The sequence below is a fragment of the Psychrobacillus sp. FSL K6-2836 genome, assembly GCF_038003085.1.
Lineage (GTDB): Bacteria > Bacillota > Bacilli > Bacillales_A > Planococcaceae > Psychrobacillus.
In genome coordinates this window covers 519,043-634,385 of sequence record NZ_JBBOOM010000001.1, presented here as the reverse complement: position 1 = coordinate 634,385, position 115,343 = coordinate 519,043, and the positions used below count along the sequence as shown (strand labels likewise).

106 protein-coding genes, 2 pseudogenes, 3 riboswitches and 1 other annotated feature (2 of these 112 only partly in view) are annotated in these 115,343 nt (G+C 36.1%); of the genes and pseudogenes, 100 read left to right on the top strand and 8 right to left on the bottom strand.

Features of this window, described 5'->3' with window-relative positions; genetic code table 11:
• From flhA to MKY37_RS02790, 69 genes are all read left to right on the top strand, one after another.
• Positions 1-1,400: the 3' portion of a flagellar biosynthesis protein FlhA gene (gene flhA / locus MKY37_RS03130; protein ID WP_340773667.1), read on the top strand. The gene continues 634 nt to the left of window position 1, outside the view; only the last 1,400 of its 2,034 coding nucleotides appear in the window; its start codon lies off the left edge, out of view; the stop codon is at positions 1,398-1,400.
• Positions 1,397-2,512 carry a flagellar biosynthesis protein FlhF gene (gene flhF / locus MKY37_RS03125; RefSeq protein ID WP_340773665.1) on the top strand — a complete coding sequence of 372 codons (1,116 nt, stop codon included), beginning with the start codon at positions 1,397-1,399 and terminating at the stop codon, positions 2,510-2,512. Before flhA ends, flhF begins: the two co-directional genes overlap by 4 nt.
• Complete coding sequence (locus tag MKY37_RS03120; RefSeq protein ID WP_340773663.1) at positions 2,496-3,368, top strand: MinD/ParA family protein; 873 nt, start codon at positions 2,496-2,498, stop codon at positions 3,366-3,368. Before flhF ends, MKY37_RS03120 begins: the two co-directional genes overlap by 17 nt.
• On the top strand, positions 3,368-4,465 hold the full coding sequence (locus MKY37_RS03115; protein ID WP_340779830.1) for a protein-glutamate methylesterase/protein-glutamine glutaminase: 1,098 nt from the start codon (positions 3,368-3,370) through the stop codon (positions 4,463-4,465). The genes MKY37_RS03120 and MKY37_RS03115 overlap by 1 nt, the downstream gene beginning before the upstream one ends.
• A gap of 14 nt (positions 4,466-4,479) precedes the next feature.
• Positions 4,480-6,537, top strand: coding sequence for a chemotaxis protein CheA (locus MKY37_RS03110; protein ID WP_340773661.1), 2,058 nt, complete (start codon positions 4,480-4,482; stop codon positions 6,535-6,537).
• 32 nt (positions 6,538-6,569) lie between these two features.
• Positions 6,570-7,025, top strand: coding sequence for a chemotaxis protein CheW (locus MKY37_RS03105; RefSeq protein WP_340773660.1), 456 nt, complete (start codon positions 6,570-6,572; stop codon positions 7,023-7,025).
• A complete protein-coding gene (locus MKY37_RS03100; RefSeq protein ID WP_340773658.1) occupies positions 7,026-7,658 on the top strand; it encodes a chemotaxis protein CheC in 633 nt (210 codons plus the stop codon).
• 1 nt (position 7,659) lies between these two features.
• Positions 7,660-8,157 carry a chemotaxis protein CheD gene (locus MKY37_RS03095; protein ID WP_340773656.1) on the top strand — a complete coding sequence of 166 codons (498 nt, stop codon included), beginning with the start codon at positions 7,660-7,662 and terminating at the stop codon, positions 8,155-8,157.
• Complete coding sequence (locus MKY37_RS03090) at positions 8,157-8,471, top strand: hypothetical protein (protein WP_340773654.1); 315 nt, start codon at positions 8,157-8,159, stop codon at positions 8,469-8,471. The genes MKY37_RS03095 and MKY37_RS03090 overlap by 1 nt, the downstream gene beginning before the upstream one ends.
• Before the next feature lie 113 nt (positions 8,472-8,584).
• A complete protein-coding gene (locus MKY37_RS03085; RefSeq protein WP_340773652.1) occupies positions 8,585-9,358 on the top strand; it encodes a FliA/WhiG family RNA polymerase sigma factor in 774 nt (257 codons plus the stop codon).
• A 24-nt stretch (positions 9,359-9,382) separates the two neighbouring features.
• Positions 9,383-9,685 (top strand): RNA polymerase subunit sigma, encoded by a 303-nt coding sequence (locus MKY37_RS03080; protein WP_340773650.1) that lies wholly within the window; start codon positions 9,383-9,385, stop codon positions 9,683-9,685.
• 8 nt (positions 9,686-9,693) lie between these two features.
• Positions 9,694-10,170, top strand: coding sequence for a DUF6115 domain-containing protein (locus tag MKY37_RS03075; RefSeq protein ID WP_340773648.1), 477 nt, complete (start codon positions 9,694-9,696; stop codon positions 10,168-10,170).
• Positions 10,171-10,322: 152 nt separating this feature from the next.
• Positions 10,323-11,045, top strand: coding sequence for a 30S ribosomal protein S2 (gene rpsB / locus MKY37_RS03070; protein ID WP_090562513.1), 723 nt, complete (start codon positions 10,323-10,325; stop codon positions 11,043-11,045).
• A gap of 102 nt (positions 11,046-11,147) precedes the next feature.
• Positions 11,148-12,032 (top strand): translation elongation factor Ts, encoded by an 885-nt coding sequence (gene tsf, locus MKY37_RS03065; RefSeq protein WP_340773646.1) that lies wholly within the window; start codon positions 11,148-11,150, stop codon positions 12,030-12,032.
• Between the two features lie 479 nt (positions 12,033-12,511).
• Complete coding sequence (pyrH, locus tag MKY37_RS03060) at positions 12,512-13,237, top strand: UMP kinase (protein ID WP_340773644.1); 726 nt, start codon at positions 12,512-12,514, stop codon at positions 13,235-13,237.
• Positions 13,237-13,794, top strand: a complete 558-nt coding sequence (gene frr / locus MKY37_RS03055) for a ribosome recycling factor (RefSeq protein WP_340773642.1) — start codon at positions 13,237-13,239, stop codon at positions 13,792-13,794. Before pyrH ends, frr begins: the two co-directional genes overlap by 1 nt.
• Before the next feature lie 191 nt (positions 13,795-13,985).
• Positions 13,986-14,780 (top strand): isoprenyl transferase, encoded by a 795-nt coding sequence (locus tag MKY37_RS03050; RefSeq protein WP_340773640.1) that lies wholly within the window; start codon positions 13,986-13,988, stop codon positions 14,778-14,780.
• Entirely contained in the window at positions 14,777-15,568 is a 792-nt protein-coding gene (locus MKY37_RS03045; RefSeq protein WP_340773638.1) for a phosphatidate cytidylyltransferase, read from the top strand. Before MKY37_RS03050 ends, MKY37_RS03045 begins: the two co-directional genes overlap by 4 nt.
• A 17-nt stretch (positions 15,569-15,585) precedes the next feature.
• Complete coding sequence (locus MKY37_RS03040; protein ID WP_340773635.1) at positions 15,586-16,734, top strand: 1-deoxy-D-xylulose-5-phosphate reductoisomerase; 1,149 nt, start codon at positions 15,586-15,588, stop codon at positions 16,732-16,734.
• 45 nt (positions 16,735-16,779) lie between these two features.
• Positions 16,780-18,045, top strand: a complete 1,266-nt coding sequence (gene rseP / locus MKY37_RS03035) for an RIP metalloprotease RseP (RefSeq protein WP_340773632.1) — start codon at positions 16,780-16,782, stop codon at positions 18,043-18,045.
• Between the two features lie 151 nt (positions 18,046-18,196).
• Positions 18,197-22,510, top strand: coding sequence for a PolC-type DNA polymerase III (locus MKY37_RS03030; RefSeq protein WP_340773629.1), 4,314 nt, complete (start codon positions 18,197-18,199; stop codon positions 22,508-22,510).
• A gap of 134 nt (positions 22,511-22,644) precedes the next feature.
• Complete coding sequence (rimP, locus tag MKY37_RS03025; protein ID WP_340773627.1) at positions 22,645-23,124, top strand: ribosome maturation factor RimP; 480 nt, start codon at positions 22,645-22,647, stop codon at positions 23,122-23,124.
• A 22-nt stretch (positions 23,125-23,146) separates the two neighbouring features.
• Positions 23,147-24,280, top strand: coding sequence for a transcription termination factor NusA (gene nusA / locus MKY37_RS03020; RefSeq protein WP_090562479.1), 1,134 nt, complete (start codon positions 23,147-23,149; stop codon positions 24,278-24,280).
• A gap of 19 nt (positions 24,281-24,299) precedes the next feature.
• Complete coding sequence (rnpM, locus tag MKY37_RS03015; RefSeq protein ID WP_090562476.1) at positions 24,300-24,578, top strand: RNase P modulator RnpM; 279 nt, start codon at positions 24,300-24,302, stop codon at positions 24,576-24,578.
• Positions 24,575-24,895 carry a YlxQ family RNA-binding protein gene (locus tag MKY37_RS03010; protein ID WP_340773622.1) on the top strand — a complete coding sequence of 107 codons (321 nt, stop codon included), beginning with the start codon at positions 24,575-24,577 and terminating at the stop codon, positions 24,893-24,895. The genes rnpM and MKY37_RS03010 overlap by 4 nt, the downstream gene beginning before the upstream one ends.
• 4 nt (positions 24,896-24,899) lie before the next feature.
• A complete protein-coding gene (gene infB / locus MKY37_RS03005; protein ID WP_340773612.1) occupies positions 24,900-27,281 on the top strand; it encodes a translation initiation factor IF-2 in 2,382 nt (793 codons plus the stop codon).
• Positions 27,281-27,559 (top strand): DUF503 domain-containing protein, encoded by a 279-nt coding sequence (locus tag MKY37_RS03000; protein ID WP_340773610.1) that lies wholly within the window; start codon positions 27,281-27,283, stop codon positions 27,557-27,559. The genes infB and MKY37_RS03000 overlap by 1 nt, the downstream gene beginning before the upstream one ends.
• Positions 27,560-27,581: 22 nt before the next feature.
• Positions 27,582-27,923, top strand: coding sequence for a 30S ribosome-binding factor RbfA (gene rbfA, locus MKY37_RS02995; RefSeq protein ID WP_269921274.1), 342 nt, complete (start codon positions 27,582-27,584; stop codon positions 27,921-27,923).
• Positions 27,924-27,994: 71 nt separating this feature from the next.
• Positions 27,995-28,915, top strand: coding sequence for a tRNA pseudouridine(55) synthase TruB (gene truB / locus MKY37_RS02990; protein WP_340773604.1), 921 nt, complete (start codon positions 27,995-27,997; stop codon positions 28,913-28,915).
• A 1-nt stretch (position 28,916) separates the two neighbouring features.
• Positions 28,917-29,870, top strand: coding sequence for a riboflavin biosynthesis protein RibF (ribF, locus tag MKY37_RS02985; protein ID WP_340773602.1), 954 nt, complete (start codon positions 28,917-28,919; stop codon positions 29,868-29,870).
• 840 nt (positions 29,871-30,710) lie between these two features.
• A complete protein-coding gene (rpsO, locus tag MKY37_RS02980) occupies positions 30,711-30,980 on the top strand; it encodes a 30S ribosomal protein S15 (protein WP_090562453.1) in 270 nt (89 codons plus the stop codon).
• A gap of 155 nt (positions 30,981-31,135) precedes the next feature.
• Positions 31,136-33,256, top strand: a complete 2,121-nt coding sequence (gene pnp, locus MKY37_RS02975; protein WP_340773600.1) for a polyribonucleotide nucleotidyltransferase — start codon at positions 31,136-31,138, stop codon at positions 33,254-33,256.
• 94 nt (positions 33,257-33,350) lie between these two features.
• Positions 33,351-34,580, top strand: a complete 1,230-nt coding sequence (locus MKY37_RS02970; protein ID WP_340773598.1) for a M16 family metallopeptidase — start codon at positions 33,351-33,353, stop codon at positions 34,578-34,580.
• Positions 34,581-35,519: 939 nt separating this feature from the next.
• The gene (locus MKY37_RS02965) at positions 35,520-35,792 is read left to right on the top strand and encodes a YlmC/YmxH family sporulation protein (protein WP_340773596.1); all 273 of its coding nucleotides are present in this window, start codon (positions 35,520-35,522) and stop codon (positions 35,790-35,792) included.
• A complete protein-coding gene (locus MKY37_RS02960; protein ID WP_340773594.1) occupies positions 35,789-36,589 on the top strand; it encodes an NAD(P)-dependent oxidoreductase in 801 nt (266 codons plus the stop codon). Before MKY37_RS02965 ends, MKY37_RS02960 begins: the two co-directional genes overlap by 4 nt.
• The gene (locus tag MKY37_RS02955; RefSeq protein ID WP_340773592.1) at positions 36,589-37,176 is read left to right on the top strand and encodes a dipicolinate synthase subunit B; all 588 of its coding nucleotides are present in this window, start codon (positions 36,589-36,591) and stop codon (positions 37,174-37,176) included. Before MKY37_RS02960 ends, MKY37_RS02955 begins: the two co-directional genes overlap by 1 nt.
• Positions 37,177-37,254: 78 nt before the next feature.
• Entirely contained in the window at positions 37,255-38,301 is a 1,047-nt protein-coding gene (locus MKY37_RS02950) for an aspartate-semialdehyde dehydrogenase (protein ID WP_340773590.1), read from the top strand.
• Between the two features lie 2 nt (positions 38,302-38,303).
• Complete coding sequence (dapA, locus tag MKY37_RS02945) at positions 38,304-39,185, top strand: 4-hydroxy-tetrahydrodipicolinate synthase (protein ID WP_340773587.1); 882 nt, start codon at positions 38,304-38,306, stop codon at positions 39,183-39,185.
• Positions 39,186-39,580: 395 nt separating this feature from the next.
• Positions 39,581-41,248 (top strand): ribonuclease J, encoded by a 1,668-nt coding sequence (locus tag MKY37_RS02940; protein WP_340773585.1) that lies wholly within the window; start codon positions 39,581-39,583, stop codon positions 41,246-41,248.
• Positions 41,249-41,974: 726 nt separating this feature from the next.
• Positions 41,975-44,230 (top strand): FtsK/SpoIIIE family DNA translocase, encoded by a 2,256-nt coding sequence (locus MKY37_RS02935; protein WP_340779828.1) that lies wholly within the window; start codon positions 41,975-41,977, stop codon positions 44,228-44,230.
• 198 nt (positions 44,231-44,428) lie between these two features.
• Entirely contained in the window at positions 44,429-45,157 is a 729-nt protein-coding gene (locus MKY37_RS02930) for a GntR family transcriptional regulator (RefSeq protein ID WP_340773583.1), read from the top strand.
• Between the two features lie 50 nt (positions 45,158-45,207).
• A complete protein-coding gene (locus MKY37_RS02925; protein WP_340773580.1) occupies positions 45,208-46,290 on the top strand; it encodes a BMP family lipoprotein in 1,083 nt (360 codons plus the stop codon).
• Between the two features lie 245 nt (positions 46,291-46,535).
• The gene (locus tag MKY37_RS02920; RefSeq protein WP_340773579.1) at positions 46,536-48,086 is read left to right on the top strand and encodes an ABC transporter ATP-binding protein; all 1,551 of its coding nucleotides are present in this window, start codon (positions 46,536-46,538) and stop codon (positions 48,084-48,086) included.
• Entirely contained in the window at positions 48,076-49,122 is a 1,047-nt protein-coding gene (locus MKY37_RS02915) for an ABC transporter permease (protein WP_340773577.1), read from the top strand. Before MKY37_RS02920 ends, MKY37_RS02915 begins: the two co-directional genes overlap by 11 nt.
• A 1-nt stretch (position 49,123) precedes the next feature.
• Complete coding sequence (locus MKY37_RS02910; RefSeq protein WP_340773575.1) at positions 49,124-50,083, top strand: ABC transporter permease; 960 nt, start codon at positions 49,124-49,126, stop codon at positions 50,081-50,083.
• Positions 50,084-50,326: 243 nt separating this feature from the next.
• Positions 50,327-51,604, top strand: coding sequence for an EF-P 5-aminopentanol modification-associated protein YfmF (gene yfmF, locus MKY37_RS02905; protein ID WP_340773573.1), 1,278 nt, complete (start codon positions 50,327-50,329; stop codon positions 51,602-51,604).
• Positions 51,597-52,898, top strand: a complete 1,302-nt coding sequence (gene yfmH, locus MKY37_RS02900) for an EF-P 5-aminopentanol modification-associated protein YfmH (RefSeq protein WP_340773571.1) — start codon at positions 51,597-51,599, stop codon at positions 52,896-52,898. Before yfmF ends, yfmH begins: the two co-directional genes overlap by 8 nt.
• A complete protein-coding gene (gene ymfI, locus MKY37_RS02895; RefSeq protein ID WP_340773570.1) occupies positions 52,891-53,622 on the top strand; it encodes an elongation factor P 5-aminopentanone reductase in 732 nt (243 codons plus the stop codon). Before yfmH ends, ymfI begins: the two co-directional genes overlap by 8 nt.
• A 157-nt stretch (positions 53,623-53,779) precedes the next feature.
• Positions 53,780-54,586 carry a DUF3388 domain-containing protein gene (locus tag MKY37_RS02890; protein ID WP_340773569.1) on the top strand — a complete coding sequence of 269 codons (807 nt, stop codon included), beginning with the start codon at positions 53,780-53,782 and terminating at the stop codon, positions 54,584-54,586.
• Between the two features lie 16 nt (positions 54,587-54,602).
• Positions 54,603-55,460 carry a helix-turn-helix domain-containing protein gene (locus tag MKY37_RS02885; RefSeq protein WP_340773568.1) on the top strand — a complete coding sequence of 286 codons (858 nt, stop codon included), beginning with the start codon at positions 54,603-54,605 and terminating at the stop codon, positions 55,458-55,460.
• 54 nt (positions 55,461-55,514) lie between these two features.
• Positions 55,515-56,093 (top strand): CDP-diacylglycerol--glycerol-3-phosphate 3-phosphatidyltransferase, encoded by a 579-nt coding sequence (gene pgsA / locus MKY37_RS02880; protein ID WP_340779827.1) that lies wholly within the window; start codon positions 55,515-55,517, stop codon positions 56,091-56,093.
• A gap of 14 nt (positions 56,094-56,107) precedes the next feature.
• Positions 56,108-57,364 carry a competence/damage-inducible protein A gene (locus MKY37_RS02875; RefSeq protein ID WP_340773565.1) on the top strand — a complete coding sequence of 419 codons (1,257 nt, stop codon included), beginning with the start codon at positions 56,108-56,110 and terminating at the stop codon, positions 57,362-57,364.
• A gap of 179 nt (positions 57,365-57,543) precedes the next feature.
• The gene (recA, locus tag MKY37_RS02870) at positions 57,544-58,614 is read left to right on the top strand and encodes a recombinase RecA (protein ID WP_340773562.1); all 1,071 of its coding nucleotides are present in this window, start codon (positions 57,544-57,546) and stop codon (positions 58,612-58,614) included.
• Positions 58,615-59,453: 839 nt separating this feature from the next.
• Positions 59,454-61,010, top strand: coding sequence for a ribonuclease Y (gene rny / locus MKY37_RS02865; protein ID WP_340773560.1), 1,557 nt, complete (start codon positions 59,454-59,456; stop codon positions 61,008-61,010).
• Positions 61,011-61,103: 93 nt separating this feature from the next.
• Entirely contained in the window at positions 61,104-61,901 is a 798-nt protein-coding gene (locus tag MKY37_RS02860; protein WP_340773557.1) for a TIGR00282 family metallophosphoesterase, read from the top strand.
• Positions 61,902-61,986: 85 nt separating this feature from the next.
• Positions 61,987-62,253, top strand: coding sequence for a stage V sporulation protein S (locus MKY37_RS02855; protein WP_340773555.1), 267 nt, complete (start codon positions 61,987-61,989; stop codon positions 62,251-62,253).
• A gap of 215 nt (positions 62,254-62,468) precedes the next feature.
• The gene (locus MKY37_RS02850) at positions 62,469-64,223 is read left to right on the top strand and encodes a 2-oxoacid:acceptor oxidoreductase subunit alpha (protein WP_340773553.1); all 1,755 of its coding nucleotides are present in this window, start codon (positions 62,469-62,471) and stop codon (positions 64,221-64,223) included.
• A complete protein-coding gene (locus tag MKY37_RS02845; protein ID WP_340773552.1) occupies positions 64,210-65,076 on the top strand; it encodes a 2-oxoacid:ferredoxin oxidoreductase subunit beta in 867 nt (288 codons plus the stop codon). Before MKY37_RS02850 ends, MKY37_RS02845 begins: the two co-directional genes overlap by 14 nt.
• A 338-nt stretch (positions 65,077-65,414) precedes the next feature.
• The gene (gene miaB / locus MKY37_RS02840) at positions 65,415-66,962 is read left to right on the top strand and encodes a tRNA (N6-isopentenyl adenosine(37)-C2)-methylthiotransferase MiaB (protein WP_340773550.1); all 1,548 of its coding nucleotides are present in this window, start codon (positions 65,415-65,417) and stop codon (positions 66,960-66,962) included.
• Positions 66,962-67,399, top strand: coding sequence for a RicAFT regulatory complex protein RicA family protein (locus MKY37_RS02835; protein WP_211893688.1), 438 nt, complete (start codon positions 66,962-66,964; stop codon positions 67,397-67,399). The genes miaB and MKY37_RS02835 overlap by 1 nt, the downstream gene beginning before the upstream one ends.
• A 284-nt stretch (positions 67,400-67,683) precedes the next feature.
• Entirely contained in the window at positions 67,684-68,673 is a 990-nt protein-coding gene (locus MKY37_RS02830) for a TAXI family TRAP transporter solute-binding subunit (protein ID WP_340773546.1), read from the top strand.
• 71 nt (positions 68,674-68,744) lie between these two features.
• Positions 68,745-69,260, top strand: coding sequence for a DUF1850 domain-containing protein (locus MKY37_RS02825; RefSeq protein WP_340773543.1), 516 nt, complete (start codon positions 68,745-68,747; stop codon positions 69,258-69,260).
• Entirely contained in the window at positions 69,253-71,280 is a 2,028-nt protein-coding gene (locus MKY37_RS02820) for a TRAP transporter permease (protein WP_340773540.1), read from the top strand. The genes MKY37_RS02825 and MKY37_RS02820 overlap by 8 nt, the downstream gene beginning before the upstream one ends.
• A 112-nt stretch (positions 71,281-71,392) precedes the next feature.
• Positions 71,393-72,403 (top strand): LytTR family transcriptional regulator DNA-binding domain-containing protein, encoded by a 1,011-nt coding sequence (locus MKY37_RS02815; RefSeq protein WP_340773538.1) that lies wholly within the window; start codon positions 71,393-71,395, stop codon positions 72,401-72,403.
• Positions 72,404-72,523: 120 nt separating this feature from the next.
• The gene (locus MKY37_RS02810; protein WP_340773536.1) at positions 72,524-73,372 is read left to right on the top strand and encodes an ABC transporter ATP-binding protein; all 849 of its coding nucleotides are present in this window, start codon (positions 72,524-72,526) and stop codon (positions 73,370-73,372) included.
• On the top strand, positions 73,369-74,076 hold the full coding sequence (locus tag MKY37_RS02805) for an ABC transporter permease (protein ID WP_340773533.1): 708 nt from the start codon (positions 73,369-73,371) through the stop codon (positions 74,074-74,076). The genes MKY37_RS02810 and MKY37_RS02805 overlap by 4 nt, the downstream gene beginning before the upstream one ends.
• 167 nt (positions 74,077-74,243) lie before the next feature.
• On the top strand, positions 74,244-75,437 hold the full coding sequence (locus MKY37_RS02800; protein WP_340773530.1) for an MFS transporter: 1,194 nt from the start codon (positions 74,244-74,246) through the stop codon (positions 75,435-75,437).
• Between the two features lie 582 nt (positions 75,438-76,019).
• Positions 76,020-77,498 (top strand): protein adenylyltransferase SelO, encoded by a 1,479-nt coding sequence (locus MKY37_RS02795; RefSeq protein WP_340773527.1) that lies wholly within the window; start codon positions 76,020-76,022, stop codon positions 77,496-77,498.
• A gap of 201 nt (positions 77,499-77,699) precedes the next feature.
• The gene (locus tag MKY37_RS02790) at positions 77,700-78,560 is read left to right on the top strand and encodes a YitT family protein (protein ID WP_340773525.1); all 861 of its coding nucleotides are present in this window, start codon (positions 77,700-77,702) and stop codon (positions 78,558-78,560) included.
• 60 nt (positions 78,561-78,620) lie between these two features.
• On the opposite strand, the gene MKY37_RS02785 is transcribed toward MKY37_RS02790, so the two are convergent.
• Entirely contained in the window at positions 78,621-78,845 is a 225-nt protein-coding gene (locus MKY37_RS02785) for a hypothetical protein (RefSeq protein WP_340773523.1), read from the bottom strand.
• Between the two features lie 157 nt (positions 78,846-79,002).
• Here MKY37_RS02785 and MKY37_RS02780 point away from each other — a divergent pair, with 157 nt between their 5' ends.
• Complete coding sequence (locus MKY37_RS02780) at positions 79,003-79,758, top strand: SDR family NAD(P)-dependent oxidoreductase (protein ID WP_340773520.1); 756 nt, start codon at positions 79,003-79,005, stop codon at positions 79,756-79,758.
• A gap of 12 nt (positions 79,759-79,770) precedes the next feature.
• Complete coding sequence (locus tag MKY37_RS02775) at positions 79,771-80,211, top strand: MarR family transcriptional regulator (protein ID WP_340773518.1); 441 nt, start codon at positions 79,771-79,773, stop codon at positions 80,209-80,211.
• Positions 80,212-80,732: 521 nt separating this feature from the next.
• On the opposite strand, the gene MKY37_RS02770 is transcribed toward MKY37_RS02775, so the two are convergent.
• The gene (locus MKY37_RS02770) at positions 80,733-81,293 is read right to left on the bottom strand and encodes a helix-turn-helix domain-containing protein (protein ID WP_445323015.1); all 561 of its coding nucleotides are present in this window, start codon (positions 81,291-81,293) and stop codon (positions 80,733-80,735) included.
• 166 nt (positions 81,294-81,459) lie between these two features.
• Here MKY37_RS02770 and MKY37_RS02765 point away from each other — a divergent pair, with 166 nt between their 5' ends.
• From MKY37_RS02765 to MKY37_RS02745, 5 genes are all read left to right on the top strand, one after another.
• Complete coding sequence (locus MKY37_RS02765) at positions 81,460-82,341, top strand: DMT family transporter (RefSeq protein ID WP_340773516.1); 882 nt, start codon at positions 81,460-81,462, stop codon at positions 82,339-82,341.
• A gap of 459 nt (positions 82,342-82,800) precedes the next feature.
• The gene (locus MKY37_RS02760) at positions 82,801-83,121 is read left to right on the top strand and encodes a hypothetical protein (RefSeq protein ID WP_445323014.1); all 321 of its coding nucleotides are present in this window, start codon (positions 82,801-82,803) and stop codon (positions 83,119-83,121) included.
• Positions 83,122-83,423: 302 nt separating this feature from the next.
• Entirely contained in the window at positions 83,424-83,948 is a 525-nt protein-coding gene (locus MKY37_RS02755; protein ID WP_340779826.1) for a GNAT family N-acetyltransferase, read from the top strand.
• 501 nt (positions 83,949-84,449) lie between these two features.
• Complete coding sequence (locus MKY37_RS02750) at positions 84,450-84,923, top strand: GNAT family N-acetyltransferase (protein ID WP_340773512.1); 474 nt, start codon at positions 84,450-84,452, stop codon at positions 84,921-84,923.
• Positions 84,924-85,289: 366 nt separating this feature from the next.
• Positions 85,290-87,494: a peptidoglycan D,D-transpeptidase FtsI family protein gene (locus MKY37_RS02745; protein WP_340773510.1), complete on the top strand. Its 2,205-nt coding sequence runs from the start codon at positions 85,290-85,292 to the stop codon at positions 87,492-87,494.
• A 411-nt stretch (positions 87,495-87,905) separates the two neighbouring features.
• On the opposite strand, the gene MKY37_RS02740 is transcribed toward MKY37_RS02745, so the two are convergent.
• Entirely contained in the window at positions 87,906-89,129 is a 1,224-nt protein-coding gene (locus MKY37_RS02740) for an IS110 family transposase (RefSeq protein WP_277587610.1), read from the bottom strand.
• Between the two features lie 427 nt (positions 89,130-89,556).
• The gene (locus tag MKY37_RS02735) at positions 89,557-90,429 is read right to left on the bottom strand and encodes a DMT family transporter (protein ID WP_340773507.1); all 873 of its coding nucleotides are present in this window, start codon (positions 90,427-90,429) and stop codon (positions 89,557-89,559) included.
• Positions 90,430-90,840: 411 nt separating this feature from the next.
• Here MKY37_RS02735 and MKY37_RS02730 point away from each other — a divergent pair, with 411 nt between their 5' ends.
• The 8 genes and pseudogenes from MKY37_RS02730 (at position 90,841) to MKY37_RS22370 (ending at position 96,012) form a co-directional block, all read left to right on the top strand.
• Positions 90,841-91,512, top strand: a complete 672-nt coding sequence (locus MKY37_RS02730) for a hypothetical protein (protein WP_340773505.1) — start codon at positions 90,841-90,843, stop codon at positions 91,510-91,512.
• A gap of 508 nt (positions 91,513-92,020) precedes the next feature.
• Positions 92,021-92,190, top strand: a pseudogene (locus tag MKY37_RS02725) (CPCC family cysteine-rich protein); the annotation flags it as partial.
• Positions 92,191-92,316: 126 nt separating this feature from the next.
• Positions 92,317-92,718 (top strand): Rrf2 family transcriptional regulator, encoded by a 402-nt coding sequence (locus tag MKY37_RS02720; protein ID WP_340773503.1) that lies wholly within the window; start codon positions 92,317-92,319, stop codon positions 92,716-92,718.
• A 23-nt stretch (positions 92,719-92,741) separates the two neighbouring features.
• Positions 92,742-93,662, top strand: coding sequence for an NAD(P)/FAD-dependent oxidoreductase (locus MKY37_RS02715; protein WP_340773501.1), 921 nt, complete (start codon positions 92,742-92,744; stop codon positions 93,660-93,662).
• A 17-nt stretch (positions 93,663-93,679) separates the two neighbouring features.
• Positions 93,680-94,252: a class I SAM-dependent methyltransferase gene (locus tag MKY37_RS02710; protein WP_340773499.1), complete on the top strand. Its 573-nt coding sequence runs from the start codon at positions 93,680-93,682 to the stop codon at positions 94,250-94,252.
• Positions 94,253-94,557: 305 nt separating this feature from the next.
• Positions 94,558-94,848 carry a DUF1871 family protein gene (locus tag MKY37_RS02705; RefSeq protein WP_340773497.1) on the top strand — a complete coding sequence of 97 codons (291 nt, stop codon included), beginning with the start codon at positions 94,558-94,560 and terminating at the stop codon, positions 94,846-94,848.
• A 537-nt stretch (positions 94,849-95,385) separates the two neighbouring features.
• Positions 95,386-95,562, top strand: a complete 177-nt coding sequence (locus MKY37_RS02700) for a hypothetical protein (protein WP_340773496.1) — start codon at positions 95,386-95,388, stop codon at positions 95,560-95,562.
• Between the two features lie 162 nt (positions 95,563-95,724).
• On the top strand, positions 95,725-96,012 hold the full coding sequence (locus tag MKY37_RS22370; RefSeq protein WP_445323013.1) for a TIGR04104 family putative zinc finger protein: 288 nt from the start codon (positions 95,725-95,727) through the stop codon (positions 96,010-96,012).
• A 134-nt stretch (positions 96,013-96,146) separates the two neighbouring features.
• Here the strand turns inward: MKY37_RS22370 and MKY37_RS02695 are convergent, their stop codons facing one another.
• Positions 96,147-96,542 (bottom strand): VOC family protein, encoded by a 396-nt coding sequence (locus MKY37_RS02695; RefSeq protein ID WP_340773494.1) that lies wholly within the window; start codon positions 96,540-96,542, stop codon positions 96,147-96,149.
• 377 nt (positions 96,543-96,919) lie between these two features.
• Here MKY37_RS02695 and MKY37_RS02690 point away from each other — a divergent pair, with 377 nt between their 5' ends.
• The 9 genes and pseudogenes from MKY37_RS02690 to ribH all read left to right on the top strand — a co-directional run bounded on the left by MKY37_RS02690 (position 96,920) and on the right by ribH (position 104,385).
• A complete protein-coding gene (locus MKY37_RS02690) occupies positions 96,920-97,150 on the top strand; it encodes a hypothetical protein (RefSeq protein ID WP_340773492.1) in 231 nt (76 codons plus the stop codon).
• 161 nt (positions 97,151-97,311) lie between these two features.
• Positions 97,312-98,274 carry a DUF3885 domain-containing protein gene (locus MKY37_RS02685; protein WP_340773490.1) on the top strand — a complete coding sequence of 321 codons (963 nt, stop codon included), beginning with the start codon at positions 97,312-97,314 and terminating at the stop codon, positions 98,272-98,274.
• A 175-nt stretch (positions 98,275-98,449) separates the two neighbouring features.
• Positions 98,450-98,947: a DinB family protein gene (locus tag MKY37_RS02680; RefSeq protein ID WP_340773488.1), complete on the top strand. Its 498-nt coding sequence runs from the start codon at positions 98,450-98,452 to the stop codon at positions 98,945-98,947.
• A gap of 189 nt (positions 98,948-99,136) precedes the next feature.
• Positions 99,137-99,478: a PadR family transcriptional regulator gene (locus MKY37_RS02675; RefSeq protein ID WP_340773486.1), complete on the top strand. Its 342-nt coding sequence runs from the start codon at positions 99,137-99,139 to the stop codon at positions 99,476-99,478.
• Positions 99,475-100,173 carry a permease prefix domain 1-containing protein gene (locus tag MKY37_RS02670; RefSeq protein WP_340773484.1) on the top strand — a complete coding sequence of 233 codons (699 nt, stop codon included), beginning with the start codon at positions 99,475-99,477 and terminating at the stop codon, positions 100,171-100,173. Before MKY37_RS02675 ends, MKY37_RS02670 begins: the two co-directional genes overlap by 4 nt.
• 384 nt (positions 100,174-100,557) lie before the next feature.
• Positions 100,558-101,136, top strand: coding sequence for a glycerol-3-phosphate 1-O-acyltransferase PlsY (gene plsY, locus MKY37_RS02665; RefSeq protein WP_340773482.1), 579 nt, complete (start codon positions 100,558-100,560; stop codon positions 101,134-101,136).
• 300 nt (positions 101,137-101,436) lie between these two features.
• Positions 101,437-101,570: riboswitch (FMN riboswitch) on the top strand.
• A 234-nt stretch (positions 101,571-101,804) separates the two neighbouring features.
• Positions 101,805-101,936: riboswitch (FMN riboswitch) on the top strand.
• 233 nt (positions 101,937-102,169) lie between these two features.
• Positions 102,170-102,301: riboswitch (FMN riboswitch) on the top strand.
• Positions 102,302-102,648: 347 nt separating this feature from the next.
• Complete coding sequence (ribE, locus tag MKY37_RS02660) at positions 102,649-103,284, top strand: riboflavin synthase (protein ID WP_340773481.1); 636 nt, start codon at positions 102,649-102,651, stop codon at positions 103,282-103,284.
• A gap of 12 nt (positions 103,285-103,296) precedes the next feature.
• Positions 103,297-103,884 (top strand): annotated as a pseudogene (ribB, locus tag MKY37_RS02655) (3,4-dihydroxy-2-butanone-4-phosphate synthase); the annotation flags it as partial.
• A 36-nt stretch (positions 103,885-103,920) separates the two neighbouring features.
• A complete protein-coding gene (gene ribH / locus MKY37_RS02650; RefSeq protein WP_340773478.1) occupies positions 103,921-104,385 on the top strand; it encodes a 6,7-dimethyl-8-ribityllumazine synthase in 465 nt (154 codons plus the stop codon).
• A gap of 108 nt (positions 104,386-104,493) precedes the next feature.
• Here ribH and MKY37_RS02645 read toward each other — a convergent pair whose 3' ends face one another.
• A complete protein-coding gene (locus MKY37_RS02645) occupies positions 104,494-104,817 on the bottom strand; it encodes a DUF3889 domain-containing protein (protein ID WP_340773476.1) in 324 nt (107 codons plus the stop codon).
• A 220-nt stretch (positions 104,818-105,037) separates the two neighbouring features.
• On the opposite strand from MKY37_RS02645, the gene MKY37_RS02640 reads away from it, so the two are divergent.
• From MKY37_RS02640 to MKY37_RS02625, 4 genes are all read left to right on the top strand, one after another.
• Positions 105,038-105,823, top strand: coding sequence for an SDR family NAD(P)-dependent oxidoreductase (locus tag MKY37_RS02640; protein WP_340773475.1), 786 nt, complete (start codon positions 105,038-105,040; stop codon positions 105,821-105,823).
• A gap of 233 nt (positions 105,824-106,056) precedes the next feature.
• On the top strand, positions 106,057-107,505 hold the full coding sequence (gene hpaB / locus MKY37_RS02635) for a 4-hydroxyphenylacetate 3-monooxygenase, oxygenase component (protein WP_340773473.1): 1,449 nt from the start codon (positions 106,057-106,059) through the stop codon (positions 107,503-107,505).
• 79 nt (positions 107,506-107,584) lie between these two features.
• Positions 107,585-107,824: a binding site (T-box leader), on the top strand.
• Between the two features lie 55 nt (positions 107,825-107,879).
• Positions 107,880-110,975 (top strand): isoleucine--tRNA ligase, encoded by a 3,096-nt coding sequence (ileS, locus tag MKY37_RS02630; protein WP_340773471.1) that lies wholly within the window; start codon positions 107,880-107,882, stop codon positions 110,973-110,975.
• Positions 110,976-111,196: 221 nt separating this feature from the next.
• Positions 111,197-111,721: an AAA family ATPase gene (locus MKY37_RS02625; RefSeq protein WP_340773469.1), complete on the top strand. Its 525-nt coding sequence runs from the start codon at positions 111,197-111,199 to the stop codon at positions 111,719-111,721.
• Between the two features lie 129 nt (positions 111,722-111,850).
• Here MKY37_RS02625 and MKY37_RS02620 read toward each other — a convergent pair whose 3' ends face one another.
• Positions 111,851-112,666: a hypothetical protein gene (locus MKY37_RS02620; protein ID WP_340773467.1), complete on the bottom strand. Its 816-nt coding sequence runs from the start codon at positions 112,664-112,666 to the stop codon at positions 111,851-111,853.
• Entirely contained in the window at positions 112,659-113,171 is a 513-nt protein-coding gene (locus tag MKY37_RS02615; RefSeq protein WP_340773465.1) for an RNA polymerase sigma factor, read from the bottom strand. The genes MKY37_RS02620 and MKY37_RS02615 overlap by 8 nt, the downstream gene beginning before the upstream one ends.
• Positions 113,172-113,579: 408 nt before the next feature.
• On the opposite strand from MKY37_RS02615, the gene MKY37_RS02610 reads away from it, so the two are divergent.
• From MKY37_RS02610 to MKY37_RS02600, 3 genes are all read left to right on the top strand, one after another.
• The gene (locus MKY37_RS02610) at positions 113,580-114,380 is read left to right on the top strand and encodes an NUDIX domain-containing protein (protein WP_340773462.1); all 801 of its coding nucleotides are present in this window, start codon (positions 113,580-113,582) and stop codon (positions 114,378-114,380) included.
• A gap of 97 nt (positions 114,381-114,477) precedes the next feature.
• Complete coding sequence (locus tag MKY37_RS02605) at positions 114,478-115,029, top strand: cysteine hydrolase family protein (protein ID WP_340773460.1); 552 nt, start codon at positions 114,478-114,480, stop codon at positions 115,027-115,029.
• Positions 115,030-115,131: 102 nt separating this feature from the next.
• Positions 115,132-115,343 carry the 5' end (the start) of a nicotinate phosphoribosyltransferase gene (locus MKY37_RS02600; RefSeq protein WP_340773458.1) on the top strand. The gene runs 1,252 nt beyond the window's last position, so only the first 212 of its 1,464 coding nucleotides appear in the window; it begins with the start codon at positions 115,132-115,134; its stop codon lies beyond the right edge, outside the window.

Genomic DNA, 115,343 nt, shown 5'->3' with positions numbered 1-115,343 from the left:
TTCCGTTTGGGGAAGCTGCGGTTCTGTTTTCCACAATGACTGTCGGGGATGGCCTTGTTTCTCAAATTCCAGCTTTATTAATATCTACTGCAACTGGTATTGTTGTAACAAGAGCTGCATCTAAAGGTAATCTTGGTGGCGATATTACTGGACAACTGTTCAATCAGCCAAAACTACTTTATGTTGCCGCAGTGACCATAACACTGCTAGGAATTGTTACACCAATTGGTTTAGTGTTAACCTTGCCAATTGCAATTGCACTTGCTATCGGAGCTTATATGATAAGTAAGGCTAGTAAAGAAGATCCAGAAGAAATGGAAGAATTTGAAGAGGAAGTAACAACAGATAATATGAAAAGTCCCGAAAATGTTATTAATCTGCTAAATGTTGATCCGATCGAATTTGAGTTTGGATATGGATTGATTCCGTTAGTGGATGCTGCACAGGGTGGAGATTTACTTGATCGCGTCGTTATGATTCGTAGACAACTTGCACTTGAATTAGGTGTAGTTATTCCTGTAGTGCGAATACGAGATAATATTCAACTTCAGCCAAACGAATATCGTATCAAGATAAAAGGCAATGAAATGGCTAGGGGAGAGCTTCTTTTAGATCATTATTTATCAATGAGTCCTGGTGACGATGATTCGATTGAAGGTATTGATACAGTTGAACCTTCCTTTGGTTTACCTGCAAAATGGATTACGGAATCTGTGAAGGAAGAAGCAGAAATACTAGGGTATACCGTTGTCGATCCGCCAAGTGTTGTTTCCACGCATATGACTGAAATCATCAGAAATAATGCACATGAATTATTAGGTCGCCAAGAAACGAAACAATTAATCGATCATATTAGAGAGACTTACCCTATTCTAGTAGACGAATTGACACCTACGCCACTCTCAGTAGGAGAAATTCAAAAAATATTGAGCAATCTATTAAGAGAGCATGTATCTATTCGGAATTTGCCGATCATTTTTGAAACCCTTGCAGACTATTCAAAAATGACGTCGGATGCCGATGTATTAACTGAGTACTCCAGACAATCTTTAGCGAAGCAAATTACAACACAATATGCTGGTAATAGTAATGTTCTAAAAGTGTTAACAGTCTCTGGTAAAGTGGAAAAACTAATTGCAGACAGTATTCAACAAACAGAACATGGTAATTACTTATCTATAGACCCAAGTGAATCCCAAGCAATATTAGAGTCCATGGCAAAAGAAGTAGAGCGTGCTTCCATGATGGAACAATCACCAATTATTCTTTGTTCGCCTGCAGTAAGGATGTATGTTAGACAAATGACAGAAAGATATTTCCCTCATGTACCAATTCTTTCTTATAATGAACTAGAATCCTCAATTGAGGTACAAAGTGTCGGGGTGGTGAATGTAGATTGAAGATGAAAAAATATACGGCTAGTACTATGCCAGAAGCTATGGGATTAATACGTAAAGAACTTGGTGACGACGCAGTTATTTTAAGTTCAAAGGTAGTTTACTCAAAGGGTTTTTTAGGATTGTTTAAGAAAAAATCTATTGAGGTGCTAGCTGGGATGGACACATTCGAGCAATCAAGTAAAACATTTGAGGTGCCAAATATGGTACCTCAAGAACATCAAAATGTTTCTGTTGAGATAAAAAAAGAATTAGAAGATTTAAAACAAATGGTAAAGAACATTCAGCGTCCAGAAATGTTAAGTTCATATCCAACAGAAATGAAAACTCTTATGGACTATTTACAAGAGCAAGAATTGTCAGAGGAGCTTATCACAACTGTTAGTGATGAGCTTTTTGTGCATATAAAAAGTAATACGGAAGATTTTGAAATAGAAGATCAAATTACTATAACGAAAAATCTACTCAAAACACAAATGGAGCATCTTCCGTTCGGTGGGGTTTCGTATACAAAGAAATATATAAATGTTCTCGGTCCTACAGGTGTTGGTAAAACGACCACGATAGCTAAGATGGCTGCACGAGCCGTTTTAGAAAAAAAGAAAAAAGTAGGCTTTATAACGACTGATACATATCGTATTGCGGCAATTGAACAACTAAAAACATATGCAGGTTTACTTCAAGCTCCTATCGAAATTATCTACAATGAAAAAGATTTGCAAGAAGCAATGGCAAAGTTTGAAAAGTTAGATATTGTATTCATAGATACGGCGGGGAGAAACTATAAAGAAACTAAATTTGTAAGAGATTTGCAAAAACTAATTGAATTCGAAGTGAATACGGAAACATTCCTAGTCCTCTCTTCTACGTCTAAGCAAAAGGACATGGAAGTGATAATAGAACAATTTAGTGAATTTCCTATTGAAAAGTATATCTTCACTAAGGTAGATGAAACAAATACTATTGGCTCAATTATCAATTTAATGGTTAAATATAATAAGGGACTTGCTTACTATACGGATGGTCAAGAAGTCCCGGAAGATATTATGGAAGCTAGTCTTGAAGAATTACTCAAATTATTTTTAAAGGGGATTCGCTATGAGAGATCAAGCTGAAGAACTAAGAATGAAAATGCTTCAGAACCAAAATAGGCTAGGGCGATCAATAGCAGTAGTTAGTGGTAAAGGTGGAGTTGGAAAAAGCAATTTTTCTATAAATTTCACCACAACTTTAAGTGGACAAGGTAAAAAAGTTGTGCTAATTGATATGGATATTGGAATGGGCAACATTCATATTTTACTTGGTAAATCAGTACCCTATAATTTAAAGGATTACTTAGTCGGAGATCAGTCATTAGAATCAGTGATGTTTGAAGGTCCAAATGACTTACAATATATATCTGGTGGTTCAGGGTTAAGTGGCGTAATGGAATGGACTGACGATATGTTCAATCGGCTGATCGAGGCTTTCGAATATTTACAAAAAAACTTTGATTATATTGTGTTTGATATGGGAGCTGGTGCTACGAGTCAGACACTGGATTTGTTAGTCTCAGTAGATGATATTATTGTCATAACAACAGCAGAGCCTACATCCATAACAGATGCCTATTCTATGATGAAATATATTTACTATAAGGATTCTGATAAAAACTTCTTCCTCATTTGCAACAGGGCGTATACCGATGAAGAAGGGGCAGAAACGACTGGTAGATTAAAGCTAGCAATGTCCAAGTTTCTTTCCAAAGAGATTACGGTATTAGGTGTATTGCCTGAGGATTCAGTTGTTCGGAAAGCAGTAAGAGAACAAATACCATTTTCTATTTTATATCCCCAAGCAGAAATAACGAAAAAATTAAAAAAAATTGCATCTGCATTTACTGATTTTGAAGATACGGAAGAAGTTGTTCCTAAGCACAATAAATTCATATCTCGATTAAAGAGTCTTTTTTCGCAGAAGGGCGTGAGATGATGGAAGTTAGAACCAAAAAGAAGCTGTTAATAGTAGATGATTCTGCATTCATGCGAAAACTTATTAGTGATTTCTTTGTAGATAACAAATCAATAGAAGTAATAGGTATCGCTAGGAATGGAAAAGATGCAATTGAAAAAATAAAAACTCTACAGCCAGATGTCCTCACAATGGATGTTGAAATGCCGGTAATGAATGGTTTGGAGGCACTGCGCAGAATAATGACGGAAATGCCAGTTCCTGTGGTCATGCTATCTAGTACGACAAAAAGTGGAACGGAAAGTACGATGCAAGCGATGGACTATGGTGCCGTTGATTTTGTCGCAAAGCCAAGTGGCACTATTTCATTAGATTTACATAAAATTAAAGAAGAATTAGTAGAAAAAGTAGAATATGCAGCTCAAGTATCCATCAGTAAAATGAAAAAACGTTCACCACTGCCTATAAATATTAAGGCAACTGGAGATGTAGAAGTAAAGAAAATATCCACCTCTCCAAATGTTTTCAAGTGGGACAAGACGAACAAGAAAATGGTCTTAATTGGAACTTCAACTGGAGGACCAAGAGCTCTTCAAGAAGTGATTACAAAACTACCAAGCAATATGAAAGCTCCAGTTTTAATTGTTCAACATATGCCTGCTGGATTTACAAAGTCTTTGGCACAAAGGCTCAATCAATTATCTGCAATTGAGGTAAAAGAAGCAGAAGATGGTGACTTGCTTCAAAATGGACATGCGTATATTGCTCCTGGCGGCTTTCATATGCGCATTCAGAAGAGAGGATCTTCTTACTATGTCGTTCTAAATGACAAAGAAGCGCCACGATCCGGACATAGGCCAGCTGTAGATATACTTTTTGAAGATAATAGTCAGTTTAATGATTTTGATAAGATTGCCGTTATTATGACGGGAATGGGATCTGATGGATCTCTCGGTCTTAAACAGTTGAAAAAGAGCGGAAATGTCGTTGCCATTGCTGAAGCAGCGGGGACATGCATTGTTTATGGAATGCCAAAGGCTGCCGTAGAAACAAATTTAGTAAATGAAGTAGTGGATTTAGATCAAATAGCAAAAACTATTATACAATATCTACCTTAAAGGGGTGTTAATCAATGGATACAAATCAATATATGGAAATGTTTATAGAAGAAAGTAAGGAACATTTACAAGCTTGTAATGAACATTTATTAGAATTAGAAAAGAATCCTGAAAACATAGCAATAGTCAACGAAGTATTTCGCTCCGCACATACTTTAAAAGGTATGTCAGCAACAATGGGTTATGAAGATATCGCAAATTTAACGCATAAGATGGAAAATGTTTTAGATGAAATTAGAAATAGCCGTCTGCATGTAACTGCTGAATTATTAGATGTTGTTTTTGTTGCAGTCGATCAATTGGAAGAAATGGTATTGGATATCGCAGCAGGTGGAAAAGGAAAGCTAGATGTAACAGATACTGTACAAAAGCTACATAAAATAGAAACTGGGGAAGAAATTCCAGTTGCCGCTACAACAGTAGAATCTACTGTTGTAAGTAATATTCCTCAAGAGAACTGGTTAACTTATGACGATTATGAAATGACAGTCATTCAACAGTCAGTTGAACAGGATTTCTTTACGTATGAAATTTCTGTCAAACTGCGTGAAGATTGCTTACTAAAGGCTGCAAGAGTATATATGGTTTTTGAATTGCTAGAGAAAATGGGAGACGTCATAAAATCTTCTCCATCTGTTGAGAAGTTAGAAGGAGAAGATTTTGATGAAATATTCTATGTAGCTCTAGTTACAACTGAACTATCAGAAGATGTACAAAAGAAATTGATGAAAGTTTCCGAAGTGACAGAAGTACTAGTTAACCCAGTAACATTAGAACAACTTAAAAAACGGAATAATTTTGAGTTAGACAAAGTTGAAGAGAATTCAGTTATGGAAATTACGGATGTCATAGAAGATAAGCAACAAATAGAGAAAATAAAGTCTCCTGAAAAATCGACGACATCTAAAAATAATCAAGTTCAATCTAGTAAAACTATTCGTGTGAATATTGAACGATTAGATATATTGATGAATTTATTTGAGGAATTAGTAATTGACCGCGGTCGTCTACAGTCAATCTCCGAAGATTTACATAATAGCGAGTTAGATGAAACGGTAGAACGTATGTCTCGAATAACTGGAGACCTACAAAATATTATATTAAATATGCGTATGGTTCCTGTTGAAACAGTATTTAATAGATTCCCAAGAATGGTACGCCAGTTAGCACGTGATTTAAACAAAAAAATCAACTTAGAAGTAATTGGTGCTGAAACTGAATTAGATCGAACAGTAATTGATGAAATTGGGGACCCTCTTGTACATTTAATAAGAAATTCTTTAGACCATGGGGTAGAAAGCCCTGAAATACGTATAGCTAAAGGTAAACCAGAGGAAGGCACTGTTGTGCTTCGTGCATACCATAGCGGAAATCATGTATTTATCGAGATTGAAGATGATGGTGCAGGTATTAACCGTGAGAAAGTCTTGAAAAAAGCTATATCAAAAGGAATTGTTTCAAATGAAGTGGCCCAAACGTTAAGTGATAAACAAGTAGCGGAGCTTATTCTTTCTTCAGGTTTCTCTACTGCAGATGTCATTTCAGACGTTTCGGGTAGAGGCGTTGGATTAGATGTGGTAAAAACGACGATTGAATCTCTGGGTGGCTCTATTGATATTTCATCTACCGAAGGGAAAGGGTCATTATTTTCCATCCAATTACCATTAACGCTTTCTATTATTTCAGTAATGCTTGTAGAACTTGGTGAGGAAATTTACGCTATACCTCTCTCTTCTATTATCGAGACAGCGATTATTCGCTCTTCAGATATATTAAATGCTCATAACCAAAAAGTGATAGATTTCAGAGGAAAAGTTGTTCCACTAGTATTCTTAGAAAATGTATTTGATGTTCCAAGAGAAAGTACTGATGATGAATTTCACTCTGTTGTTCTTGTCCGAAAAGGAGATAAAATGGCTGGCCTAGTAGTAGATTCGTTTATCGGTCAGCAGGAGATCGTTTTAAAATCACTTGGTGCATATTTATCAAGTGTATTCGCAATCTCTGGTGCAACTATTTTAGGTAATGGTAAAGTAGCACTAATTGTAGATTGTAATGCATTAATCGGTTAAATAGCATCTACTAGAAAGGATGAGAGAGCATTATGACAGAAGCAGTAAATTTTGGAAATTTAAAAGTAGTAGTTTTTCAATTGGCAGACAAAGAATATGTTATACCTGTTAGTCAGGTTCAAGGTATTGAAAAACTTATATATATTACACGTGTCCCTAAAACTCCTTCATTTGTGAAGGGAGTTATCAACTTACGAGGGGTAGTTACTCCTATTATTGATTTGAAAAATCGCTTTGGACTAGGAGAGAGTAGTTTAAGTGAATCTACTCGTATTATTATAATAACTTTGGATGATATGAATGTTGGGGTAATTGTTGACTCGGCTAATGATGTATTGGACATACCGGTTAATTCAATTGAACCACAGCCTGAGGTAGTTGGAGGTATGGAACAAGACTTTATAGCTGGAGTTGCTAAAATCGATAGCCGTCTTTTAATCCTTCTTCACTTAAATCATGTATTAAATCCTATTAAGTCAGGAGTTTAAATGATGTATGACAGTAAAATAACCTCCATGCATTTAGATGTCTTAAAGGAAATAGGGAATATTGGTGCCGCACATGCCGCAACAGCATTGTCGACATTATTAAATAAAAAAATTGATATGAAGGTACCAAAGGTGGAAATGGTATCATTTGACGATATGATGGATTTAGCTGGTGGTCCAGAAAGTGTAGTTGCTGGTATTTATCTTCGTATAGAAGGTGATGTAACTGGCAGTATGTTTTTTGTCCTACCAGTAGAGCAAGCAAATAGATTCATACGTAGATTGGTACAAGATGAAAACTTCGATTTTCAAACAGGTGAAGTATCTGAATTAGGAGCCTCTGCAATGCAAGAACTTGGTAATATACTTTCTGGTTCATATCTATCTGCATTATCAGATTTTACACATTTAAAAATATACCCTACTGTACCTGCCCTGAGCGTAGATATGGTTGGTGCTATCATTAGTTTTGGATTGGTAGAGCTATCTCATGTAAGTGATTATGTCATTGTAATAGATACAGCTATTAATGAAGAGGACGTACCAAACGAAGAAAGTGTGAAAGGACATTTCTTTTTATTACCAGATCCAGAATCATTTGATGCTATTTTTAAAGCTTTAGGAGTTAACTAATATGAACGAACAAGGTCAAATAGTAAAAGTCGGTATTGCAGATATGAATATTGCAAAAGCTCCGGATAAAATACGTACTTCGGGTCTTGGTTCGTGTGTAGGAGTTGTTCTATATGACGAGAGGTCCACGACAGTAGGTATGGTACATGTTATGCTACCAGATTCTAGTCTTGGTAGAACGGAAGTAATAAATATAGCAAAGTTTGCAGATACTGGAATTCCAGCAATGGTAGAGCAGTTAAAAATAGAAGGTATTCAACCTTATAAGTTAAAAGCTAAAATAGCTGGAGGAGCTCAAATGTTTCAGTTCTCATCTACTAGAGATACAATGCGAATTGGGCCACGCAATGTCGAGGCGGTAAAAGAGTATTTAAAAAAATATTCTATTCCAATTGTTGCAGAAGATACAGGTGGTAATAGTGGCAGAACGATCGAGTTTGATCCCACTACCAAACTATTAAATATTCGAACAGTGAACCAAGGAGTGAGAAATATATAATGGTAGGAACTATTCTCTCTAACTTTTGGGTAGCGCTTATTGCTTTTAGTGTATATTTTTTATATTCTTTTCCCTTTATAGAAGGGATGGAAATTATTCTTGATGCGTGTATTGTTGCTTTTGTATTCTTTCTTCTAACATTTTTGGCTAGAGCAATTATTAGTTTTATAATAAGTAATCCGCGGGAAGAGATTGAAGATGTCTTTACAGAGAAGGATGTCGAAATTTTAAAATCCGAAATTTCTCCAGAAGATTATGCAGAGTTAGTAAAGACAATGTTAAAGGAAGATGAACAGCCAAATTCACAGGCTTAATAGGTCATGATGAATGAAAAAACAAGGGGAGTCGATAGTTTCGACTCCCCTTTTTAGTGAGAATTTTGTTATAATAACGATAAGGATCAGATATATTGGAAAGGGGGATAATTGTGGCAAATCAAGATTCGACAGATGAGCAGCTTCTATGGAAGAGTTGGACTGAAAGCAAAGATCCTCAGGCCGGAGATTTACTCATGAGAAAATATATACCGCTAGTTAACTATCATGTGCAAAGAATCGGTGCAGGTATCCCTAAAAATATATCTAGAGAAGAGCTTAAAAGTTTAGGAATGATGGGATTATTTGATGCTCTCAATAAATTTGATTATAGTAGAGAGCTAAAATTTGATACGTATGCTTCGTTTCGAGTTAGAGGGGCTATCATTGATGGATTGAGGAAAGAAGATTGGCTTCCACGCTCTTCGCGGGAAAAAGCGAAGAAATTAGAAACTAAAATTGAAGAACTCGAGCAAAAGTTAATGAGACATGCATCTGCCGAAGAAATAGCGGAATTTGTCGAAATGCCTGTAGAAGATGTGTACCATACAGTGCAGGAACATTTTTTCTCCAATGTACTGTCAATCGATGAACAGCTACAAGAAAGTGAAGAACCTGAAAACAAATCATATGTCATTCGAGATGACTCTCAGAAAACTCCTGAACAACAAATGGTTAAACGAGAGTTAATCGATGATTTAGCCGATCAAATTCAACAATTAAATGAAAATGAGCAATTAGTGTTAAGTTTGTTTTATACAGAGGAATTGACGCTCACGGTTATTGGAGAGATGCTAGGCTTATCTACTTCTAGAATATCTCAAATCCATTCGAAAGCACTCTTTAAACTTAGAAAACTATTAATGAGCGAAATGATGAATATATAGTTATAGTAAAAAGGGGATACTACCATGAGCTTAAAATTAGCGGAACTTCAAATAGCTATTCCTAAGACGTTTGATGCTGGTAAAGTAGCCGATCAAATCCAACAACAAAGCGCTATCAATCAATCCAATGCGCAAGCAGCTTCGGAAAGACAGTTAGAAAAAAATAGAGAAACCGTCACAAAGTCTAATGAAGCCACGGAGACAAGCTCTCAGAATGAAGAAAGAGAACGAGTGGAGCAAGAGCGTCAAAAGAGAGAAAAGAAAGAACGGGAGATAACAGAGACAAAGCATCCTTTCAAAGGGAATTTTGTAGACTTTAGTGGTTAGGAGCAGTTATGATAACGACTATTTTAATAATATTATTCTTAATGCAAGTTATAAGTTTTTACTTTATTGCCCTATTAAATGCTAAGATTTCAAGGTTTAATAATATGGAACAAAAGCAACAACAAGTCTTAAGCGACATTGAAGACTCTTTTAGTGCTTATATCGCAGAAATTACAGATGAAAATAATCGACTTTTACAGGAACTAAATAATACAGAAGTACTTAAAACTACAAATCTAGAAAATTCAGAAAAGCCGTTCATGAAAGAAGCTACATTGTTTGAACCTCCAATTTCTCTTGTATCTAAACAAATAGCAGCAAGCAGTTATATGAAAACTGCTCAAACGACTGCAAAAAAAGTTCCTGAAACTGTAAGAGAAAAAGTGTTATTTCACTATGAAGAAGGAAAAAATGCTGACGAAATAGCAAAAATGCTGCAAATAGGGAAGACAGAAGTGGAACTTTTTCTGAAATTTAATGACTAAATAGTTGAAAGTCTAAAAATCATATGTTATATTAGAAAACGGTATGAATACACACGCATTTCTGATGGAATTAGCAGGTGCTCTATTTACTAGAGTAGCTAATGAAAAATGAAGAATGCGGAAGACTAAACCAAACCAGGAGGAAACAAATCATGTCAGTAATCTCAATGAAGCAATTATTAGAGGCTGGTGTACACTTCGGTCACCAAACTCGCCGTTGGAATCCAAAAATGAAAAAATACATTTTTGTTGAACGTAACGGAATCTACATCATCGATCTTCAAAAAACGGTGAAAAAATTAGAAGAAGCTTATGATTTCATGCGTCAAGTAGGTCAAGACGGTGGGAAAGTTCTTTTCGTAGGAACTAAAAAACAAGCTCAAGAAGCTATTAAAGAAGAAGCTGAACGTTCAGGTAACTACTACATTAACCAACGTTGGTTAGGTGGTACTTTAACAAACTTCGGTACTATTCAAAAACGTGTAGCTCGTCTAAAAGCGATTGAAAAAATGGAAGAAGACGGTACTTTTGAAGTGCTTCCTAAAAAAGAAGTTGTTCAACTTAAAAAACAACACGAACGTCTTGTTAAATTCTTAGGCGGTATCCGTGATATGAAAGCTGTTCCAGATGTAATGTTCGTTGTAGATCCACGTAAAGAGCGTATTGCTGTTGCAGAAGCTCGCAAACTAAACATTCCGTTAGTAGGAATTGTTGATACAAACTGTGATCCAGATGAAATCGACTATGTAATTCCTGCAAATGATGATGCAATTCGCGCGGTTAAATTATTGACTGCTAAAATGGCGGATGCATTACTTGAAGCAAGACAAGGTGAAGACGAAGAAGTAACTTCTGCTGAAGTTGCAGCTGAGTAATACCTGAGTAATACAAATTGTAATTAACAGGTGATAAGCGGCCAAACCTCTTATCACCTTTTTTTGAGAAAATGACATTAATTGTACTAGGAGGAATTTATAATGGCAGTTACAGCACAAATGGTAAAAGAATTGCGTGAAAAAACTGGTGCAGGTATGATGGACTGTAAAAAAGCTTTAGTAGAAACAGACGGTAATTTAGAAGCGGCAATCGACTTTTTACGTGAAAAAGGTCTATCTTCTGCAGCTAAAAAAGCGGATCGTATCGCAGCTGAAGGTACTACTTTCATTCAAGTTGAAGGAAACAAAGCTGTATTATTAGAAATGAATGCTGAAACTGATTTCGTTTCTAAAAATGAATCTTTCCAACAATTAGTTCAAACAGTTGCTTCTCATTTATTAGCTACAGAGCCAGCTTCAGTAGAAGAAGCTTTAGCTTCAACAGTTGAAGAAGGAGTAACAGTTGAAAACTTAATCTCTAACGCAGTTGCTAAAATTGGAGAAAAAATTAATCTTCGTCGTTTCGTAATCGAAACGAAAACGGATGCAGATGCATTTGGTCCATACCTACACATGGGAGGACGTATCGGGGTTCTTACAGTATTAGAAGGTTCAACAGATGAGCAAGCGGCTAAAGATGTTGCTATGCATATCGCAGCATTAAACCCTGCTTATATCTCACGCGATGAAGTTTCTGCTGATGAAGTAGAACGTGAACGCAAAATTTTAACTGAGCAAGCTTTAAACGAAGGAAAACCTGAAAATATCGTTGCTAAAATGGTAGAGGGTCGACTTGGAAAATATTTTGAAGAAGTTTGTGTTTTAGACCAATCATTCGTTAAAAATCCAGACCAAAAAGTAAAAGTATTTGTTGAATCAACTGGTGGTAAACTAATTTCATTCACTCGCTATGCTGTTGGTGAAGGAATCGAAAAACGTGAAGACAACTTTGCTGAAGAAGTAATGAGCCAGGTTAAAGGTAACTAATACGAAAAGCGGAAGACGCCGTGTAGCTGTGAAAAGCGCTGGAAGACTTGAAGGAAAAGGCGCACTTTGCCTTTTCTGCAAGTCTGAAGCGTTCGAGCAGCTGGCGTCTGGAGCTGGACAATAAGAAAAGCGCAGGCGCCTACTCAAGCCCCGACTAGCGTTGGAAGAATGACGGTAAAGGCGTCCTGCCTTTATCCGCCATTCTGAAACGACTCGAGGGGCTAGGCGCTGGGGCTAGACAATACAAGAAAAGCGGTAGACGCCGTTTAGCTGGGATCAGTGCTAGAAAACTTTCAATAAAGGCGTTTTTTGCCTTTATTTGCAAGTTTGAAGCGTTCGAGCAGCTGGCGTCTGGAGCTGGACAATATAGAAAGCAGAAGACGCCTTATAAGCATTTTTGCTTGAAATAATATACAATAACAACCGGGGAACACGTAATTTGTGTTCCCTATTTTTCAAGATAGAGATGGAGGATACCTATGAGCAAACCACAATACGAAAGAATCGTTTTAAAATTAAGTGGCGAGGCATTAGCTGGAGAACAGGGTTTCGGTTTATCTCCTGACATTATTAAATCTGTAGCTGAACAAGTGAAAGAAGTTGTAGATCTTGGCGTAGAGGTTGCAGTAGTTGTTGGTGGAGGAAATATTTGGCGAGGCAAAGTAGGAAGCGAAATGGGCATGGATCGTGCTACAGCTGACTACATGGGTATGCTTGCTACAGTTATGAATTCACTGGCACTACAAGATTCTCTTGAAAAAGCAGGTGTCGAAACACGCGTTCAGACATCTATCGAAATGCGACAAGTTGCAGAGCCTTACATACGTAGAAGAGCCATTCGTCATTTAGAAAAAAAACGAGTAGTTATTTTTGCAGCAGGAACAGGAAATCCATACTTCTCAACAGATACAACAGCAGCTTTAAGAGCAGCAGAAATAGAAGCGGATGTTATATTGATGGCCAAAAATAATGTAGATGGTGTATACTCTGCTGATCCTAAAATGGATAGTACAGCAGTTAAATATGATAATCTTTCATTTATTGAAGTAATTCAGCAAGGACTCCAAGTTATGGATTCTACAGCATCTACTTTATGTATGGACAATGATATAGCTCTTATTGTATTCTCGATAATGGAAAAAGGTAATATTAAAAAGGCTGTGCTAGGGGAGACCATAGGTACAGTCGTTAGGAGGAATTCATAATGCCGAAAAAAGTGATAGAGCAAACAACTGACAAAATGGCAAAAACGATATCAGTTTATAGTAGAGAATTATCTACTATCCGTGCTGGGCGTGCTAGTGCTTCTTTACTTGATAAAATTTCTGTAGATTATTATGGCGCACCAACACCAATCAATCAAATGGCTGGTATTTCTGTACCTGAAGCTCGTTTAATAACAATCCTTCCTTATGATAAAACAATTCTAGGGGATATTGAAAAAGCGATTATGAAATCTGATTTAGGTATCACTCCAACTAATGATGGAACATTAATTCGTCTTGCAATTCCAGCTTTAACGGAAGAGCGCCGTAAAGAATTAGTTAAACAAGTGAAAAAAGAAGCGGAAGAAGCAAAAGTAAATGTTCGTAACGTTCGTCGTGACGGCAATGATGATCTGAAAAAACTTGAAAAATCTGGTGAAATTACAGAAGACGAGTTAAGAAATTATACAGATGAAATTCAAAAACTTACAGATGCTAATATTGAAAAAATCGATGCAATTACAAAAGAAAAAGAAAAAGAAATTTTAGATGTTTAACCTTTTAGAAGATGTGATTAGGGTTAAAGTTTTAAATAATACCAAAATCTTCTTCAAATGATTAGTCTAGGTTAAGTACTTCTGAACTTTTATTTAAAAAAGGCGTCCTTTGAAGGGGACGTCTTTTTATATGTGCGTTTATTTGATATGATAGGTATAGACGTTCGACTTGGTAGATTGGGGGTTTCTAAATGTTTAAAAAACTTATTCGTAAAAATGATAAAAGAATCAATATTCATTTAGATGAACGAAAAAAAAATGCCCAAAAAGAACAATTGCCCAGCCATATTGCAATTATTATGGATGGGAACGGTAGATGGGCTAAAAAAAGGTCGCTTCCCCGTATTGCTGGTCATCATGAAGGCATGAAGACTGTTAAGAAAATAACTCGATTTGCAAATGAAATCGGAATAGATACGTTAACTTTGTACGCTTTTTCCACAGAAAATTGGAAGCGACCAAAAATGGAAGTAGAATTTCTAATGAGACTCCCCGAAGAATTTTTAGGGACGTATTTACCAGAGTTAATCGAGCAAAATGTTCAAGTACGTATGATGGGAAATTTAGAGATGCTGCCTGAGCATACAAAAAGAGCTATTCACAAAGCGATGGATCAAACCGCAAAAAATGATGGTCTTATACTTAATTTTGCATTGAATTACGGAAGTAGAGATGAGATTGTACAGGCTGTTAAAGGTATTGCAGAGCAAATACAGCAAGATGTAATTTCAAAGGAAGAAATTACGGAAGAATTACTAACGAGTCATTTAATGACTAAGGACTTGTCTGAACCTGATCTTCTTATTCGAACGAGTGGCGAAGTTCGACTGAGCAATTTTATGCTTTGGCAGCTAGCTTATACCGAGTTTTGGTTTACGGATACACTGTGGCCAGACTTTGATGAAGCTTGTTTGCTAGAAGCTATTGAAGGCTATCAAAAAAGGAATAGAAGATACGGTGGACTTAAGGGGGAAGAAGTGAATTGAAACAGCGTATTATAACTGGTGCTATAGCATTAGCACTATTTCTCCCAATTGTTTTATTAGGCGGGCCTGTTTTCACTATATTAGTATACATAATAGCAGCAGTTGGGTTGCATGAGATGCTTCGTATGAAGGGTATAAAATTATTTTCATTCGCCAGTGTAATTTCGTTTCTACTCCTGTTTCTATTATTATTGCCGTCTTCCTTTGCGGAAGAGGTACTACCATATACAGGGCATACGAAATTAGAATGGTTGTTTGTTGGAGTTTTCTTAGTGTTAATCTATACAGTATTAGTAAAAAATCGTTTTACTTTTGATGATGCGGCATTTCTAATTTTGAGTACACTTTACGTTGGAATTGGTTTCTATTATTTTATAGAAACAAGAAATGAAGGTTTGGCATACGTTATTTTTGCATTGCTTATCGTATGGACAACAGATTCTGGTGCTTACTTTACTGGTCGAAAAATCGGAAAAAGGAAATTATGGCCAGAAATCTCTCCAAATAAGACAGTAGAAGGATTTGTTGGAGGAATTATATGGGCGTTAATCACTGCTTTTATCATTCAATGGATAAGCCCACTTACTTCATCAATGCTAGTTTTAATAGGAATTACCATTGCGGCTTCAATATTTGGGCAATTAGGAGACCTAGTAGAATCAGCGATAAAAAGACATTATAATGTAAAAGATTCTGGTAATTTGTTGCCAGGTCACGGTGGAATTTTGGATCGTTTTGACAGTATCTTATTTGTCTTACCGCTTCTTCACTTTTTACATTTTATATAAGGAGACGACATTATTTCATGGCGAAAAGAATAAGCTTATTAGGAGCCACTGGTTCTATCGGGATACAAACACTGGATATAATAAAAGAACATCCAGACCAATTTCAACTAGTAGCATTTTCAGCGGGGAAAAACATAGAAGCTACAAAGCAAATAATTCGAGATTTTACTGTTCCTCTAGTTTCTGTTTTATCTGAGGAGGACGCCATTCAATTAGGAAAAGAGTTTCCTCAAATCGAAATAGTTTTTGGTGACCATGGACTAATACAAGTTGCTGCTCATGCAGATGCGGATGTTTTAGTGAATGCAGTACTAGGTAGTGTAGGTTTAAGACCAACATTAGAAGCGATTAAACAAGGAATAACAATTGCCATCGCAAATAAAGAGACGCTTGTGACTGCAGGACATTTAGTAATGGAAGCTGCTAAAGAACATAATGTACCAATTCTTCCTGTGGACAGCGAGCATTCGGCATTATTCCAAGCAATGAACGGAGAAAAACGTTCGGAAATTGCAAAGCTAATAATTACTGCATCGGGTGGAAGCTTTCGAAATCGTACTCGGGAAGAGTTAAAATATGTAACTGTACAGGATGCACTTAACCATCCGAACTGGTCTATGGGTTCGAAAATTACGATTGATTCTGCCACGATGATGAACAAAGGTTTAGAAGTAATTGAAGCCAGGGTTCTATTTGATATTGCTTACGATGATATCGAAGTGTTGCTTCACCGAGAGAGTATTATACATTCCATGGTTGAATTTCAAGATACTAGTGTTATTGCTCAGCTAGGGACTCCAGATATGCGTGTACCAATTCAATATGCATTGTCTTATCCGGAAAGATTGACAAGACAAACAGCCCCGCGTCTTAATTTGGCTCAAATAGGCAAATTGCATTTTGAAGAGATGGATTATACACGTTATCATGCATTGAAATTGGCCATTGATGCAGGACGAGCTGGTGGAACAATGACGACGGTGCTAAATGCTGCTAACGAAGCGGCTGTTGCTTTATTTTTACAAGAAAAGATTGGCTTCTTAACAATTGATGAGTTAATCGAGCGAGCAATGGACGAGCATGTGAATATTTCGAATCCAGATTTGGAAACAATTCTTCATGTAGATGCAAAAACGAGAAAATCCGTTCAGAACATGGTAAAATGATGAGATGTGAAAGCATAATTAGCTAGAAACTAAAGGTGGGGTATAATGGAGACAGCCATTGCGTTTATAATTATATTTGGAAGTATTGTATTTTTCCATGAGCTTGGGCATTTTATCTTTGCTAAAAGAGCAGGAATAATGGTGCGTGAGTTTGCGATAGGTATGGGACCTAAAATCTTTGGATATACAAAGGGTGAAACTCTTTATACGCTGAGGTTGCTGCCAATCGGTGGATATGTGCGTATGGCCGGTGAAGATTTGGACTCTGTTGAGCTACAGCCTGGCTATCGTTTAGGAATACATTTAAATAATTTAGACGAAATAGACCAAATTTTATTAAATCAAAACAAACAGTTTCCAGATATGTTATTTTTAGAAGTTGAAAGATCAAATTTAACCGACCAAATGTTTATTGAAGGATACAATGAAGAAGAAAAGTTAGTGCGATACAAAGTGGCGCGAAATGCTGTCATAAATGAAAAAGGCAATGAAACAATCATTGCACCTGCTGATCGTCAATTCGGTTCGAAGTCAGTTGGCCAGCGAACAATGACTATTTTTGCAGGACCTCTTTTTAACTTTATCCTTTCCTTTTTCATTTTCTTAGCACTTGGATTGTTTCAAGGAGTACCAACATATGAACCTGTCATTACAACGGTAGTTAAAGACAGTCCTGCGGCACAAGCTGGGATGCAAGATGGTGATTTGGTAACGAAGATTGATGGAGATTCTATTACTTCATGGGACGAACTATCAGAAAAAGTGAAGGTAAGTTCAAACGAGCTAATGGAATTTACAGTAGAACGTGATGGGCAAGAAATAGATCTATCGATGACGCCAAATGAAGTTGTAGCTGGGAAAGAAAAAGTGGGACAAATTGGTGTACAATACTCTAGTCCATTAGAGAAAAATCCTGCTAAGGCAGTTGTCTACGGGGCAGAACAGACATATGAATGGACTAAGCGTATATTTACTATACTCGGCACACTAATTACTGGTAATTTTTCCATAGATGATTTATCAGGACCTGTTGGAATATATAAAGCGACGGAAGAAGTTGCGCAATATGGTGTATACAATCTAATGCACTGGGCTGCAATATTAAGTATAAATCTCGGTATTATGAATTTATTGCCATTACCAGCATTAGACGGAGGGAGATTATTATTCTTCTTGTTTGAAGCTTTACGTGGGAAACCGATAGACAAACAAAAAGAAGGTATGGTCCACTTTGTTGGAATTATGCTGCTCATGGTATTAATGGTAGTCGTTACATGGAATGATATACAAAGATTTTTCTTCAATGGATAAAAAATTTAGAGGGGAAGTTCAATTAACTGAACTTCCTTTCTTTTTCTGCAAATATAGAAAAGCGCAAGCGCTTATTTCAGCCCAGACATTCTGAAACGACTCGAGGGGCTTGGCGCAGGAGCTGGACACATAAAAAGGAGGGATACGAGCTATGGATGACGGGAAAATGAGAATGCACCTGTTGTTGCAACAACTTGAACTAACAGAGGATTCTTACGTTAAACACTTTGAACATGCATCCATTGATCGACTAACGGTACATAAGAAAAATAGACAATGGGATTTTCAAATTCAGTTACAGGCTATATTACCAATAGATGTATTTACGATTTTTCAAACAAGACTAATTGAAAAGTTCTCTGGTATAGCTAATATATTGCTCACTATTCAATCTGAGGGAAAAGATGTTTCACAGGAGTTGATCAACCAATATTGGCCGTTGGTTCTTAAAGAATTAAGTGATATGGCTCCGCCTTTAAAAGAGCGCTTGTTGAAACAACAGCCTGAATGGAACGGTCAGATGATTCATTTAACCTGTGGTCAGGAAATTGAATTACGAACGTTTAAAAAGAAATATATCGAACAATTATCAGATGTTTATGTCGGGTTTGGGTTTCCGAAAATAGCATTTGACTTCCGTTTAGTAGAAGATACGGAAGCAATAGCTAAAGCGCAATTAGAATTTTTAGAACAGCGCCGTTTAGAGGAAGAAAAACTTGGTCAAAAAGCGTTAGAAGACATGCAAAAACGTGATCAAAATAGACAGGAAAATGGTGACCAAATTGCAGATGGACCTTTCCAACTTGGGGTGCCGCTTAAAAAAGATGAGCCTATTATTGACATAAAAACAATCCAAGATGAAGAACGTAGAGTAACGATTGAAGGCTTTGTATTCGATGTAGAGGTTAAAGAATTGCGAAGCGGTCGTTCTCTTCTGACTGCGAAAGTTACCGATTATACAGATTCCATATTAGTGAAGATGTTCTCTAGAGATAAAGAAGACGCTCAAATGATGGAACGACTGCAAAAGGGTATGTGGATAAAGGTTAGAGGTTCGGTGCAAAACGATACATTTGTACGGGATTTAATCATCATGGCACAAGATATGAACGAGATAAACCCGATGGTCCGTATGGATACAGCGAAAGAAAAACGAGTGGAGCTACATCTTCATACGCCGATGAGTCAAATGGACGCTGTTTCCTCTGTTTCATCCTTAGTTTCGCAAGCGGCTAAATGGGGACATAAAGCGATTGCCATTACAGATCATGCTAATTTGCAGTCTTTTCCAGAGGCATATGCTGCTGGGAAAAAGAATGGTATAAAAATTTTGTATGGTTTAGAAGCGAATCTTGTACATGACGGGGTTCCTATTGCTTATGATGAGCAGCATACTGCGTTAGAAGATGCAATATATATAGTATTTGACGTCGAAACTACAGGTTTATCTGCCACCTACGATAAAATAATCGAATTGGCAGCTGTAAAAATGCAAAATGGTAATATAATCGATAAATTTGAACGTTTTGTAAATCCGCACCATGCACTTTCAGCAACAACTATCGAGTTAACTGGAATTACAGACGATATGGTTCGAAATGCACCTGAGATAGAACAGGTTATTAAAGACTTTTACGAGTTTATTGGAGATGGCATAATTGTTGCGCATAATGCATCATTTGATATGGGCTTCTTATACGAGGGATATCGCAGAACGGGTATAGATCATTTTAATCACCCTGTTATTGATACTTTGGAGCTTGCTCGGTTTTTGCATCCAGAGATGAAATCTCATCGTCTTGGCACGCTAACTAAAAAATTCAATATTGAGCTGACACAAGCCCATCGAGCAATCTTTGACTGTGAGGCAACAGGTTATTTATTGCTTCATTTATTAAAAGAAGCAGAGGAACATAAAATAGAGTATCACGATGATTTTAACAAGCATATTGGACAAGGTGATTCCTTTAAACGGGCTAGACCTACCCATTGCACAATCTTAGCTAAAAATGAAACAGGGTTAAAAAATCTATTCAAATTAGTGTCACTTGCTCATACTACTACCTTCTATCGTGTACCAAGATTAAAAAGATCAGTGCTGCAAAAGCATAGAGAAGGACTAATTATTGGATCAGGATGCGATAAAGGGGAGGTTTTTGAAGGTCTTATGCAAAAACCATTAGAGCAAGTAGAAGAGATTGCTCAGTTTTACGATTACTTAGAAATACATCCAAAAGAGGTATATGCGCATTTAATCGAGGCAGAATTAGTTAGAGATGAATGGAATTTAGAAGATATCATCCGTAAAATGATTAAACTAGGTAAAAAATTAAATTTACCAGTTGCAGCGACCGGTAATGTGCATTACTTACATGAAAATGACGCTATTTTTAGAAAAATACTAGTAAACTCACAAGGTGGGGCCAATCCACTAAATCGTCATGGGCTACCTAAAGTACATTTCCGTACGACCAATGAAATGTTGGATGCCTTTGCGTTTCTTGGAGAAGACCTGGCAAAAGAGATTGTAATTACTAATCCTCAAAAAATTGCAGATTCACTTGAAGACATTAAACCGATAAAAGATGATTTATATACACCTAAGATTGAAGGAGCAGATGAGGAAGTAAGAACTCTTACTTATTCTAAAGCTAAAGAAATCTATGGGGAAGAATTGCCTGAAATAGTTGAAGCACGAATTGAGAAAGAGTTAAAATCCATTATTGGTCATGGTTTTGCTGTTATTTATTTGATATCTCATAAATTAGTAAAAAAATCATTAAATGATGGTTATTTGGTTGGTTCAAGGGGGTCGGTAGGTTCTTCTCTTGTAGCAACAATGACTGAAATTACAGAAGTAAACCCGTTACCACCTCATTATGTATGTCCTAGTTGTCAACATTCAGAGTTTTTCCAGGACGGGTCAGTTGGTTCTGGCTTCGACTTACCAAACAAAAATTGTATTAAATGTGATACTCCTTATGTAAAAGATGGACAAGATATTCCGTTTGAAACTTTCCTAGGATTCAAAGGAGATAAAGTACCCGATATAGATTTAAACTTTAGCGGTGAGTATCAACCTATTGCACATAACTATACGAAGGAATTATTCGGTGAGGATTATGTATTTCGTGCTGGTACAATTGGAACCGTAGCTGAAAAAACAGCCTATGGATATGTCAGAGGCTATATGAATGATAATAATATAGCTCTTCGTGGTGCGGAAATCGATCGTTTAGTACAGGGCTGTACTGGGGTTAAGCGAAACACTGGTCAGCATCCAGGTGGTATAATTGTTGTACCAGACTACATGGATATATATGACTTCACACCGATTCAGTTTCCGGCAGATGCACAGGACTCCGAATGGAAAACGACCCATTTTGATTTCCATTCCATCCATGATAATTTACTAAAACTAGATATTCTGGGGCATGATGATCCTACTGTTATTCGCATGCTTCAAGATTTATCAGGAATTGATCCTAAAACGATTCCTACAGATGATCCAGAAGTTATGAAGATTTTCAGTGGAACGGCATCGTTAGGTGTAACGGAAGAGCAAATTGACTGTAAAACAGGTACATTAGGAATTCCGGAATTCGGAACTAGATTTGTTCGTCAAATGCTAGAAGAAACAAAGCCATCTACATTTTCTGAGTTAGTCCAAATATCTGGGTTATCGCATGGAACGGATGTATGGCTTGGAAATGCACAGGAGCTTATCCAAGCAGGCACCTGTCAGCTTTCTGATGTAATTGGATGTCGTGATGATATTATGGTTTATTTGATCTATCAAGGGTTAGATCCTTCCTTGGCATTTAAAATAATGGAATCAGTTCGTAAAGGTAAAGGGTTAACTCCGGAATTTGAAGCGGAGATGAAGAAGCAGGGAGTTGCCAATTGGTATATTGAATCCTGCAAAAAGATTAAATACATGTTCCCGAAAGCCCATGCTGCCGCGTATGTTTTAATGGCAGTTCGTATTGCATATTTTAAAGTTCATTACCCCATACTATATTATGCAGCGTATTTGACAGTAAGGGCATCAGATTTTGACTTAATCTCTATGGTAAATGGTTCTCAAACAATTCGTGCTAAATTAGATGAAATAAACGCGAAAGGTTTGGAAGCCTCTCCAAAAGAAAAGAGTTTATTGACAGTCCTAGAGATTGCGCTTGAAATGACCGAAAGAGGTATAAAAATACAAAAAGTAGATTTATACAAATCACATGCCAATGAATTTATAATTGAAGGAAATACGTTAATTCCTCCTTTTAATTCGATACCAGGATTAGGTACAAATGTTGCTTTTCAAATTGCTAAAGCAAGAATTGATGGCGAATTTTTATCGAAGGAAGACCTTCAGCAAAGAGGTAAAGTATCGAAAACAATCATCGAATATATGGATGCGATGGGCTGTTTAGAAGGCTTACCTGATGCCAATCAGCTATCTCTGTTTTAGTAGGAAATTTGCAAGGCTACATGATGTATGGTAATATAAAACTACCAATGTTTCATAGTTCTGTGACGAAAGAGTGGGATTTCCCGCTCTTTTCTGTTGTTATATAGAAAATCATTGTTGTGTAGGAGGCTTATATGAGTAATATTACAAGTAAAATTGAAGAACTTGTATCGCCTATTCTACAAGAGTTAAATTTAGATCTTGTAGATATAGAATATGTAAAAGAAGGCCGAGATTGGTTTTTACGTATTTATATTGATACCCCAGCTGGCGGTATTGATATTGAACAATGCGCTCAAGTTAGTGAAAAGTTAAGTGAAAAGCTAGATGTAGAGGATCCAATATCGGAAAATTACTTCTTAGAGGTTTCTTCTCCTGGAGCAGAACGACCTTTGAAAAAAGATGATGACTTCACAAAAGCGATTGGCAAGTATGTTTATATCAAAACATACGAACCAGTGAACGGGGCAAAGGAATTTGAAGGGACATTACTTTCTTATTCAATAGAAGAAGGCGCATTAATCGAAGTACGAGTTAAAACTAGAAGAGTAAAAATTCAAATTGAAAAAGAGAAAATTGCACTTGCTCGTTTAGCAATTGATTTCTCTGCATAACGTATATGGAGGAGTGAAAGCAGTGAGTAGTGAATTATTAGATGCGTTAACTGCGCTCGAGCAACAAAAGGGAATTTCAAGAGATGTTTTAATAGAAGCAATTGAAGCTGCTTTAGTGACAGCATACAAAAGAAATTTTAACCAAGCCCAAAATGTTCGAGTGGATATTAACTTAGCTACTGGTACTATGCTGGTTTATTCAAGAAAAGATGTAGTAGAAGAAGTAGCGGACGATCGTTTGCAAATTTCTTTAGAAGATGCGCGCGTTATAAACCCACACTACGCAATTGGTGATGTAGTGGAAGAGGAAGTAACTCCACGTAATTTTGGACGTATTGCAGCTCAAACAGCTAAACAAGTTGTAACTCAACGTGTACGTGAAGCTGAACGTGGTCTGATTTACGAAGAATATGTGGATCGTGAAGATGATATCGTAAATGGTATCGTTGAACGTTTAGATGCACGGAATATATACGTGGGATTAGGAAAAGTTGAGGCAGTATTACCTGCAAATGAGCAAATTCAAACAGAGACATACCGACCGCATGAACGTATCAAAGTGTATATTACGAAAGTAGAACGCACAACACGTGGTCCACAAGTATTCGTTTCTAGAACACATCCTGGCTTACTTCGTCGCTTGTTTGAAATGGAAGTACCAGAAATCTTTGAAGGTATTGTCGAGATTAAGTCAATTGCTCGTGAAGCAGGGGACCGCTCTAAGATTTCCGTTTTTGCACATAATGATGAAATTGATCCAGTCGGTTCATGTGTTGGTGCAAAAGGAGCTCGAGTTCAAACAATTGTGAATGAGTTAAGTGGAGAGAAAATTGACATAGTTGAATGGTCTGAAGATCCTGTAGTGTTTGTCGCAAATGCGCTAAGTCCTTCTAAAGTAATCGACGTTCAAGTAAATGAAGAAGAAAAATCCACAACCGTTGTAGTTCCGGATTATCAGTTGTCTCTTGCAATTGGTAAGAGAGGTCAAAATGCTCGTCTTGCTGCAAAACTGACTGGTTGGAAGATTGATATTAAAAGTGAAACAGATGCTAGAGAACTTGGCATTTATCCAAATGAAAATTCTCCACAGCTTATAATAGAAAACTTGGATGAAGAGGAATTGGATGATTTCGATTTTTACAAAGAAGAAGAATAAGCAAGGATGGTGATTATGTATGGCGGTTCAAAAGAAAATACCGTTACGTAAATGTGTTGCTACTGGTGAAATGTTTCCGAAAAAAGAAATGATTCGTATAGTCCGTTCGAAAGAAGGAGAAGTTTCCGTGGACCTAACAGGAAAAAAATCAGGTCGTGGTGCTTATGTATCTAAATCTATCGAAGCGGTAAACCAAGCGAAAAAGAAAAATTCATTAGGCACTCATTTAGAAGCACCAATTCCAAATGAAATATATGATCAGTTAATCGTTATTATTGAAAGAGAAAAACTCAAATGACATTAGAAGAACAAATATCTAATCTATTGGGTTTAGCGACTCGAGCAAGAAAAACAATAACTGGTGAAGAATTAGTAGTAAAAGAAATAAGAAGCAAAAAGGCAAAACTAGTTGTTTTATCGAATGATGCTTCTAAGAATACGGCAAAAAAAATTAATGATAAATGTGCATCTTTTAACGTTGAGCTGCATGTCTTTGGAGACCGGCACGATCTCGGACATGCGACGGGAAAAGAGGCCAGGGTGGCAATAGCCATTATGGATGACGGTTTCGCTAAAAAACTGTCCGGCCTTCTCAACGAATATAACCGGGGGTGAGCTAATGACTAAAATCAGAGTTCATGAATACGCGAAACAAATAGATAAATCGAGTAAAGAAGTTATTGAGCAACTAGGAAAGATGAATATTCAAGTAACGAATCATATGTCTACACTTGAAGGAGATGCTATCAGCAAACTTGATGGTATCTATAAAAAGTCATCGCAACAAACAAACAAACCTGCTCAAACATCTGCAAAACCAGCACAACAAAATCAATCAAGACCTGCAAGTCAAGGTCAACAAAATCAATCAAGACCTGCAAGTCAAGGTCAACAAAATCAATCAAGACCTGCAAGCCAAGGTCAACAAAGATCAACTTCACAAGGACAGTCTAGACCATCCAATCAAGGTCAACAAAGATCTGCGTCACAAGGACAATCAAGACCGTCTAACCAATCGAATACAAAACCTGCTACTTCAGGAAGCAATACTCAAGGTAGTAGTACACAAGGTACAAATAACCAACCTAAAAAAACATTCACTAATAACAAAGCTCCAGGTGGTGCTTATCGTCCGGGTGGGCAAAATCGTCCAGGTGGTAATAGACCAGGTCAAAAATTCCAAAAGCGTAGAAAAGGCCCTACTACACCAGTTCAGCCACCAGTGCCAAGAAAAGAACGCGAACTTCCAGCGAAAATTACGTTTACCGATTCTTTAACGGTTCTAGAACTTTCGAAAAAAATCGGTCGTGAACCGGCAGAGATTATCAAAAAACTATTCCTACTTGGCGTTATGGCAACAATAAACCAAGTGTTAGATAAGGATGCAATCGAACTTATTTGTGCAGACTATGGTGTAGAAGTGGAAGAAGAAATTCGAATCGATATTACTGATTTGGAGGTTCACTTCGATCCTACTCCAGAAGACAGTACTAATCAATCGGAGCGTCCACCAGTAGTTACAATTATGGGGCACGTTGACCATGGTAAAACAACGCTTCTTGACTCCATTCGTCATACAAAAGTAACTGCTGGGGAAGCAGGCGGTATTACGCAACATATCGGTGCCTACCAGATAGTAGATAATGACAAAAAGATTACGTTCTTAGATACACCAGGACATGCTGCATTTACTACAATGCGTGCACGTGGTGCGAAAATTACGGATATCACGATTCTTGTAGTTGCAGCAGATGATGGTGTTATGCCTCAAACGGTAGAAGCTATTAACCACGCTAAAGCAGCTGAGGTGCCTATTATCGTTGCAGTAAACAAAATGGATAAACCGTCGGCTAACCCAGATCGTGTTATGCAAGAGTTAACAGAGCATGGTTTAGTTCCTGAAGCATGGGGTGGAGAAACTATCTTCGTACCAATTTCAGCATTAAAAGGTGAAGGAATCGACAATTTATTAGAAATGGTATTACTTGTTTCTGAAGTTGGAGAGTTAAAAGCAAATCCAAAACGCCTTGCATTAGGAACTGTAATTGAAGCTCAACTTGATAAAGGTAGAGGTTCTGTTGCCACATTACTAGTTCAAGATGGTACGTTAAAAGTTGGAGATCCTATCGTTGTTGGTCATGCATTCGGACGCGTAAGAGCAATGGTTAATGACCTTGGTCGTCGTGTGAAAGAGGCAGGTCCATCTACACCAGTTGAAATAACAGGCTTAAACGAAGTGCCACAAGCTGGAGATCGCTTTGTTGTATTTGAAGATGAAAAAACAGCTCGTCAAGTTGGAGAATCTCGTGCATCAGAAGCACAAGTTACTCAGCGCTCAGAAAAAACTCGTGTAACATTGGACAATTTATTTGATCAAATGAAACAAGGGGAAATGAAAGAGTTAAACTTAATCGTAAAAGCAGACGTTCAAGGAACTGTTGAAGCGATGGCTGCTTCCTTAATGAAAATAGATGTAGAAGGCGTAAATGTTCGCATCATTCATACTGGAGCAGGTGCTATTACGGAATCAGATATTAGCTTAGCAGCTGCATCAAATGCAATTGTTATCGGATTCAACGTTCGACCGGATACAAATGCTAAACGTATGGCCGATCAAGAAGGCGTAGATATTCGTTTACACCGTATTATTTATAAAGTAATCGAAGAAATCGAATTTGCTATGAAGGGACTACTAGACCCTGAATTCCAAGAGAAAATTATCGGTCAAGCGGAGGTTCGTGAAACTTTCAAAGTATCTAAAGTTGGTACGATTGCTGGTTCTTACGTAACGGAAGGTAAGATTTCAAGAGATAGTGGTGTTCGTGTGATTCGTGACGGAATTGTTATTTTTGAAGGGGAACTTGATACGCTAAAACGCTTCAAAGATGATGCAAAAGAAGTTGCTAAAGGATATGAATGTGGTATCACGATTAAAAACTTCAATGATATCAAAGAAGGCGATATCGTAGAAGCGTTTATAATGGAAGAAATTAAACGATAATGATTGTATATGCAGACTGCGAATTTCTCATTCCCACTGCACATTCTTTGAAAGAAAAACGAGCAGTTCTTCAACGAATGCTCACGAGAACAAAACAAAAGTATAATGTTTCTATTTCAGAATTAGACCATCAAAATACGTGGCAGCATACAACTATTGGAATTGTTGCAATTGCATCCCAAAAAGATGCAGCTGAACGAGAACTTATGAACGCGATCCGTTTCTTAGAATCTAATCCTGAATGGGAATGCATTAATATAAATAAGGAATATTTATAAAAGAAAATGAGGTGTAGCGATCATGTCAATGCGTGCTAACCGAGTTGCTGAACAAATGAAAAAAGAGTTGGGCGAAATCATCGGACGAAAGTTAAAGGATCCACGTATTGGTTTTATCACTGTCACAGATGTAGCTGTAACTGGTGATTTACAACAAGCGACGATTTACATTACTGTGCTTGATGGAAACCGAGCTGATACTTTAAAAGCTTTAGAAAAAGCGAAAGGGTTTATTCGTTCTGAAATAGGACAGCGTATTCGCTTACGTATCACGCCTGAACTAATCTTTGAATATGATGAATCTGCAGCTTATGGTAATCGTATAGATGATTTATTAAGACAAATTAATAAACCATCTGAGTAATAAAACAAACAAAGAAGTCTGCTTATTTATTGAAGCAGACTTCTTTGTTATGTATACCGGAGGTGAAATGCATGTACGAAGGAATATTGCCTTTATGGAAAGAAAAAGGAATGACCTCACATGATTGTGTATTTAAACTTAGAAAAATCCTTAAAATGAAACGAATTGGTCATACAGGAACACTGGATCCTAGCGTTGAAGGAGTTTTACCCATTTGTTTAGGACAAGCGACAAAGGTGTCTGAATACATAATGGATCAAGGGAAAACGTATGTAGCTACTATATCTATTGGTACATCAACGACCACTGAAGATGCAGATGGTGATATTGTAGAAAATGACTTAACTCCAAAATCTTTTTCCCGAGCAAAGATTTTAGAAGTATTAGCTGAGCTGACAGGAGAAATTACTCAAATACCCCCGATGTATTCTGCAGTCAAGGTGAATGGGAAAAAACTATATGAATATGCCCGTGAAGGAAAAGAAGTGGAACGTCCAAGTAGAAAAGTGACGATTCACAATATTGATTTACTGGACGATAAAGCTATTTTTTCAGGACAGGAAGTTGCGTTCAATATAGAAATTGACTGTGGAAAAGGAACCTATATCCGTACCCTCGCAGTTCAAATTGGAGAACTTCTTGGATATCCGGCACATATGTCTTCTTTGGTCAGAACTGCTTCCGGAAGCTTTACTCAAGCTCAATGTTTAACTTTAGCCGATGTACAGGAAGCTGTAGATGAACATGCTTTGTCAGATACGCTACTCCCCTTAAGAGAAGCATTATCCGCTTGGCCAACACTTGAAGTCAATGATGAAAACAAAAAAAGTATTACGAACGGGCAAGTAGTGGAAATCCACCCATTGTTGGCTGAGAATGAGAAAATTGTATATGAACTACTGGAGAATCCAATTGCAGTTTATATTAAACATCCAACAAAAAGTGGTATGATGAAACCAGAAAAAATGTTTTCATCTGAAAAAGGAGATTAATATGAACGTATATCACTTATCCTATCCAAACCATTTATATACCAATCATACAAATGAATCATATTCCTTAGCAATTGGTTTTTTTGACGGTGTTCATATAGGGCATCAAGCAGTCATTAAGGAAGCTGCAGATAAAGGAAAAGAGTTGAATATCAAAACAGCGGTAATGACATTTGATCCTCATCCTTCATTAGTGCTTGGTGGAAGAAAAGAAAAAGTATTTTATATTACACCCATTCAAGAAAAAATTGAAATATTGAAAAGCTTAGGTGTAGATGCCGTTTTTGTTGTTCGGTTTACATCCGATTTTGCAAAGCTAACTCCAGAAAAGTTTATAGAATTCTTTATAAACCAAACAAATGTGAAACATGTCACTGCCGGCTTTGACTTCTCATTTGGTGCTTTTGGAAAAGGAACGATGAAGGATATGGAACTTCTTTCAGAAGGGAAATATTCCGTATCAGTCGTAGATAAAAAAGAGCTCGTTGGTGATAAGATTAGCTCCACTCGTATTAGAGCAGAGCTAACTGTCGGTAATATGGAGCGAGTAAGAGAATTATTAGGTAGACCCTTTAAGTTAACAGGAGTAGTTATCCATGGAGACAAAAGAGGCAGAACTATAAACTTTCCCACGGCAAATGTCGAACCAACCGAAGGACAATTTACACCTGCAATTGGGGTGTATGCAGTTAAAATTTGCGTTCAGGAGACTTGGCATGAAGGTGTATGTAATGTAGGCTATAAACCAACATTTAATAATCCCGAAGAGAAAAAACTTTCAATTGAAGTACATATTTTTAACTTTGATCAATCTATTTATGGTGAAGAAGTAACGGTCCTTTGGCATAAGCGCATTAGATCAGAACAAAAGTTCAATGGAATTGAAGAATTAAAAGAACAAATCGGAAAAGACAAGCAAGTTGCAATCGAGTTCTTTAAAAATGAAAATGAATAATTATAGATGGCTACCGGAGATTAATTTCGGTAGCTTTTTAAAAGAAATAAAAAAAGTGCCCCATGTACACTGTGTTCTGGTTCTTAAAAGAATGATTCATACTACTGATTTCCGTTTCAGGTGGGCGCTTTCCGTGGGCGAGGCCGAGCCTCCTCGTTCGCTACGCTCCCTGCGGGGTCTCGACTTACTCGCTTATCCCGCTGGAGTCGCCACCTTGCACTCCAATCAAAATAAAGTGTAGTTCTACACTCTGAGATAGGTCAAAGCATATCCCTAAGATAATAAAAGTAATCAGAATTATTATAGGGATTAAACCGCCCGCTTGATTAGGTATACAATTTTATAATGAACAAAGTAAGTGGTTTTTCTTTTATCTGAGTCCATTTCATCCTTACTTATTTAAAGATAGAACACGTATATGTAGGTGGTTTTATATCCAATTATTTTTTATATAAAGTGAACCTAGTTAATTGGAGCGCAGAGCGGCGACTACTGTGGGAACAGCGCGAGCTGAAGACCCTGGACTGAGCATAGCGAAAATCTTTTTTTGCGACGAGCTTTGCGCAGGAGCAAGGGAAGCGGTTGAAGTCGTGCTCACGGAAAGTGTCCGCTCGGAGCGGAAATCAATGGCCTATCTACATTTGTATTTTTAGAGGATCGTTTTTACTTTGTTTTTAAAAGAATAATTCGATCTCGTCACTTACTAATTAGTTGCTTCAACAATCTATTTATGATAATCTTTATAAGTACAATACCGTACTTAACCTTTCCTTGGCTTTTTCGATTCTCCAACGATTGCTCAGGATTAGGGGATAACTAGAATTTTAGGAGGAAAACAACATGGCAATTACACAAGAACGCAAAAATGAATTAATCGCTGAGTACAGAACTCACGAAAGTGATACTGGATCTGCTGATATTCAAATCGCAATTCTTACAGAAGAGATTAACTCTTTAAACGAACATTTACGTACTCATAAGAAAGATCATCACTCACGTCGTGGTCTATTCAAAATGGTTGGACGTCGTCGTAACTTGTTAAAATACTTACGTGAAAACGAAGTATCACGTTACCGTGATCTAATCGCAAAACTTGGTTTACGTCGATAAGCTTCGATTTAGGAAAGCGGGATTTATCCCGCTTTTTCTTTTGCATAAAAAACTTCGCATAGTTTAAAGATTTTTGATACACTACTTATGATACATATAACCAATATATACCCTTTTTTTAAGGAGTTTTTGAAGTCGAGAGGAGTCCAGATTACATGAGTGAAAAGAAAGTATTTACGTACGAATGGGCAGGACGCCCGTTGCAAGTAGAGATAGGACAACTTGCAAAACAAGCGAACGGAGCAGTATTAGTAAGATATGGTGATACAACTGTATTATCTGTAGCAACTGCATCTAAAAATCCTAAGAATTTAGATTTCTTCCCATTAACAGTGAACTATGAGGAAAAATTATATGCTGTAGGTAAAATTCCAGGTGGATTTATTAAACGTGAAGGACGTCCTTCGGAACGAGCAATCTTAACTAGTCGTTTGATTGACCGTCCTATTCGTCCCTTATTCCCAGATGGATTCCGTAACGAGGTGCAAGTTATTTCAATCGTTATGTCCGTTGATCAAAACTGTTCATCTGAAATGGCTGCAATGTTAGGTTCATCTTTAGCGCTTAGTGTTTCAGATATCCCATTTGATGGCCCAATTGCGGGAGCACAAGTAGGCTTAATTGGTGAAGAACTAATTATTAATCCTACAGTTGAGCAAATGGAGAAGAGTACTCTAGACCTTACTGTTGCTGGAACAAAAGACGCTATCAACATGGTTGAAGCTGGAGCAAAAGAAGTTTCAGAGGAAACAGTGCTTGAAGCGATTATGTTCGGTCATAATGAAATTATCAAGTTAATTGAATTCCAAGAAAAAGTGGTAGCTGAAGTTGGTAAAGCGAAAAAAGATATTCCTCTATTTGAGTTAGATAAAGTACTTTTCGAAGAAGTGAAGGGCATTTGTGAAGCAAAACTTGTACAAGCAATTCAAGTTCAAGAAAAACATGCTCGCGAAGATGCTATTACGGAAGTAAAAACAGAAGTTTTAGAACAATATACAGAAAAAGAAGCAACGGACGAAACGTTGAAGCAAGTGCGTGAAATTTTAGACGCAATGGTAAAAGACGAAGTTCGTCGTTTGATTACAGAAGACAAAATCCGTCCTGATGGTCGTGGAGTTGCAGAAATCCGCCCATTATCTTCAGAAGTTGGAGTATTACCTAGAACACATGGTTCTGGATTGTTTACACGTGGTCAAACACAAGCTTTAAGTGTATGTACTTTAGGACCTTTAGGTGATGTTCAAATCATCGACGGTATTGGTCTAGAAGAAACGAAACGCTTTATGCATCATTATAACTTCCCACAATTTAGTGTTGGAGAAACTGGTCCTATTCGTGCTCCGGGTCGTCGTGAAATTGGACATGGTGCATTAGGAGAACGTGCTTTAGAAGCAGTTATTCCGGATGAAGCCGATTTCCCATATACACTTCGCTTAGTAGCAGAAGTATTAGAATCGAATGGTTCTACATCACAAGCTAGTATTTGTGCGTCTACGCTAGCTATGATGGATGCAGGTGTTCCTCTAAAAGCACCAGTTGCAGGTATTGCAATGGGACTTGTGAAAAAAGGCGAAAACTATACTATTTTAACGGATATTCAAGGAATGGAAGATCATCTTGGAGATATGGACTTTAAAGTAGCTGGTACGTCTAAAGGAATTACAGCACTTCAAATGGATATTAAAATTGATGGACTATCAAGATCAATTCTGGAAGAAGCGCTTGAACAAGCAAAAATTGGACGTATGCAAATTTTAGAAAGCATGCTTGCAACAATTTCTGACCCACGTGAGAAGTTGTCAAAATATGCTCCTAAGATTGTCGTTATTAAGATTAATCCGGATAAAATCCGTGATGTAATTGGACCAGGTGGTAAACAAATTAATAAAATCATTGATGAAACCGGCGTAAAAATTGATACAGAGCAAGACGGTACAATTTATATTGCTTCAGCCGATGAAGATATGATTGCACGCGCTAAAGAAATTATCGAAAACATTGTACGAGTTGCCCAAGTTGGCGAATACTACCTAGGAAAAGTAAAACGAATTGAAAAATTCGGTGCCTTCGTAGAAATATTCACTGGCAAGGATGGCTTATTGCATATTTCGGAAATTCAAGAAGAACGTACGAAAAATGTCGAAGATGTCCTTAAATTAGGTGATGAGCTACTAGTGAAGGTAATCGAAATCGACAATCAAGGTCGAGTAAATTTATCTCGTAAAGTTGTAATTAAAGAAGAAAAAGAACGCGCTGAACAACAAGAAAACAAATAAGCAATTACATCAGCACGACATAAAAGGTTGACCGTAGCCATGTAGCTACGGCAACCTTTTTAAATAGTCGAATAGAATAGACAGAGGTGTTAATTTGATAAACAAAATTACATGTAATAATGGACTTCGAATTGTGTCTGAGCATATCCCATATGTACGTTCTGTAGCTGTGGGGATTTGGGTGCAAGCTGGGTCAAGATATGAGCTGCCAGAAGAAAATGGCTTAACTCATTTCATTGAACATATGCTATTTAAAGGAACTGAAACTAGAACAGCAAAGCAAATTGCAGAAGAATTCGATCGCATTGGTGGAAATATAAATGCCTTCACATCTAAAGAAAATACGTGCTACTATGCAAAAGTATTGGATCATCATGCAGAACATGCAGTAGAAATACTGGCAGATATGTTTTTCCATTCTCAATTTGATGCAAATGAAATAGAGAAAGAAAGACAGGTTGTTCTAGAAGAGATAAATATGGTAGAAGACACACCAGATGATATCGTTCACGAATATTTATGGCAAGCGATGTATGAAAATGATCCTCTAGGGTCACCTATTTTAGGAACAGAGGAAACATTGAATAGTTTCACAAAAGAAACAATTCTTGCTTACATGAAAAAACATTATACTCCAGAAAATGTTGTCATTTCAGTTGCAGGTAATATTCCTGAAGGATTAATTCAGCATATCGAAACATTATTTAGTCGATTAGACCAAAAAAATAATGAAAATATACATGTGGCAACTCCAAAATTGAAAGCAGTGCATGTGGAAAACTTTCGAGAGACAGAGCAAGCACATCTTTGTATAGCTTATCCAAGTTTAAGTGTAAAAGCTGATAATATTTATAGCCTAGTAGTGATGAACAATATTTTGGGCGGTAGTATGTCATCTAGGCTTTTCCAAGAAATCAGAGAAGAAAAAGGTCTTGCTTACTCTATCTATTCTTATCATTCTTCCTATGAAGATACAGGGGCACTTGCTATTTATGGTGGTACCTCAAGCAATCAATTAGAGGAATTATCAGAGTCTATTCAGCAAACGATACAATCAGTCCTTGAAAAAGGGTTTACAGAAACAGAAGTTTCCAATGCAAAAGAGCAACTAAAAGGTAATTTACTCCTTGGTTTAGAAAGTTCCAATGCTCGGATGAGCCGTAACGGTAAAAATGAATTACTCTACGGAGAACATCGTTCATTAGATGAAGTAAGTGAATCAATTGATGAAGTCACATTACAATCAGTAATGGATCTTGCTGCAGAGACATTTTCTCACAAACCTGCCGTATCCATCATCAAACCAAAAGTCGATCAAAAATGATCGTCTTTTTTTAATGAAATAACTATATAAAATGGTAATATGAACACTGGTTTCATGGGACTTTAAAGAATGAATAAAACAGCTGATTTCCGTTTCAGGTGGGGTACAAAGGCTAAGTGCGCCACATCATGTGGCAACGCCTTCGTGACCAACATCCTGTTGGTCTCCGTGGGGTGAGCGATAAGCCATCACCGCCGCTTGCGCGTTCGCATGTGATGGCTTATCTGTCTCACTCATCCTGCTGGAGTCGCCACCTTTCACTACAATAATTCAGTGTGTAGTACCCAACTGGAAGATTTAGCATAGCTTATCACTTAGATGATAAGGTTGGTCAAATTTTAGAGTGTGATAAAACCATTTGTAATCGCTGTTGAATTAGAGATGCCATTATTTGATAAGAGATGATGGAAGTAGAATTTCTATTATACAAGTGGAAGTATAGAGAAATAGTAAGTGTTTACCTAATGAAGAAGCGAAATAGCGAACGAAATTGCATCTTCGAGAGCTTCTACTATAAATAGTATAGTATCTTTTCTCTAGTTATCCAAAAATGCACTTACCTGTTTCTAAGAGTTGTAGGAGGGCGACAGATAGACAAACGCCATAAGATTACCGAAAAAAGGGATGCTAGTTGGTTGTGACGGAGGTCACAACCAACTAGCATCCCTAAAATTTCACTCGGTAATCATATAGCAAAAGGTCTGTCCAAAGCCCTTCGAAAACGATAGAAACAGGTTTTGAACTTTAAGGATCTGGAGTCTTTTGCCCGGTTTTTCCTAAAAAACAACTCGTTAATAATATAGCAATAAGTTCTGTCAAAAGCTCTCCGGAAACAATAGATACAGGTTTTGACCTTAAAGGGCATCTGTATTTTTTAAAATTCACTTTGTACGGTGAAATGGCATATATATAAATAGAAATCAATAAGGGGGAGAATGATTGTTACTTTCGGAACTTGCAGAAAAAGAACTTATCCAAGTTAAGGACGGGGCAAGATATGGCAAACTAGCAGACACTGAATTACTCTTCAATCCTGAGAATGGGAAGATTGAAGGGTTCGAGGTTTTTCAAAAAACAGGATCTTTTTTTCAAGGCAATAAGTCTGGCAAGAAAAAGGAATTTATTGCATGGGAAGAAATTATTCTTATTGGAAAAGATAGAATCCTGTTTAATGAAGCAAACAATGAAATTGGAAATAGTGAATATTCGTGAAAAAAAAATGTGCAATTATAGGTACAGATGCCCGTCTACCGTTTTTAAAGGAAACATTAGATAACTTACTAGATGTGAAAATATTTCCAACGATGATTTGGACGGAAGAACTTAAAGCTGCAATAATCGATTTTCAGCCTACCATTATCTTTTTACCTATACCACCATTACAAATAGAAAGTTCTTTCGTTTTGCCAGAGTCATGTCTTCTCCTTTTCGTTGGAAAAAAGAATATGCAAATTGAACAAGAAATACAAAATAGCCAGGTCCATGCTTTTTATTATTTAGAGGATGAACAGTGGATTTGGGAAAATGCAAATCTTACAGCAGAGGGATTCATCAATAACTTTTATAGAAGCGAAAACGAATCAATTTATAACAAAAAATTCATCATTACAGGCTACGGAAGAGTAGGAAAAAGACTGGCTTTTGCTCTGCATCATTTAGGTGCCGAGGTAGTTATCTCGGTTCGTTCTGATCACCAGTTATTTGAAGCAAAAAGCTATGGGTATCAGATAGAGCAATTTGAGCATGTAGTTAAAAATCAAGATTCACTCTCGACCTATCTGATTAATACCATTCCATATAGATGGCTTAGTCCTTCCGATACGACTAGATTTAAAAAAGTGTATGATCTAGCTTCAAATCCAGGATGTCTACTCGAGTCAGCCGATTCGATCCCTACAAATTATAAACATTCTACTAGCTTACCAGGCTTGTATTTCCCTAAAGATGCGGGATATTTAATAGCAAAGGCTGTGCAATCTCAACTGGCTTTACTGGAGGGGGAAAAATAGTGTTAAAAGATCTTCGAATAGGATTAGGAATAACTGCTTCTCATTGTACCTATGAAGAAGTTATCCCAATGATTAAACAGTTTACGGAACTAGGAGCAACTGTAGTTCCTATTATTACGTATTCTGTATTAACTGCAGCAACTCGTTTTGGAACAGGTGAGGAATGGATACAGAAAATAGAAGAGGCAAGTGGTAGTAAAGTAGTATCAAAAATTGTAGAGGCAGAACCATTTGGTCCTACCAATCCATTGGATTGTATGGTGATTGCTCCGATGACTGGAAATTCTATCAGTAAGCTGGCCAACGCCCAAACAGATTCGCCAGTGCTAATGGCAGCAAAAGCTACATTGCGAAATGGTAAACCGGTAGTGCTCGGAATATCCACGAATGATGCATTAGGATTGAATGGCATGAACATTATGAAACTACTTTCTACTAAAAATATATACTTTATCCCCTTCGGCCAAGATAATCCTCATAACAAACCAAACTCACTCATCGCTGACTTTGCGAAAATAGTTCCAACGGTAGAACACGCAATTCAATTCCAACAATTACAGCCTCTACTTATTACTCATAAATTATAAATATTGATGAAGATGTATTTTCATGTATAATATAATACAATATCAAAAAATAGCATAGGTCTAGGAGGAGAGCTTTTCATGTCACAGGGTTATACAGTAGCAATAGTAGGAGCGACAGGTGCAGTCGGTCAAAAAATTATCGAAAAATTGGTAGAAAGAAGTTTTCCTTATACAACATTAAAATTATTAGCTTCCAAAAAATCAGCAGGTAAACAAGTAGAAGTAAATAAGAACTCTTATACAATTGAAGAAGCGACACCTGAGGCTTTTGAAGGTGTTGACATAGCATTTTTCTCAGCTGGTGGTTCTATATCTAAAGCTTTAGCAAAAGAAGCTAGTAATAGAGGTGCAATAGTTATTGATAATACAAGTGCCTTCCGAATGGATAAAGATACGCCGCTAATCGTTCCAGAAGTAAATAAACAAGCGTTGCATGAACAAACTGGGATTATTGCTAATCCGAATTGTTCTACTATTCAGATGGTTTGCGCACTTGAACCTATTAGACAGAAATTTGGTTTAAACAAAGTTATCGTTTCTACCTATCAAGCAGTATCGGGTGCTGGAGCAGCCGCAATTAGTGAATTGATAACTCAAAGCGAAGGTATAAAAAACAAACAGCCAAAACCAGAAATTTTACCAGTGAAAAGTGCTGAAAAACATTATCCTATTGCAGGAAATGTAATCCCTCAAATTGATATATTCACCGAAGATGGTTTTACATTTGAGGAACATAAAATGATGAATGAAACGAAAAAAATTATGTCATTACCAAATCTTGCAATCGCAGCTACATGTGTAAGGGTACCGGTTGTGACGGGACATTCTGAATCTGTATATATCGAAGTAGAACAAGAGAACGTCACTCTTGAACAGGTAAAACAACTTCTTTCAGATACTAAAGGTATTACCTTGCAGGATGCTCCTGATCAACAACTGTACCCTATGCCATATTACGCTGAGGATAAGGACGATGTATTTGTAGGACGTTTAAGAAAAGATCCTTCGAATGATAAAGGTTTTCATATGTGGATTGTTTCAGATAATTTATTGAAGGGTGCAGCACTTAACTCTATACAAATTGCAGAAGCGCTTATTTCTGAAGGTATATTAAAAGAGGTGTAAAAATGAATATAGGTTCTATTGCTACGGCAATGGTTACCCCATTTCAAACAGACGGTTCTATCAATTATGCACAGGTAGAATTATTAATCGAACATTTACTTGCGACAGGGACTGATTCCCTTGTCATTAGCGGAACAACAGGAGAATCTCCTACTCTATCAACAGAAGAAAAACTAAATTTGCTGAAATTCGTTGTTGAAAAAGTGAATAATAGAGTTCCTGTTATTGCAGGTACAGGAAGTAATAATACAGCAGCATCTGTTGACTTATCTCTAAAGGCTGAGGCTTTAGGAGTAAATGGACTAATGATCGTCACACCATATTACAATAAACCAAATCAACGAGGGTTGATTGCCCACTTTGCAACTATTGCAAATGCAACAACTTTACCAATTATCGTTTACAATATTCCAAGTCGTTCAGTAATAAATATGGAGTTGGAAACAGTTGTAACGTTAAGTCAAATTCCAACTATTAAATTTCTAAAAGAAGCTAGTGGCAATTTAGATCAGATGACTAGAATTATGACTAAAACAAAAGGTGATTTAGAAGTATATAGTGGAGATGATTCACTCACTCTTCCATTACTAGCAATTGGAGGCTCCGGTATAGTTTCGGTTGCTTCTCATATTGTTGGAAATGATATGAAGAAAATGATTGTAGCTTTTCAGAATGGTAATCATTCGGAGGCTGCACGAATTCATCAATCATTATTGCCGATAATACAGGCGTTATTTAAACATCCCAATCCGATCGTTGTAAAATATGCACTTTCTAAGGTGGGAATTGAAGCGGGTAACTTACGACTACCTCTTGTTGAAATGGCCGAAAATGAAAAACGGGAATTTGATATAATTTGGGAACAATACTTGAATACTAAATAATTTTGGCGGAAAGGCTGAAGATTTCCTATTTCAGCCTTTTTTTTATTTGTGTGAATCGTTGACGTCCGATATAATGAAAATTAGTGGATGTTGGTCGGGTTAACTTCTTCAGCAAAAAAATGAGCAAGTTAACGTAGGAATAGATATCTCTCACTACTGACAAAAGCGGAGAGATTAATACTAATATGTAATAACAATTCAGTGAGTACTAGCACTAGCTGAAAGGTTAAGCCTCCGGAGGATGTCACAGATTTTGAACGGATCTTAGAATGTTGTTAGCTTAAAAAATGTCGTATACATGACGTTGGTTAACTGACCTGCATCAAGCAGGCCTAAGCACAATTCAAAATCTGGGCACAACGCCGAGGAGCAATTGATTTATAGGAGGAAAAGATTTGGTAAAAGTAAAAAATGAACTTATTCGAATTATACCGCTCGGTGGAGTTGGGGAAATCGGAAAAGCAATGTATGTAGTAGAAATAGATGAAGAAATATTTGTCGTAGATAGTGGGTTAATGTTCCCAGAAAACGAAATGCTAGGAATAGATATTGTTATTCCGGACATTACGTATTTAGTGGAAAATAAAGATCGAGTAAAAGGAATCTTTTTAACGCATGGTCACGAAGATGCGATTGGATCAATTTCTTATTTACTTCAAAAAGTACAAGCACCAGTATATGGTTCTAAATTGACAATAGCTTTGGCAAAGACCCATTTAAAAGCGTTGCCGACTAAGCAACCAGTCAAATTTTTTGAAGTAACAAATAAAAGCCGTATGAATTTCCAAGGAACATATGTAACCTTTTTCCATACGACACATAGTATACCAGATTCGCTTGGTATCGTGTTCCATACGTCTGAAGGTGCAATTGTCCATACCGGGGAATTTAAGTTTGATCAATCGGCTAAAGGAAAATATCGTCCAGATATAGCGAAAATTGCAGGACTTGGAGAAGATGGTGTATTTATTCTTTTATCCGATTCAACTGAAGCAGAAAGACCAGGTTATACAACTTCAGAAGCAGTAATTGAAAACCAATTGTCAGAAACATTCCACGCTTCTAAAGGTCGTATTCTAGTTGCTCTATATGCATCAAACTTCATCCGTATTCAACAAGTGATTGACAAAGCGATTGAAACAGGTAAAAAAGTTGCGATTGCAGGTAAAAGCTTAGAAAATATCTTTGAAATTGGTTTAGACCTAGGTTATTTCAATGTAGAAGAGGATACAATTATTTCTATCAAAGAAATCTCAAAACACGATGATGAGAAAATTGTCGTTATTGTATCTGGTACGCAAGGTGAGCCGTTAGAAGCACTAGAAAAAATGATTCGTAAACACCATAAAGATATTAAAATCAAAGATACAGATACTGTCTTAATCACTTTTACTCCTTCTCCTGGTATGGAAGTAGGAATGTATAATACGATGAACCAAATTGCAAAAGTTGGAGCGAAAGTATTAACTTCCGAAAAAAATGTCCATGTATCCGGCCACGGAAGTCAAGAAGATTTGAAAATGATGTTGAACTTAACAAAACCCAAGTTCTTTATACCAATTCAAGGGGAATATCGCATGTTGATGGCCCATTCAAAATTGGCTCAAGCAACTGGAATGTCCAAATCGGAAATCTTCATTGCCGATAAAGGGGATATTGTAGAGTATAAGAGCGGTAAAATGAGAATGAGTGGTCGAGTTCAAGCAGGAAACGTACTAATCGATGGAATTGGTGTTGGCGATGTGGGCAATATTGTTCTACGCGATCGTAAGCTACTTTCACAAGATGGTATATTTATTGTAGTGGTCACGTTAAATCGAGCACAGAAGAAGATTGCTTCTGGTCCAGAAATTCTTTCGAGAGGATTTGTCTATGTTCGTGAGTCAGAGGAGCTAATGGACGAGTCTGCTAAGCTAGTTCGAACAGTTGTTGAAAAATATGTGAATAAAGAAACGTTTGAATGGACAAACATTAAACAAGAAATCCGTGATACGCTAAATTCATACTTATTCCAACAAACAAAAAGACGTCCGATGATCATCCCGATTATTATGGAATATTAATGTGAATAAAGGATTTCCTTTCCGAATACGGAGGGAAATCCTTTTTATCTTAAAAAATAGGAAGCCTTTAAACAATGTAGTATGAACACGGGATTCATCCGACTTTCGAGAATGAATAATCCTGCTGATTTCCGTTACATCGTACTTTAATGTTTCGAAGTTAGCGCAGCAATGAAGAAACAGGTGGACGCTTTCCACGAGGGGAGAGATGAACCATCACCGTCGCTTGCGCGTCGATGTGATGGTTCATCTGTCTCCCTCATTCCGCCGGAGTCGCCACCTTTCACTACAATCAATATAGGGTGTAGTACTTCATTGTAAGATTTAGCATGGAATATCGCTTAAATGATAAGACTAGCCAAAGTTAATGTAGGAAAGAAACATCCTTATCATTGCTTATTTCTAAGTAATGCATGAATATTTAAGTGATATTTGTATTCAATTATCAGTTTCATAAAGAGAATTTTATTGATTGGAGCACAGGGTGGCGACTCCAGTGAACAGCGTAGGCGAAGACCCCGCAGCGAAGCGAGTAGGCTGAGGCAACGCCCACGAAAAGCGTCCGCCTGGAGCGTAAATCAATAGTGTTACTAAGTCCCACTTCTTAAAAGGACCGGGCGCCTATTTGTCCAGTTTTAAAAAGTGATATTAATAACAATTTAGAAAGTAGGTGACACTTTGGCAAGGAAGAAAAAAAGACCAACAAAAAAGCCAGCAAAAAAAACAATGCATCCGCTCCTTTATGAAATTATTGGTCTTCTAATTATTGGATTATCTATCATTTCGTTTTTTGAATATGGGCTTGTAGGAGAATTTTTGGCTTATATAAGTTATTTCCTATTTGGGAATTGGCATATTGCTGTTCCGTTTATGCTCATCGTTTATGCACTTATAATCATGATCAAACAATCAGTTCCGGCATGGAATCATCGACTACTATTAGGCTGTGCATTTATACTGGGCAGTTTACTATTGTTTAGTCACATCGCTTTATTTCAACAATTATTTGAAGGAAAAGCATTAGTAACAAATTCCGTTTTAAGAGAAAGCTATCGTGTTCTAGTTGAAAGTGGAGGTATCGTCGATAGAAATAGTTCGTTAGGTGGTGGAATGATAGGCGCAATATTCTTTGCGACATTCCATGTTCTCTTTGATTCGGCTGGAGCAAAAGTAGCTGGCTGGCTTATGTTATTTATAGGGATCGTATTACTGACTGGAAAAGCACTAGTTCCGTACTTAGTAGAGTCATTTCCGAAACTAAAAGAAAGCTTTCTAAATAGACCGAAGAAAAAGAAAGTAAAACCAACACCGACACCAACACCCACTCCATCTAGGGGTCAGTCCCGTCGAAACAAAAAACAAGCTGCTCAGGAAGAAGCGGTTACAGTAATAGAGGCAGTTCCTATAGAGACAGAAGAAGTAGAGCAATCCTCGTCACCTATTATATCTGCATTCACTGAACGAATAGCTAGAAAAGAAGTCGTAGAAGAGCCTTCTGAGCCTGTTGAACCATTAGAGATTAATATGGAAAGTGGAACAGTTGAAAACGAAGATTATCAATTACCTTCTATTAACTTATTAGATGCACCTGCTCATAGTGACCAAAGTGGAGAACTAAATGCTATTCAAGCAAATGCTAAAAAGCTAGAACAAACATTTTTAAGTTTCGGAGTAAAAGCAAAGGTTACGCAAGTTCACTTAGGACCAGCAGTAACAAAATATGAAGTTCTACCTGATGTTGGTGTGAAGGTTAGCAGAATTGTTAGTCTACACGACGACCTTGCCCTAGCGTTAGCTGCGAGAGATATTCGGATCGAGGCACCTATTCCTGGTAAATCTGCGATAGGTATTGAAGTACCGAATAGGGAAGTAGCCATTGTAAGCTTACGAGAAGTTCTAGAATCTGAAGAAAATGATAAACCAAATCTGAAGCTACTAATAGGTTTTGGGCGAGATGTTACGGGACAAGCTGTTCTTGCCCAATTAAATAAAATGCCACATTTACTAGTAGCTGGTTCCACTGGTAGTGGGAAGAGTGTATGTATTAATGGGATAATTACAAGTATAATGATGCGTGCAAAACCTCATGAAGTAAAAATGATGATGATCGATCCAAAAATGGTAGAGCTTAATATGTATAATGGTATTCCACATTTACTTGCACCAGTAGTAACTGACCCAAGAAAAGCATCACAGGCTTTGAAGAAAATCGTATCTGAAATGGAAAGAAGATATGAATTGTTTTCTCATACGGGCACACGTAATATGGAAGGCTATAATGAGCATATTGATAGATGGAATGAAGAGAATGAAGAAAAACATCCAAAATTACCATTTATTGTCGTAATAGTCGATGAGTTAGCTGACTTGATGATGGTGGCTTCAAATGATGTAGAGGATTCTATTACTCGTTTAGCCCAGATGGCTCGTGCTGCTGGTATTCATTTGATTATTGCTACACAAAGACCAAGCGTAGACGTAATAACAGGGATTATTAAAGCTAATATTCCTTCTAGAATTGCATTTGCAGTATCTTCAGCAATCGACTCTAGAACAATTTTAGATATGGGAGGAGCAGAAAAATTACTTGGTAGAGGGGATATGTTATTTCTTCCAGCAGGTAGCTCGAAACCAGTCCGAGTGCAGGGGGCATTTTTATCAGATGCAGAAGTTGAAAGAATTGTAGATTTTGTTATTGAACAACAAAAGGCAAATTATCAGGATGAAATGATTCCGGATGAAGTGGAAGAATCTGCAGAACAGATAGATAGAGATGAATTATATGATGATGTTGTTCAGTTAGTAACAGAAATGCAAACCGCTTCTGTATCTTTACTTCAAAGACGATTTAGAATTGGCTATTCTAGAGCAGCACGAATCATTGATCAGCTAGAACTTAGTGGAGTTGTCGGACCTTATGAAGGAAGTAAGCCAAGACAGGTTTTGGTCTCCAAACATCCGGTAGATGATGATATAATTTAGGCCAAAAGGTTAAATAGTGTAACACTTTTTTATAAAAGTATGACAAAATCATTACAAATTCATATGTTTTTTGCAACGACTTTTAACCTAATATAAATAAAAGTATTTATTTCACGTTTTAAAAATGGTATAGTATGACTGATTAGTAGGAAAGTTTTACATCAGAGGTCTGATCTCCTCAAAATGGTGGTGTTTTAGATGACAATAAAAGTAGACCATCGTCATTTATATTTACAAGTGATTGATCGTCTTAAACAAGACATCGATAAGGGCATATTTAAAGAAAAGGAAAAGCTTCCTTCTGAATTTGAATTAGCCAAGTCGCTAGGAGTGAGTCGTGCAACTTTAAGAGAGGCGCTTCGCTTATTGGAAGAAGAAAATATAATAGTCAGAAGACATGGTGTGGGTACATTTGTAAATTCTAAGCCCATTTTTACGTCTGGTATTGAACAGCTGTCCAGTGTTTCTTCTATGATTCGTAAAGCTGGAATGGAGCCAGGAACAATCTACTTGAGTTCCATGCAAGCGATTCCATCTGAGGATGATATTTTAAGATTTCAATGTGGGGATGACCAATCGATCGTTACGATGGAGCGTGTCCGTACTGCGAATGGCGAACCAGTTGTATATTGTGTCGATAAGGTTCCGAAAAATTATTTACCTAATGATTTTCTCATTAGAGAAGAAGGCTCTATTTTTACTGCATTAGAAGAGTCTGGGGAAATACGTATTTCTTATGCGGTGACGTTTATTGATCCTACGGGTTATCACGAGATCGCATCACCAACTTTGAATTGTGAGCCAGAAACTTCCTTGCTTGTTTTAAAACAACTCCATTACGATGAAAATGATCGTGTGGTTTTGTACTCGAAAAACTATTTTCGAGCTGATAAATTTAGCTTTCACGTTGTTCGGAAAAGGGTGTAAAATGTACTAATTCCTGCTAATAAGAAAAAAAGAAAATGGGGGTTTTCAAATTGACAAAACGTAAATTTGGATTAGGACTGTCACTAGTACTAGCTGCTGGAACAATTCTAGGAGCATGTGGATCTAAAGATGAAGAAACAACTAAACCAAAAGATTCAGAGGGAACAGGTTCTGAAGGTACGGAAGCAGTAGATTTTTCTTTAGCAATGGTAACTGACGTTGGTGGAGTTGATGACAAATCATTCAACCAACTAGCTTGGGAAGGTATTGAAGCTTTCGGTCAAGAAAATGGTCTTGAAAAAGGCACTGGTGGATATGACTACCTTCAATCTACAGGTGACGCTGACTATATCACAAATCTAAATAACTTAATACGTCGTGACTTTGATGTAGTTTATGGTATTGGTTTCCTAATGGAAAAACCAATTGGTACTATTGCTGACCAACAACCAGAAGCACAACTTGCTATTATCGATGCTATCGTGGATAAACCAAACGTTGCTTCTGTAATGTTCAAAGAACAAGAAGGATCTTTCCTTGCGGGTGTTGCTGCTGCTCTAATGTCTGAATCCAAACAAATCGGTTTCGTTGGTGGAATTGAAATTCCAGTAATTGAACGTTTTGAAGCTGGATTTTTAGAAGGTGTTAAAGCTGTAGATCCATCAATTAAAGTAGATGTACAATACACTGGTAAATTTGATGATGCTGCACTTGGTAAAACAACTGCTAACCGTATGTATTCTTCAGGCGTAGATATTATTTTCCACGCTGCTGGTGGTACTGGTAACGGTGTATTCGCAGAAGCAAAAGAACGTAAAACAAAAGATGCTAATGCAAACGTATGGGTAATCGGAGTTGACTCTGACCAATACGAAGAAGGTGCTGTTGGCGATACAAACGTAACGCTTACATCTATGCAAAAACGTGTTGACGTTGCAGTTCAAAGCATTGCTAAAGAAGCTATGGCTGGAAACTTCCCTGGCGGAAAAACTACTACTTATGGTTTAGCAGAAGAGGGAGTACAGCTTGCTGATTCTCGCGGAGCAATTCCACAAGAAATTTTAGATCAAATTCAAGAGTACTCAGACAAAATTGTTAGTGGAGAAATCGTTGTTCCCGAAACAGTAGAATAATATTATTATCTAACATCATAAAGACCGATTTTTCTCGGTCTTTATGATATTTTAAATTAATAGACGAAAGATTTTAACTATTCAGAAGTGAAGAAGTATAGGCTTTTTATTTAGTATTTGTCTAGCTCCAGCGCCTAGCCCCTCGAGTCGTTTCAGAATGTCGGGGCTAACATAGGCGCTTGCGCTTTTCTTAAAGTCTTTCCTGTATTAATTTAGTACTAGTATTATAGTGGGGAGTGAATTCATTGGATTATGTAATAGAGATGCTTGGCATACGGAAAGAGTTTGGATCGTTTGTTGCAAATGATAACATTACCCTTCAGTTGAAAAAGGGAGAAATACATGCTCTTTTAGGGGAAAATGGTGCTGGTAAATCCACGCTTATGAACGTTTTGTTCGGGTTATATCAACCAGAAGCCGGCGAGATAAAAGTAAAAGGGAAAACTGTTAAAGTTACAGACCCGAATGTTGCAAATGATTTAGGTATTGGAATGGTCCATCAGCATTTCATGCTCGTTGAGAACTTTACAGTAACAGAAAATATAATATTAGGTAATGAGTTAACAAAAGCAGGTATCGTCAATATTAAAGATGCGGCAAAAAAAATTCAAAAGCTTTCAGAAATGTATGGGTTAGATGTAGATCCTAATGCAAAGATTGAAGATATTTCTGTTGGGATGCAGCAGCGAGTTGAAATATTGAAAACGCTTTATCGCGGTGCTGATATACTAATTTTTGATGAGCCGACTGCTTCGCTTACTCCTCAAGAGATTAGTGAACTTATACAAATTATGAAGCGCTTAATACAAGAGGGTAAATCAATTATCTTGATCACGCATAAGTTAAAAGAAATTATGGATGTATCTGACCGAGTAACTGTTATCCGTAAAGGTGAAGGAATTGGTACTGTAGTTACCGCAGAAACAAATCCAAATGAATTAGCATCATTAATGGTTGGTAGACAAGTAGAATTCAAAACAGTGAAGAGTGAAGCGAACCCTACCGATGATACACTTGTTATAAAAGATCTAGTCGTAGCAGATTACCGGGGAATCGATAAAGTTAAAGGACTAAACTTAACGGTCCGTAAAGGTGAAATTTTAGGGATTGCTGGAATTGATGGAAATGGTCAAAGCGAGTTAATTGAGGCAATCACTGGCCTACGAAAATCTAAATCTGGTTCTGTAACGATAAATGGAGCAAACATGACCAATAAAAAACCGCGTAAAATTACAGAGTCTGGTGTAGGACATATACCACAGGATCGTCATAAGCATGGTTTAGTTCTAGACTTTTCTATCGGTCATAATATTGCATTACAAACATATTATCAAGATCCTATCTCGAAAAATGGAATTATGAATTATTCTAAAGTTTCTAAGCTAGCGCAAAAAATTATTAACGATTTTGATGTGCGTACCCAAGGGGAGCACACACCTGCTCGTGCACTTTCTGGAGGAAACCAACAAAAAGCAATTATTGGACGAGAAGTTATACGTGATCCAGAATTGCTGATTGCGGCATTACCAACACGTGGACTTGATGTAGGAGCTATTGAATTTATTCACCAACGTCTTATTGAACAACGAGACAATGGAAAAGCGGTACTTCTGCTTTCTTTTGAATTAGATGAAGTTATGAATGTATCTGACCGTATTGCAGTTATTTACGATGGACAAATTGTAGATACGTTATTACCTAAAGAAACCTCTGAACAAGAGCTTGGGTTATTGATGGCAGGTCAAAAAAAGAATTCAAACATAGGTAAACAGGGGGAAACAACTCATGTCGAATAGAGTAGTCAATATACTTGTCCCTGTAATTTCTGTTATTTTAGGATTGCTCGTAGGAGCCATCGTCATGCTAGTAAGTGGATATGATCCGGTACAAGGGTATGTAGCACTTTGGAATGGGATCTTTGGAGATACTTATGCGATTGGAGAGACTATTCGTCAAATCACTCCATATTTACTTGCAGGCTTATCCGTAGCATTTGCTTTCCGTACGGGATTATTTAACATCGGGGTTGAAGGACAATTATTAGTAGGATGGTTTGCTGCAGCTTATGTAGGGATTGCATTTGATCTACCTATGTATATTCATTTACCATTTGCTATTATCGCAGCAGCTTTAGCTGGAGCATTATGGGCTTTCATTCCAGGTCTTTTAAAGGCAAAATTACAGGTCCATGAAGTAATTGTAACAATTATGATGAACTATATTGCTTTACATACAACAAATGCATTGATAAGAGTTGTATCGGATGGTGGGGACAATACAGGTACGATTAATGCAACGGCTTCATTGAAATCTGCATTTTTCGAAAGTATTACAGATTACTCACGTTTGCATTATGGTATTTTCATAGCACTTGCAATGGTATTAATAATGTGGTTTATATTAGAAAAAACGACCACTGGCTATGAGCTAAAAGCGGTTGGTTTTAACAAGCATGCATCTGAGTATGCAGGTATGAATGTAAACAAAAATATAATTCTTTCTATGGTTATTTCTGGAGCATTTGCTGGACTAGCAGGTGCAATGGAAGCGTTAGGAACATTCCAATACGCAAATGTTAAAGGTGGATTCACTGGTATTGGTTTTGATGGAATCGCAGTTGCCTTATTAGGAGCAAATTCACCTCTGGGCGTAATTTTCGGTGCAGTACTATTTGGATCATTAAAATATGGAGCTCTCAATATGCCAAACGAAGCTGGTATTCCAGTAGAAATCGTTTCTATTGTAATAGCTATAATCATATTCTTCGTAGCATCTGGTTACGTTATTCGCTATTTCCTTGAAAAAGCGAACAAGAAAAAGGAGGCGAAATAATATGAGCTTCTTAGATGTTTTATATTTCATTACCCCTGCAGCTATTTTCTATGCAGCTCCACTAATATTCACGGCAATCGGTGGAGTTTTCTCCGAGCGTTCTGGTGTTATTAACATCGGATTAGAAGGTTTAATGGTTATGGGTGCTTTCATCGGTATTCTATTTAACTTAATGTTTGTAGATACGTTCGGAGCAATGACTCCGTGGGTTGCGCTTATCGCAGCAATGGTTGTTTCAGGGTTATTCTCTGTTATGCATGCTGTTGCATCGATTTCTTTCCGTGCGGACCAAACAATTTCAGGGGTTGCGATCAATATGTTAGGGGTTGCAATTGCTCTTTTCTCAGTGAAAATGATTTATGATAAAGGACAAACAGATTATATTCAAGAGCGATTTATCCGTTTTGATATACCTTTATTAAGTGATATTCCAGTAATTGGACCAATGCTTTTTAAAGATGTATACGGCACTTCTATTTTAGCGATAGGTATCGCTGTGATGGCATGGTTTGTTATTTATAAAACTCCTTTTGGATTGCGTTTACGTGCTGTTGGGGAACATCCGATGGCAGCAGATACAATGGGTGTAAATGTGACTAAAATGCGTTATATTGCAGTTATTTTGTCTGGTGCACTTGCAGGGCTAGGTGGAGCAGTATACTCTCAATCGATTTCTGGTGAATTTAGTCATACTACTATAAATGGTCAAGGATTCATGGCTCTTGCTGCAATGATTTTTGGTAAATGGCATCCACTCGGAGCATTAGGAGCAGCGTTGTTCTTTGGATTTGCTCAAGCATTAAGTATTGTTGGTGGACAGATTCCATATGTGAAAGAAGTTCCAACATATTTCTTGCACATCTTACCTTATGCTTTAACTATATTGGCAGTAGCCGGATTTATAGGGAAAGCACACGCACCAAAAGCGAGCGGAATACCTTATATCAAAGGGAAACGATAATTTAAAGTTTTGTAGTTGAGTCAATTTCATAATTATTTATTTCATATAAAATAAGAGTGTTTACGTGATATCACAATTGTTTATTCAATTTTTATAGAGTAGATCTTGTTGATTGACTTAAATTGAATAGAAAATGGAAGTGGGACCAATTAATTGGTCCCTTTTTATATGTACTGATATAATTAGAACATGTATAGTGAATCACTATCTGAGATACACTAGAAAGAAAAAGGGGGATTACTTATGTTTCAACAATTTGAACTTGCAAGTGGCGTTAAGCTTTTTGTGAGACCTACAGAACAATTCAAAACGATTAATATCTCGTTTAAATGGAAACAGCCTTTAACAGTAGAAAAAGCTTCTACTCGAGCAGTATTAGCAAATATATTACAATTCAGCAATGAGGCTTATCCAACAAATGCAGCTTTTAGAAAGCGTTTAGATGATTTGTACGGAACTGTTCTATACTTTGATACGACTAAAAAAGGAAGTCACCATATTTTTTCATTGAATGCGGAAACTGTAAACGACGCATACTTATCAAATGAAAAAATTGTCGATGAAGTATTTTCTTTATTACATACGGTTATTTTTAAACCAAATTTAGTGAATGGCAAATTTGATGAGTCAATAGTAAAACGAGAAAAAGAACAAGTTATTGAACGTATTCAATCTATGTATGATGACAAAACAAGATATGCACAACAACGTTTGTTAGAAAATATTCGCCCAAATAGTCCAGCTTCTATTACATCTAATGGTACAGTGGAAGCTGTTAAAGCAATTACAAATGATCAACTAATCGAAATGCATCAAGATTTACTAACAAAAAATGATTTATCGATTTATATTGTAGGGGATGTAGATGTGCAGGAGATGAAAGAAAAAATGCAGAGTCATTTTTCCTTTGCTGATCGTACAGATAAGATTGATAAAGCAGAAGATGTACCAAACGAAACATCTAACAAAAAATTTCTTCATGAAATACAAGATATGAAACAAGGTAAACTCCATATTGCCTATCAAACACCCATCACTTTTTTCTCAGAAGAATTTCCAGTTATGCAGCTGACAAATGGTATTTTAGGTGGATTTTCACATTCTAAAATATTCATGAACGTACGGGAAAAAGAAAGTATGGCTTATTATGCATCGAGTAGCTACTCTTCGCTTTACGGATTAATCTTCGTGCTTGCAGGAATAGATTCAAATTTACAGGAAAAAGCAGTTGCATTAATCGATGAACAACTAAAAGCATTGCAAGCCGGCGATATTTCTGACTTAGAATTAAACCAAACGAAATCCATGCTTACCAATCAGCTGAAAGAGGCTTTAGATTCAGCACGTGCTCAAATTGAAATATACGACCAGTATAAAGAATTGAATGCATCCTTTACCGTAGAAGACTGGCTAGAAAAGTGGAAGCATGTAACGAAAGAACAAATACAACAAATGGCATTAACTATTGAAAAGGAATTTGTTTATTTCCTTTCAGGTAAGGAAGGTGCAGCAAATGAATAAAACGTATTTTGAACAATTAGAAGAAACATTATACAATGAAACACTTCCAAATGGTTTAGATGTCTATATCTTGCCTAAAAAAGGGTTTTCGAAGACGTTTGTTACTTTTACTACAAAATATGGCTCGATCGACCGTGAGTTTATACCTTTAGGTAAGGAAGAACCCGTTATTGTTCCTGATGGAATTGCTCATTTTCTAGAGCATAAAATGTTTGAAAAAGAAGAAGGAGATGTTTTTCAGAAGTTCAGTGAGAAAGGGGCATCTGCCAATGCATTTACTTCTTTTACTAGAACTGCGTACTTATTTTCTTCGACTAATCATGTATTAGATAATACGAAAACGTTATTGGATTTCGTTCAACAGCCCTATTTTACGGAACAAACAGTAGAGAAGGAAAAAGGGATAATAGGTCAAGAAATTACGATGTATGATGACCAACCAGATTGGCGTTTATACTTTGGAACAATCGAAAATATGTATAAAGAACACCCTGTAAAGATTGATATTGCTGGAACGATTGAAACGATTAGCCATATTACTGCCGATCATTTATATGAGTGCTATAACACGTTCTATCATCCATCAAATATGGTTTTATTCGTAGTGGGAGCAGTTGATCCTAAAGAGATGATGGACTTCATCAAAGCAGATCAAGCTGAGAAGACATTTGAGGAACCTCAAGAGATTAAACGTTTCTACCCTGAGGAACAAAAGGCAGTGGATATAAAAGAACGTACTCTTCAAATGGATGTTCAAAAACCGAAAGTATTATTTGGTATTAAAGCAAGTAATACCGATATTTCTGGTGACGAAATGTTAAACTACGAACTAGCGATGCAAGTTGCAATTGAAATGATATTTGGCAGAAGTTCTGCATTTTATCAAGAAATATACGAAAACGGATGGATTGATGAATCTTATTCCGCAGATTTTTCGATGGAGCAGGGCTATGGTTTTACAATGATTGGTTCAGATTCTGTCAACCCAACTGAACTGACCAAGAAAATAAAAGAAACTATTCAGAAACACGCCTCTAATTGGAATGTAGAAGATGAGGATTTACAACGTATTGTCCGTAAAAAAATTGGCTTTTTCTTACGAGCATTAAATTCCATAGAATATATTGCAAATCAATTTACACGTTACTCTTTCAATGACATGAATTTATTTGATGTAGTTCCTGCCTTGGAGATACTAACAATGGATCAGGTGAGAGCGGCATTCCAATCGTTAATAGACGAAAATGCTCATACAGTATTTACAATTTTACCTTTAGAGAAAAATAATGAGTAAAAAATTTGCATTGGTGCTAGGTGCATCTGGTGAAATTGGTCAGGCGATATGTCGTAATCTCGCAGAAGCCGGTTGGTCCATGTACCTGCACTATGCTAATAACAAAGAAAGCGTAGAAAAGTTGTTAACAGAATTTAACGAGTCCTATCCTGAACAAGAGTTTATCGTTGTTCAAGCGGATATGAGTAACCCGAATTGTATAGAAACAATAGTCGATTCAGTCTTTACACTTCAAGCAATCGTATTTGCCCAAGGGCATAGTCTATACAAAGCTTTAGAGGACACTAGCTTAGATGATATCCGTCTATTGTTTCAAGTGCATGTGGAGCATCCTATGGCTTTATTGGGAAAACTAAATAGTAAGCTTCGTAAACAAGCTAGTAGTTCAGTTATATTTGTAGGAAGTATATGGGGAGATACAGGTGCTTCTTTTGAAGTGGCCTACTCTGCTGCTAAAGGAGCCCAGCATGCCTTTGTAAAGGCCTATGCGAAAGAGGTTGCCTTACAGCGAACAAGAGTAAATGTGGTTGCCCCAGGGTTTGTCGATACAAAAATGAACGCTCATATTGAAGAAGAAGATCGACAGCTAATCCTTGCAGAAATTCCTGTTGGTATTTTGGGATCCACTCAAGATATAGCGAATGCCGTCGAATTTTTAACGAGTGATAAGGCGAATTATATAACAGGTCAAATTATTCGGGTTAACGGTGGATGGTATATTTGATATCCGACTTCATGTCGCTAATAGTCAAATCCAATAGAAAAAGAAAAGAGAGTATTACAGTCTCTTTTCTTTTTTTCTTTTATTCGACTACAAAATCATATATGATAGAACTAATCATGAAGTGAAACGTCATCTATAGAGAAGGGAAAGATATAACATGGCTAGTGAATGGTTTTTTGAATATGAAATTCAAGTTAATCGTCCAGGACTTTTAGGTGACATTTCTTCTTTACTTGGTATGCTTCGAGTTAATATTGTAACGATCAATGGTGTAGATGAAGGCAGACGGGGTATGCTTATTAAAGCAGAGAAAAAAGAAAACATTGAACGTTTTGAACATATTGCTTCCACTATGGAAACGATTCAATTGACTAAATTTAGGGAACCTAAGCTTAGAGATCGTCTTGCAGTTCGTCATGGTAGATATATTCAACGTGACGCAGACGATAAAAAAACATTTAGATTTGTTCGTAATGAACTTGGTCTTCTAGTAGATTTTATGGCAGAAATTTTTAAACAAGAAGGTCATAAACTTATTGGAATTAGAGGAATGCCCCGAGTAGGCAAGACGGAATCGGTGGTGGCAGCAAGTGTATGTGCAAACAAAAAGTGGATATTCCTGTCTTCTACAATGATCAAGCAAACAATTAGAAGTCAATTGGCAGGAGACGAGTTTAGCGATCGTAATATTTTTATATTAGATGGTATTGTAACGAGAAAATCTAATGATGAAAAGCATCTTCAGTTAGTAAGAGAAATGATGCGGATGCCGACTATCAAGGTTGTGGAACATCCTGATATGTTCATCCAACATTCTGAGTATTCTATTGATGATTTTGACTATATTATCGAGCTTCGTCACACTCCTGACGAACAAATCACATATGAAATGATGGAAAAAAACCACGGAATGTCTGACAAAGGAATGACAGGCTTTGGCGGATTTGGTGGATTCAATTTTTAACGGGCAGGTGTTTTAGTTGACTGAACTTGGGGCTCGCTTAAAAGAAGCGAGAACAGCAAAGGGTTATAGTATTGAGGATTTGCAAGAAATAACAAAAATTCAAAAACGATACTTGGCAGGTATTGAAGAAGGTAACTATGCAACTATGCCAGGTGCATTTTATGTTCGTGCATTTATTAAACAGTATGCAGAGGCTGTTGGATTAAACGGAGACGAATTATTAGAAACATATAAATCAGATATTCCCTCTCCATCCAATGAGGAAGTTACAAAGAGTATTCCCACAACTCCGTCTAGAAGAGCTTTGGGCGGACGATCAACTAGTAAGTTGATGGAGATTTTCCCAATGGTTATGGTAGTGGTATTTGTAATTGCAATTATCGTAATGTCTTGGTTTTTATTTCAAAATAGACCGGATGATTCAGAAGAAGCTGTTACAAACGACGAGTTACTACAAGAGCAAAAACCGACGTTTGAGGACAATGAAAATGTAAAACCTGATGATGTAGAAGAGCCAGTTGAGGAAGAAGCTATGGAAGAGGTAGAAGAAGAACCAAAGCCTACTCAACAGCTAAGTTTCATCGATTTGCAAGGTGTAACTTCAAATTATACTTTAGCCAATGCGGAAAGCTATTTAGTAAAATTGGTCGCAGAAAATACTACATGGTTGAATATTAGGGATGAAAATGACAAAATTCTTGTGGATCAATCAGTGAAGGCTGGAGAAACCTTCGAATTTGATGCAAATGCATTTTCTAAAATCCGTATACGTCTTGGACATGCGCCTGGGAATACTGTTACAATAAATGACGAAGTGGTAGAGTTTAAAAGCACGGAAGTTACTCAAAATGTAGTAATACAGTTCAACAAATAGTCATCTTAATGATGGCTATTTTATTTGATATTGAAAGGAGTTTTTATCATGAAAATGAATATACCAAACCAAATATCTTTGTTTCGTATATTTTTAATCCCTATTTTTATGTTTTTTATGCTAGTTGACTTCAATTGGGGAGACATTACAATACTAGGGGCAACTATTCCAGTTGGACATTTGGTAGGAGCAATTATTTTCATAATTGCATCGATTACTGACTTTATCGATGGGTATTACGCTAGAAAATATAACTTGGTTACGAATATGGGGAAATTTCTTGACCCTCTAGCAGACAAATTATTAGTTTCTGCCGCTTTAATCATTTTAGTTCAGTTTGGAATGGCGCCAGCTTGGGTAGTTATATTAATTATTAGCCGCGAGTTTGCAGTGACTGGTCTTCGTTTGATATTAGCGAATGAAGGAGAAGTAGTGGCTGCCAATCAATTAGGGAAAATTAAAATGTGGACACAAATAGTTGCGGTTTGTTCTCTTTTATTGGGTAATATATTCTTTGAAATGTTCCATATTCCTTTTGATATGATCATGCTATATGTATGTCTATTCTTTACAGTTTGGTCTGGATGGGATTATTTTTATTTGAATCGTAAGGTGTTACTAGATTCTAAGTAGGAAGGAAGTGCTTCATGAAAGCAGAAATTATTGCAGTGGGCTCAGAGTTATTACTAGGACAGATTTCTAATACAAATGCCCGTTTTATATCCACTCAACTAGCAGAGATTGGTCTGGACGTATATTATCATACTGTAGTCGGAGATAATGCGGATAGGCTGTTAGAATCGATTCAAATAGCAGAAAAACGAGCAGACCTAATTATTTTCACAGGCGGATTAGGTCCTACTAAAGATGATTTAACAAAGGAAACTATAGCCAAGCATCTAGGTATGAACTTAGTGCTAGATAATCATGCAATCATATATATTGAAGATTTCTTTAAGCGCATGAATCGTAAAATGACGGAAAACAACAAAAAACAAGCACTTGTTTTAGAAGGGTGCACCGTCCTTGAGAATAAACATGGAATGGCGCCGGGAATGTTACTTTCTACTGAAAGTCATTCATATATACTACTTCCCGGACCTCCAAAAGAGATGGAGCCTATGTTCCAATTCGAAGCGAAGCCATTGTTACCTAAGCTCCTTTTGGATGAAAATGTTATTATGTCCCATGTTATCCGGTTCTATGGGATAGGAGAAGCGGAATTGGAAACAGAAGTTCAGGATCTGCTAGACAACCAAACGAATCCAACGCTTGCGCCACTTGCCTCTGATGGTGAGGTTACACTACGATTAACGGCAAAAAGTAATTCGGAAGAGGAAGCTTGGAAAAAAATTGAAACATTACAAGCTGAAATCCTCAACCGTGTTGGCAAATTTGTTTATGGCTATAATAATGACTCTTTACCATCAAAGCTGAGAGAAATTCTTATTGAAAATGACCTCACTATTTCAGCAGCAGAGAGCATGACGGCAGGACTATTTCAATCGGAGCTTGCTGCAGTACCGGGAATGGGAGAAGCTTTGGTAGGTGGGATGATTACCTATACAGAAGATGTGAAGATTAAGCAATTAGGTGTTAATGCTGATATTATCGAGAAGTATAGCGTAGTTTCTAGTCAATGTGCAGAGCAAATGGCGCTTCGAGTAAAAGAAATATTTCAGACCGATATAGGAGTAGGTATTACTGGAGCAGCTGGTCCAGATGGTCATGGGGGCCAACCTGCAGGTACAATTTGGATTGGTATTGCAATAGGTGATACCAAGTCTGTAACATATAAACTTAATCTATCAGGTTTACGAAACACGAATAGAATTAGAGCAGTGAAGTTTACGATCCATTATTTGATACGTTTACTACGAGAACAAAAAATTGCAGGAATTTAATTTTGATTCAAAAAAACGGCCCAAAATTTAATTTTGAGTCGTTTTTCACTCTCAAAATAAAAAAGACGCAAAAAATAAACGAATGAACGTTCGCTTTTTTCTTGTAAATTTCTCAAAGACCGAGTATAGTAAGAATAGAAATAAAAAACATCATCATTTCTTTTGAGGAGGAAATATAATTGGCTAATAACGATCGCAAAGCAGCATTAGATATGGCGTTAAAACAAATAGAGAAACAATTTGGTAAAGGTTCTGTTATGAAATTAGGAGAAAAAACAAATCTTGAAATTTCAACTTCTTCTAGTGGTTCTTTAGCATTGGATGCTGCACTAGGGATAGGCGGATATCCAAGAGGACGTATTATTGAAATATATGGTCCAGAGAGTTCAGGTAAAACAACCGTTGCTCTACACGCCATTGCAGAAATACAAAAAACTGGTGGTCAAGCAGCATTTATCGATGCTGAGCATGCATTAGATCCAGTTTATGCGCAAAAACTTGGTGTAAATATTGATGAATTACTTTTATCTCAACCAGATACAGGGGAGCAAGCGCTTGAAATAGCGGAAGCACTTGTACGTAGTGGAGCAATTGAAATTTTAGTAATTGACTCGGTAGCAGCTTTAGTACCTAAAGCTGAAATTGAAGGAGAGATGGGAGATTCACATATGGGTCTTCAAGCTCGACTAATGTCTCAAGCATTACGTAAACTTTCAGGTGTTATTAGTAAGTCAAACACAATCGCCATTTTCATCAACCAAGTTCGTGAAAAAATTGGAGTAATGTTCGGAAATCCGGAAACTACAACAGGTGGTCGTGCGCTTAAATTCTATAGTTCTGTCCGTTTAGAAGTAAGACGTGCAGAAGCGATCAAACAAGGCACCGATATTATGGGGAACAAAACGAAGATTAAAGTTGTAAAGAACAAAGTAGCTCCACCATTTAAAACGGCAGAAGTAGATATTATGTATGGTGAAGGGATTTCTCAAGAAGGAGAAGTAGTTGACATAGGATCAGAGTTTGACATTATTCAAAAAAGTGGTTCTTGGTATGCGTACAATGAAGAGCGCATAGGTCAAGGTAGAGAAAATGCAAAACAATACTTAAAAGAAAATCCTTCTATTAAAGCAGAAATTACAGGGAAAATCCGTGAATCACTTGGAATGGCAGCAAGTGCCTTAACGATCGGCGGTCATGAGATCGAAGAGGAAGAAGACGAAGAATTTGAATTATTATTAGATGAAAAATAAAATCCAAAAAGTCTCTCAATTATTTGAGAGACTTTTTTTTGAAAGTATGTATTTTCCTACTAACATGATGGTTCATCTGTCTAACCGGAGTCGCCACCTTTTACTACAATGAATGAAGATAGTAGTGCCCAACTAGAAGATTTAGCACCACCCATCGCATCGCTAAGACAATAGAACTCTTTTAAGTAAATGTAGTAATAATAATATCCTGTATTCGTTGTTCAATGGCGGCCACTTAAATTGATAGTGGACTACGGAGAAATAATAAGCGTTCACCCAAAAAAGAAGCGAGATAGCGAACGAAATTGTATCTTCGTAAGCTTACTCTATAAATTAGAAAGTATTTTTTCTCTCATTACACAAGAATGTACTAAAACTATTCCGAAAGTTTTAGTAGGGCGACGGACAGATAAACTCCATAAAATTACCGAGAATAGAGAGACTGATCGTGATGCCAGTCACGATCAGTCTCTCTAAAAAAATCAAGCATTAATGATATATCGACAAGTTTGCCCAAAGCACTTCAAAAACGATAGAAATAGGTTTTGACCTTAAAGGAAGCTTGTACTTTTCTAAAAATGGACCTACTCAAACCTAGGTATAAATTTCAAATAAAAACCTTGATTTTTATTCGTTTAATTGAAAACACCCATATACAGATGTTTATTTTGTCCTACTTTTCATATATTATACTTCCCTTCCTTGACAGAGTATTTCTACATCTATACAATTAAAATTGTATAATTTCTTTATTATTAAATGATTATAGGCATTACGTATATGTTTTAGTATATACGTGCCGACTGAAACTAAAAAGTATAGCAATAGGGGGTGTTCGAATGACAGAAATTATCATCTCCGCTTTGCTTGGTCTGATTGTCGGTGCCGTTGTTGGTTATATTTATCTGAAAAACGTGAACGATTCAAAAGTGACTGGTGCAAAACAATCTTCAGCAATCATCATAGATGAAGCAAAGCGAGAAGCGGAAGCGTTGAAGAAAGAAGCACTTTTAGAAGCCAAAGATGAAACTCACAAATTACGAAATGAAGCAGAATCTGACATCCGTGAACGCCGAGGCGAACTGCAAAAACAGGAAAATCGGTTATTACAAAGAGAAGAGAATCTTGATCGTAAAGATGATGCTCTAAACAAGAGAGAAGTAGGTCTTGAGCGTAAAGAAGATGCTCTAACTGAAAGACAACAGCATATCGAACAGAAAGAAAGCAAAGTGGATGAACTAGTTAAAAAGCAACAAACTGAACTAGAAAGAATTTCTACTTTAACTCGAGAAGAAGCGAAAACAATTATTCTTCAAGAAGTAGAAAATGAACTTGCTACGGATATTGCTGTGATGACAAAGGAATCGGAGACTAGAGCTAAAGAAGAATCCGATAAAAAATCTCGTGAGATTCTTTCCCTTGCGTTACAACGTTTTGCAGCAGACCATGTTGCTGAAACAACTGTTTCTGTAGTCAACTTACCAAATGATGAGATGAAAGGTCGCATTATTGGGCGTGAAGGACGAAACATTCGTACACTTGAAACGTTAACTGGTATTGATTTAATCATCGATGATACGCCAGAAGCTGTAATTCTTTCAGGCTTTGATCCAATTCGAAGAGAAACTGCCCGTTTAGCACTTGAAAAACTGGTACAGGATGGACGGATTCATCCTGCACGAATCGAAGAAATGGTAGAAAAGTCTAGAAGAGAAGTAGATGAGCAAATTCGCGAAATTGGTGAACAAACTACATTCGATATTGGGGTTCATAATTTACATCCAGATCTTATGAAAATTCTAGGTAGACTCCGTTATCGTACAAGCTATGGTCAAAATGTGTTAAAACACTCAACAGAAGTTGCTTATTTAGCTGGTCTATTAGCGGCGGAACTTGGTGAAGATGTAACACTTGCAAGACGTGCAGGGTTATTACATGACATTGGGAAAGCAATTGACCATGAAGTGGAAGGTAGCCATGTAGAAATTGGTGTCGAGCTAGCAACAAAATACAAAGAACATCCAGTAGTTATTAATAGTATTGCTTCCCATCACGGGGATACAGAAGCTACTTCTGTTATTGCCGTATTAGTGGCAGCTGCCGATGCATTATCTGCAGCAAGACCAGGGGCGAGAAGTGAAACATTAGAAAACTACATTCGTCGTTTGGAAAAACTTGAGGAAATTTCTGAGTCCTATGAAGGCGTAGAAAAATCTTTTGCTATTCAAGCAGGACGAGAAATTCGTATTATGGTTCGTCCAGATCAAATTGATGACCTAACTGCTCATCGTTTGGCAAGAGATATCCGTAAACGAATTGAAGAAGAATTAGATTATCCAGGTCATATAAAAGTTACTGTTATTAGAGAAACTAGAGCTGTAGAATATGCTAAATAACATACAGTGATGGTGTTCTGCTGTTTCATAAGTTAGTATAAACAAAAAGGCTTCGAAATGAAGCCTTTTTTTCGTGAAAGGAATGAAGTAGGAATGAAAATATTATTTATAGGTGATATCGTTGGATCTATCGGCCGCGATACGTTAGAAGATTATTTACCAAGACTAAAAAGAAAATATGATGTGGACGTAGTTATTGCTAATGGAGAGAATGCAGCTGCAGGTCGTGGGATTACGAAAAGTATTTTTCAGTCATTGCTCCATATGGGAGTCGACGTAGTAACAATGGGCAACCATACTTGGGATCAAAAAGAAATTATGGATTTTATTGATGACACGGACTATTTAATCCGTCCTGCGAACTTTTCAGAGGACGCTCCTGGTAAAGGGATGACTTCCATCTCTAAAGGTGGTCATACCATTTCAGTGATCAATATGCATGGCCGCACATTTTTACCACCCCATGATGATCCATTTAAAATGGCTACGAAAATGGTTGAAGAAGCCAAAAAACTATCACCTATAGTCTTTGTAGACTTTCATGCAGAAGCTACAAGTGAAAAGATCGCATTTGGTTGGCATTTAGATGGAAATGCTTCTGTTGTCGTAGGAACACATACACATGTTCAAACAGCAGATTCTCGCATATTACCAGGTGGAACTGCTTATATAACAGACGTTGGTATGACAGGTCCATACGATGGTGTCCTAGGCATGAAAAAAGAAGATGTACTCTACCGTTTTCAAACGAATATGCCCACTCGTTTTGAAGTACCTAAGACTGGACGTACTGTACTTAGCGGTTTCTTCGTGGAAGTAGACAATTCCACTGGGAAAGCAATACACCAAGAACGAATTTATATAAACGAGGATTACCCGTTTAAAGGCTAAAAAGTCTAAAAGATTACTCCTGCGCATAAGTTAGATTATGGACCAGAAGCAAGTTCATAATATAGCGACAAAAGGAGAAATGATAGTGGATTCTTTAAAAGTATCTTCCCGTTCAAACCCAAATTCAGTTGCTGGGGCATTAGTTGCAGTAATTAGAGAACAAGGGTATGCAGAAATGCAAGCAGTAGGAGCAGGAGCATTAAATCAGGCTATCAAAGCGATAGCAATTGCCAGAGGATTCGTAGCCCCAAGTGGAACAGATTTAACTTGTTCTCCAGCTTTCACCGATATTATCATATCTGGTGAAGATCGAACAGCTCTAAAGTTACTTGTTGAAAAAAAGGCAAAATAGACGGGGGGTCGCTACTTTTATAGTAGTGACCTCTCTTTTTAGATAAGAAGGATATTTATAGTTTTTATAATTTTTAAGAATAATTTGTGACGATACGTTTCCGTCAAAGGTCTGAATTTCTATAAAAATACGGGGAATACATAGTGATAAACGCTACTTCATGATAAACTTATGAAGGAAATTAGCATTTAATCGAATAGTAAGGAGATGTTTATATGTTGCAACAGCTTTCTTGGAAAGTAGGAGGGCAGCAAGGAGAGGGTATTGAAAGTACAGGAGAAATATTCTCTATGGCGATGAACCGCCTAGGATATTATCTATACGGATACCGTCATTTCTCTTCTCGAATTAAAGGTGGCCATACAAACAATAAAATCTGTGTACGTCCGACGCAAGTTCGTACAATACCAGATGATTTAGATATTTTAGTAGCATTTGATCAAGAAACAATCGATGTCAATTACAAAGAGTTAACTGAAAAAAGTATTATTTTGGCAGACGCAAAATTCTCCCCAGTAGAACTCGAAGATTGTAAGGCACCAATGTATATTGTTCCTTTCACAGAGATAGCTGCAGAGCTTGGAACATCTCTTATGAAAAATATGGTAGCAATTGGGGCAAGTGCCGCATTACTTAATTTGGATAAAGCTGTATTCCAAGGTGTTGTAGATGAAATTTTTGGGAAAAAAGGACAAGAAGTAGTAGAAAAAAATATGCAAGCTATTCAACAAGGCTTCGATACTATGGCTGAACAGCTGGGAGATCGTATTGGAGAATGGGAAATTGCTCCTGCAGATGGAAAACACCGTATGTTCATGATTGGCAATGATGCAATTGCATTTGGTGCATTAGCAGCAGGTGTTCGCTTTATGGCAGCGTATCCAATCACTCCTGCATCGGAAATTATGGAGTATATGATTAAAAAGCTACCACTATTTGGTGGAGCTGTTATTCAAACAGAGGATGAAATTGCCGCTGCTACAATGGCAATTGGTTCTAACTATGGTGGTGTACGTGCTTTCACTGCCTCTGCAGGTCCAGGGCTATCACTTATGATGGAAGCAATTGGTCTTTCAGGCATGACCGAACAACCACTTGTAATAGTTGATACACAACGTGGAGGCCCTTCGACAGGTTTACCAACAAAACAGGAACAATCGGATCTTATGCAAATGATCTATGGAACGCATGGAGAAATTCCTAAAGTAGTAATTGCTCCAAGTACTGGAGAAGAAGCATTCTACGATACGATTCAAGCATTTAACATTGCAGAGGAATTGCAGCTTCCTGTAATTATTTTATCAGATTTACAATTGTCACTTGGTAAACAAACAGTGGAGCCTTTTGATTATTCAAAGGTTGAAATCCGTCGTGGTAAATTAGTAGAAAGTGATGAAATTCCTGTAGCTGAAGATAAATCGTACTTCAAGCGTTTTGAAGTAACGGAAGATGGCGTATCACCACGCGTTCTACCGGGTACAGAGCATGCTATTCATCATGTAACTGGAGTTGAGCATGATGAAACGGGTAAACCATCTGAAGCGTCTACAAATCGTAAAGCTCAAATGGATAAACGTTTAGGAAAGCTTAAGCATATTAACTTTAATGAGCCAGTATATGTAAATGCACCATACGAAGAAGCAGATATACTATTCGTTGGCTTCAACTCTACTAGAGGTGTGCTAGAAGAATTACAGCAAACACTTATTGAAAGTGATGTTAAAGTAAATCATGCACATATTCGTTTAATTCATCCATTCCCAGTGGAGGAAATACAATCACTAGTTGCGAAAGCGAAAAAAGTCGTAGTAGTCGAAAATAATGCAACAGGACAATTAGCAAGTATCATTAAAATGAATGTTGGCGGTCATGATAAATTGGTCAGTGTTACGAAATATGATGGCACACCATTTTTACCATTACAGCTTGCAAAACAAGTAAAGGAGTTGCTAACAGATGGTAACATTTAAAGATTTTCGTAATAACGTAAAACCTAACTGGTGTCCAGGTTGTGGTGACTTCTCGGTGCAGGCAGCAATTCAACGTGCTGCAGCAAATGTTGGCATTCAACCACATGATTTAGCTGTAATTTCTGGTATCGGCTGTTCTGGGCGAATTTCCGGATACATTCATTCGTATGGTTTTCATGGCATTCATGGTCGTGCACTTCCAATAGCTCAAGGATTGAAAATGGCAAACAAAGATTTACACGTTATCGCTTCTGGCGGTGATGGTGATGGATTTGCAATAGGGATGGGTCATACAATTCATTCTATTCGTCGTAATATTGATATAACATATGTTGTGATGGACAACCAAATCTACGGATTAACTAAAGGTCAAACGTCCCCACGATCAGCAGAAGGCTTTAAAACGAAGTCAACTCCTGGTGGAGCTATTGAACCATCCGTTCAACCATTAGAACTTGCCCTTACATCTGGAGCAACATTTGTAGCGCAAGGATTTTCTTCCGATATTAAAGAACTAACTGCTATTATCGAAGCAGGGATCAATCATAAAGGCTTCTCGTTTATCAATGTATTTAGCCCATGTGTAACATACAACAAAGTAAACACGTATGATTGGTTTAAAGAACATTTAACAAAGCTTTCTAATGTTGAAGAATATGACTCTACAAGCAGAGAAGAAGCTATGAAAGTAGTAATGGAAAATAAAGGACTTGTAACAGGTATCATTTATCAAGATAAAAACGCACCATCCTACCAAGAGCAAGTTCCTGGTTACGCGCCAACCCCACTTGTCGATCAAAATTTGAAGATGAGTGAACAGGAATTCAACGCTTTAATTCAAGACTTTATGTGATATAACTGAGCTCATGAACCGTTAATGTTCATGGGCTATTTTTATACGAACGAAAGCCCATAAATATTAAAAAATATCCCATGACAAGCAGAAGATAGCCCATAAAATCAATGCTAGTCCTTAATAGACAGATTATAGCTCTTAAATATGCTCGGATAGACCTTAAACATAAAGAAATAGCCGATAACTGCTCCCAATCACCTTAATACACTAAAAATATGAACATAATTTGTCTAATTAAGAAATTTTAAGCTGAATGCCTTGTAGGAACAGAGAACTATTCAGTATAATAGGAGGGATATTCGTACTTTTCACGAATGAAGGAAAGGAGAGTTCTTATGAACGAGGAATCACGTTTACAAAGTACTCAAGTGAAGGAAGCTAGCTCTTTGGATAAAAAATCCGAGAAGGATTATAGTAAATATTTTCAAGCAGTCTATACTCCGCCATCATTAAAAGATGCGAAAAAGCGTGGCAAAGAAGAGGTAGAATACCATAATGACTTTGCAATTGCAGAACAATTTAAAGGCATGGGTCAAAATAGAAAATTTTATATACGCACATATGGCTGTCAAATGAACGAGCATGATACAGAGGTAATGGCAGGTATCTTCATGCAGCTAGGATATGAACCTACGGATACTGTAGACGACGCAAACGTTGTTTTACTAAATACGTGTGCGATTCGTGAAAATGCTGAAAACAAAGTATTTGGTGAGCTTGGTCATTTTAAGCATTTAAAACAAAAAAATCCAGATGTGTTGATCGGTGTCTGTGGATGTATGTCGCAGGAAGAATCAGTTGTCAACAAAATATTAAAAACTTACAATCAAGTAGATATGATTTTTGGCACACATAATATTCACCGTCTTCCTAACATATTAAACGAAGCATACCTTTCAAAAGAAATGGTTGTGGAAGTTTGGTCTAAAGAAGGAGACGTTATAGAAAATCTGCCGCGTGTACGTAAAGGTTCGATTAAAGCATGGGTCAATATTATGTACGGCTGCGATAAATTCTGTACATATTGTATCGTTCCATACACGCGGGGGAAAGAACGTAGTCGTCGCCCGGAAGATATTATTCAAGAAATTAGACATCTTGCTGCACAAGGGTACAAAGAAGTAACATTGCTTGGTCAAAACGTAAATGCATACGGAAAAGACTTTGAAGATCTAGATTATCGCTTTGGTGATTTAATGGATGACCTTCGGAAGATTGACGTAGCTCGCATACGCTTCATGACCAGTCATCCTAGAGACTTTGATGATCATTTAATCGAGGTGCTTGCAAAAGGTGGAAATTTAGTCGATCATATTCATCTACCGGTTCAATCTGGATCATCGGATATCCTTAAAATAATGGCTCGTAAATACACGAGAGAACATTATTTAGAGCTAGTAAATAAAATAAAAGCAGCTATCCCAAATGTATCGTTAACAACCGACATAATTGTTGGGTTCCCAAATGAAACAGACGAACAATTTGAAGAAACAATGTCACTATATAAAGAAGTAGGTTTCGAAATTGCCTATACGTATATTTACTCTCCACGAGAAGGTACACCAGCTGCAAAAATGGTAGATAATGTACCGATGGAAGTGAAAAAGGAAAGACTTCAGCGTTTAAATAAGCTAGTAAATGATATGTCTGCTGAAGCTATGAAAAAACATGCTGGACAAATTGTGGAAGTTTTAGTCGAAGGGGAAAGTAAAAATAACCCTGATGTACTTGCAGGCTACACAAGTAAAAGTAAACTAGTTAATTTCGTAGGTCCAAAAGATATCATCGGACAAATAGTTAAAGTAAAAATAACAGATGCAAAAACATGGTCACTTACTGGGGAACTAGTAAATGAAACAATCGAGCAAAAGGTGGGAGTATAATGTCTACTACAAAATATACTAGAGACGATATTATTGAAAAAGCAAAAGAAATTGCAACAATGATTGCAAATACTGAGGAAGTTGAATTCTTCAAACGTGCAGAAGAGCAAATCAATGAAAATACAAAAGTACGTGAAAAAATTGCAAGCCTTAAAAGCTTACAAAAACAAGCAGTTAACTTTCAGCATTTAGGAAAAGAAAAGGCACTTACACTAATTGAAGGTAAAATTTCGGCGATCGAAGAAGAAATTGATAGCCTACCGATTGTACAACAATTCAAACAATCACAAGGTGACGTAAACAGTCTGCTACAATTAGTTGCAAATTCAATTTCTAATAACGTAACAAACCAAATTATTGAAGCAACAGATGGTGACCTACTTAGAGGCGAAACAGGTTCAAAAGTCAAAAACACAACATACGACAGCTGTTCTTAATATATTATTATAAAAAGCATTCATTTAATCTGAAAGGATTAGATGGATGCTTTTTAATTGTAATAAAAGCTGTAGTTTGGAGACGGAAGCCGGCTAGAAAATTTAAACTAACTAGCTTGTCCTATGTCCTCCCAAGAACGGTTTATTTATAGCTTTGAACAGGAAAGATTCTTGTAAAATCTAATTGTCAATCACTGAAAATGCATAATAGAGTGGCAATTTGATAAACTTTTATGTTAAAATTGGTATGAACACTGGGAATATATATAAGAGGGGGAAATTGTATGAAGAAAAAGCAATTTAAGTTGTTGAGTATTCTAAGTATTTTTGTGTTATTAATACTTGCAGCTTGTGGCTCAAATGATGGGGATTCATCTTCAGATGGAGATACTGGTAAGAAAAAGGAAGACTACAAGTTTTTAAGTTTATTAACTGGTGGGGTTCAAGGAACATATTACCCACTTGGGGGAACATTTGCAGAGTTAATCAGTGATGAAACTGGAATAAAAACAACTGCAGAGGTTTCACAAGCATCCGCGGCAAATATGACAGCTTTAAAAGAAGGTACAGCAGAAATTGCTTTCACTCAAACAGACATAGCTTACTATGCAACAGAAGGTGAGTTAATGTTTGAGGACAACAAAGTGGATACGATCTCTGCACTTGGTGCACTTTATCCAGAAACAGTCCAATTAGTAACTACGGACAAAACTGGGATTAAGACATTTGATGATCTAAAAGGAAAGAAAATTTCTGTAGGTGCTCCTGGATCAGGAACATATGCAAACGCAGAACAATTACTTGAGATTCATGGGTTAACTATGGATGATATTGAACCACAAAACCTAGATTTCGGTGAATCGCAAGATAGTTTACAAGCTGGTCAAATTGATGCGGCATTTATTACTGCGGGAACTCCAACTGGGGCTGTAGAAGCATTAAACGCAGTTGCTAATGTAGTAATCGTTCCTGTAGAAGATGCAAAAGCTGATGAGCTAATCGAAAAATATCCATATTACGCTAAAGATGTAGTGCCATCAGGTACTTATGGATTAACTGAAGAAGTACCTACAGTATCTGTATTAGCAATGCTAGCTGTAACAAACGAGCTACCAGAGGACTTAGTTTATGAAATGACAAAAGCAATTTATGATAACGCTGGTAGTATTACACATCCAAAAGGTCAATTTATTAAACCTGAAACTGGGCTAGAAGGAATTGGGATTAAAATTCACCCTGGAGCTCAAAAGTATTTTGATGAAGTAAATAAATAAAATTAAATGCTCGGGGGCATGTTGCGGTTGCTTACATGCCCCTTTTTCATTGAAAGAATGGTGGATAGGAAATGCGATTTCGAAATATGTTGGTTATAATAATCCTCATTTGTCTAATTGGACCTACATTTTTCATTCCCTTTCAAAAAGCATTTGTTTTTACAGAAACAAGAACTGAGGATGTTGTTTTTTTTTATATGCCTATTAGAGAAGATATAAAGTTCCAAGTAATATACACACATTCTATACATAAAAGTAATGTACTAGAATCTTACAGAATTACAAACGCCAATAAAATTCAGCTTATATCAATGGAATATGAAGATTTAGCAATAGGAATGCCAGGATATGCGGAGGAAGGGCAAACTTTTGAAGAAAAAGACGGTATATATAAACTTTCTTATGATGATAAAGTTATCAATTCCTTTACACTTTTAGTTGCAAACATTGATATGGACTTAATATTTCGATATGAAAATAAGAATTATGATCTAAAAAAGTTATTGGAGCGAAGTAAATCTTATAAATTTGAAGTGAAAAATATATCGCTATATGAACAATGGAAAGGAGTTAAGATGAATGACTGAAAAAAAAGTAAAGCCAACTAGCGATTCCACAGAAACAGAATCTTTTCAACAGTTATCAGAAGAAGAGCAGCAAGCTATATTACAGAAATACGACCCTGAATCTAATACAAGATCAGTAGATGGAATTATGAAAAAGGTAATTTTCTTCGGATTATTAGCATTTTCTTTATTCCAACTTTATACAGCTATCCAAGGCCAATTTACAGCTTATATTCAACGGTCAATACACTTAGGGTTTGCGCTATCTCTTATTTTCCTAATGTTCCCTGCAATGAAAAAATCAATTCGAAAAAGAAAGATTCCAATTTATGATTATCTTCTTTCCTTACTATCGATTGGAGTGGGTCTCTACTGGCCAATCCAATATCAGGAGTTAGTTTTTCGAGTAGGAACTATGACTGATTTAGATTTTATAGTAGGTGCTTTAGCAATTCTATTAACGCTAGAGGCTGCTCGTCGAACTGTCGGGTTACCTATTACGATTATCGCTACTGTTTTTTTAGTGTATGCGTTTTTCGGACCGTATTTCCCAGGTTTCTTAGCACACCGTGGCCAAGATTTAAGCAGCTTAGTGCATCTAATGTTCTTTACAACAGATGGAATTTTAGGTACTCCAATTAGTGTATCCGCTACATTTATATTTGTTTTCCTGCTATTTGGATCTTTCCTAGTGAAAACCGGAGTTGGACAGTACTTCAATGACTTAGCTGTAACACTTGCAGGTCGTTTAACTGGGGGACCTGCAAAGGTTGCGATTTTCTCCAGTGCGTTACAGGGTACTATTTCAGGAAGCTCAGTTGCTAACGTAGTAACTTCTGGTTCCTATACGATTCCAATGATGAAAAAGCTTGGATATCGAAAGGAATTTGCAGGTGGAGTAGAAGCCGCAGCCTCTACAGGTGGACAGCTGATGCCTCCGATTATGGGAGCAGCAGCTTTCCTCATGGTAGAGTTTATCGGTGGTATTACTTATTGGGAAATTGCAAAAGCAGCAGCGATACCAGCAGTTTTATACTTTGCTGGTATATGGATTATGACACATTTTGAGGCAAAACGTGTTGGACTAAAAGGTATGTCAAAAGAAGAAATGCCAGATCGCAAAGAAGTTTTGAAAAAGTTATATTTATTAATACCAATTATAGCGATTATTGTTCTAATGTTTATAGGAGTACCAACGATGCAAGCAGCATTATGGGGGATCGTTGCTGCCGTAGTATTCAGTGCAATTGATAAAGAAACTAGAATGAATTTTAAAGATATAATAGATGCTCTAGTTGATGGAGCAAGAACTGCATTAGCAGTTGCAGCGGCAACCGCTGCTGCTGGTATTATTGTTGGAGTAGTTGTAAAAACTGGATTAGGACTAAGCCTGGCAAATGGTCTTATTTCTGCTTCGGGCGGAAATATTTTCTTAACGCTGTTCTTTACGATGTTGGCTTCTATTGTTTTAGGTATGGGCTCACCAACAACTGCCAATTATGTAATTACGTCAACAATTGCTGCACCGGCTATCATCACACTTTTGATGCTTGATATGCCTGCAGGTGCTACAGTACCATTAGTTGTCGCTTTATCTGCGCATTTGTTCGTATTTTACTTTGGTATTATTGCAGATATTACACCACCCGTTGCACTTGCAGCATTTGCAGCAGCAGGGGTTTCTGGTGGAGATCCAATTAAAACTGGAGTTGTGGCTGCTAAATTAGCAATTGCAGCATTTATCATTCCTTATATGGTTATATTCTCGCCTGCATTACTCATGATAGATACGACATTCCTTGAAGTTATTTGGGTTGTTTTTACCGCAATTACCGGAATGATTGCAATCGGTGCCGGAATGATTGGATATTGGTATCGCAAGGTAACATGGATAGAAAGAATATTTGCAGTTGGAGCTGGGTTGCTTTTGATTTATCCAGAAAGTTTTTCAGATATTGCCGGATTAATTATCTTTGCAATCCTATTAGCAATTCAATTGTTTACTAAGGGTAAGAATAATCCAGAAGCAATAGCACATTAAAATTTTATCTCTTCTTAAGTGAAAGAATATAAATATAAAGTAAAACACGAGCCTATTTTGGCTCGTGTTTTTATATAATAGAGATAAGATAGATAGAATTGGGGTTTTTTACATGTCGATGAAATTTGTACTAGCTGAAAAGCAAATGAATGATGCAATACTTTTTCCGGAGTTTAACTTAACTATTAATGAAAGTGAAATTGTTTCACTTTGTTCAAACGTCAATGTTCGCGAGCAACTGTTATTCATATTGCTAGGGAAAACGAACTTATCGAAAGGCAAGATAGAATTTAATGCCGAGCAAAAATTAGGATTTTATTTCTTACGTGAAGGGGAATATGAAAGACTTACAGTGAAGGAATCTCTACAATTTTTCCATCGTATTCATCAATCCGATCAATCAATTGAAGAAGTTTTACAGACTGTGCAGTTGGAAATCAAAAAAAATAAGAGAATAAAAGAACTTTCATATTCTGAAAAGAAACGTGTTCAACTTGCACATATTCTTATTCAAAATCCAGCCATATACATAATGGAAGAACCCGATCAAAATCTAGATATTGAATCGAAAAAAATCTTTATCAATATACTTAAAATGTTGAGTTCGTCACAGAAAACAATTCTTATTTTGACGGGGCAAGTAGAAAGTGCTTTAGCTTATTCTGATCAAATATACCGCTTGGATGAAAAAGGACTTCATCCAATTCAATTAGAAGTGGAAACGCAAAATGATTCAAATACGAAAACAGGAAATGAACAAAAAGACAAGATTGTTCAACCTATTCGTTTTGAAAAAATACCAACTAAAGTAAATGAAAAAATTGTATTATTTGATCCACCAGAAATCGATTATATAGAGAGCATTGAGGGGCAAACTTTTTTGCATAATAAGGGTGAAAGTTTTCAGTGTGCATTTACGTTAAATGATTTAGAAGAAAGATTATTACCCTTTGGATTTTTTCGCTGTCACAGATCTTATATTGTGAATTTACAAAAAGTGCGCGAAGTAATTACATGGACTAGAAATAGTTACAGTTTAGTTCTGGATGATTCGGAAAAATCATCTATACCACTTTCAAAGACGAAAATGACTGATTTAAAAGGAATGTTGGGCCTAAAATAAGCTCCGTTCACCCCAAATTTAACTCCATTCACCTGAAATATAAGGTTTTTAATGAGAATATCTCTTAATCTTAGGTTGTTCATACAAAAATGCTCAACCAAAAAATTAGGAGGTTTTTAAATGGAAAACGCAATCGAAGTGAAGGGTCTAGCAAAATATTATTCAAACTTTAAAGCAATTGAAGATGTTCAATTTGAAGTTAAAAAGGGAGAGATATTTGGGTTTCTTGGACCTAGTGGGTCTGGCAAGACGACAACTATTAAAATCTTAACGGGACAATTGAATGCAACAGAAGGAGAAGCTTTCGTTTTTGGAGAGAGCGTTTCTGTCCTGAAAAATCCAACAGCTCGAAAACGATTTGGTGTTCTAACAGATAATAGTGGATTATATGGAAGGCTGTCAATAATTGAAAATCTTCAGCTTTACTGCAAACTTTATGACTTACCCAATTCTAAAGTTGATGAGGCATTGGATTTTGTCAATTTAAAGGAAGCTGGGAAAAAGAAGATTTCCACTTTATCTAAAGGTATGACGCAGCGAGTCAATTTAGCTAGAGCAATATTACATGAACCTGAACTGCTATTTTTAGATGAACCAACTTCTGCATTGGATCCAGTAAATACACTACATATCTATAATGGCTTACGTGCATTAAATAATAGAGGAACAACGATATTTCTAACTACTCATGACATGCAAGAGGCTGATTTTTTATGTAACCGAGTAGCTTTCCTTCACAAGGGAAAAATTCAACTTCTTGATAAACCAGGAGAGCTTAAAAAACAATTTGCAGATGAGACAGTAACTGTAGAATTATCGAACAATGAGAAAGTTGTATTACGAAAGGATTCAGAGGGAGCAGAAGAAATGTTCCAGCTTATGAAAGAGAATCGAGTTCAAACAGTACATTCAAATGAACCAACTTTAGGAGATATATTTGTAAAAGTGACTGGAGGAGAATTGGTATGACGTTTTCATGGAAGAGAGTAAATGCAATTTTTCAAAAAGATTTTAAGGATTTTTCAAGAAATTTAGCAGTTTCAATCGTGATATTCTTACCACTAATTTTAGCTGCTGTATATGGACGTATGGGATTAGATACAATACAAGCTCATTTTTTGAATATCAATATGACGTTTGCCATGGTTGGTACATACGTCCAATGCTGCTTGATAGCAGAAGAAAAAGAAAAAAACACTCTACGTGGACTTATGCTATCCCCAGCTAGCATTTTAGAAATTCTCAGTGGAAAAAGCTTGTTGTCATTTGTGTTAACTATTGTTATTGCTTTCTTCTGTGCGTATTTGTCCGAATATCGTCCAGCTAATTTCGCAATAGTTGCAATTGCAATTATTATTTCATCTATTTTCTTCATTGGTTTAGGAACTTTATTGGGGCTAGTTGCAAAATCAGTTATGGAATCATCTGTAATTGTCCTACCTGTCATTGCTCTTTTTACAATGGGATCATATGTAACTGTTTGGGCTGAGAAGTATCCAGTATTGCAGGTTGCTGAATATTTGCCAAACATTCAGCTCATTGATCTTGCAACAAAAGTGGAGCAGGGAGCAGGATTCGGTGATGTATTTTCAAACATAGCCATAATTGCGATTTGGGCATTGATGGTCTATGTATTGACGGCTATCGTATATAAAAAACGAATGGTAGATTAACTTTAAAAAATGATATAATTTGGAAAAATGATGCGAGAATTGAAGGGACTTTGCAAATCCCCCTTAGTTCCTTCCACTTGCTTATAAAGGAGACTGGTATATGAATTGTCCAATTTGATCCCATAATTCATGTTAAAAAAACGTGAAATTTAATATGGGGGATTATAATGAAATCAAATAAGAATTTTATGTTATTAGTATCAGGGCAATCTATCGCCAATCTTGGGGATGTATTTTATATAGTTAGTGTAATTAGTATTTTATATAGTTTAACTGGATCAGCGGCAGCCTCAGCTATGGTTCCGTTTACAATTACCTCAGCAATGTTTCTTTCCAGCTTATTAACGCCATTATTGCTTGGGAAATATCGCTTAAAATCATTGTTAGTTTGGACTCAAGGGTTCAAAACCTTATTGTTAGCCGGACTATTAATATTTTTGTATGTATTTTTAAATGAATTTAATTATTGGATCATTTACCTCATTATCGGATTAATTGGCTTTTTAGATGGGTGTGCCAATCCTATCATGCGGACCCTTCTACCTTATTACGTAGAGGATGCAATACTTGTTAAAGCAAATAGTATGGTGGAAACTCTTACACAAATGATCCAAATAGTCGCTTGGCTTTTTGGAGGTCTGTTGCTCCTCACTGTTAGTCCTTTGGAATTGATCATGATTGTCAGTTTTTTATTTCTAATATCAAGTATAGCTTTAAGTCTTCTTCAAAACGTAAATCATCTCGGTGAAAAAGTAACTGGCTTTTGGTCCCAACTTACTGAAGGATGGAGAAGCATAGGCTCTACTCCAGTATTAAGAAAGATAATACAGATGGATATCTTAGAGACAATAGCAGGGACGGTATGGATTGCGGCAATCGTCTACGTATATGTGGAACTGGTACTTGTAGCCGGAGAACAATGGTGGGGCTTTATAAATGGATCCTTTTTTATAGGGTTTTTGGTAGGAAGCCTTTACTGTTTAAAATATCCACATATAGTAGAAAAATATAAGTTTTACTTTATTTGTTTTGGTTCGTTATTAAGTGGAGTGCTGACGATAGTATTCGGCTCTATTAGTCATCCAGTAATTGCTTTATTTCTTTCTGCAAGTATTGGTCTATTTAGTCAAGTAAAAAACATCCCACAGCAAACAGTTATTCAACGAAGTGTTTCTATAGAAAAACTTGTAACAGTATATACCTCGCTTGGAACTGTAGGCAGTGGAATATTTGGTGTCTCAGCTCTAGCTATCGGAATTACTGCTGATTTAGTTGGTATAAGAGCAGTATTTGTTATTTCAGGACTACTTTTGGTTATTGTAGCCTTAATTGTTTTTTTGAATAAAAAATTATTTGTTTAGTAATCCAGGGAATGCCTTTCATGGGGCATTCTCTTTTTGATAGATAAGCTATGTTAAATAGCATTGTTCAAATTTCAATGAAAAATATCTCTATTTCCTTTAGGGAATGCGGATAAAGAAAATAGGTAACAAACATCAAATAAAGTAGCAAAATAGCTCCTGAAATTGTATCTTCGAGAGCTACCTGTATGGATTGGAAAGTATCTATTCACTCATTGCACAAAAATGCCTTAACCATATTCTTACAGTTGAAGTTGAGCGACGGACGGACAAATGCTACAAAATTACCAAATTAGGAAAGGTGGATCGTGACCTTTTAAAAATACAATGGTAAAGATGCAGTAAGAGTCCTTTCCAAGGCTCACTGAAAGCGGTAAAAATTAGGTTTTGACCCTTAATGTGGCTTGCGCTTTCATTTGTGAATGTATATAGATTTGGTACCTTCAGATGCTTATTTTCATGGTACTTAGTACAGTTTTGTAAAAGATAATTATAGAAGTAAGAAAAGCGTATCTTCAACAAGTAAGGGTATAATAATATAGAGAAAAGTAACAAGTCTGTTTTTATTACTATAAAGAAAGGATGATACTATTGACAGAAGATAATATAAAAGTAGGTTGGAACCTGGAAAATACTTATACCAGTCTTCCCGATATAATGTTTACAGACATTAATGTAAATCCTGTAAGCAATCCAAAACTAGTCATCTTAAATGATGTTTTGGCAACCTCGTTAGGGCTAGATTCTAACGGACTAAAAAGTAGACAAAGTGTTGAAGAATTCGCTGGTAATCGCGCAATAGAAGGTGGTATACCTTTAGCACAGGCATATGCTGGGCATCAATTTGGTCATTTTACAATGCTGGGAGACGGAAGAGCTCTGTTGCTTGGTGAACAAATTACTCCCTCGGGTGAACTATTTGATATACAGTTGAAAGGCTCTGGTAGGACACCATATTCACGAGGAGGAGATGGTCGAGCAGGACTTGGACCAATGCTACGGGAATATATTATAAGTGAATCTATGTACGCACTTGGTATTCCAACAACACGTAGCCTCGCCGTAGTCACTACTGGGGAAGATATTATGCGGGAAATTGTAGGGCCCGGTGCTGTTATGACGCGTATAGCTGCTAGTCACCTACGAGTAGGGACATTTCAATATGCTGCAAAATGGGGAAGTATAGACGATCTTAAAGCACTTGCAGATTATGCAATAGAGAGACATTATCCAATATTAATGGATAAAGAAAATCGTTATCTTCTATTACTTCAAGAAGTGATTGACCGTCAGGCAGCTTTAATAGCTAAATGGCAACTTGTTGGTTTTATACATGGAGTGATGAATACAGATAACATGACGATAAGTGGGGAGACGATCGATTATGGTCCATGTGCTTTTATAGACATCTATAACCCTAAAACAGTATTTAGCTCAATCGATACCCATGGTCGTTATGCTTATGAAAATCAACCGAATATTGCCGCTTGGAACTTAGCAAGATTGGCAGAATGCTTATTGCCTCTTATTCATGAAGACCAGGATGAGGCTGTGAAACAAGCGCAAGAAGCGATGACAAACTATCCAGAAAAATATGAAACCTACTGGCTAACAGGAATGGGAAATAAGTTAGGGATTTTTAATATAGAGGAAGATGATATTTCTTTAATTGATAACTTACTTCAACTTTTGGAGAAATACGAAGCAGACTATACTAATACATTCCGTTTATTGACTCTAGGTAAGTTAGAAGAAACAGTTTTGTTTGGCAAAAAGGATTTCGATCAATGGCATGAAAAATGGCAAGCCAGACTTGAAAAACAGGACGTTTCTAAAGATTTCATCCAGCAACTGATGCAAAAAAGTAACCCTGTCGTGATTCCCCGTAATCACCGGGTAGAAGAAGCACTTGAAGCAGCTGTGGTTAAAGAAGACTATAGTGTACTTGAGAGTCTTCTTAAAGTAATTTCTCAACCTTACGATTATAATTCGGATTATATCGACTATATTTCCCTGCCTCCAGAGACCTCAGGACCATACAAAACATTTTGTGGTACTTAATAAAAGCGAAAGACAAGCCTGTAAACGTTATAAGTTTACAGGCTTGTCTCATAGATATGTTTCAAATTCATTATTGTATTATATGTATAAATCGTAATTGCTAGTAAGATTCCGACTTGTAACCAAGCTATTTTTTCTTTAAAATTAAAGATTGAACAATCTTTGTTCAATCTTTTTATTAAAAGGGAGTTTTTCAAACTTATGCAAAAGAACAAAGCAGCGGATACAATCCGTAAAATAATTATGATTGTAATAGGTGCAGCAATTGCGGGTTATGCACTAGAAGCGGTATTAATACCGAACTCAGTTATTGATGGTGGAGTAACAGGTGTTAGTATCATGGGTATGTACTTATTTAACATTCCTCTTGGAGTATTATTATTTGTGTTAAATATTCCGTTTGTATACTTAGGTTATAAACAGGTCGGTAAAACCTTCGCAATAATGAGTATTATTGGGATAGCATCATTATCTATATCTACAGTTTTAATGCATCATATCGAGCCAATTTTAGGTGCCCAAGATCCCTTATTAGTAGTAATTTCTGGTGGTGTTATGCTAGGTGTTGGTATTGGAGTTGTCCTACGTAACGGTGGTGCACTCGATGGGGCAGAAGTTCTCGCCGTCCTTGTTTCCCGTAAAGTACCTTTTTCAGTAGGGGATATTATTTTATTTATAAATGCGTTTATTTTCATAGGTGCCGGTTTTATTTATGGATTAGAAAGTGCTCTGTATTCAGCTACAACTTATTACATAGCTAAAATTGTTATAGACGTTATTCAAGTTGGACTAGAAAATTCAAAATCCGTCCGTATTGTTAGTAAACAATCGGAGGAAATTGGTTCTGCAATTCAGGATCGTTTAGGTCGGGGGGTTACATATTCCAGTGGCCGTGGGGGTTTTTCTAATGAAACGATGGATATTGTCACATGTGTAATTACTCGTATGGAAGAAAACAAATTAATAACGATTATTAAAGAAATGGATCCAAGTGCTTTTGTTGTTATCACAGAAGTGGCAGAAGTAAGAGGCGGTAGCTTCAAAAAACGAGATATTCACTAATACATCATACCCGTTAAATGAGTATTTATAGTCATTTAACGGGTATTTATTATACAGAAATTATTTTCGTTTTTTCTTTCCAAGATCCTTAATAGAAGCTTTACTTTTATCTACAATTTTTTCAAATTCTACTTGTACATTGATACCCTTTTCTTCGGTTTCTTGAACACTAATCACTTTCCCTTTTCGTCCTTTGATCTTTAGTTCATCATCTACTGCAGGGATAACTCTTAATACTTGAGTTAAAACAATTATATTTTTCTCCATAAAATGAACTGCATACATTTCCATTTCCCCTTATTTTATAATTTAGAATCTATGTATTTTATGATTTTCTAAAAAATATAGAACTTCAAAAAGCTATAAAATATATTAGTTTATCAATAAATAGTTTAGTGTTAAACTATATTAGAAATATAAAATTATTAAAGGAGTGTTACGAATGAGTAAACTTCAAGACAAAGTTGTAATTATTACAGGTGGTGCAGGTGGAATTGGGCTAGGTATGGCAAAAGCAATGGTGAAAGAAGGGGCAATCGTTACGATTGTAGATGTAAATGATGAGACAGGTCATGCAAGTGAAAAATTATTGCAAGAAGCTTCTCCAAAATCTATGTTTGTAAAAGCTGATCTTATGGATCGTGAAAACTTACCTAATATCATTAAAACAGTAGTTGAAAAATACGGTAGGTTAGATGTTCTTGTAAATAATGCACATGCATCGAAACAATTGACGTTTGAGAACATTACACAAGCTGATCTAGACCTATCATTCGGTACTGGATTTTATCCTACATTCTATTTGATGCAGGCAGCACTTCCTCACCTAAAAGAAACAAAAGGAAATATTATTAATTTTGCTTCTGGAGCAGGACTTGCAGGGCATGAAACACAAGCGGCATATGCAGCTGCAAAAGAAGCAATTCGCGGAATATCTCGAGTGGCAGCAAATGAGTGGGGTCGCTTTGGCATTAACGTAAATATCATTAGTCCACTGGCAAACTCAGAAGGTGTCCAAGCATGGGCACAAGCACAACCTGAATATTATCAATCCGTAGTAAGTAAAATTCCAATGGGACGCTTTGGTGATGTGGAAGAGGATATTGGTCGTGTAGCTGTGTTTTTAGCAAGTGAGGACTCTAGGTATATAACAGGACAAACGATGATGGTGGATGGCGGATCCATCATGCTTCGCTAAAGAGAAATTAGTATGGAAAAAACAAATTTATTTAAACTTATTCATTCAAGTGAATTAATCTCAAACGAAAATATTGTCAAATTTTCCTCAAAGTTTACATATCCAGTTGGAATATCAGCAATTTTAGTATTAGCTCAGCTACGTACAAGTGGACCGAAAAAACAAAGTGAATTAGCTGATATTCTACAATATTCAAAAGGAGCAATAACCAATATATCATCAAAGCTTGTGAAATTTGAGCTTGCTGAACGACTATATGATGAAGAAGATCGTAGGACGATTCATCTGAAGATAACTGCTAAAGGTCAATCAGCTCTATTCGAAGCACAAAAACTAGGAGAAGAAATATATGTGGAGTTGTTTGAAGGATTAACGGAGGAGGAGCTTGACCAATATTTAAGCATACAGAAGAAAATACTAAATGGTATGAAAAATAAAAGACTGTCAATATAATCTTCTACTTACGCAAAGTTAAAATTCGTCAATTCCCTTTAAATAAGGGAATTGGCATTTTTTTTTATCGCTTTCTTATGTAGCTTTTTTAAAAAGATTGATTATTAATAATAAAGATCGATAACTTGTAAAAAAGTTTGATTGAAATCATCTTCCCTCTGTAGATTGCTTAGAAGTTAGATGATTTTTAATTGGATATTTATGTTAATGTAATTATAAAGATAATAAAGATTGTGAAGAAAGTAACGGGGCGTTTAGTTGAAGAAGAAATTATATAATATTCGGATACTAGTAGCGATATCGCAGGTCATGTAATTCAACAATCGGGCCAGATTGTTGAATAGCGCCTTTAAAGAAAATTGAATATTTATGTTAAAGTTTAGAAGAGGTTGTGAACATAGGTTTGATATAAAATCGAACCGTTTTACGGGGCTGTTCCAAAAGTCGATTGATTTTTGGGCGGTCCCCTTTTTAGTGGTTGAAGTCACTCTTTCTTTAATATTTACATAGCGAGGGGCTATTTAAACTAATGATGGAGTTAGTACGAATAATATATGATTCGATTCATCACTTTTGTTCAAAAACCGGTGTTTAACATTTGGTGGAATGCGTACGACATCTCCTTCATTTAGAAAGTATTCGGTGCCTTCCAGTTCGACATACGCTTGTCCTTTCATGACGACAGCAATTTCTTCTTGGTTGTCGTGTGAATAGTGACTTTCCGTAGTGCTTGCGTGTGCATTTAAATCCATTAGTAAGAGCTCAATATGTGCTTTCATGAAATCTGGTGTTAACACATCATAGACAATATGGTCACTATTCTCACGATATACTTTCTTTCGATCATGTTTTCTCGAAATGAGCGAATCCGTATCAATTTCATTAATGAAGAGGGTAAAGAGTGGTACATTTAATGCCTGTGCAATCAGTTTAAGTACACTTAACGATGGATTTGCTTGTCCTCTCTCTATTTGGCTAATAAGTGATGTGCTAATCCCAGCATAATCAGCGAACTCACGAATTGTCATCCCACTCTTTTTACGATAATTTAATACGGTTTGTCCGAGACGATGATCGTTCATAGTAAAACCCCATTCTACAATAATATATGTTTAACTAATTTTGTGCTGACATACTAAACATAGCAAAATAATACTTTTTTCAATTACGTAAATATTCTATACTTACCTTTGTACATTATAATAAATTTATTTTACTATTGTAAATAATTATCTAGGAGGAACAGAATTGAAATCCCCTCATATTTCTTACGCAATCTTATTTTTTGGCGTATTTGCACTATCGACTTCAGCTATCTTTGTAAAATTAGCAGATGCACCTGCTTCAATTACAGCATTTTATCGGATGCTTTTTGCAACTGTAATACTTTTGCCATTTTTATTAGTAAATAAAAAGAACCGACAAGAATTACGCTCTTTATCAAAAAAACAATTGGGACTCGGATTATTATCAGGGGCATTTCTAGCAGCACATTATGTATTGTGGTTTGAATCATTAAATTACACATCTGTTGCAAGCTCGACGGTTATCGTCACATTACAACCACTCTTTTCGATGATTGGCGGCTATTTTTTATTCAAAGAGCGTTTCAGTAAAGGGGCTATAATGGGTTTTCTCGTAGCGATTGCGGGAAGTATTGTCATTGGATGGCAAGATTTTCAAATTAGTGGACTAGCATTATTTGGCGATATACTTGCTCTTATTGCGGCAGGCATCATAACAGCTTACTTCTTCATTGGTCAGCATGTTCGTAAAAGGCTATCTCTTATCCCATATTCAGTTATTAGTTACGGGAGCAGTACATTACTTTTAGGTGTTTTTGCTTTTTGGCAGCAAACACCCTTCTTTAATTATTCTGTACAAACATGGTGGTCCTTTTTTGGATTAGCGTTTATTGCAACAATTTTAGGGCAAACAATTTTCAATTGGTTGTTGAAATGGCTAAGTACCTCCATTATTTCAATGAGTATATTAGGAGAGACAATTGGAACTTGTATACTCGCGTATTTCATTTTGGATGAAGTCATTTCTTTACAACAAGGTATAGGCATCGTACTTATCTTAATCGGTCTAGCATTATTTTTACTACAGAATAGAAATAAAGAATAAATAATAGATATTAATTGGTGGTATGAGAATAGGTTTAGTTGAAGCACATTTATTAGAATAATATCTATTAAAATGATTTCCTTGTTCAACTATCGGGGACTATTATGGAATAAAACTTAGATTTTTAAAGGAAGTAAGTAGATGCCACTGAAACAGACAAGAAGAGGTAAAATCAATTTTCTATGAGAAAGGTAAAAAGAATAATAATGCATTTAGTCTTAAACAGACTGATATTGATGATGGACCAGATTGGTAATGTTACTAACTATAATGTAAATTAATTTTTTTGAAGCATCCGTAATTCGTTACTGCTATTGAATTTTCAGCTATCAACTATGAAAGAAATATAAAATCGGTCTACAGTCTGATTTATACTGGAAAAATTTGAGTATAATTAAAATAAGGGAAGAAAGAAACTTTTTAACAATGAAAAATTTTCAGCAGGTTGGAGGGATATTTATGGGGAAAATTAATTATTTTGCATTGTTTGGCGTAATATTTTTTAATCTTGTTCTATTTTCGGGAGTTGCGATAGCGGTAGTTGCACTATTGTTTTCTTTGTGGACAGTTGTTGTTTCGTTTGTTTTATCACCAATTATTTTGGTAGTAGTTAACCAAATGGGTATACAAGAATTTAATATTATTCAAACAATTCTAAGTTGTATTATATTGGTTATAGGTATTAAGTTAGTGCCATTCTCGATGAAAGCAACTCGATATATGGGAACTTTTTTCACTAAATATATTGAGTATAACAAAAAAACAATTTATTCTAATTAAAATATTTGTTTAATGTAATTGCATACTTGTATTACAAAATCGTAAAAATACAAAAAGCTATTTTATAGATACGATCCGAAATTATTGGATCGTGTCTTTTTTTGCTATGTTAAAGATAAAAGGTGATTTATAGTATAATGGTATGGTGACACGTATCCTATATCTGTATAAATTATATTCACGTCAACTGATTATTTAGACATAAAAACACCCCGTAAATGTTAGTTGGTGTCTAACATTTACGGGTCAGTTCAATTTGATGGTCTATTTTTACGTATTTTATGTATCGGAGGAGAGCTAAATTGGAAATTACAACAGAAAGATTAATAATTAGACCTTTTAAGAGTACGGATTTACAGGATGTATTTGCTATTTATAATAATGATGATACCTGTAAGTTCCTATTACATAATAAGTGGACTCATGAAGATATGCAGAAAAGATTTAATAAGAAGTTAGCAAACGGTGTACTCACTAAAGAATCATTGTTAAGTTTGGCAGTTATATACAAGAATAAAGTAATTGGTGATATATCCGTATGGTATACAGATATGAAAGATACTGTTGAGATTGGTTATAGTTTTTCAGATGAAGTAGCCGGGAGAGGTATGGCAACAGAAGCAGTGAGTAGTTTGGTATTTAAATTATTTGATGAATTTAATGTACATCGTATACAAGCTAATCTTGATGCACGGAATAAAGCTTCACAAAAATTGTGTGAACGAATTGGCATGAGAAAGGAAGCCCATTTCATACAAGATTTTTGGAATAAAAATGAATGGACGGATAGTATTGTATATGGAATGTTACCATCCGATTTGCAGTAATAGACTTAGTTATTTTATTCAACTCCCATGAAAATTAGTACTTCAAGAAATGAAAAATGACAATACTTAAAAAGACCCCTACTTAATCGTTAAAAAAAGAGGAGAGCGTAAATAAGTCTATGGATTACGGTTGACTGGATTAAGGTCAGTATCAGTATTGCCACTTCCTAACCATTTTCATTCTCTGTGGTGCAGCATTTCTTTGTGCTGCATGGATGGCTAACGGGTGCTTTAGTCAAATAGAGCTACGTCTTTTAAGATGTAGCTCCTTTTATATTTAAAAGTACTTCTGATAATACTCTTTTCTTAACCTTCCGCTTAGCTGAGTATAGATCTTGGTGGTTTCACTTTTCTCATGTCCCATAAAAAATATTGAGAAAACAAAAGGTCATAGAGCTTTTTCTTACTAAACTAACGAGGCAGTTTAGTGGAAGAAGAATTTGGTGGAAAATTTAAAGTATATTAGGATGCTTATCTTAATGACGGGAGGCAAAACAGAAAGTGAAGATTACTAAGTTTAAGGAAACTGATACAGAAGAGATTGTTACCTTGTTTTATGAAACAGTTCATTCCGTAAATTCAAAAGATTATTCCCAAGCAGAATTGGATGCTTGGGCACCAATAGATGAAAAAGAATCTAAAATGAAATCTTGGAAGGAATCATTGGGTCAAAATATCACGTTTGTCGCTAAAATTAATGATAAGGTTGTTGGTTTTAGCGATTTAACACAAACTGGGTACTTAGATAGACTGTTCGTTCATAAAGATTATCAAGGACAAGGTATAGCTACTGCTTTAGTTGATATGCTTGAATCTGAGGCAAAGAAATTAAATCTTTTAGAAATTGATGTGGATGCAAGTATTACAGCTAAGCCTTTTTTTGAACATCGAGGTTACAATATTGTTTGTTCACAAACAGTAGAACGTAAAGGTGTTAAATTGACTAATTATAAAATGGTTATAAAAATAAAATAATAATTTTGTTTTTATACTAACTGTGCTTTAGGAAAGATCATAGGGTTGCTTTTGGCAACTCTTTTTTCTTATTGAACTAAAGGGGCAGGTTAGTTTAGGAAGCAAAATTATAGGATTTGCGTTTGGTTTCCATATACTGTATATTTTAGTGGGGATATGTTAGTAGTCAAATCTTCAATTCTAGGATTCAAAGTTCAAGTGCAACTGTAGCTATTCTACAAGTCTTTATGCGGAAAATCTTCTTTCGCTACAAGGTTCACTTCCATTTTATTTTTTGAAGGTAATATTGGTAAAACTATTACTGCAGTACTTGCTTCTCTAGGGGTACTGTACATAAGAAAATTATTAAATAAAGAAGGTGCTCCCATGCGAAAAATTCCCAATAAACGTGCACAAAGTATGAAAGCTAAACAACGATCAACTATTACTTTTCGTATGAACGTATTGTTTTTCTCGATATTTATACTTTTTACAATGCTAATACTAAGATTAGGCTATTTACAAATCGTTAAAGGAGAAGAATATACACGTGAATTAGCCCGAGGTGAAGAAGTCCCGGTAAATACTAGTGTACCCCGTGGACGAATTTTCGATAGTGAAGGACGGATAATGGTTGATAATCTTCCGCTACGAGCTATAACATATACAAAAATGCAAACAACGAAATCAAAAGATATGTATAAAATTGCAGAAACATTAAGTATTTTAATAGAAAAGGAACCAAACGATATTACCAAGAGTGATTTGCAAGATTTTTGGCTGAAAAAGTATCCAGAGGAAGCACTTGAATTAGTGACAGACAAAGAGCGTAAAGCAATAGAAGCAGATGAAAAATTAGAAAAAAAAGAACAAAATAGAGCTATCGACCGTTTAACTAGAAGTAGAATTACGGAAGAACAGCTTAATTCCTTTACTCCAGAAGAATTAGAAATCATTGCTATTTATCGAAAAATGGCCTCTGGATATGCATTATCTCCTCAAATTATTAAAGGGGATGACGTAAAAGAAGAGGTTACAGTGGAAGAATTTGCACGTGTCTCTGAAAGACTTGGTGAATTAGAGGGTGTAAATACTACAACAGATTGGAGAAGAGTAAAAACTTCTTCATTAGCTATTTTAGGTTCAACAACATTACCAAAAGTAGGTATACCAAAAGATCGGTTAGATTATTTTCTATCTAGAGATTATTCTCGAAATGATCGTGTAGGCACAAGTTATATTGAACAACAGTATGAGGAAGTACTTCAAGGTCAAAAAAGTGTTGTCCAAAATATAACGGATGGAAAAGGAAGAGTTATCGATATTCAGACGGTTTTTGAAGGAGAACCGGGGAAAGATTTAGTATTAACAATGGACAGTGAAGTTCAATTAGCACACGAAGAAATTTTAGCAGAGGAACTACTTAAATATAGTAAAAATAGTGGTGGTCAATATTTGCAAAATGCTTATTTTATCATGATGGATCCCTACACGGGAGAAGTACTATCACTCGTAGGTAAACGAATTGGAAAAAATGAAAAAACAGGTGCAAAAGAAATTAATGACTATGCATTTGGTGCATTTACTAATGCATATGAAGTTGGATCCACTGTTAAGCCAGGTACTATACTTACAGGTTATCGCGAGGGAGTATATCCCATCGGAGGCTCATTAGTGGATGAACCAATACGTATAAAGGATTCGCAACCAAAAAGTTCTGTATTTAACCGATTCGGAAGTGTACGAATGAATGACTTACAAGCGCTAGAGCGTTCTTCCAATGTATATATGTTTAAAACAGCATATGGAGTTGCCGGCAGTACTTATAGACCTAACCAATCTATTAACTTTGGGAGAGATGCCTTTCTTAAAATGAGAAGTGGTTATGCTCAATTTGGACTCGGAGCATTAACAGGTATAGATTTACCTGGAGAAGTGAACGGAAGTACAGGTGGATTTGAAGATGGTAAGCTGCTAGATTTAAGTATTGGACAGTTTGATACGTACACTACATTGCAGTTAGCCCAATTTGTTTCTACGCTTGCTATTGGTGGTAATAGAATTCAACCTCATGTAGTCAAGGAAATTAGAGAGCCTTCTGAGGATGGAGTCCAGCTCGGTAAAGTAGTAAAAGAAATTACGCCAACTATATTAAACACAGTAGATAACACACGAGAGGAAATCGAACGTGTTCGTCAGGGTATGAGACTTGTATATTTTAGTAGAGGAGGAACGGCGAATAAAGCCTTTGGAAACGCTCCATTTACTGGGGGAGGAAAAACAGGCACTGCTCAAGCTAGTTACTTTGATGCAGAATTGTGGCGAACATTTAATACGGTAAACTTAACCCATGTCGGTTTTGCACCTTATGACAATCCAGAAATAGCATACGCACTTGTTATTCCAGATGCTTCGTTGGAATCATCATATAAAACAAATTTTTCTACTCCAATAGCACGGAGACTTGTCGATAAATATTTTGAGATTAAGCAAAAAAATAATGCGACATCCGTAAATGATTCAACTTCAACCTCACTTATAAAACCAGCATTTACAAATGCTAAAATAGATGAAGAAGAAACAGAAGAATAACACTCCTATAAAGAACGGGTGCTTTACTTCAAGAAGGAGTAAAGCCTTTTTTCTTATTGAACTAAAGTGGCAGGTTAGTTCAATAAAAAGTGTTAAAATAATGGAAATATTTAACTGGTGAGGTGATATAAAATGAAAGGTTATCTATATGGGGTATATGCTCTTATAATAGCAATAGTCTCAATGTTTACAGGAGAAATAGTAACATTTATTATGCTTGGATTTATTTTAATAAGCCTCCAAAATATTCATTCTACTTTAAAGAAGATACTAGAAGTTAACCAGAAGAAAATTAACTCCCATGAAAATTAAAATCTTCGATTTAGGGAAAAAGGCAATACGAAATCTGACGCAGCTCAATAATTTTTTAAAAAAGTGCAGCGCCTATAGCAGAATTAAATTGTGAGTGGATTAGGAGGCATTTGGTTCAGTGATTGTAACGTTGTAACCTAAGTTTTCAAGTCTTCGGACAGAATATCGTACAATTGATTGTTCTTTTTGTTTGTCAAAGTAATCTTCCCCTAAGTCTACGTACATTTCTTTGCGAGTTAGGAGATAATAGCTGATTCTTAAAATGGCATGAGCCACTGATATCCCGGCACGCTTTTTACCCTTTCTTGATGCAGTGCGCCTATACAAGGCTCCCAAGTAGGTTTTGGATCCTCTAACAGAATGAGCCGCTTCAATTAATGCCGATTTCAAGTACTTGTTTCCTTTTTTCATGTTGGTTGATTTCCTCTTGCCCGCACTTTCATTATGTCCAGGTACTAATCCTGCCCAGGAACATAAGTGCGCCGAACTGGGAAATTGCTTCTCCACATCTGTACCGACTTCGGCTAAGATTTGTTCGGCCATTCGAGTGGCGATGCCAGGAATGGAATCCAATCGTTCTATATCTTCTTGATGGGAGGATAACCTTGTAGCGACCTCTTCGTTTAATAGCTCAATCTGCTCAGTTAGAAATTCTATATGAACCAGAATGGTTTTTAACATGAGACGTTGATGTGGATTGATATACCCTCGAAGAGCTAGTTCTAGTTCACTCTTTTTCTTCTTCATTGATCGGCGGGCAAAGCTGGCTAATTTCTCAGGATCATTTTCGCCATCGGCGATAGCACGAAGCATATCAAGCGACGAAACACCCATGATGTCGGAGACAACGGAACCGAGTTTGATATTCGCTCCTTCTAAAACCTTTTGAATCCGATTATGTTGTCTCGCACGCTCTTCAATAATACTTCGACGGTAACGAACTAACTCTCGCAATTCCCGCTGATTTCGGTCTGGAATAAAACTTGCTTTAAGTAGACCATGACGAAGAAGTTTGGCAATCCATTCTGCATCCTTTACATCGGTCTTGCGACCTGGTACTGCTTTCATATGTTGAGCGTTCACTACTAAAAACTCAATGCTCTCGGCTTCAAGCAAGTTAACAATAGGCTTCCAAAATACACCTGTGCTTTCCATTGCTACGTGAGTACAACCATGCTCCTTAATCCAGTCAATTAACTGTAATAGAAATACAGTTTTAGTGGAGAACGTTTGAATCTCCTTTCCTTTTGGCGTAATAATACAAGCAGTAATGGAATCCTTATGGACATCCATCCCACAAGCACGTTCAATGATTACTTCCATGGTAATCATCCTTTCTACGGCAAATAGTATTGGAGGCTGGTGCAATAACCAGAGTAGGATTAATCTCCCATGAGTGCTTCCCGTAAGGGAGCGACAGTCTGTGATGCACCGTGGTCGTTGGAGTCAGACTAACGGATGGGCTCTATGGCACCATAGTTCATCGACCTTCCTCTCCCAGCCGTAGTATCCTATACCCGGGTTTTCACATTTTCATTCTCTGTGGTGTAGCGCTGTTTTTGCGCTACATGGGTGGCTAACGGGTGCTTTACTTCAAGAAGGGGTAAAGTATTTTTTCTTATTGAACTAACGCATCAGTTAAGTTGAAGAAGAGAATAGGAGTTTATATTTCGCATTTGACACATTATTCACATAAGAAAATGAAAAAAAGTGCGTTTCTATATAAAAAAAGAAACGCACTTACCAAATATTACTCGTCTTTTATAACTATAAACACACCGCAAAAAATTAAAATTGTACCTATCCAAAATGAAATTCCAATCGTTTCGCCCAACAATAGCCAGCCTAAAAAGGTCCCGACGATTGGTTGGAAGAAAAAGAATAATCCACCGCTCGAAGCATTCATTAATTGGAGACCTTTGTTCCATAATAAGAAACCACCAGCTGTTGAAATGACACCCAAATACAGTAGCCCTCCTGAAATCGTCGGCTGTAAAATAAGCGATAGGTCTAAAGCGTTTAACTTAGGTATAACGAATGGCGTCAACAAAATTACAGCTATAAAAGAAGAATAAGTTGTAAAAACAATTTGTGAATAATGAGCAGGGACTTTTTTAATTAATACAGACATCAATGCCCATGATAATGCAGCAATTAATAAGTAGAAGCCGCCTAGTTGTTGTGTTCCATCTATTTGCCCATTACCAACAATAATGAACACGCCAACTGTAGCTAATACTATAGATAAACATTTTTTAAATGTTATTTTTTCTTTTAAAATAAAACGTGCAAATATAACCATAAAAGCAGGTGTTGTTGATGTAATAATGGCACCCATTTGAGCCGTTGATAACATCGTACCTATTTCTTGTGTGACAATCGATATTGTATTACCAATAAGACCAACAAGAAAAATAATAACCCAGTCTCGTTTGGCTATTTTCCATGATTGCTTCATGCAAATGCCAATAATCACAAGTACAAATACCGCAATGACATAACGAATCCAGACTAGTTCAAATGGTGGAACAATATCAACTACTACTTTTACTACAACATACATCCCACCCCAAATACTTGCAGCAAGTGATAAAAACAAAGCACCTATTATTTTATTATTCATATTTTTTCCTCCGTTTTTCATAGTTATCTATGTCCTTAACGGAGAAAAGCTCTTCTACCGTTAAGGAAGAAGAATTGTTGGTACATCTTGTTCAAATAATGGAGAAAACATCATATAAATCATCGCCTTCCTAATTTCATTTTTTTTATTATATATTAAATTTAATAGTTTTAATAGCAATGGATTGTTAAATTTAACTACATAACAGTACCAACATGGGTAATTAAAAGGAAGTTGCTTAATTCAACTCTCATGAAAATTAAAAAACGTTTAAAGTCTGTAAAATTGCATATCAAATGAAACTCTGTGGTGCAGCGTTTATTTGCTGCATGCGTGGCTATCCGGGGCAGGTTAGTTCTATAAGAAAATAAATGCATAATTTAATTATGAATGATTTAGGAGGAATTATAGATGGAGTGGTCCCAATGGTTGCAAGGAGGTCCTTTTCTTGAAGTTAGTTTCTTATTGGAACTTAAAGAAAAGAAAACGAAAACAGCACAGGATATTATAAATAGGTTAACAAGGGTTACTAATAAAGTTGAAATTGTTGACGATAAGGTTGATGAAGTTATTGATTTTTTTGATAGAGGTTATCCTTATGATGAAGAAAATCCGCAAACAATTAAATTACACTCATTAAAATTAAGATTATATGTTTATTTATTAAGGAAACGTAAGGCGACATTACAATTAGAAGTGGTTTCTTCAAATGCACTAATGGTTGTTTTTTGGTTTTATGGAGATGAACATGATGAACCAGAATGTGACCAAGTTGGCATCATGAAAGAGGAATTTACAGGCTTTACAAGTTTTCTCAAGGAGTTGTATTCCGTTTACGATTTTAAAATCGGTGGAATTGCATTCGAAGAAGATGTCCTGAAATTATTTGGATACAAAAAAACATATCCGAACGAATGTTATCGTTATGAAAGTGTGTCTCCTGACCATTTTCTTAAAGAACCATCTCCTTTCGTAAGTATAATTTGGAATGAAAAATATAGGAAATTAAGCCATATCCCTTACAATTACAAAAGGCTTGATAAGGAAGGGATACTTATTGAAGCGAGTAATTTTAATGTCTAACCTTCTTCAACTCCCATGAAAATTAAAAAATGCTCAAAATCTATAAAATTGCATAACAAAAGAGACTCAGAATAAGCTTTTTTAAAAAAAGGCTGAGCCTTCAGAACGTTTATATGGAGTTAAATAGTAAATCAGATACCAACTCCATTCATCTTAGAATAAAGGCAGGCTGGTGCAATAACCAGAGTAGGATTAATCTCCCATGAGTGCTACTCGTATAGAGTGCGACAGTCTGTGATGCACCGTGGTCGTTGGAGTCAGACTAACGGAAGGGCTCTAAGGCACCATAGTTCATCGACCTTCTTCGCCAGCCATACTGAACTATATCCGTTCTGTAACAATTTTCATCCTCTGTGGTGCAGCGTTTTTTTTGCTGCATGGGTGGCTAACGGGTGTTTTAGAGGAATATGGCTATTAGGAGACAGCCTAGAAAGCTATTCAACTAAATCAGCATGTCAGTTTAACAAGAAAGCATGCTAAAATTTATTATAGGAATAGTGGTGATTTTATGAAATATATTTGTCCTTGCTGTGGATATAAAACTTTAGATGAAGAACCAACTGATACATATGAAATTTGCAAAATATGTTTTGGGAATATGATGGGGTTCGATTTAGAGACCCAGATTATGAGGGTGGGGCAAATGTTGTTTCGTTAAGACAAGCGCAAAAAAATTACATAATCTTTGGTTAGTAGAAGTTTAAAAACCATTATATTGACTTCCTTCAAGTCTAGTGATAAACTCATTTTTATTAAAGATATTGAGAGTCTTTAATATCCGTTATAAACACGAGGAGGTTATGTATGAGGTATTCAAACGCAACAAACTACGCCTTGCATACGATGGTCCATTTAATGCTGCAGCCACGGGACAGCTCGGTGGGAGTGCAGGAATTAGCTGAAATGCAGCATCTTTCCCCGACTTACCTTTCTAAGATATTAACCAAACTTGCGAAAGCAGGTTTGATCGAGTCGACGCCTGGTGCGAAGGGGGGGTATAAAATCTCCAGAAAAAAAAATGAAATATCCTTTTTAGATGTTATTCATGCGACTGAAGGAGATACTAGCTTATTCGACTGCTCCATTCATCATGAAGGCTGCTTGATTGAAAACGTAATGAGGCAGGCAGAGGAAAATATGAAAACTGAACTGAAATCAAAGCTTTTGATCAATATTGCTAAAGAGGCAGAATTCAAACAGAAATAAGAATAATTGAAGGAGTGGACAAGATGATATTAGACTGCGCTGTGATTGGCGGAGGGCCAGCTGGACTTAATGCTGCATTAGTTCTTGGGAGATCAAGACGTAAAACTATACTGTTCGATGACAACAAACCGAGAAATGCGGTTGTTTCAGAATCTCACGGGTTTATCACAAGGGACGGTATTGATCCTCAGGAATTTAAATGGGTTGCCCATGAAGAATTAAGCAAGTATCCAGATGTGAGAATCGAAATGCAACGGGTGTATCGTATTAATAAAGAAAACAACTTGTTCCAGGTGGAGATAGAAAATGGGGAAGTATACAGCGCGAAAAAAGTCATTCTCGCAACTGGTTTTAAAGAAGTACTTCCGGATATCCCACGAGTGAAAGAGTTCTATGGCAAGAGCCTGTTCAGCTGTCCTTTCTGCGATGGCTGGGAATTAAGAGATCGGCCGCTGGCAGTGATTGCAAATGATCAAAGGGCGCTTCATATGGCGAAAATGGTATCCAATTGGACGAACGATTTAATTATTTTTACCAATGGCAGTAAGATACTTTCGCTGGAAGAACATGAATTGCTCAAAAGCTACGGAATCAGTATAAATGAAAAGAAGATTGCCACTTTCATTGGGGAAGACGGGATGTTGAATAAAATCCAGCTTGAAGATGGTACGACAGTGCTCCGTGAAGGAGGGTTTATAACTGCGGAATGGAAACAGGCTGCTTCTTTTGATACTACACTTAAATATACATTAAACGAGCATGGCGGAATTGAAACCGACAGCTGGCAACGCACGAATACCGAAGGGGTATTTGCTTGCGGAGATACGCGAATTGCCGGTCCCTCCCAATTAATTGTTGCGGCAGCAGAGGGCTCTATGGCTGCCATGTCTGTGAACGCAGCACTGATAGAAGAGAAATTTAACCAGGATAAACAGCATGCTTAAAAAAGAGGAGGATATAAATGCATCACCCGAATGGCAAGCACAGTAAAGAAAAAGTATCGTACTTGGAAAGTCCCGAACGAAGAAAAGAATTCTCCCCGGAACAGCTTTTAAATATTATTCCTTTAAAGGAAACGGACAACTTATTGGACTTTGGCGCTGGTACCGGTTATTTATCCATTCCTGTGGCGAAAAGGATCAAAGGCAATGTATACGCACTGGATATCGACCCTTCCATGTTAGAAATAATAAATGAGAAAGCCTTGAAGGAAAAGCTCACGAATATTGTTCTGGTTCAGGGAAGTATGGAGGAACTGCCTTTACCTGATGGCTCTATCGATTTGATAATTGCTTCTCTGGTATTGCATGAAATACAGCCCCTGGCACCGCTGTTACATCAAATGAAAAAAGTACTAAAAAAAGAAGGCTATTTAATCTGTCTTGAACTACAACCAAAAGGAAGTTCCAAGAAAGCACCGAGAATTACATTGGAAGGAATGGAGCAGGAAATGAAAGAAGCCGGATTTCATGTAACAGAGAAATTTTTTCCAGCCAAATCTCTATACATTCTCGTTTCGCAGAAGACGGATTAAAGGATAAATTTTCGTATAATTAAAGATATTAAGTGTCTCTAAAATCTATAATTTAAATTGAGATGACGCCGTGCTTATGTTTAAGAAGCAATACTAACAAAACAAAATAAAGTGCTGCACCGTACGACTATAATGAAAAGTAAAAGTGTTGAAATAAGTAAATAAGTTAATATATGAAAATTATTAAATAAAAAAGGTACTTTAGTTCAAGTCTGGGGGTAGTACTTTTTTTGAACTAACTGGTCAGGTTAGCTAAATAAGGATGTAGTTTAAATCTCTAAAAATACATTTTAAAGAGGGAGATTATGAACCACTACCAGATTGTAAAAGAAATAATTAATGATTGGGACCCGAAGAATCTTTTACGTTACACATCTGAGGAAGAATATGACCCAGAAATAAGTCGCATTGTATTGCTATTACCTACGGCAACATCTGTTGAAAAATTAGCTGTTGTGATACATGAGGTCTTTGATAAAATGTTTTCGGTGAGTGAAAAACATTCGATTAATAATTGTTATTCAAGCTCATTAAAAATTTGGAACAAAATTAATAACAGTGAATTTCCAAATGTAAAAAAACGACATAATATCTAAAAACGACATTAATCAAAAGAAATATTGTCAAGCAAACGGGTGCTTTACTTCAAGAAGGGGTAAAGCCTTTTTTCTTATTGAACTAACGCGGCAGGATAGTTGAAAAAGGAAAGGGAACTAAATTATTGGTAATTCGTAAATAATATAGAAGAACAAAAAGGTTACTATTTTTTGGGGGAATGGAGAGATTTAAAGATGGAAGTAAAAGAGTGTCCTAAATGTAATAACAGTCAGATTGAAAAGGGTATTATTCGTTCAGGGAATGCAGTAGTTCATATGTTTTCCCACAACAATCTAAGAAATCAATCATCACCAATATCCTCATTTTACTGCTCAAATTGTGGGTATGTATTAGGCTTATATGTTGAGAATCCTAAAAATCTTGAAAAGTGATATTAAAGTAACGGGGGCTTTACTTCAATAAGGAGTAGAGCTTTTTTCTACTTCAACAAACGAAGCAGTTTAGTTGAAGTAGAAAATACAAATGATTGTTGTTTTTAAAGGTTTGAATATAATGTAAATAAAAGGGGGATAGATATGATTTGGTTAATAGTGCTTATTATTCTTTTTATTATTATCGTCTTTGCTTTATTAGTTGACAGGAGAAATAAGAAAATTAATAACAATAATCAGAATCCAATTAATTCAAATGCAAAACCAGGAGAAAGTTCTAACTATATAATGGGAGATAATAGATATACAAATGGAGAATAGCTCGCTTTATTACAAAGTTTGTGAAGTAGAGTAGTGTACTTAAACTAACGAGTGCTTTACTTCAAGAAGGGGTAAAGCTTTTTTTCTTATTGAACTAACGCGGCAAGTTAAAATAAACAAATGCCCTTAAAAATTCAGAGTTTATAATGGAGGTTATTAGCTTTGCAAAAATGCGAGAAATGCAATGCACATTTTAGCTGGAGTAAAATCTATGAATCCTTCTGGCTGAGTTATAAACATATTAAATGTAACGAATGCAATACAACACATAAGATAACTATACCAAGCAGGTTAATTTTTAGCTCTTTTACTATTCTTCCAATGCTCATCTTCGGTTATTACCTGTCTCCTTTTAGCAATGGTCTTGTGACACTTGGTATAGCTATTTTTATTTTTATAATTGGTTCTTTGTTGGCACCTTTTCTTGTTACTTATAAAGTGTCTTTGTGAACTAATGTACTTAAACTAAAGCAGCAGTTTAGTTGAAGAAGAGAATAGGAGTTTTTATCTCGCATTATACTCATTATGTTTAATAGAAAGAAAGGCGCAAAAAAATTACGCCTGTAACTTAAATAGAAAAAAATTTACTGTTCTGGGTGAAGGATATTGCAGGCACTTAACCAATTTCCAGAAGGATCTTTAAATCCAAAACCACCAAATTCGCCTTGTAAATTTAAAGGACCAACTTCAACTTGTTTTCCTTCAAGCCACTCATATAATTCTTTTAAGGCAGGAGTATAAAAGTCAATTATACTATGAACGATATTAGTATTTGTATTTCTGAATGATAATCCATTAATTTCTTCAGTTTCAACCAAGAAAATAGTTGGAACTCCTTTTGATTTCATAGTAAGCATAGCATTTTTTTTACCTTGAAAGTGGACTTCGGCACCCAGGATATCGATATAAAACTCTATAGATTTTTCTAAATTAGTAACTGGTATCTCCAGTGTAGCAATATGTGATATTAAATTAGTCATAGTAGCCTCCTTTGTTTTGTTTGCATTTATATTTTTCTATACTCAATTAAGAAATCCCTCTTAAGTTTCATTAAGAATTGAAAATTATTTATGGCTAATTCAATTTGATACATGAAGTTTGAAGTATGACAAATGGGTGGAAAAAATACTATTAATATCTAATACGCATCACGACTATAATGTGTAGTAAAAAAGAAGGTGATTATTCAACTAACGAGTGCTGGTTTAGTTAAAGATCATGGGTTGCTGAGGCAGTCCTTTTTTTCTTATTGAACATCCGTGGCAGGTTAGTGGAAGAGTGGTATCTATGATCGCTAAACAAATCGGCAGATAATGGTACAATTAAGAAGGATATATGAACGAAAGGGTGGTTTTATATGTTATGGATTGCTACACAAGATAATAAAAGTTTGATAGATGTAAAAGAGGTTACTGTAGACGGGAAAAAAATAGACGGTGTTATCGGCAGTACTTCTTTGGATCACTGGAGTAAAGTTTTGGGGAAATACGAATCAAATGAAAGAGCATTAGAAATTCTTGAAGAAATTTTTAAGAAGATTGAAGAAAACAATGGTATTACTGTGACATATGCTATGCCTAAAAAGTAAGTTTCAAATTGTTCATTTAAAGGTGCTTTACTTCAAGAAGGAGTAAAGCTTTTTTCTTATTGAACAACGGGGCGGGTAGTTGAACAAGGAACCTATAAAAAGATATCGAATTTACAAGCAGACTGGAGATTATTCAGAATTTAATTAAGGGAGGAATTTCAATGAAGGAAAAAATATTGAAGTACATAGAAAGTAATTTCCCTAACTTAACAAGTGATTTGCATCTAAGGTTCGAACAAGGTCACCCATATAAAAATGGAACTGAAGAAAGAGTTAATCAAGTTGTTACAAGAGTTACCACATTGTTCGAAGAAGTGTTCAAGCCGGATGATTTTATTTATCTTTATATAAAAGATTGGAATGTAACAGAGGATATTATGTTTGGAAATAACACTCCAGAATACCTGTATGATTTATTAAGTAAACAAAATATAGAAGAGGAAACTTTTTACGATATAGATGAGGATTATGATGAGTTAACGGGTCAAACAATAGAAATAAAAAATGAATTCAAAGTGAAATTTGTATGCGTACAATTAAAATCTATTAGCTACAAGAAAATATTGGAAGGCATAGGAAATTATGAACAAGGAAGAGTTCCTTCTATTGGAGAATCTGTATACTTTATTAGCACTGAAAAGGACATAATATTTCACATGTATGACGACCGTGGTTGTGATGTTTTTGGTTTAGATAAAGATACTCTTGTGCCCTTATACCATAAGTTTAGAAAGTGGATTTTAGACTATAACCGTATTGAAATAGACGACACTTTTGAAGAAGGTTTATTTAATTATTATGAAACTACCCGGGAAAAAGAAAAAAGGCTTAGAGAAAACAGTATAAAAGTAAAAGAAACTAAAATTAACTTATCCCAGGACAATACATGTCACATTACTCATGCTCTTGCCATACCAAATGAATATGCAGAAGAATGTATCAATGAGATAGGTGAAACAGGATTTACTATCGCTATCGATAGTAAAAATAACGAGTTAACTAATATTAAAGCAATAAAAACAGAGGCTTTGGCACTTGTTGATTATCAAACTGAGCTCTTGTCTTTATATTCAAAGAAGTATAAAGGTGAGTATATAGGATGGTCAGTTAAAAAAGCTTTTTAATTAGAAAATCCTACTTCAACTAACGTATGTTTAGTTTAGGAAGGAGTAAAGCCTTTTTTCTTATTGAGCTAAAGACACAGGTTTATGTTAGAGAGTATTTGTTATCATAAATGCTATAAATACAATGAATTCGAAAATTTCTGATCTAATTCAACGATTACAAAGGAGTATTTATATGAGTGACAAAAAACTACTTATTACTTTCAAAAGTGATCTTTACAATTATTCATTGGAACAGCTAAGATATATCTCGGAAGAAGGGGTTTGGTCTATTGGACAGATGTATGACCATTTAATACTAGTTGCCCACGAGTATCTTGATAATATGGAAACATGCGCTACATTAAGTGAGGAACATCCCCTAGGGAAAACCCAGTTTGGGGAGCAATTATATAGGAACAGAGGGTTTCCACCTATTAAAATAAGATTACCTGATGAACTAAATTCTCCACCAAATAATTCAGACAGCAAGGAAAATCTAATTACCAGGATGGATCAGTTAATTCAAAGGTTAAGTCATTGTGAATCGAAAGTGGATTATATTAACCCAAATAATAAAGTTGAACATGGAGGTTTCGGCTGGCTGAATGCAAGGGAATGGTATGAATTGGTTGGAATGCATTTTCGTCATCACTTGCGTCAAAAAGATGAGTTGAAAAGTTACATATTATAGGCGAAAGTTACATCATAAATTGGATGTCCTTCTTCAACTTACAGGTGCTTTACTTCAAGATGGGGTAAAGCCTTTTTTCTTGTTGAACTAAAGCAGCAGTGTAGTTGAATAAGAACTTAAATTTTTTTGAAGTAATACCTTGTATTATATAGTAATGTATATTATAACTATAATTGGAGGTGGATGAATTTGGAAGTGAATAAAGAAGTTCTAAAAGGTCACATTGATACGATCATTCTATCGTTACTACATAGCAGGGATATGTATGGATATGAGTTAGCTAAATTGGTTCGAGAAAAAAGTGATGAACAATTTGAATTAAAAGAAGGTACGCTTTATTTGTCACTAAAGAGATTAGAAAAAAATAAGTGGATTGAATCTTACTGGGGTGATGAACAGGGACCAGGCGGAAGAAGAAAATACTATAAACCTACACCTTTAGGTAATGAGGGTTTTGAAGAAAAACGTAAGGAATGGCAATTTGTTAAAAAAATGATTGATTCGTTCTTGGAAGGGGGAGAAAAAATATGAAACAAATTGAAGCATTTGTTGATTCTGTTTATCAAAACGTAGGTGGAAATAAAAGAGAAATACAAGAATTAAAAGCAGAAATGAAAAGTCATTTGTTGGAAGCTGTTCATGAATTAAAAAATGAGGGAAAATCAGAGCATGAAGCAATCCAAATTGCCATAGAGCGATTTGGAAAAGAAAGTGAATTACGATCAGTTATTAGTGAGTTGTTTAAAACGCAAAAAGTATTTGGAAAAGCTGTGCTTTATATTGGTCTAACAATTTTACTTCTTTCCTCCGTTCTATTTGGATATTTTTTAAACATTGGAAACCATCGTACAAGTGAACAATCAGAAATTGCTTATGAAATTGGAGATATGGTTGAATTTGACCCAGAAATATCAGTAGCAACAGAAGAGAAAATAGAAATGTTGTTACACGATGCAAGTTATATTAAAAAAATGAATGTTTTTCTTAATGAAGATAGAGACAAACCAGTGTACGAATTAAATAAAAATACAAATCAAGACTTCTCATTAGTGTATAGTAATTTACATTACGGAAGTGGTGATAGAAATAGTTTTGTAGAAATTGAAGTTCTTGATTATCGAAGCATTGGATTTCTAACATTGTTCTTTGGTTTTACTTGTTTTGTAGTGCTTTTTATTATTTGGGCTATCATAAACATTTATCATAAGAAAAGAATAAATGTTTAAGGACGGCTTTTCTTATTGAACAATCGAGGCAGGTTAGTGTACGAAGAAAATGGGAGTGAAAAAATAGATGGTCAGTAGTATTTTTAGATTTCTTGGTTTACTTTTAATGGCTAGTCCAGTTCTCTTGTATGGACAAAATATTGTTGACGAAAAATTGGCTATTATAATTCTTATTGTTGGTATAATAATTACATTTTTATTTAGAAAAAATAAAAAGATACAAAGTAAACGATGAAGTAAACTATGGACACATTTCGAGCATAATGTGTAATAAATGAGAAGGTGCTTATTCAACTAATGGGACAGGTTAATGTAAGCATTGCAGGAAATCATGTGCAATAAATAGAAATACCTACTTATCAAACTATGTAAGGAGATAATACTTTGAACATTATAACTTTGGTTCTAAGTTATTTAATTGGCTCAATCTCATTTGCTTTAGTAATCGGTAAAATATTTTATAAGAAAGATATTCGTGATTATGGTAGTGGTAATCTTGGTGCAACTAATGCTTATAGAGTTTTAGGCATAAAAGCAGGAGTAATTGTAGCAATTGCCGATATATTAAAAGGGATATTTGCTTGTTTACTTCCCCTAATACTGGGTTCTACAGTTAACCCTATTGTATGCGGGTTATTAGCCATACTAGGGCACATATTTTCTGTTTTTGCTAATTTTAAAGGTGGAAAGGCTGTTGCGACAGCAACTGGAGTTTTCTTGTTTTTTACTCCTTTAGGTGTTTTTGTTGGTTTTATTGTGTTTGTGTCAACTTTGATATTTAGTAAGTATGTATCACTAAGTTCAATGTTTGCTAGTATAGCATTATTCATTTACAGTCTTATATTTGAAGATAAAGTTATCATAGCAATCTCACTACTAGTAAGCGTATCGATAATCATTTTACATCGACAAAATATAATGAGAATTGTAAATGGAACAGAGAACAAAATAGTTGAATATTAGTGTTTACTTGTTAAGCTAACGGGTGTTTAGTTAGATATTCGCTTTCCGAAATAATTAATCTTTAAAATAAAAAGCCTTTGTAGGTATGAAAAAAATCCCCTTTTGGATCAACTTTTGTTCGAAATAGGGATTATGGTTTTCTATTGGAATCAGCATTTGTAGATGTGTTTTGATCAAGATTTATTCAAAACAAACATCTTATCCTATGATTGTTTAGGTAATAGTAAAGTCTTCGGAATAGATAAATTAACTTCCTTGCAAATAAATTCTAATCTTGTTATCCTAATATCAGTTAAATAATTTATCCTTCGGGGTCGGGTGAAAGTCCCAATCGACAGTAAAGAGAGAAATCTTTAGAGCCTGTGAGCCGTAAAACGCATGATTTGGTGTGAATCCAAAGCCGACAGTTATAGTCTGGATGGGAGAAGGAGTAGTCGCCTATTGAATAGGTTTTTTAGTTTTGCTAAAAAACGTAAAATAAGGGCTTATTAAAGTATGACTTCTCTCGCATCCGATCAATTTTGGGTGCGTTTTTTAATGTCTAGCTACAGCGCCTAGCCCCTCGAGTCGCTTCAGACTTGCGAATAAAGGCAAAGATCGCCTTTATTGCAATTCTTCCAGCGCTTGTCTGGGCTGGCATAGGCGCTTGCGCTTTTCAAAATTGAATAATTATCCTTCGGGGTCGGGTGAAAGTCCCAATCGACAGTAAGAGAGTAATCTTAGAGCCTGTGAGCCGTAAAACGCATGATTTGGTGTAAATCCAAAGCCGACAGTTACAGTCTGGATGGGAGAAGGAATAGTCGCCTATTGAATAGGTTTTTTAGTTTTGCTAAAAAACGTAAAATAAGGGCTTATTGAGTATGACTTCTCTCGCATCCGATCAATTTTGGGTGCGTTTTTTAATGTCTAGCTACAGCGCCTAGCCCCTCGAGTCGCTTCAGACTTGCTAATAAAGGCAAAGATCGCCTTTATTGCAATTCTTCCAGCGCTTGTCTGGGCTGGCATAGGCGCATACTCTTTTCAAAATTGAATAATTATCCTTCGGGGTCGGGTGAAAGTCCCAATCGACAGTAAGAGAGTAATCTTAGAGCCTGTGAGCCGTAAAACGCATGATTTGGTGTAAATCCAAAGCCGACAGTTACAGTCTGGATGGGAGAAGGAGTAGTTCAATGCTTTTTGAGAGATAATGGCAAAAGGTTTATTTGAATCTACCTAATTTTTCTCCGACACCTTTGTGTACGGAGTTTTTTGTTTATCCCGGATTAACGGGCAAGTAAGACTTCTACTTCAAGACTTGGCTCAAGCAACAAAACTTATGGTAGATAACTGCAAGTAAAAGCCCGAATGGTTCGGGCCAACAGGACGTTGGTCACTCAGGCATTGCCGCACGACGCGGTGTTATTCGCCTGAGTTCAATTTTTCAATCAGTGGATGAAGAAAACCCCACTTATTGAAGTTTCACTTTTTATAAGGTTTATGATTTTCGCCTTAAAATAGTAAAAGGAGGAAGCAATGTTTACAGGAATTATTGAAGAGCTAGGTACAGTAAAGAACGTTCAAAAAAGTGGGAGCAGTATGCAACTTGTTATCCGTGCAGAACGAATTTTAGAAGACATCAAATTAGGCGATAGCATCGCAGTGAATGGTGTTTGTTTAACAGTAATCGAGTTCTCACAATCTGAGTTTACAGTAGATGTTATGCCAGAAACGTTTGATGCGACTACAACCAATTTATTAAACAGTGGTTCAGCTGTAAACTTAGAAAGAGCAATGGCAGCAAATGGTCGTTTTGGTGGTCATTTCGTTTCAGGACATGTTGACGGAGTCGGTACAATTTTGAAGAAGCGTCCTACTGCAAATGCAGTTTATATCGATATTAAAGTGCCTGAAGAATTAAGTCACTTTTGTATACCAAAGGGTTCCATAACGATTGATGGCACAAGTCTAACAATTTTTGAAATAAGTAAATCGATGATAACCGTGTCCCTGATTCCCCATACAAATAAAGAAACCGTGCTAGGAATGAAAAAAGAGCGTGAACTAGTCAATATTGAATCTGACATGCTAGGAAAGTATATGCATCAATATATCACAAATAAAAAGGAATCAACGATCACACAAGATTTTTTAAAGCAAAACGGTTTTTAAGGAGATAATATTATGCTAAATACTATTGAAGAAGCAATTACGGATTTAAAACAAGGAAAGCTCATTATTTTAGTAGATGATGAAAACCGCGAAAACGAAGGCGATTTCCTTTGCTTAGCAGAATTTGCAACACCAGAAAATATTAATTTCATGGCCAAGTATGGTCGAGGGTTGATTTGTATGCCAATTCATGAGGAAATCGCGGAGGAATTGCAATTACATCCGATGGTTTCTAACAACACAGATTTTCATCAAACTGCATTCACTGTGTCGATTGATCATGAAAGCACATCTACAGGTATTAGTGCCTTCGATCGTTCAGAAACAATGTTACAAGTCATTAATCCAAAAGCAACTGCAATTCAATTTAAGCGACCTGGACATGTATTTCCACTAATAGCAAAGACTGGTGGAGTATTAGAAAGACGTGGGCATACAGAAGCTGCAGTGGATTTCGGAACACTTTGTGCTTCAGCAAAAGCAGGTGTAATTTGTGAAATTATGAAAGATGATGGATCAATGGCACGCTTACCGGATTTACTGGAATTTGCCCAACAATTCCAGCTGAAAATTGTAACAATTGAAGAATTATCAAGTTATTTGATAAATATTAAAGCTAGCTAAGGAGAGAATATAATGGTAAAAACAATAGAAGCAAATTTAATCGGAACAGATTTGAAAATAGGTATTGTCGTAGGGCGTTTTAATGATTTTATAAATGCAAAGCTTGTTGATGGCGCAATAGATGGATTGAAACGTCACGGAGTAAAGGAAGAAAACATAGAAGTCGCATGGGTTCCAGGTGTATTCGAAGTACCGTTTATTGCAAAAAAAATGGCTGAATCACATAATTATAATGCTGTCATTGGCCTTGGAACAGTAATTCGTGGAGCTACTACACACTATGATTATGTATGTAATGAGGCTGCAAAAGGAATCGCTCAAGTAGGTTTACAAACTGGAGTACCAGTTATTTTCGGTATTGTTACAACTGAATCAATTGAACAGGCTATTGAACGAGCGGGTACAAAAGTAGGAAATAAAGGATACGATGCTGCTATATCAGCAATTGAGATGGCAAATCTTTTGAAGATGATGTAAAAAAATGATAATGCGGTAGAAAAGCAAATGAGCAGCATGATAGGTCATTTGCTTTCTTATTTATACTTGTAGTATAAACAATGAATTAAAAGTACTTAAAAATTTATCCTAAATTTCTTGGATTTTAATATTAACTAGCTCATCAGTCTCCGTCTTAAATTCAATTTTTACAGAGACTCCAAATTCTTTGTCACTATCTTTTAACCATAGCCTAAATTTTTCAATTGTTGAATCTCCTTTAGATTCGCTTCCTTCATGGAGGTAGTCAATAATACTCGCATTGGGATATTTGGACGCAGTTTCTTTTATAGCGAGCTGTCCCCACTTAGCATAGGCAGGTATTTCTTGTTGTGCAGGAGCAATTGCTGGTATATGTGTTGAAACTGATTGGGTAGAAGCAATAATTCCAAATGCAATAACTATTTTTTGCATAAATCTCATCTCCTTTAAATTAGGATGAGTCATTCGCCTGAAAATAATTCTATATAAAATATGTTTACTAATAAATTATTTACTACAATTTTTTAAACATGAACCCAGTGCATAATTTTTTGTACTGGGTTTAATATGGTGTGAGCAATAATACTGAAAAATAATATGCTTGTTTTATAATGATAGATGTATAAGTATTAAAAATTGGGAGGGGAATATTATGGACTTAGGGTTATCAGGAAAAGTAGCGATAGTAACTGGTTCGAGTAAAGGAATAGGTTTACAAACTGCTTTTCAATTAGTGAAGGAAGGAGCGAGTGTAGTCCTTTGCGCACGTGGTGAAGAAAAATTAAAAGAGGCAGCGGCGTTCATTAATAGTGAAACAGGAACAGAGGTGTTAATTGTTCCTGCTGATATTACAAAAGAGGATGAGTGTAAAGAAATTGTTCAAAAAACAATAGAACATTATGGCCGTATAGATATTTTAGTTAATAATGCCGGTACTTCGTCAGCGAATGCTTTTGAATCAGTTGATACAGATTTATGGCAAACCGATTTAGACTTAAAATTATTTGGGGCAATACATACTTCAAAAGCAGTACTACCCTATATGAGGGAAGTAGGCGGGGGAGCGATTGTGAATGTAACGGCAGTTTTGGGAAAAACACCTCCTGCCAATTCTTTACCAACGACAGTTAGTCGAGCAGCTGGTATGGCATTGACTAAAGCAATGAGTAAAGATTTAGGAAAAGACAATATTCGTGTCAATACAGTTTGCATTGGTCTAATCAGAAGCAATCAAATCGAACTAAAATGGAAAAATGAAGCTCCTGAACTTTCATGGGATGAATATTCTAGAAATGTAGTAGGTCCTTCTATTCCACTCCAACGAATTGGTGATACAGCAGAAGCAGCAAATGTCATTACTTTTTTAGTATCAGATGCAGCGTCTTATGTCACTGGAACATCCGTTAATATCGACGGTGGATCTGGTGGAACACTTTAAACAAAAAACGAACCCGAATGGATGACCTATAAACGGTCCCATTCGGGTTTCTTATATTAGTGAAATTTATTTCTTAAATTGGTTGGCTACAATATTAAGTAGCTTATTAACAAATATTAAGAAGACTAAAGTAGTGAGGGTTATGTTAGGATTGATCATTTGAATTGTCACAACTCAACTAAAACTGTAATAATATAAAGCTAAGAACAGCCTAATGCATTAGGAGTGAGAGTATGTCGGCTATAACGGGGAAACAGTATATTGATCGGATTGACCAGTTGAAAACGGACGTTTGGATAGACGGAAAGCCTGTCACAGGGAATATTTCGGAGCATCCCGCGTTTAAAGGAATTATCAAAAGTCAAGCAGCATTGTATGATCTGCAGCATCATAAAGACTTAAAAGGTGTTCTAACGTATTTGTCACCAACAAGCAAAAACCGGATAGGTATGTCGTTTTTGCAGCCGAAGACAAAAGAGGACTTAGTGGCAAGACGTATAATGGTGCAGCACTGGGCTAAATCTAATAATGGATTAATGGGAAGAAGTCCAGATTATATGAATACTGCATTAATGGCTTTAGCTTCATCCGTTCATTTGTTGCAGGAACAAAAGAACTGTTTTCCAGATAATCTACTATCATTTTATGAATACGCAAAAGAAAATGATATCTCTATGACCCATACTTTTATAGAACCACAAGTAAATCGCACACTACTGTATGAGGAGCGTTCGGATGAACCGATTGCCGCAAAAATAATAGATAGGAACGAAGATGGAATCATAGTAAAAGGTGCACGACTTCTTGCGACACAGGGCGGAATAACGGATGAATTATTAGTTATCGCGGCAGGAGGGAAAGTAGAAGAGGATAATAGTTTTGCATTTTCCATACCAAGTAATACTAGAGGATTAAGGTTCATATGTAGAGAATCATTTGTTGGAGGGGATTCCTCATTTAACTATCCATTAAGTTCGAAGTATGAAGAAATGGATAGCGTTGTAGTGTTTGATAATGTCTTAGTTCCCTGGGATCGCGTATTTTATTATGACAACATCTATATTTCAAATAATTTTATGAAGTCGAACTCGTTCCTACCCTTTACACTTCATCAAGTAGTATCTAGGCAAATTATAAAAACCGAATTCATACTGGGGATTGTCCAGTCAATTATAGATACCATTAATATAGATGAATACCAGCATGTTCAAGAAAAAGCATCTGAAATAATTATCGCTCTGGAGACGATGAAAGCATTAGTGATAAAGTCAGAAGTAGAGGCCAAAATAGACATAGGTGGGTGGATGCAACCAGATCGCGACACATTACAAATTGCAATGAATGTATTTCCACGGATCTATCCGAGGTTTACGGAAATCATTCAGCTCTTAGCCGCGAGTGGATTAATGTCCATCCCAACCGAAAGTGCATTCCAATCACCTATTAAAAAAGAGTTAAATTACTACTTACAAACCAGTGAAGATATTGGAGTGGACCGTGTGAAACTTTTCCGTCTAGCATGGGACTTAACAATGAGCGCATTTGGTTCTAGACAAACACTATACGAGCGTTTTTTCTTTGGTGATCCTGTTCGACTTGCAAGTCAGCTTTACTTTTCCTATGATACGGAAGAATATAAACAACGAGTAAGAAATATATTGAATGAGTCCACGGTACAGTGAAATATATACTCAATCAAGTTTCGGAAAAGCAATTGACACTATTTTCTAAATTTGTTATAGTACTATTCAATAAAAGCATATAAATTCGTTGAAGAGAAAGAGTAATGTATCTTGTTGTTCTACAGAGAGCTGACAAATTGGTGAAAGTCAGTGTGCAATTGATATATGAATATCCTCTCTGAGAAGAAAGCTGAAGATTTTAGTAAGCTTATCCGGGTGTCTACCGTTAAAAAGAACACGTATGATTTGTACGTTGCTAAGTGCTATTGGATCGGCTCAATAGAATTAGGGTGGTATCGCGGTTAACCCCGTCCCTTTACTCGGGATGGGGTTTTTTGTATGCCTTTTATACAAAATGTATAGGAGGAAAAGTTATGAATATGCGTGAAGTAAAAGAAAGTAAAGTACAACGAGAACAAAGAATCCGTGAGTATTGGCAAAACAACAAAACCTTTGAAAAGTCTGTACAAAATCGGGAAGAGGCTACACCATTTGTCTTTTATGAAGGTCCACCAACAGCAAATGGACTTCCACATGTCGGTCATGCACTCGGAAGAACGATTAAAGATGTGGTAGCTCGATATAAAACGATGAAGGGGTACAAGGTAGAGCGAAAAGCAGGTTGGGACACACATGGTTTACCAGTTGAACTCGGGGTGGAGAAACAGCTAGGAATATCAGGTAAGCAAGATATCGAAAATTATGGTATCGAGAATTTTGTAAAAAAATGCAAGGAAAGTGTATTCACATATGAAAAAGTATGGCGTTCCTTTACCGAGGAACTAGGTTATTGGGTAGACATGGATAACCCGTATTTAACATTAAGTAATGATTATATTGAAAGTGTGTGGAATATTTTAAGTAAAGTGCATCGCGATAAATTACTCTACAAGGGTCACCGTGTGTCACCTTATTGTCCTAGCTGCCAAACATCCCTGAGTTCACATGAAGTTGCGCAAGGTTATAAAGATGTAAAAGATCTTTCAGCAACTGTTAAATTTAAACTTGCTAATAATGTTAATGAGTTTTTTCTCGGTTGGACTACAACGCCTTGGACGTTACCAGCGAACGTAGCGCTTGCTATGAATCCTTCTCTTGTTTATGTCCGAGCTAAGGTAGAAGATGAAATATATATAGTTGCAAAATCATTAGTTCCTGCTGTATTAGGAGAAAAAGCTATCATCCTAAGTGAACATTCAGGAGACGAATTTGATGGTGTTCCTTACCTCCCTCCATTCCATTATGTAGACGTACCAAAAGGGCATTTTGTCGTTTTAGCAGATTATGTAACAGAAACGAGTGGTACAGGGATTGTGCATATTGCCCCGGCATATGGTGAGGATGATTATCGAACAGTACAACAAAATGGCCTTTCCTTTGTTAATGTAGTGGATCAGCGAGGTTGTTATACAGAAGTAGTAACGGATTTAGCGGGTAAATTTGTGAAAGACTGTGACGTGGAAATTATAAAGCTTTTATCGAATACGGGCTTATTATTTCATAAAGAGAAATATGAACATAGCTATCCCCATTGTTGGCGCTGTGACTCTCCACTTCTTTATTATGCAACGGACAGTTGGTTCATAAAGATGACAGCTTTAAAGGAGCAGCTAGTAGAAAATAATCAAACGGTAAATTGGTACCCTGATCACATTAAAAATGGGCGATTTGGTAATTTCTTAGAAAATGTAGTGGATTGGAATATAAGTCGTAATCGGTACTGGGGAACCCCTTTAAACGTGTGGATTTGCACAACTTGTGGACATGAAGAAGCGCCGACAAATGTTGCATCTTTAGCAAAACTTGCATCTCAGCCACTACCGGAAAATTTAGAGTTGCATAAGCCTTATATAGACACCATCATCTGTTCATGTTCAAAATGTAGTGGGGAGATGCAACGCACCCCAGAAGTAATCGATGTATGGTTTGATAGCGGCTCTATGCCTTTTGCACAGCACCATTATCCATTTGGCGATAATAAACAATTAAGCGATCAATTCCCTGCGGATGTCGTGATAGAGGGAATTGACCAAACTCGAGGTTTCTTTTATAGCCTACTAGCAGTTTCAACACTTTTTACAGGAAAAGCACCTTATAAAAATGTATTGTCACTAGGTCATGTATTGGATGAGCAAGGTCAAAAAATGTCTAAAAGTAGAGGAAATGCATTAGATCCACTTGACCTCATGCATCAGAACGGTGCTGATGCATTGCGCTGGTCATTATTGGTCGATAGTTCTCCATGGAATCCAAAACGTTTTTCCACAAAGATTGTACAGGAAGCCAGTTCAAAGCTACTTGACACGCTTGATAATTTATTTAATTTTTATGCACTATATGCAAATATTGATCAGTTTTCCTTTGAGACAACAAAACCAGGTAACGCAACAAAAATGGATCGGTGGATTCTTTCACGGTTGAATAGTACGATTCAAAAGGTAACCGTATTTATGGATGATTATCAGTTTACCCAAGCTACACGTGAAATCGCAGAGTTAGTAGAGGAAGTAAGTAATTGGTATGTTCGTAGATCGAGACAGCGTTTTTGGGCGGCAGGTTTTTCCGAGGATAAGCGTGCAGCTTTTAATACGCTTCACCACGTATTAAGTAATGTTAGTGAATTAATTGCGCCGTTCACTCCCTACATTGCCGAGGATATTCATTTAAAATTACACAATAATAGCGTTCATCTACAGGATTACCCAAAACACCAAAGTAGTTTAATCGATGGAAAATTAGAGGACGATATGAATGCTGTATTGAAGATAGTTGAGTTAGGTCGCAGTATCCGTAATTCAAATAACTTGAAAGTGAAACAACCACTAGCCGAAATGGTCATTTGTACAAACTTATCCAAAAAAAGCTTGAAGGACTTTGGCTCCATTATTCAAGACGAATTAAACATCAAAGTATTAACTTGGGTAACAGATTTAGAAGAATTAGAAGAAATTTCGTTTAAGTTAAATTTCAAAGTAGCGGGTGCTGTATTTGGTAAGAATGTGAATAATCTCAAAAAGTATGTGGAGAATTTAACAGCTACCCAAAAACAATTATTGTTATCGGAAGGCAGTATACCAGTAGTTATTTCAAATGAATCCTATGAATTATTAAAGGAGCATGTAATTACAGAAACCCATGTAAAAGAAGGCTATGCATATGTAGAAGATGGTATCTTTAAGGTACTAATAGATACGAAGTTAACTTCTGAGTTATTAGAAGAAGGGCTGATTCGTGATTTTATCCGAATTATTCAGGACACACGCAAAAAGTATAATTATCCAATTGAAAAATATATCAATCTTTCAATAAGTTGTACCGAAGATTCTAAATCATTAATACAGCGTTTTGAATTCTTAATAAAAACAAATGTCTTAGTCCACCATATACAATTTGTTTCAGAGCCATCTGATTCGACTATAACTGTTATGCTGAATAACCAAGAAGTAAACCTTAGCATGCAGTTAGAATAATCATTTAAAAAGCATTCGACATTTATATTGTTGAATGCTTTTCTAATGTATAAACATGATAAAGTTCATGGGAAATTATTTAATTTCAATTAGTGAAACTTATGATTTATAAGAACGTATTTTTACTATCGCAATATTATGTAATTTATATTTAGAAGAAGTCATCTTTAAAAGGATTAATTCCACTAAAGAAAAGAAAATATTGAGGTGAGGTAATACATATGTTTTTTGTTCAAATGTCTGGCTTCCCAGGCTCTGGTAAGTCCACGCTTGCCCGTCAAATTCTGAAAAGAACTGGGGCGGTTATCGTCGATCATGATATTGTAAAATCAGCTTTATTACATTCTATGGAGGAAGGTGAAATTGATTCAAATCTTGCTGGTAAGATTTCATACAATATTGATTGGTCTTTAATTGAATTTCACTTATCACAAGGACAAGATGTAATATTTGACAGTCCTTGTTTATACCAAGAAATGATTGATAAAGGAACATATTTATCTAAAAAATATAATGTGAAATATAAATATGTAGAATGCTACCTTAGCGATATTCATGAAATTAATTTTAGATTAAAAAATCGTGAAAGAATGATAAGCCAAATAAAAGAAATAAAGTCTGAAATAGCTTTTAAATCCACGATTGAGAATAGTAAAAAACCATTAGGATATAAGTGTATTACTGTAGATACTGGACAAACATTAGAAAGTTACATCCAGGATGTAATGAATTATATATACGAATAAGGGAAAGAAATATTGTTATTTCAATTAACTAGTAGCTTATCTAGAATTTTCTCGTCTTAATTAAAATAGTTATCATTCACTATATAATATAGTAGCGTAAACCACTACAATGGTTTTCGCTACTTAAGGTTAAAAATCATCTGCATTCAGTAATATAAATTCTTTTACAAACGCCACAACATCATCTATTGGTTGGTCCAAGTTATAGCCTATATGATAGATATTCCCTTTATAGTAAGTATACAATTCATTTGCAGACGTGACATTTACAGAAATGAGATCAGTCACTTCATCATAATCATAATAACGATATGCAAGTGCAGAGGGGGTTGTGCGAATTTGATGTATAAGGTAGACAGATTCAGTTAGTGATTCTATTTGAACAGTATTGCCAACCCCATCCTCCGTTATTTTTGTGAAGTCATTCGATTTAAATGGATTCACATCACTATTGCTCACCGAAATAACTAAAAAATCGGTAATATTTTTATATTCATCAAGTTGATCGAACATTAACTGCGTTTCGAATCCTTTGTCACTTTCCACAACTATTACCTTGGAATCATATTGTTCTAGTTGTATAGTAGTTTCTGGAATTTTGATTGGGGATAGTGATGCATATTCCACTAAACTTATCGGTCGAAAATATGTCAATTTACGATTAGCTTGATCATCATAATGTCCAAACATTTCACTACTTGTAGCACCACCTCGACTCTCTACTTCAACCAAACTTTCCGCAAGGGAGGAATTAGTAGGAGGTACTGAAGGATTTACTACATGCAAAACAATAAAAATCATTACGATAGTGACAACAGTAACAGTTAATCTATAAAAAAGATGGTTTGTTTTCTTCGGACGATGCAAGTTTGTACGGACATATTGTTTTACGGATTGAGCCTCGTTTGTTAAATTTTGAAGCTCCTTTAATCGAAAGTTAGTCATTTAATAGCACCTCCCAATCTGCTTTTTTTAATTGTTCCTTTAAACGTTCTCTCGCTTTTTTTAGTCGAGATTTAATCGTGCTTTCAGGTACTTTTAACAAAGAGGAAATTTCTTTTGTCGTATATCCTTCAAAATAATAGTAAGTAATCGTTTCCCTTTGTTTTAGTGGTAAAGCGAAAATAGCTTCACTTATTTCATCCACTTCCTCTTTTCGTAAAAGGCGATCAGGATTACTAACGGATTGTGGAAACATTTTTTCAACTAATTTCGTTTTCCGATAATGCCAGCTTTTTAAGTAATCCTTGGATTGATTAATAACCATCCTCAACAAGTAAGGCTTCATCTCCTCATCGCTTAATGTAACTTGTTTATGATAAAACCGAATAAACACTTCCTGTACAATATCTTGCGCAGTATGTATATTATGTGTGTAATAATAACTCACTCGAAGCATTTCTTTTGTATATAGCTGCATGAGCCTCTCTAACTTATCTTCATCTATCAAGAAATTTCCCCCTCTATTAGGAAAACGATTCTACTGTTCAAAAAGACGATTCTAAAAAAAATTTCCATGCACAAATAACTTACTACAACCAAAATAGAATGATTGACTATTATTTTACATTATTTGAAATCATATTTTGCATATAAATAAGCAAAATCGCACTACTTCTAAATATTAATGTAAATAAATGTAAGATCTCTTTGCTTCAAGAATTTGTTCTTATTGTGTGGAAGATATATCTATATTTGGTATCCTACAACTTATAGATGAAGTACAAAAACCCCTTTGTTTATATCCAATGCAGAGAGAATTTAATGAAAAAGGTTGAATAATTAATGAAGTAAGCATATAATAAAAATAAATAGTAATTCGCCAATTACAAATTACTAAGTGAGATGAGGTCCATTTATGACAAAGTATAAGACAGAAGAAGAAGTACTGGAGAATTACGATAGTTCTAAATACCGCACACCAGATGGTTATACTTCGGATATCGCTATTTTCACGATTGTATCTGAAAAAGTATTAGAAAAAGCACCACCAAAGATGAGGCTTAATATCATGCTGATCAAGCGAGCTGATATAGATAACGAGGGTAACCCTAATATCGAAGGGGGGAAATGGGCACTTCCTGGAGGTTTCGTGGATGTTCCAAAAAGAGAAACCGCTTATACGGCAGCTAAGAGAGAATTGAAAGAAGAAACAAATGTAGAAGGCTTGCATGTTAAACATTTTGGTGTTTATGACGAATTTGGACGCGATCCTCGTGGATGGATGATTTCAAATGCCTTTTATGCTATTGTTCCCGAAGAAAATATAGGACAGCGAGAAGCAAATGATGATGCTGCGGAAGTAGAATTATTCGATATTGACGAAGTATTCAAGCTAGATTTAGCTTTTGACCACCGGAAAATTATTAAAGATGCTTTAAAGTTCATAAAAAAAGAGATGATTCAATCAACTGTAGCTAAAAACTTTCTACCGAAAGAGTTCACATTGTCCGAATTACAAAGAGTGCTCTTAACCGTTGGAGATGATCCACGTATTTCAAATGATTCGGTATTCTTTACCAAAGTGCCAAAGCTTCCCTTTATAGAAAAGGTAACAGATAAAGAAGGAAAGCCGAAAAAAACAAATAGAAATTCATTTAGACCGTCACAATTATATTCATTTAATGACTTTGAGATTATAGAGTCCATATATCATTAGGAAAGTATTTTTCTTTCCTAAATATTTTTAAAATTAGTACTTTGTAATTTTATAATTACAAAGTATAAATTAAAATTTAACTTGAGGAGAAGTGAATATGAACAAACGAGCATTGATTAATATTGATTATACGGAAGACTTTGTAGCTACAAATGGTTCTTTAACTTGTGGAGAACCAGGACAAAAATTGGAATCAAAAATCACTAAGTTAACAGAGGAATTTATTGTTAATGGAGATTTTACGGTGTTTGCTGTTGATGTCCATGAACTAGAGGATAAATATCATCCAGAGAAGAAACTATTTCCCCCACATAATATTAGAAATACAGAAGGTAGAAATTTATATGGCTCATTAAAAAATATATACGAAGCAAATAATAACGCGAATAACGTCTACTATATGGATAAAACAAGATATTCAGCTTTTGCTGGAACGGATCTAGAAATAAAGTTGCGTGAGCGCGGAATTATTGAGATTCACTTAGTTGGAGTTTGTACAGATATTTGTGTACTCCATACAGCAATCGACGCATATAACAAAGGTTTTCATATTGTCATCCATAAAGATGCTGTAGCTTCCTTTAACCAAGGAGGACATGAATGGGCATTGGCACATTTTGAAAATTCACTTGGAGCTAGAGTTATTTAAAAGTGAAAGGGATAAGCGTAGGGGCTAGTTTTGATGGATTTGATTTAATGACACATTTATACGAATTGGTAAGAAAATAAAAAGAAAATGGAGGAAAATAGAATGACATATGTAGACGATAGTTTAATGTTACACACAGACCTTTATCAAATTAATATGGTGGAGACCTATTGGAATGATGGGATTCATAACCAAAAAGCGGTTTTTGAAATGTATTTCCGTAAGCTTCCTTTTGGAAATGGATATTCAATCTACGCAGGATTACAACGTGTTATGGAGTTTATTGAGAGTTTTAGGTTTTCTGAGAGTGATAT

What these genes read in the sequence shown, in the direction of transcription:
- MKY37_RS03120 (WP_340773663.1), top strand. Translation starts at nt 2,496, where the DNA reads ATGAGAGATCAAGCTGAAGAACTAAGAATGAAAATGCTTCAGAACCAA.
- MKY37_RS03115 (WP_340779830.1), top strand. Translation starts at nt 3,368, where the DNA reads ATGGAAGTTAGAACCAAAAAGAAGCTGTTAATAGTAGATGATTCTGCA.
- MKY37_RS03110 (WP_340773661.1), top strand. Translation starts at nt 4,480, where the DNA reads ATGGATACAAATCAATATATGGAAATGTTTATAGAAGAAAGTAAGGAA.
- MKY37_RS03105 (WP_340773660.1), top strand. Translation starts at nt 6,570, where the DNA reads ATGACAGAAGCAGTAAATTTTGGAAATTTAAAAGTAGTAGTTTTTCAA.
- MKY37_RS03100 (WP_340773658.1), top strand. Translation starts at nt 7,026, where the DNA reads ATGATGTATGACAGTAAAATAACCTCCATGCATTTAGATGTCTTAAAG.
- MKY37_RS03095 (WP_340773656.1), top strand. Translation starts at nt 7,660, where the DNA reads ATGAACGAACAAGGTCAAATAGTAAAAGTCGGTATTGCAGATATGAAT.
- MKY37_RS03090 (WP_340773654.1), top strand. Translation starts at nt 8,157, where the DNA reads ATGGTAGGAACTATTCTCTCTAACTTTTGGGTAGCGCTTATTGCTTTT.
- MKY37_RS03080 (WP_340773650.1), top strand. Translation starts at nt 9,383, where the DNA reads ATGAGCTTAAAATTAGCGGAACTTCAAATAGCTATTCCTAAGACGTTT.
- MKY37_RS03075 (WP_340773648.1), top strand. Translation starts at nt 9,694, where the DNA reads ATGATAACGACTATTTTAATAATATTATTCTTAATGCAAGTTATAAGT.
- rpsB (WP_090562513.1), top strand. Translation starts at nt 10,323, where the DNA reads ATGTCAGTAATCTCAATGAAGCAATTATTAGAGGCTGGTGTACACTTC.
- tsf (WP_340773646.1), top strand. Translation starts at nt 11,148, where the DNA reads ATGGCAGTTACAGCACAAATGGTAAAAGAATTGCGTGAAAAAACTGGT.
- pyrH (WP_340773644.1), top strand. Translation starts at nt 12,512, where the DNA reads ATGAGCAAACCACAATACGAAAGAATCGTTTTAAAATTAAGTGGCGAG.
- frr (WP_340773642.1), top strand. Translation starts at nt 13,237, where the DNA reads ATGCCGAAAAAAGTGATAGAGCAAACAACTGACAAAATGGCAAAAACG.
- MKY37_RS03050 (WP_340773640.1), top strand. Translation starts at nt 13,986, where the DNA reads ATGTTTAAAAAACTTATTCGTAAAAATGATAAAAGAATCAATATTCAT.
- MKY37_RS03040 (WP_340773635.1), top strand. Translation starts at nt 15,586, where the DNA reads ATGGCGAAAAGAATAAGCTTATTAGGAGCCACTGGTTCTATCGGGATA.
- rseP (WP_340773632.1), top strand. Translation starts at nt 16,780, where the DNA reads ATGGAGACAGCCATTGCGTTTATAATTATATTTGGAAGTATTGTATTT.
- MKY37_RS03030 (WP_340773629.1), top strand. Translation starts at nt 18,197, where the DNA reads ATGGATGACGGGAAAATGAGAATGCACCTGTTGTTGCAACAACTTGAA.
- rimP (WP_340773627.1), top strand. Translation starts at nt 22,645, where the DNA reads ATGAGTAATATTACAAGTAAAATTGAAGAACTTGTATCGCCTATTCTA.
- rnpM (WP_090562476.1), top strand. Translation starts at nt 24,300, where the DNA reads ATGGCGGTTCAAAAGAAAATACCGTTACGTAAATGTGTTGCTACTGGT.
- MKY37_RS03010 (WP_340773622.1), top strand. Translation starts at nt 24,575, where the DNA reads ATGACATTAGAAGAACAAATATCTAATCTATTGGGTTTAGCGACTCGA.
- infB (WP_340773612.1), top strand. Translation starts at nt 24,900, where the DNA reads ATGACTAAAATCAGAGTTCATGAATACGCGAAACAAATAGATAAATCG.
- MKY37_RS03000 (WP_340773610.1), top strand. Translation starts at nt 27,281, where the DNA reads ATGATTGTATATGCAGACTGCGAATTTCTCATTCCCACTGCACATTCT.
- rbfA (WP_269921274.1), top strand. Translation starts at nt 27,582, where the DNA reads ATGTCAATGCGTGCTAACCGAGTTGCTGAACAAATGAAAAAAGAGTTG.
- truB (WP_340773604.1), top strand. Translation starts at nt 27,995, where the DNA reads ATGTACGAAGGAATATTGCCTTTATGGAAAGAAAAAGGAATGACCTCA.
- ribF (WP_340773602.1), top strand. Translation starts at nt 28,917, where the DNA reads ATGAACGTATATCACTTATCCTATCCAAACCATTTATATACCAATCAT.
- rpsO (WP_090562453.1), top strand. Translation starts at nt 30,711, where the DNA reads ATGGCAATTACACAAGAACGCAAAAATGAATTAATCGCTGAGTACAGA.
- pnp (WP_340773600.1), top strand. Translation starts at nt 31,136, where the DNA reads ATGAGTGAAAAGAAAGTATTTACGTACGAATGGGCAGGACGCCCGTTG.
- MKY37_RS02950 (WP_340773590.1), top strand. Translation starts at nt 37,255, where the DNA reads ATGTCACAGGGTTATACAGTAGCAATAGTAGGAGCGACAGGTGCAGTC.
- dapA (WP_340773587.1), top strand. Translation starts at nt 38,304, where the DNA reads ATGAATATAGGTTCTATTGCTACGGCAATGGTTACCCCATTTCAAACA.
- MKY37_RS02935 (WP_340779828.1), top strand. Translation starts at nt 41,975, where the DNA reads ATGCATCCGCTCCTTTATGAAATTATTGGTCTTCTAATTATTGGATTA.
- MKY37_RS02930 (WP_340773583.1), top strand. Translation starts at nt 44,429, where the DNA reads ATGACAATAAAAGTAGACCATCGTCATTTATATTTACAAGTGATTGAT.
- MKY37_RS02915 (WP_340773577.1), top strand. Translation starts at nt 48,076, where the DNA reads ATGTCGAATAGAGTAGTCAATATACTTGTCCCTGTAATTTCTGTTATT.
- MKY37_RS02910 (WP_340773575.1), top strand. Translation starts at nt 49,124, where the DNA reads ATGAGCTTCTTAGATGTTTTATATTTCATTACCCCTGCAGCTATTTTC.
- yfmF (WP_340773573.1), top strand. Translation starts at nt 50,327, where the DNA reads ATGTTTCAACAATTTGAACTTGCAAGTGGCGTTAAGCTTTTTGTGAGA.
- yfmH (WP_340773571.1), top strand. Translation starts at nt 51,597, where the DNA reads ATGAATAAAACGTATTTTGAACAATTAGAAGAAACATTATACAATGAA.
- ymfI (WP_340773570.1), top strand. Translation starts at nt 52,891, where the DNA reads ATGAGTAAAAAATTTGCATTGGTGCTAGGTGCATCTGGTGAAATTGGT.
- MKY37_RS02890 (WP_340773569.1), top strand. Translation starts at nt 53,780, where the DNA reads ATGGCTAGTGAATGGTTTTTTGAATATGAAATTCAAGTTAATCGTCCA.
- pgsA (WP_340779827.1), top strand. Translation starts at nt 55,515, where the DNA reads ATGAATATACCAAACCAAATATCTTTGTTTCGTATATTTTTAATCCCT.
- MKY37_RS02875 (WP_340773565.1), top strand. Translation starts at nt 56,108, where the DNA reads ATGAAAGCAGAAATTATTGCAGTGGGCTCAGAGTTATTACTAGGACAG.
- rny (WP_340773560.1), top strand. Translation starts at nt 59,454, where the DNA reads ATGACAGAAATTATCATCTCCGCTTTGCTTGGTCTGATTGTCGGTGCC.
- MKY37_RS02860 (WP_340773557.1), top strand. Translation starts at nt 61,104, where the DNA reads ATGAAAATATTATTTATAGGTGATATCGTTGGATCTATCGGCCGCGAT.
- MKY37_RS02850 (WP_340773553.1), top strand. Translation starts at nt 62,469, where the DNA reads ATGTTGCAACAGCTTTCTTGGAAAGTAGGAGGGCAGCAAGGAGAGGGT.
- MKY37_RS02845 (WP_340773552.1), top strand. Translation starts at nt 64,210, where the DNA reads ATGGTAACATTTAAAGATTTTCGTAATAACGTAAAACCTAACTGGTGT.
- miaB (WP_340773550.1), top strand. Translation starts at nt 65,415, where the DNA reads ATGAACGAGGAATCACGTTTACAAAGTACTCAAGTGAAGGAAGCTAGC.
- MKY37_RS02835 (WP_211893688.1), top strand. Translation starts at nt 66,962, where the DNA reads ATGTCTACTACAAAATATACTAGAGACGATATTATTGAAAAAGCAAAA.
- MKY37_RS02830 (WP_340773546.1), top strand. Translation starts at nt 67,684, where the DNA reads ATGAAGAAAAAGCAATTTAAGTTGTTGAGTATTCTAAGTATTTTTGTG.
- MKY37_RS02825 (WP_340773543.1), top strand. Translation starts at nt 68,745, where the DNA reads ATGCGATTTCGAAATATGTTGGTTATAATAATCCTCATTTGTCTAATT.
- MKY37_RS02820 (WP_340773540.1), top strand. Translation starts at nt 69,253, where the DNA reads ATGACTGAAAAAAAAGTAAAGCCAACTAGCGATTCCACAGAAACAGAA.
- MKY37_RS02815 (WP_340773538.1), top strand. Translation starts at nt 71,393, where the DNA reads ATGTCGATGAAATTTGTACTAGCTGAAAAGCAAATGAATGATGCAATA.
- MKY37_RS02810 (WP_340773536.1), top strand. Translation starts at nt 72,524, where the DNA reads ATGGAAAACGCAATCGAAGTGAAGGGTCTAGCAAAATATTATTCAAAC.
- MKY37_RS02805 (WP_340773533.1), top strand. Translation starts at nt 73,369, where the DNA reads ATGACGTTTTCATGGAAGAGAGTAAATGCAATTTTTCAAAAAGATTTT.
- MKY37_RS02800 (WP_340773530.1), top strand. Translation starts at nt 74,244, where the DNA reads ATGAAATCAAATAAGAATTTTATGTTATTAGTATCAGGGCAATCTATC.
- MKY37_RS02795 (WP_340773527.1), top strand. Translation starts at nt 76,020, where the DNA reads ATGATACTATTGACAGAAGATAATATAAAAGTAGGTTGGAACCTGGAA.
- MKY37_RS02790 (WP_340773525.1), top strand. Translation starts at nt 77,700, where the DNA reads ATGCAAAAGAACAAAGCAGCGGATACAATCCGTAAAATAATTATGATT.
- MKY37_RS02785 (WP_340773523.1), bottom strand. Translation starts at nt 78,845, where the DNA reads ATGTATGCAGTTCATTTTATGGAGAAAAATATAATTGTTTTAACTCAA.
- MKY37_RS02780 (WP_340773520.1), top strand. Translation starts at nt 79,003, where the DNA reads ATGAGTAAACTTCAAGACAAAGTTGTAATTATTACAGGTGGTGCAGGT.
- MKY37_RS02775 (WP_340773518.1), top strand. Translation starts at nt 79,771, where the DNA reads ATGGAAAAAACAAATTTATTTAAACTTATTCATTCAAGTGAATTAATC.
- MKY37_RS02770 (WP_445323015.1), bottom strand. Translation starts at nt 81,293, where the DNA reads ATGAACGATCATCGTCTCGGACAAACCGTATTAAATTATCGTAAAAAG.
- MKY37_RS02760 (WP_445323014.1), top strand. Translation starts at nt 82,801, where the DNA reads ATGGGGAAAATTAATTATTTTGCATTGTTTGGCGTAATATTTTTTAAT.
- MKY37_RS02745 (WP_340773510.1), top strand. Translation starts at nt 85,290, where the DNA reads ATGCGAAAAATTCCCAATAAACGTGCACAAAGTATGAAAGCTAAACAA.
- MKY37_RS02740 (WP_277587610.1), bottom strand. Translation starts at nt 89,129, where the DNA reads ATGGAAGTAATCATTGAACGTGCTTGTGGGATGGATGTCCATAAGGAT.
- MKY37_RS02735 (WP_340773507.1), bottom strand. Translation starts at nt 90,429, where the DNA reads ATGAATAATAAAATAATAGGTGCTTTGTTTTTATCACTTGCTGCAAGT.
- MKY37_RS02730 (WP_340773505.1), top strand. Translation starts at nt 90,841, where the DNA reads ATGGAGTGGTCCCAATGGTTGCAAGGAGGTCCTTTTCTTGAAGTTAGT.
- MKY37_RS02720 (WP_340773503.1), top strand. Translation starts at nt 92,317, where the DNA reads ATGAGGTATTCAAACGCAACAAACTACGCCTTGCATACGATGGTCCAT.
- MKY37_RS02715 (WP_340773501.1), top strand. Translation starts at nt 92,742, where the DNA reads ATGATATTAGACTGCGCTGTGATTGGCGGAGGGCCAGCTGGACTTAAT.
- MKY37_RS02710 (WP_340773499.1), top strand. Translation starts at nt 93,680, where the DNA reads ATGCATCACCCGAATGGCAAGCACAGTAAAGAAAAAGTATCGTACTTG.
- MKY37_RS02705 (WP_340773497.1), top strand. Translation starts at nt 94,558, where the DNA reads ATGAACCACTACCAGATTGTAAAAGAAATAATTAATGATTGGGACCCG.
- MKY37_RS02700 (WP_340773496.1), top strand. Translation starts at nt 95,386, where the DNA reads ATGATTTGGTTAATAGTGCTTATTATTCTTTTTATTATTATCGTCTTT.
- MKY37_RS02695 (WP_340773494.1), bottom strand. Translation starts at nt 96,542, where the DNA reads ATGACTAATTTAATATCACATATTGCTACACTGGAGATACCAGTTACT.
- MKY37_RS02690 (WP_340773492.1), top strand. Translation starts at nt 96,920, where the DNA reads ATGTTATGGATTGCTACACAAGATAATAAAAGTTTGATAGATGTAAAA.
- MKY37_RS02685 (WP_340773490.1), top strand. Translation starts at nt 97,312, where the DNA reads ATGAAGGAAAAAATATTGAAGTACATAGAAAGTAATTTCCCTAACTTA.
- MKY37_RS02680 (WP_340773488.1), top strand. Translation starts at nt 98,450, where the DNA reads ATGAGTGACAAAAAACTACTTATTACTTTCAAAAGTGATCTTTACAAT.
- MKY37_RS02670 (WP_340773484.1), top strand. Translation starts at nt 99,475, where the DNA reads ATGAAACAAATTGAAGCATTTGTTGATTCTGTTTATCAAAACGTAGGT.
- ribE (WP_340773481.1), top strand. Translation starts at nt 102,649, where the DNA reads ATGTTTACAGGAATTATTGAAGAGCTAGGTACAGTAAAGAACGTTCAA.
- ribH (WP_340773478.1), top strand. Translation starts at nt 103,921, where the DNA reads ATGGTAAAAACAATAGAAGCAAATTTAATCGGAACAGATTTGAAAATA.
- MKY37_RS02645 (WP_340773476.1), bottom strand. Translation starts at nt 104,817, where the DNA reads ATGCAAAAAATAGTTATTGCATTTGGAATTATTGCTTCTACCCAATCA.
- MKY37_RS02640 (WP_340773475.1), top strand. Translation starts at nt 105,038, where the DNA reads ATGGACTTAGGGTTATCAGGAAAAGTAGCGATAGTAACTGGTTCGAGT.
- hpaB (WP_340773473.1), top strand. Translation starts at nt 106,057, where the DNA reads ATGTCGGCTATAACGGGGAAACAGTATATTGATCGGATTGACCAGTTG.
- ileS (WP_340773471.1), top strand. Translation starts at nt 107,880, where the DNA reads ATGAATATGCGTGAAGTAAAAGAAAGTAAAGTACAACGAGAACAAAGA.
- MKY37_RS02625 (WP_340773469.1), top strand. Translation starts at nt 111,197, where the DNA reads ATGTTTTTTGTTCAAATGTCTGGCTTCCCAGGCTCTGGTAAGTCCACG.
- MKY37_RS02620 (WP_340773467.1), bottom strand. Translation starts at nt 112,666, where the DNA reads ATGACTAACTTTCGATTAAAGGAGCTTCAAAATTTAACAAACGAGGCT.
- MKY37_RS02610 (WP_340773462.1), top strand. Translation starts at nt 113,580, where the DNA reads ATGACAAAGTATAAGACAGAAGAAGAAGTACTGGAGAATTACGATAGT.
- MKY37_RS02605 (WP_340773460.1), top strand. Translation starts at nt 114,478, where the DNA reads ATGAACAAACGAGCATTGATTAATATTGATTATACGGAAGACTTTGTA.